This window comes from Lachnoclostridium sp. An14, from assembly GCF_002160755.1.
GTDB lineage: Bacteria > Bacillota > Clostridia > Lachnospirales > Lachnospiraceae > Lachnoclostridium_A.
The window spans coordinates 115,343-209,093 of the sequence record NZ_NFLE01000002.1; the positions used below are offsets into that span (position 1 = coordinate 115,343).

Here is a 93,751-nt window from a genome sequence, read left to right on the forward strand (position 1 = left end):
TCGGTGATCACCGTGGTAAACGGCAACCTGGGCACGGGAGTGGCCGTGATGGGAGCCTTCAGCCTCGTCCGGTTCCGCTCCCTTCCCGGCACCTCCAGGGAAATATGCAGCGTATTCTTAGCCATGGCCTCCGGCATCGCCGCCGGTATGGGCTACCTGGGCATGGCCGCCCTCACCGTGCTTCTCACCGGGGCGGTGACCCTCACATTCACCCTCCTGTCCGAGGCCGGAAAACGGCCGGAGCGGCGGGAGCTGAAAGTGACGATCCCGGAAAATCTGGACTACAGCGGCATTTTTGACGACATTTTTAAACAGTACACCTCCCAGGCCAGCTTACAGCGGGTGCGCACCGTAAACATGGGCAGCCTCTATGAGCTGTGCTACCGGATTGATCTGAAAAACGAAACCGAGGAAAAAGCCATGCTGGACCAGATCCGCTGCCGGAACGGAAACCTGACCGTCGTATGCGGGAAAATCCCTGACAACCGGGAAGAATTGTAACTTTACGGGACACAAGCTATTGATCCAAAAAGGAGATTATGATGAACAGACGAATCTTTGCGGGAGCGGCCCCCGGACTGGCCGCCGCCCTCTTTCTGGCTGGCTGCCAGGGGGCGCAGACAACTGCATCCACATCCGAGACCACCGGTGCCGGGACGGAAACCGTCATCGACGCCAGCGGATCCCAGGTAAACGTCACCGGAAACGGGGCCGCTGCCAACGGGACGGTGATCACCATTTCCCAGGGCGGAAACTACCGCCTTACGGGAACCATCGACGACGGCCAGCTGCTGATCCAGGCCGGGGATCAGTCGGAGGTACGGCTGATTCTGGACGGCTTTTCCATCTCCAGCTCCGACCGCGCCGCCATCTACGCCGATAGCTGCGAAACCCTCACCATCCAGCTGGAGGAGAGCACGGAAAACTACGTGGGCGACAGTCGCGTTTATGACGAGGCAAATCCCTCCGACGATCCGGACGCCCCCATCTTCTGTGAAAACAGCCTCATCCTGGAGGGCGCCGGCACTTTGGAGGTAAACGGCTCCTATCAGGAGGGCATCCGGGCCAAAGGGGATCTCTCCATCCTCTCCGGAACCTACCGCGTTGAGGCCGCCAACGACGGCATCAAGGGCAAGGACTCCGTGGTGATCCAAGACGGAGACCTCTCCATCCAGGCCGGAGGCGACGGCATCCAGGCGGACAATGACTCCGACGAAGGAAAGGGAACCGTCTCCGTCTCCGGCGGTAGTCTCCAGATCTCGGCCGCGGAGAAGGGCATCAAGGCCGTCACTTCCCTCCTGATTGAGGACGGCACCTTCTCCATCCAGTCGGAGGACGACGCCGTCCACAGCAACGGGGATGTGACCGTAACCGGCGGCAGTTTCACCCTGGCCACGGGAGACGACGGCATCCACGGGGACGGCCAGGTGACCATCACCGGCGGCACCATCGGCATCACTGAGAGCTACGAGGGCATCGAGGGGCTGAGCGTGAACATCTCCGGGGACGCTGACATCTCCATCGTCTCCACCGACGACGGCATCAACGCCGCCGGTGGCACGGACGCCTCGGGAACCGGCGGCCGGTTTGGCGGCGATCCCTTCGCCGCGGAAGAAGGGGCTATCATCCGCATCTCAAGCGGCACGGTGGCCATCCAGGCCGGTGGGGACGGCGTGGACTCCAACGGCGACTTTTATCTGGAGGGCGGCACCCTCTATGTGGAGTCAAACGGCAGAGGGGACGGCATCCTGGACTACAACGGCACCGGCTCCATCACCGGCGGCACCTTCGCGGGAGCCGGAACCGCGGGAATGTTTCAGTACCCCTCCGGGGAGGGGAACCAGCCCGCCCTGGTGCAGTACTTTGACTCCCCCCAGGCGGCCGGCAGCCTGATCACCGTGGCCGGGGCGGACGGGGAAACGCTTTTCTCCTGGACACCCGCCGGAGAATACTCCGTCTTTCTGTTCAGCTCCCCGGACCTGACTAACGGCGATACCTATCAGCTCACTGCCGGGGAGACCACGGCGGACGTCCAGGCCCAGGAAACCATCGCCCAGACCGGCGCAGGCGGCCGCGGAGGCATGGGCGGCGGAATGGGCGGCGGCCGGAGGCCCGGAAATGGGGAACGGCCAGCAGACGGCGAATGGCCGGAAAACGGGGACATCCCCGCAGGCGGTGAGCGTCCGGAAAACGGAGAAATCCCCGCAGGCGGCGAGCAACCGGAAAACGGGGAAAGCCCCGCAGGCGGAAAACGGCCGGAACACGGCCAGATGCCTCCTGACGGCGAGCAACCAGAAAACAGCCAAACTCCCCCTGACGGAGCCGGAACTCCCGGCGCTCCCGGCGGCCGGGGCGGCCGAGGTCAGGGAGGCGGACAGCCCGAAAATGGGGAAAGCCCCGCCGAAACCTTCGCCGAAACCTCCGACGCTGAACCCCTTTCCCCGTCCTGAACAAAAACAGCCATAAAGCACTGACCCAAAATAAACCCAAAACGTGAATCATAAAACAAAACCGTCAAAAAAGGAGGTTCCCCGCGGCCATCACCGTTCCACGGAAAACCTCCTTTTTTACATTTTATTCCGTTTTTATGTTTTATTCCAAATATTGCAAATATTCCGAAAGATTAGGAAATGATCTCCAGCTCCTTGGAATCCTTGTTCAGGCTCACCGCCCCGTCCTTGGTGATCAACATCAGATCCTCAATCCGCACGCCGAACTCCCCGGGCAGGTAAATGCCGGGCTCGCAGGAGAAGATCATGCCCTCCTCCACCACGTCCTGGTTGATGGCGGACACGTCGCCGGCGTCGTGCACCTCAATGCCGATGCAGTGCCCCAGACGGTGGGTGAAATAGGGGCCGTAACCAGCCTCCGTGATAATGTCCCTGGCCACCTTGTCGATGTCGCAGAACCGCATTCCCGGTTTCATCACTGCCTGGGCGCTTAAGTTGGCCTTCTTTACCACCTCGTACACCTCTCTCTGTTTCTCGCTAACGCTCTGGTAGAAGAAGGTTCTGGTCATATCAGAACAGTAGTCGTTCACCTTGCAGCCCACGTCAAAGAGCACGCAGTCTCCCGGCTTTAACACCGTGCCGTCCGGCTTGTGGTGACCCTCCGCCGCGTTGGCCCCAAAGCTTACCAGGGGGCCGAAGGACGGTCCCTGGGTGCCCAGGCGCTTGTAGATGGCGTTCATGCCGGCAGCTACCTCCAGCTCCGTCACGCCCTCCTTAATCAGGCCCCGGAACTCCGCCATGGCCTGGTCGTTTAACTGGGAGGCGTAGATCATTTTCTCCTTCTCCGCCTCGTCTTTTACCCGGCGGGCGGCGTCCACGCACTCGGAGGCGTTCTTATAGCCCTTTCCGGCTCCCAGATCCATCAGCTCCAGCAGGAATCTGGCGGCCATCTTTTTGTCGATGCCCAGGGGTTTTTCATGGTCGGTGTAGGACGCGATGATCTCGCAGCCCGGGTCGGTGTCGGAAAACCACACCTTCTCCATGCCGATGTCTCCGTCCACCTTAAACAGCTTGTTTACAAACAGCTTATGGCCGCCGTCTGCGCTCAGATACAGAGCCAGCAGCCGCTCGTTGGGCAGGATCCACTTGCCCGTGAGATAGAAAATGGAGTTCGGATCGCTGACGAGCATCTGCTCCAGGCCGCGCTCCTTCATTTTTCCCAGAACCCGTTTGATTCTCTCCTCAAACATAATACGTTCCTCCTGTTGATATGGCCGGCGAAGGATTTCCGCCGGCCTTGTTCAGCCATTTTCTGAAATGGGTGTGATGGTTTTTGATTACATTCCGTAGAATACCGGCGCGCCAGGTCCCAGAGGCAGGTTGATGCCCATCATGTTTAACGCCATCCACAGGGCCAGCAGGATGGACCAGCCGATGAGGAACGCGAAGGAATAGGGAACCATGGAGGACACCAGCGTACCCCAGCCGCTGTCCTTGTCGTACTTCTTCATAATGGTCAGGATGTAGGGGATCCAGGCCAGTACCGGAGCGATCAGGTTCATGGTGCTGTCGCCGATACGGTATGCCACCTGGGTCAGCTCTGGGGACAGTCCCATCTTCATGAACATGGGAACGAACACCGGCGCGAAGATGGCGTACTTCGCGGACGCGGATGCCATAAACAGGTTGATGAAACCGGTCAGCAGTACAAAGCAGAGGATCAGTCCGATGGGATGGATGTTCACCTTCTGCAGCAGCTCCGCGCCCTTGAAGGACAGGATTCTGCCGATGTTGGTGTAGCTGAAGTAGTTGGTAAACTGCGCTGCCATAAATGCCATGGCGATAAATCCGGAGATGGAGGCGATGGCCTTGCTGAAGGACGCCACCACATCCTTGTCGTTCTTAAAGGTTCCGCAGACCTTGCCGTATACCAGGGACGGAACGAAGAACAGCAAGGTAAACAGCGGGATAATCGCGTTTAACAGGGTGGAGTTGTTGATCAGGCTGCCGGTCTCCGGGTTTCTCATAAAGGAGTTCTGCGGAATGCAGCTGATCACGTACGCTGCAGCGATGACTACGAATACCCAGTTCGCGATCTTTAAGGCCTTTTCCTCTTTCGCGGTCATCTCACCGGTGGGCTCCACCAGGCTGCCGTCTCCGTTCTCCTTGTACGGGCCAAGGCGCGGGATGACCACTTTCTCCGTGATGATGGTTCCGATGATGGTGATCCAGAAGGTGGATACGATCATGAAGAACCAGTTGGACAGCGGGCTTACGGTGTAAGCCGGATCCAGGGTCTTTGCGGCGGCATCGGAGAAACCGGATAAAATGGCGTCTGTGGAACCGATGATCAGGTTTGCGGAAAAACCGCCGGACACGCCTGCGAAACCGGCTGCGATACCGGCTAAGGGGTGCTTGCCGTAAGCCTTAAAGATCATGGCTGCCAGGGGGATAAATACCACGTAACCGGCGTTCTCGGCGATGTTGGTCATAACGCCGATGAACACTACCATGGGGGTTACCAGCATGGCAGGGGTGATTTTTACCACCTTGCGGATCAGGCCGTTTAACCAGCCGGAGCTCTCCGCCACGCCGATTCCCAGCATGATCACGATGGTAAAGCCTAAGGGAGCGTAGCCGGTAAAGTTGCTCACCGCGGAGGTCAGCATATACCGCAGGCCTGTGACGCTGAACAGGCTTACGATGGAAACGGTGGTCTCCTCCACCATGCCGCTGGAAGAATTGTACATCTCACCGGATGCGCTCCAGCCCATGAGGGAACCCAGGCCGGAAACCAGCACTACGATCACTGCCAGGTAAAAGAAGATGGTCAGCGGGTGAGGCAGGCGGTTTCCCACTACCTCGATCTTATCCAGGCACCGGAGCACCCAGGATTTTTTCTTTGTGTTCTTGCTCTTTTCCATACTTTTTCTCCTATTCTTATCTTCCCAAGATAATAGTTTCCAGGCCAGACGGCCGTCCGGCCCTGGGATGCCCCGGTCCCCGCCCCTTCTTTTACAGGCGGGCGGACGAACCTCCGGCATCCGTTATTTCGCCGTATTGGACGCGATCAGCGCGGCGTCCCAGACCCCGGAGAAGGGCGGGGAGTAGCACAGATCCATAAATCCCATCTCGTCCACCGTCAGCCCGGCGTAGATGGCGATGGCGTAGTAGTTGGCTCTGGGAACCACGATTCCCTGGCCCCAGGTCTCCGCTCCCAGCACCTTTCTGGTGGCTTTGTCATAGATCAGCTTGATGTTCAGCTTTTCCGTGCCGTAGTAGGAAGCGTAGCTGTTTCCGGTGATGGTGTGGGCCTTGTAGTCCAGGCCGTGGGCCTTCGCCTCCTTCTCGGAAAGCCCCACCTTCGCCGCGTCCATGCCGAACAGGCGCAGGGCTGAGCTGCCGATGAGCTTAAAGGGTTTCGGCTCCACGCCGCCCAGAAGGTCGCCGATGATGCGGCCCTGCTTGTTGGCATTGGTGCCTAAGGGGGCGTAGGTGTACTCACCCGTGATGCCTGAGCGCATGATGCTGCAGTCACCGGCGGCGTACACGTCCGCCACGTTGGTCTCCATCCGCTCATTTACCAGGATGGCGCCGTTTCTCGCCTTCTCCACCGTGTCGATGAAGGAGGTGGCGGGAGCGATGCCGGCGCTGTTGATGAGGATGTCCACCGGGAGCTCCTCCGTCTCATCGCCGTTTTGCAGGATTACGGCGGTCACACGGCCGTTTTCACCCTTTAACTCCGTGACCCGGCAGCCCGTCTTTACGGTCACGCCGTTTTTCTCCATCTCCCCTTCCAGGGCCTCGCTCACTTCCTGGTCAAAGGAGGAGAGGATGTGGTCCGCCAGCTCCACCACAGTCACTTCTTTTCCGTAGCGGCGGCAGGCCTCGGAGACCTCCAGGCCGATAAAGCCGGCTCCCACGATGACCACATGGCGGTTGTTCTCGTCAAACAGCGCCGTTTTCACCCTGGTGCCGTCGGCCACGTCGCGGATCTCGAACAGGTTCTCATAGGCCTGGTCAAAGGGCGGGAAATGGCGCACCGCCGCGCCGCTGCCGATCACCAGCTTGTCATAGCTGTCCGTAAACTCCTCGCCGGTCTTTAAATTTTTCACCAGCACCGTCTTCTTGTCCGTGTCCACCTTGAGCACCTCGTGGTACGTCTTGATGGGGATGCCGCTCTGGGAGAACTCCTCCGCCGTTCTGGCGATTAAGTCTCTGCCCTGCTTGATGTGGTCGGAAATGTAGAAGGGAATGCCGCAGGCTCCATAGGACACCTCGCCGCCCTTCTCGTAGACCATGATCTCCACCTGATCCTTCAGGTTTCGTTTCAGCTTGGAGGCCGCCGACATTCCGGCCGCCACCCCGCCAATGATCACTACCTTCACGTTCTCACCCTTCTTTCTACAATGATCGCATTTGTGATACAACCGGTTACATTGATGAGCGTTCTGGGCACGTCTCCGATGGGGTCAATGGCGATCATGGGGCCAAGGCCGCTTACGGCACCTTCCATTCCCGTTCCCATTACCGCCGCAAACTCCGCCATGGTAGCCGTACCAGGCGCTCCGGTGATTCCGTAGGAGGAGAGTACCACCACGATCACCGCCGCCGCGATGAGCGCAGGCGTAAACTCCGCCCCCGCCATGTGCACCGTAAATACCAGGGCCATAGCCGGAAACAGCGCCGCGCAGCCCTGCATTCCGGAGGAAATGGCATAGGCGGCCACCTCGTCCGTCACCTCGGCGTTTAAGCCCAGGCCCTCGGAGAGGGCTTTCTTCGCCTCCGGCAGGCAGGCGCCGCCGGATCTGGTCTTTAACGCCTTCACCATGGCCTCCTTGCCAGCCCGGAAAAAGGCTGCCGGACCTACCCCAAACACGGCGGCCAATATCAGCTGGATCACCAGCATTGCCGCCGCCGCCAGGGTCAGCACCAGCAGGAATTTCACTACCTGCCACACTGCCCAAGGGCCGGACGCAGCCGCCAGAGCGGTCATAATGGCCGCCGCCCCGGAGGGTTTCCAGGCGATCACCGTCTTGCACACGCTTCCCATGATGGAAAACGCCGCCTCCGTCAGGTCAAAAAACGGTTTCACGGTGTCCATGTACTTTCCGGACATCCGCCTGGCCGCGATTCCCGTCAGGGCACCGGCCACAAACACTGCCACCGTCTTTCCAAGGAGCAGATCCGCCGCCAGATTCACCGGGGCAAGAGCTGCGATGAGCGCCGGCAGGCTTTCCCCTCCTGCCCGCACTGCTCCAAAACAGCCCGTCTGCCCGCCCACGTGGAACCATATGCCAAAAAACAGCCCGATTCCACAGGAGATGGCCAGCATCAGGGTGTTGACCTGCTTTTTCACCTTTACCTCACGGGGCGTCACCTTGTACGCCGGGGTGTGGAGTACCATACGCACCGTGGAAATGAATACCACCGGCCCGATGAGCACCCGAAACAGCCCCAAATACACGGACTGTGCCATGGAAAACCAGTCGGAGGCGCCGCCCACGGCAAGTCCCGCCCGGCCCGCGGCGTATACCGCCAGCCCGAACACCGTACCGCAGCCGCTGCCCACCAGCACCCTGGAGGCAAAGCTCAGTTTTTTCTTCGGCAGATGGTTCATGCCGTAAAGCATGACCAGAAACAGGATCACAGCCCCTGCCGAAACAAGGCTGTTCACCGATAAAAACTGCTGAAACACGATTCCATTCCTCCAATCTTTCAGCATCAACCATTGATCCAGAACCGTTTTTGTACAATTCCCACGAATTGACCTTCCATTCCCGGTTCCTTTCCATTAAATTTTACAATCATTTTTGAAAAATGTCAATCACATTAATAATAATTTATTATCATGATAAAATATGGTAAAATCAGGAAACGCAGTTTCCTGTTAAATAAAAAATCCCGGCAGCACCTTCTGTCCGGAGCCGACTTTGGCTCCGACAAAAAGCGCCGCCGGGACCTGCCCGGCTGACGGTCTGTCAGCTACGTGTTTTTATTTTTTGATATTTTTGAAAGATACCGGTAAATGCTGGCTTCCGAGCAGTACAGATACTGGGCGGCCTCGCCCACGGCCCCTTTCAGCTGGAACAGGCCGCTGTTGTTTAGCCGCTCCACAATGCTCAGACGGTCCTCCTGGGTCAGCCGCTCCCGCACGATGGCCTCGCAGGAACCCATGGTCTCCATCACCGCCCGCTCCAGAAGATCCCGCATCACGTCGTTGGAAAAGGTCTCCACCGTCTTTCCGCAGACCAGACCGTCCTCCTCCTCCGGCAGCAGGTGCATTCCTCCCAGCCGCAGGATGTCCTCGCTCAGCTTTTGATATTTTGTCATATCAATGTTAATGCAGAGCTGGCCCACCAGTTCCCCGTTTTCCCGGATGAAGTAGGTGGAGGAGCGCAGCTTTTTATTGGGCTTTGCCTTGCCTAAGTAATTGACTACGTAGTCCCGTTCCTTCCACTGCTCGCTGGCCAGCACCGACAGCGTAAAGTCCGTGATGGGCGCCCCCACCGTCCTTCCGCTCACGTGGCCGTTGGCGATGGCGATGATGTCGTGATTCGGTTTCCGGCAGTCCCGCAGGACCACCTCTGTGTCCTCTCCCATCACCAGTCCCAGGAAATCCACCAGTTTTTTGTAATAATCCAAAATATCCACAACGATCCCCTTTAAAGTCCCGTGACCTGATTATGATACTCTCTGGATCTCCAGCACCTTATACTGGATGGTGCCTACCTGTGTCTCCACATCCACTACGTCGCCCACGCGTCTTCCGATCAGCGCCTGGCCCACGGGGGACTCGTTGGAAATTTTATTCTGAAGGCTGTTGGCCTCGGTGGAGCCTACGATGTAAAACTCCATCTCCTCGTCCTCATCCATGTCGTTTACCTTTACCTTACAGCCCACGTTGATCTTGTCAAGGTCGATCTCATCCTCAACCACAACCTCGGCGTTCTTTAAGAGTTTCTCCAGCTCCTCGATTCTGGCCTCGATGTCTCTCTGCTCATCCTTGGCAGCATCGTACTCCGCGTTCTCGGACAGGTCCCCCTGCTCTCTCGCCTCTTTGATCTTCTGTGCTACTTCTTTCCGTTTGAATACTTTCAGATTCTGCAGCTCGTCCTCGTATTGTTTCAGACCTGCATAGGTCAAGATGTTCTTCTTCTCAGCCATTTCTTCTGCTTCCTTCCTTACCTTAAATTTCTCACCTGCCGGGCTGTAACCCTATACAGTATACGACAGGCTACCTTCTCGCATTCACAGTATTATAGCTTAAACCATTTCTGATGTCAAGAAGCCGGTGCGCCCAAATCCGGCGGCCTCAGACTTCTCCCGGCGAGAACCTGCCGGGCCGGTCATTTCCGCTCCATGAGGCACTCCAGAAACCGGCCCCGGATCAGCTGTTCTAAGCCGGCGTAGTCCTCCGCCAGGTTCACCTCGTTTCGGAGGGCCGCCGAGTGGGGCAGGCCGGTGGTGTACCAGGCCACGTGCTTGCGCATTTCCCGGATTCCCGGCACCTCGCCCCGCAGCTCCACCTGCATCCTGGCGTGGCGCAGGATGGTCTCGCAGATCTCCTCCGCCCCCGGCCGCGGCAGCAGCTCACCGGTGTCCAGATAGTGGTTGATTTCCTTAAAAATCCAGGGATTTCCCTGGGCGCCTCTGGCCACCATCAGGCCGTCGCAGCCCGTCTCCTCCAGCATCCGCTTGGCGTCCTGGGGGGTGAAAATGTCGCCGTTTCCGATCACCGGGATGGACACCGCCTCCTTTACCCGGCGGATGATGTCCCAGTCCGCCCGGCCGGAGTAATACTGCTCCCTGGTTCTTCCGTGGACGGCGACGGCGGAAACGCCACAGCTCTCCACGATCTTGGCGATCTCCACGGCGTTTACGTGGCCGTCGTCAAAGCCCTTGCGGATCTTTACGGTCACCGGCTTTTTCAGCCGTTTCACCATGGCGGTGAAGATCTCCTCCACCAGTTTCGGGTTTCTCATCAGGGCGGAGCCTTCCCCGTTATTGACCACCTTGGGGACGGGACAGCCCATGTTCACGTCAATGAGGTCGTAGGGCCCGTCCTCGATCCTGGCGGCCATGGCACTCATGATCTCCGGGTCGGAGCCAAAGAGCTGCACCGCCACCGGACGTTCCTCCTGACGCACCTCCAGGAGACTGGCGGTATTCTTATTATTATAGAGGATGGCCTTGGCGCTCACCATCTCCGTGTAGAGAAGGCCGCAGCCCTGTTCCTTGCACAGCAGACGAAATGGCAGGTCGGTCACCCCTGCCATCGGTCCCAGCGCCAGCCGGTTTTCTATTTTCACGTTTCCAATCTGAAATCCCATGGCCTACTCCTCTGCCCCGGCGTCCTCCGGGTCCAGCCCCAGGTAAAACACCTTAAAATAGAGCTCCAAGGACTCCAAAAGCTCCTGCCTCTCCTCGCGGAACTGCTTGATCTTTAAATAGCTGCCGATCTCGTCAATGGTGCCGTCGTACTCGTTGGCCTCCGTCCGGAACTCCAGGCTGCCGTCCGGCGTAAATTCTAACATCAGCACGCCGCCTACCTCCTGGACGAACCACACGCACATGATTTGCAGCTCTTTTTTTACGCTCTCCGGCAGGCCGTTAAACTCGTCGTTGAAATAGTATTTCTGGTTGTAAGCGTTTGCCCCGCAGAGCACCACCTTTTCGTCTCTCAAATTTCTTCCTCCGCTCTGTTTTTTGCATTGGCATTTATTGTAGCATATGCGGGGGGAAAGTTCAACGGGTGGAATCCCTTATTCTGGGGCTTATTCTGGGGCATTCTGAGGCATTCCCCGGCAGCCGGCGGCATTCCCGCCGGCCTGAAACGATCCGGGGCAATCCGCGGCCGGACAACTGGTTCCGTCCGCGGATTGCCCCGCCGGGTTTTCCCCATTCTGTCAGCCGACCACCGCCTGTCTCATCAGTTTCATGGCCAGCTCCTCGATGATCAGTATAACCACCAGGCTGAACACCGAGGCGAGAACATGGCTGCTGACGCCTCCTAAGATAGCCACATAGATGGCCAGGCACATGGCGTTGATCAGGAAGGTAAACACCATTTTTCCCCCCAGGGTCACCGTCAGGCGCCAGAGAAGGGCTTTTCCGAAGGACAGCCCCGCTGCCATCAGCCAGATGGTGGAAAGAATGGTGGTTCCCGCCACCGCCACCAGCCCCATGGCCACGGACAGCGCATAGCCCAGGGCATTTTCCAGGCTGGTCATGATCCACTGGCACAGCCTGGCCGACACCACCGCCAGAAGGGGGGCCGTCACGATTTTTAAAAGGGTGGACTTTATGGTGTAGGACGGCCCCTTCATAAACTTTTCCCGGTTCTCCCAGTCCCCATCCGGCACCTTCAGGAAGATGGCGCTAAGCAGGCCCACCACCGGCCCCTGAATCAAAGCCATCACCGCCAGTTTCAGCAGATCCTTTGTCACGCTGCTTCCGGTGATCAGGGGCACGGAATACTGGTATTTTAAAATCTGGCACACCTTGCCGGTGATCATGCCGGCGAAGGGCAGCGCCCCCATGAGGCCGCCAAAGGCGGCGGAAAGATCCTTGTCCGTCAGGATGGCCGTCCGGAACTCCAACACCAGAGCCACGGCGATGATCACCACCAGAAGCTTGGACACCGCCTTGCCGATCAGGTTTGACATTCTTTTCCCTCCTCATCTCCCACGGGGACGTCTATGGTCTCCTCCGTCTCATAGGTGCGGCCATCCTCTCCCACGTGAAATCTCCTCACGGTCATCTGGACGCAGGGAATCTCCGGGAGCTCCACTCCCTCCGGAAGTTCCATGCCCTCCGGGAGGAGAATTTTCATCGCCGTCCGGGGAGAAACGGGCGGTTCCTGTTTTCCGCCCTCTGTCTCCTCCCGTCTGATTTCTTCGTCTGTCACTGCGCTCCGCCTCCTCTCTGTTCCCACAGCACCTTCAGCCGCAGATACACCGCCCGGGCGTATCTTCTCGGCTGGGGATTGTTCCGGTACTCGGAATACGCCTCGGCGATAAACTCCATCACGTTTTCCTCCGCATATACGGACAGGGTGGAGCCGGCGTCCCCGTTTTGTTTCATCTCGTGATACAAACCATTGATAATCGGGTCGTTTTTGGCCCCGATCAGCCGGTCGATCTCGTGGCCGATTTCATGATCCACTGTGGCTTTCGGGCTCCCGCATCCGATAGGATGGAATCCGGACGCCACGTTTCGCTCGCCTGTGGTCATAAACTTTGTGTAATTTCCGCCAAAGTCCTCATTCAGGCCCACACCGCAGTAGCGCAGGGGGCCGCCGGACGCCTCCCCGGCAGAGCCGGGAAGGACGGCTGCCGGGACCAGAAGGGACCAGCCAAAGCAATTCTTCCACTGATCCAGCCCATGCTTTTTCACAAACTGATCCGCGTTGTACCTGCCGATGGTATCCGCGTCCTCTTTCGAGATTTTCCCATTCCCCGCCTGGTAGACCGTCCGGGCGTAGAGTTTCGCAAGCTCCTCCTTAAACCCCCCGATCTGATGGGCAATGCTGCCGAAATACGTCATATGGAACCCTGGAAAATCCTTCGCCGCCGTCTCTATGGCCTCCAGGGCCTCGGCGGACACCTGGGCATCCAGGTCCGTCAAATCCATCTGCTGCGCTGCTCCCGTCTCGAGCAGCTCCTGGAACCGGCGATGCGCCGCAGCGCCGCTCCCAGGCCCCTTTATCTAATCCAGAGTCCTGAATTTTCTCAGGACCTCCCCGTACCGGTTCAGGCTCTTGCAGACTTCGCCCACCGGTTCCATCGCCTCCATGGTGAGCGCGTACACGCCGCGGACCACCGTTTCCATGTCGTAGTAGCTGTCATCCATGCAGCAGCTCCTCATGACCCGCAGGTTCATCCCCAGATCATTCAGGGCCTCGCGGATCCCTCTCACTTGCCGGATCAGGTCTCTGGAAAGGGCTTCCGCCTCCTCCGGGGAACCCATTACATAATCCACCGCCATTGATACTCTCCTCTCACGCTGTGTTCCTTACAGATTGCGATACCGATCCAGGATTGCCGCGTACTCGTTCAGGCTCTTGCAGACCTCGCTCACCGGCTCCATCGCAGCCATCGTCTCCTTAAACACCGCTTTCACCGTATCCTCCACGTCCTGATAGCCGGCGTCCTGGAACGAACCTCCCAAACTCTTTAAATTCGATTCCATCATGCTGATTTCAGAACAGAGCGCCTGCATCTGTGTTTTCAAATCCCTCGACAGCTCTCTCGCTTCTTCCGGGGAACCGATTACTTTATCAGCCATAAACTCCTCTCCTTTCCCTCTTTACCGCTCCAGTGCCTCCAGCTCCGCCTGCTCTCTTTTGGCATTGGACACCATATCCCGCACCCGCTCTCTGGCTTCCCCGCGGTCCACGATATTCTTCAGCCTCATGGATATTTCATAAACCTTCTGGATATTCCGTTTCGATACCTCGTCCTTCAGGCTGCTCTCTGCTTTGCCGGCATCCGATGCGATTTTTGTGGCAATCCCGCTGACCGAGTCGCAGAACTGGTCAAACTGATTTCCAAATTTGATGATTTCCGGAAAGCCTCTGTTTTGTCCCGATGATGCCATACTCCTTACCTCCTAATTATAATCCAAAAACACCTGTACATTACTCCGTCTTCCCTGCCATCACCTCGTCGGTGAGCTTGTAGGGAAGGAAGTTTCTGGAAAACTTGCCGCCGTCGTAATAAGCTGCCTGGCCTGCCTCCAGGTTTCTGGTCAGGCCCCGTTTTCCGAAGTAGTCCACACTGCTCTCCTCGTCCATCTGGAACCCGATCTTGCAGAGGAAATTTTCCAGTTTCAGGAAACGGGCTTTCTTCAGGGGCAGGAAGGACGGCATAAACAGGAAATGGTGGATTCCTCTTTTCGGTCCCTCTCCCACCAGCTCGGCGATGTCCTCAGTGGCGTTGTAGAGAATATCCTCCTCATCTTCCTCCTCTGTCTCCGGAACCTGCGGCTCCGGGGCCGGGGCCGCGGGAGAATCGTCCCCAAAAAAGGAGGCGAACATACTGTCTAACTCCGACATCATGTTCAGGCTGCTGGCCGGATTCTTTTTCTTCTGGGAACCGGAAATCGCCTTCAAGGATTCCGGTTTCTGCTCCGGGTAGAAGGAGAATTCCAGGGCCATATTGTCCATTCCCAGCCAGAACACCATGATGTTCTGCTTTTTCTGGACTCTCCGGCGGCTGTACATCTCCTGCTGGAGCTCGCACACCGTCCGGCAGATGTCCCCGTAGTCTGTGATCAGCTCCACGTCCTCCTCATTTCCAAGGCGGCGCAGCTGGGTTTCATATTTTAAGAAAATATCATCGTTTTCGTCCGCCAGGATGTAGATCTTCCGCTCCGGCTGGAGACGGAAACTGGCGATGGCGTGGAACAGAACGGAGGCCTGCAGCTCCTCGTCCTCCCCGATGCTGATTAAGTTCTGGCCGAAGTTGCGGCGCAGGCGGATGCAGAAACACCGCTCCAGGTTGGACGGCTTGCCCAGGTGGAGCCAGCTGTTTCCGCCTCTCATATTCTCCCTGTCATAGTCCCGGATCACGTCCCAGTCTGCCGCCACCCGGTTCTTTCCGTCCACGATGATGGGAGCTTCCCCGGCCTGGAAGGTCTCTCTGGCCCTCTGGCACACGTACTCCCTCATCTCGTCTGTGATGTAGACCACCTTCTCGCAGTCCAGGGCCGTCTGGGTGACCTTGTTGCCGTCCGCGTCCACCGACTCGGTGAACCGTTTGATGGTAACTTCGCCCATTCCCATGGGGCGGATGTTGTGCTCCTCGGCAGCGGTAATGGCCAGGGTTTCCCGGATCTCCTGCATCTGGTCGTTGGACATGGCCAGCCTGGTACGGATCTGCATTCGTCCGGCCTCGGTCAGTCCCCTTAGTCCCGTGCTCACCACCTGGTCAGAGAACACGCAGACCATGCCTGCCGCACGGGCCTCTTTTAAGAACTCCTCCAGGATCGTAGTGTAATCCGTCCCCTGGATCTGGTTCGTCATCACGTGGAACTCGTCGATGATGATGACGATGCGGGCCAGGCTGTCCTTGCCGAACTTCTTCTTGTAGTCGGTGATGTTGGCCACGTTTTCCTTTTTAAACAGGGCCAGCCGTCTGTCCAGCTCCTTTTTCATATGGTCCAGGAAAGCGAAGGTAAATTCCTCGCTCCGGTCCAGTCCCACAAACTTCACATGGGGCGGAGTGTTCCTCACATAGGCGGAAAACTCCACCAGCTTGTAGTCCACCAGCCAGAGCTGCACATCCTCCGGGGTGTAGTTCATCACCATGGAGTTGATGAGCATATGAAGGAGGGTGGATTTACCGGAACCGGCACTTCCTGACAGCAGGGCGTTGGCGTAGTACGTATGGGAGCCGAGGTACAGCTCTCCGATCCTGCCACGGGCATTGATGGTAAAGGGAACGGTGATCCACTTGGTGGAGTCCCCCTGGCCAAAGGGAGCATTTAAGTCAAACACCGACTCAAACCGGTTGTCCACGTTCCTGGCGGCGTTTAAGATCTCCATCACGGAGTCCACGTAGGACTGGCGCCGCTCGTACATATCGTTGATGAGAAACGGCCCGCGGATGGTGTCAAAGCTTAACTCCTCCTCGTCCTTTCCGCAGTACACCAGGCCGTAGTCGCTGTTTTTCAAGCCGGCGTCCCGGATGGCCGCCTCAAACTCCGCCTGGTAGGCGCTTCCCATGGTGACAATCACGGAAATGCCGCAGCGGCTGCCGTTTATGAGGAGCTTGCCCAGCCGCTTTTTGCTGCCGTCGTTTAACCCCTCCGGGTAGGCGTCCATGATGAAGAACAGGTGGGGGATCTTCTTTTCTGCCGTCTGGTTGTACTCGGCGGCGGATTCCGTTCCTCCCAGCATCCTGGAAACGGAGTCGATATACCACTCCAGGAAATCCAGGGTTTCCCCGATCTGCTGCTCCGTAGCCGCCATGGTGAGCATCTGGTACCGCTCCTTGAAAAGCTCCGTGCGGATGCCCTCGGCGTAGGTGTCCACAAACTTCTCCAGCCCTCTTAACTCCCCCAGATAGCTGCCTGAATTTTTATAGTCCAGGCAGGTGAACTGGTACTGATACAGGGGGAGGTGGCGGATCACCTGGAAGATGATGGAGCGCACCAGCCCGCTGGCCTTCTGTTTCTCCATGTCGTTGGAGTAGACGATGCCCAGTTTCACCGGGGTCTCCAGATCCAGGATGCAGGGGGCTAAAATCCCCTGGCTGCCCCAGGCCTGATGAAGTCCGGATTTTAAGATCATCTCGTCCTCCGGGCTGTCGGTGATCTCCATGGTCATGTCGCCGATGTAAACCTGGGGCTTGTCCTCCTCCGGCTGGTGGTATTCCTCCCAGCCTGCGCCGAAGGCGCTGGAATAGGCCTCGTACACTCCCCGGTATGTATCTTCATAATCCTGAATGGTCTGCCCCAGGCCCTCTTTCAGATCATCCATACGGGTCTCTGACTCTTTTACCTGATTGTTCGTATAGTCCCGGAGGAAATCCAGACGGTCCATCAGGCTGTTGTATTCATTTAACTGCTTTTCCTTCAGGCCGAAAAACCGTTTCAGCCTGGTGACGATGCTCTCGTCGAACACCTCCTGTTTCAACTGCTGGATCTCCGCCTTCGTCACCGGCTGCTGCCAGGAGCCGCGGATCCGCTCCAGTTTCCTGCCGTACTTGCCGTACACCTGTTTCCAGATGTTCTCCGCCTGTTCGGCCTCCTGCCGCAGGTTCCCACATTCCGTCTGCCGTTCCTCCAGTTCGGAGAGAAATTCTTCCATCTCCTCGATTTTGGAAAGGCTATGCTGAATCCTCATACCCCCCACCTACTTTCTTAAAAAGCTCTTAATGATAATGTAAATCACGAAAATGCCCACCAGGACCGGTAAGACCGCCATCACAAGGCCGATGGCCGTGTACACCAGCATATTGAGCAGCACTCCCAGGATAAACACGGCTGCCACGCCAAGCAGGTAGGCCACGGCTCCGCCCACCGCGATCAGGGCGGTGTTTTCCGACGGCCCCAGAAGTTTCTTATAGGCCGCCGCCAGCACGATGCAGCCGGCCACAACCGGAAACCAGCCGCCAAGCATCGTCCACAGGGCGATGTCCATGCCGCCCGATTCCAGCAGGGCCCCCTCATACAGGGGGAATAACAGCAGCTTGGCAACGATGGAGAGGAGGATGGCCTCCACCACCGGAATCAGGGCTACCACGCCGCTTGGCATCGACACGGTTCTGGACGCCGGCTGCGGATCCTCTGACACTCCCATGTCCACCGGCTCCTCCGCCGTCTCCGCGCTGTAGTCGTAATACAGGAAACCGGCGAACCGGCCGCCCACGTAGAGCATATCCACCGGGGAGTAGGGGAGGCTGCCGCCGCTGCCCTCCAAGGCCATGCGCACTTCCTCCTCTCTCTCCCTGGTGCGAAGCCCGCGGTCGTAGATGCGGGCAAACAGGGTTTCCTCCCTGCCCTTTACGTGGTAATCCTGGCAGCCCGCGTCACTGCGGGCCGCCTTATTTTCAATGGAATATTTTATTTTATTTCTGCCATATGCGATCATACTCTTTCCCTCTAGTTCTTAATACTCGTCCCTGTACTGATCGCTGTAATCCCGTCTGCTTTTCCAGCTCTCAAGCAGGGTAGCCGCTGCCAGGAGCACACACATGAGCAGGCGCATAAGCCATGGAAACAGGCCCAGCTTGTTCATGCCAAACTCCACGCAGAAGGCCGCCAGCAGGCTGCCGATGATAGAAGAAATCAATACGGGCTGGGTATCCAGCACGGACTCGCTGATGTAGGTCTTCAGCCCTGCCAGCAGCACGCCGATCACCAGGACGGCCACAAAGCGGAGGATGGTGTACAGGAAATCAAACTTCACGTCGCTGCGGTAGTCCAGCAGGTTCCGGCTGCTCTCCTGCCTCACCGCCTCCTTCATGGCGTCGTTTAACTGGCTGGCATCGTCCACGCTGATATAGACGCCGCCGGTCTTGCCGGCGATCCGCTCCATCAGATCGTCGTCCGGGTCGCCTAAGCCCACGGTGCTGATGGAGAGATTTGCCTTGGAAAACTTTTTTAATACCCTTCCCAGGCCGATTTTCCCAAACCCGAACAGTCCCATATCCGTGGCGTAGCCGTCGGAGAACAGGATCACTTTGCCGTTTTTGCCGGGATCTATGACTCCGGAATCAATGTCGTCGTAAAGGTCTTCCAGCACCGTGCGGATCGCCGTACCGCCGTAGGGTTCTTCCATCTGGAACTCCGTTCCCTGGGAAACCGGCCCCATATCTCTCACCAGAGTGCTGTCGTTGGCAAAGGTATACACGGCGAAGGGGAAATCCTCCTCCTGGTTCGCCAGCACGCTCTGAATCGCTTCGTACCTGCGGTTCTCCGGGTCGTTTGCCTCCATGGAGCCGGAGCTGTCCATCAGGAAAATATAGGAACCAGGCTCCCGGTTTCTCCCGTTTAGCTGAAGCTCATAGAGGAACTCAAACAGGGCTGCCGCCGCGAACACCGCCAGAAACAGCAACAAGCTGCGCAGCACGATGTCCCGGTAGCCCTGGTTGTAGTGGTACATGAGGGCCACGATCGCCGCGCACCCAATGGCCACAAACACTGCCAGACCGAGGAAATAAAGCCCGATCAGCAGGGGCATGGGAAGGATGTCCTGGAAGGCGTTGTAAAAGATTTCTCCGATGACAAAGTACACGGCTCCCACCAGCACGGTGCCGATGAGCATTCCTTTTGAAACATTCATCCGTCAGTCCTCCCTACGCGTACAGTGTTTTCATCAGCAGGACGATCCTGGCGATCACCAGGACGGCGGACAGCACCGCCATCACAATCAGCAGGGGAACGGAGGCCAGGGCCGTCAGCACCGCCAGGGCCGCGCTGATGGCAGCTCCCACCGCCGTAACAGCGAGAACAGCGCCGCCGCTCTGCTCAAAGAATTCCTTTATGTCCGTCTCCCCAAAGCGGATGTTGAGGGCCAGGGCCGCCACAGCCAGGATTCCCGCCGCCACGGATGCCACGATTCCCAGGATCTGGGAGGACTGGAACGCCACGCGGCAGCCGATGACCACCGGAGGCATCAGGGCCGCGAACATCATCCATTTTTGAACGTAATCCCACAGGCACATCATCCGGTCGTTCGCTCTCATGGGCGGGAAGTACAGCAGGTACACGTTCCTTAAAAGGGCCATTCCTCCCTGTCCGTTCTCCTTTTCAAGAGCCTTTAACTGCTCCTTAAACTTCTCCAAAACCTCCCCGTTTCCGTTTAACAGCCGGGAATCCAGGAATCCGCCGGCGAGGTCCGGGGTATGCAGATACATATTTCTGTCGCTGTCTCTTAAATCCGTGGCTACAGCGTGAAGGTCGAAACCGGACTCTCCCCGGTAGTTGGCAAGCAGATAGCTGTCTAAGGGGACGCCAGGCTTTGCCTTCATGATCTGGCGCAGCTCGTCCACTAAAGCCTTTCTCTTTTTGCTGTCCTGGATCACGCTGCCGGATAAAAACGTCTGCTGAAACGTCTTTAAATCCGGGCTTTCCAACAGCATCCTGCCGCCGTCCACCAGCTTTCTCACCGCGTCGGGAATGGGCATCCCTCTGTCGTAGAGTCCCATCTGCGCGTACTCCTGATCCCGGCTGTACTCAAACTGGGAAACGTCGAAATGGTTCCAGTAATTCTCTTTTAACAGCCGCGAGAAACCGGCCATCCGGTCCGGAAGGGCAGCCCCGGGAATCCTCCCGTACTCCTCATACCGTTTTGTCAGAGCCAGGAGCCCCTCATTTCCGGAAACGGAGGCTGTCTCTTTTTTCAGCAGGCGCCCCAGAATATCGAATATCCTGGCAGCCACATTGGCGTCCAGAGGGCCGTTTTTCTGGCTCACAAACTCCTCGTAGCGGGCCGCGGTGTCCAGATGACGGTCCAGATAGTAGTCGAAATAGTAGGCATTGACAAATTCCGGCCGTTTTTCTTCCAGATACCGTATCAGGTACTCATAGTCCCCGGGCCGCTCCGTCTGGAAATGGTACATGGTTTCGTAGGCCCCTGTATTTCCCGGCAGGCACATATGATCCGCGTAGTAATTGCAGAACATCTGCCGGAACTCCTGGTTCTCCGTCTCCACAAACCTTCTCTGGAGCTTTTTATAAATCTCCGGCCCGGGAAGCTCTTTCCCAATCCTCCAGTACACCCCCAGCAGATCTCCCAGATAGGCGTCCAGCAGGTCGTAACGGTAGGCCTTCACCCCAGCCGCGTCCTTCATCAGAACATCCAGCCGCTCCGGCGTCACGTCACGGCGCACCGCCCCGCAGGCCAGCTCCATGTGGTGAAGGCGGACGGCCTCGTAGTTTCCTCCGTAGGTGATGTCGGAAAATTCCTCCATCTCTGCCAAAAGCTGTTTCCTGGCATCCTCGTCTCCCAGGGAGGTGCAGGCCTGGATAAATCCATAGCCCGGGGCTTCCGGCCCGTATCCCATGCCGGTGTCCAGATCAAAGACATTCTCATGGCCCTCCGCCTTTCTGGAAAAGGTGAGGAAGGCTCCCTGTCTGTCGTAGGAGAACACGGAGAGCTTTAACCGGAACAGGTAGGGAAGTCCGTCATACACCAGGAAGGCGATCTTTTTCGCCAGCTCCTCAAAGTTCTTCTGCTCGGTCTTTTCCGAGCACACGCATACGTTTCCGCCCACAGCGGACAGGGCCGCGTACACCCTCTCCATCAGGCGGCGGTAGCCCTCCTGATCCAGTCCCAGGGAGGCGAGTACCTCGTATTTATCCATGGGCTCCGCGGGCAGTTCTTCCAGGAGCGGCAGCTCCCGTTTGCCCTCGTAATTTTTGTCAAACAGCTCCGCGGGGAACCCGACTGCCCGCCACGGCTCCTTCACCAGCTCCTTAAAATCCTCCGCCCGGAGCACATACCCGTGGACGAAGGAAACGCCGCGGGTATCCGTGTCGTCACCGATGTTTTTGCTGATATAGTTTACATGGGACAGAAATACGTAGCGCTCCTGGATCTGGATGTCCCACACCTCCGGCGGCATCTCGGCGCCCGTTCTGGCGGACACCAGGTTTGACGCCAGTTTCTCAAAGATATTCACCGCAAGCTGGGGAGTGCCCTTCGTCCCTCCTGACACCTGCCAGCCCGCCCCGATGCCCTGACGGCCCAGGCGGGTGTATTGCAACTGATATATATTCATACCGCTCCCTCCGTTCCTTACGTGTTATTGGCGGCTCTTACGATACCGAACTGGTTCATCAGCCATAAGAACGGCTCCTCAATGCGCAGAGGCATGGGATGGGATACGGGAATTCCCAGCTTTACGATCTCTCCATTCATTTCCACTTCCTCCGTTCTCGTGCCGCAGTTTAAGGCGGAGAACGCGAAGAACCCATACCGGCTGAAACAGTTTTCCAGCAGCACCATCAGCGCGCTGCCCTCCGGGGTATCTCTCAGGAAGCGTTTCACCTCTCCCATCACATTCCGGTACTGTTTCATATCGAAGGCCCGGTTCTGGGGATCATACTGAATGTCCCGGAAAATATTGGAATTGGGGTTCACCAGGCTGCTGCCCTGGAGCTTATCGCTCTTGGAAAGGGCCAGGGCCAGGGGGATATTGGTCTTTCCGCCCACATTCTGGGAACTTAAGAACGCGTTGAACATGGCCTGAAGCACAGCCTTTGGCTTCGCGATATTGTCGTCCATGTCCTCTCTCACCCGGCTGAACTGATCCGGATCCAGGATCATGATGATGCCGTCCGCATTTTTGATAAAGGGGCCGAATTTCTCCATTCCCTCGGCGACCACGCAGTTCTCACCGGCCACATCGTAAAACACCAGGGTGTGGCGCTGCCCGTTGTTTAAAATCACGTAGAACAGCGGCTCGCTGAGGGCTCCCGGCGTATTGCCCTGAGGCAGCGGCACGTCCTTTTTCACCGGATAGTCGTGGATAAATTTCTCGTCCGCCTCCGTCATGGACACGGTGCTTAAGCCCACATTTGTCATGATCGTATCCATATTCCTCATGAGCTGGGATAAGTACACCGTCTTTCCGGAGGAGGTGATCCCCACGGTGGCGATAAAGTGCACGGGATACTTTCCGTAGCCTACGGGCAGCGGATTGTGGCAGTGGGGGCAGATGCGGATTCTGGACGTCTCTCCAAACACGTCCTCCACGCTGTCCACAAAGCCTTCCATATCCATCTTGAAACCGCCGTTCATCATCCGGCCGTCCTTGTTGGTGATCACCGGATAATTGGCGTACTTCCAGTTCGGCTTGTTGGCGTAGCGGTTCCAGAAGTTCTGGTACAGGCTGTCCTTCTGCTCCGTAAAGAGCTGCTCCAGGGACTTGTCCACAGTCTCGCTGCTCTCCTCCTGTTTCTGGGCCCCGGAAAAGAAGTCAAACGCTTCCTCCTCCTCGTCCGCCAGGAAATCGTCCAGCATATTTTCCCCGGACTCCCCGGCCTTCAGGGTCATGGCCTTAAAGTGCACGTCCTTGTGGCTGAACTCTTTAAAGCAGTAGGGGCATTTGATTTTGTCATAATTGATCTTGGCAGGGGCGGAGTTTGGCTGGTTTTTGGAGCCGCTCTTTGACCCCCCTGAAAATAAACCAAAAAGTCCCATTATCTATCATCCTTCCTCAACTTTTATCATGTAAAACTGTCTGTATTTTTCCGTCACCAGAAGGGACAGGCTCTCTCCCTTCGGCATGAGCACCGCCAGTTCCTTTCCCAGACAATTCCCTGCGATGGGGAAGGCGTGCCGGCTAAAGGACGGCTTGCAGGCGATCATCCCGTCCACGTAGCCGGGGATCTTGTCAATCCGCAGGCAGCCGGTGGTCCGATTGGAAAAGAGCGGGGTTTTATAGCGGATCGCTCCCATAACCGCCACCGGCACCGCCGTGCGGTTTTCCTTCTCCCTCGCCTGATAGACCGCAAAGGCGTCCCCCTCCATCTCGCAGCAGTAGACTGCCACCTGATAGGGGGTCTGGTTCTTCACCTTCTGGCGGCTGATGGAGTAACGGCCCCGGTTGGCCATGAACTCCTGCTCTTTTACAAGGAAAAGCTGCAGATTCCGCTCCTCCACCCATTTCGTGGTCATCAGCTCCTGCCCCCGGTCCTTTAGCACCGGGATGATGTCCGTTTCCAGATCCATCTCCTCGATCCCGGCCATAACGGCCACCAGGAAAAAGCCGGCGTTTACGAACTTCCAGGAGAATACGTGCTCCATGGGAGCCGCCGTCCTGGCCAGGTTCTGGATCGTATGTCCCTCAAAATCTTTCTTTATCTCAATGATCACTGCATTTCACCTGCCATTTCTATGAGATCACAGTAGCCGTTCATGGGATCCAAATCGTAGATCGCGATCTTCTCGATGCAGTCCTTCCGGTTTAAGTGGAAAAGGGAATATTCCACGGATCCGCTCAGGCGTTTCGCGTACTCCGCGTCCTTGTTCACCAGATAGTAGGTGCCCCGGATGTGGTTGGCGTAGGTGAACCGGTTCCAGTGGAGACGGCCGTTTCCTTCGATCTCCTTCTCCAGCTCATTGGTGTCGGTGAGCTCCCGCTCCTCGTCGCTGACGTTGGCCAGGCGCTGCTCTCTCTCCTCCTCGAAGGACAGGCTGTACACCTCGTTCTCCCGGATGAGCTGGGAGAACAGCCCTCTCACCGCCTCCGCCATGGCCTCCTGGCTGTAGCCTAAGCGGAACACCTGACGGAGCTCTTTTTCCGCGTTCTTCTTCACGAATGTTTCCGCGATGTTGCGGTAATACCGCTCGATGGTCTTCTTCTCCATCCGGTCGTCCATGTCCTCCTGACGGACCTCCGAGAGCAGTTTCTCATAGTCCGCGGAAAGCCGCTCCGCCTCTCTTAAGACCTGTCTCAGATAATCGGCCAAAAGGCTTCTCATCCCCTCGTAGAAGACCTTTTTTACCTTATCTTCCGCCTCAAAGCACATCCGCTCCTCCAGGGAATCGCTCCCCCGTCTGGGAGACACCGACTCCAGCTCCTCCACAGAGCGGATCACATCTCCGTCCTTCAGGCCGTAAATGGCGTCAAAATATCCCAGTTTCTCGCCCCATGCCGCCCGGATCTGCTTGACGCAGGTCTCCTGGAATACCGGGTCCGCCATCTTTTTCGCCACCGGCTCCTCAAAGGCCGACTGGTAAAAGAGCTCCCAGTTTCCTCCTGTCCTGGCGTTTAAGACGTTCCAGTTTATGTTTTTGTCCCTGTGGACATCCTTTGCGTCCTTCTCTGACAGATAGGGGAGACCTTCCAGCTCGTCCGCCCTGGGAAGAATCACGGCGATCTCGTTTCGGAAGATTTCCTCCAGGCAGTTTATCCGGCCGGGCTGGATGCCGAGGCGTTTCTTTAAATCGTCCGTGTAGGCAAAGTTTCTGGTGGGATCCGGCCCGAAGACCAGCTCTCCCTGGTCCTCCAGTGCCTCCATCACTCCTAAGAGGGAGACGATGGCGATGTTGCGGATCTGCTTTTCCACCAGGGCGTAGGCCGCCGTCTTAATACAGTCGTTCTGGTAAACGGCCTGGATCTTTTCCTGCCTGCCGCCCGCCCCCCGGTTGCCGCCCAAGAGGATGATATTGGCCACCAGGCGGTAGTTTAACCGCAGCCGTTCTCCCTTTAACATGGTGCCGTTTTTTAAATAGTTGCTGAGCAGGTATACCGTCCCCAGCTCCTCCCTCGTCGTCTCCCGGTGCTCCGTAATATAGGAGAGAAGCCGCCGGGTGGCCAGCTTCTTCTCCTTGTCACTCTCATCCATCATGAGATAGAGAGTCTTTAATACGGAATAGCTGTGGGAGCGGTTCAGTTCCAGCATCAGGCGGTAATACGTCTCTCCGTCCTCATCCTCCCCGCAGAGGATGAATTCAAATTTTACCCGGTTTTTATCCTCAAACACATAGTCCTCTGTGGCCAGCATCTCCACCACCGCCTGTTCCAGAAAACGCTCCGGGTCGCTGCCCTCGCCCTTTCCGTCCAGGTCCCGGCAGAGAAAGCCGTCCCCGTCCTTGACGATGCTTAAGTATTTTAAGAACTTGGAGTTGTTCCAGTTGTCCTCCAGGGTGTCCCGCACGGCGGAAACGAAGGGCTGGGTTTTCTCACCAAAAAATACCAGGATGACGGGATACAGGGCCCGGTTGCTCCCTGTATCCACTTTCTGTTCCACCTTCAGAAGCCTTGTGCAGTCCTCTACCAGTTCTCTTCCGTTCACGCTCCGTTCTCCTTCCTACATCTGATAGGTGCGCAGATAGGTCTGGAGCTCCTGCATGAAGTCCTGATAGAAGGCCTTGATCTCCTCCCGGTTCCGGTCTGTGGCCACGTTTTGCAGCACGTTCTTTAAGAAATCGGGGGTGTATCTGGCCTTGATCTTCTTGGCCACCTCCAGATCTTCCTCCTCCAGGTTATCCAGCTTATCAGCCGCCTCCTCGATGATGCGCAGGCGCAGCTCCTCGTTCAGATCCTTGAAGGTGAGGTATGCCTGATAAACCGCGCATCTGCCGTAAGGCATCTTGTTGTTCTGCAGGTCCAGAACCTCCTCCATGCCAAACTCCTCATATTTGTACACGATCTTGCTCAGGCCCATCTCGGCGACTCCGGTGAAGATGGCGTTAAAGAAGTCTTTCTTTAACTTATCTTCCAATCCGCCAACCGACAGCTCCTCCTCAAGCTCTGTGATCTTCTTCTCCAGAGCGGCAGCCTTGTCCAGCTCCTTCTCCACGATCACTTCCACATCCGGGAATCTCAGGTAGTTGTCGCGAAGCACATCCTCCTCTGCGCCGGGTTTCGCTCCCTTGATGCTGATCGGCACGGTCTTGATGACGTTCTTCTCGGCGTACATATTGGCCTGGCAGTCTTTCAGGCTGTCGATCACCTCTACCAGCTTGCTCTGGTCTACCTTGCCGCCAACGTGGTAATCTCCGCACATGGCATCCAGATCCATGTCCTTCGTCACCTTCACCAGCCAGTTGACCGTATCGTAGAACACGATGCCCTTGGCTTTTGCCGTCTCCAGCTCATCCCCAAGCTTTTTATTCCGCTCGATAATGCGGTGCATCTCGTGGCCCGGCACCTTGAAACTGTCCGGAATGGGGGAGGGAAGGAACTTTCTCCAGTCTACCTCTCCCGCCTCGTAAAGGTGGCGGCCGGCGGAGGTATCGGCCTCATAGGCCTTCTCCAGCTCCACCAGTCCCTGGTAGGCGTACAGCGGCACTCCGGTGTAGAACCGCATCATAAAGATCCGGTCCGTCAGGCCCGTCTTACGGATGGAAACGCCCTCCGGCGTTCCGTACTCCTCTGCCGCATTCACGATCTCCGGCGTGTTGAAGGGAACGGAAATGGTGGAGTTCTTCGCCACCTCGTCCATGTGGAACAGGGAGTTCCTCCAGAACAGAGGGTCTGCCTTGGTGGCCAGCTGAGCCTGAATAATATCTGTCTTGATCCGGTTCTGCAACATGATCGGATCCGTAGTGTTGAACTTGATCTGTAAGAAATCCTTGATGGTCTCCTGGGTGATGTCGGAAAACTGCTTGGTGATAAAGTCGGAGATCAGCTGGGTGATCTTATTGGGATCCTGGGACAGCCACTTGGGATACTCGTCGAACATCCGCACGATGAAGTTCTTCATCACCAGGCTCACATCCAGATTCTTCACCGCATCGTCCAGCTGGCTCTGGATGTCCGGGATGTCCAGGATATGCCAGGTATAGCTGTTGGTCGTCCGGACTCCGGAAACCAGGATCCTGGAGTTGTCCTCAAAGGTGTCCTTCAAGGTATCTAACACGGTGGTGAGCACCTCGAAGAAATTGTTGTTTAACTCCTGCACCTGGGCTCTCAGGCTGCGAAGCAGATCCTGCATATATTTGAACTTGTCGATGTTTAACAGATGGACGTACCAGTTGTTTAAAGCTCCCAGATAGTCGTTGGCCCGCTTGTCCGCGTTGCCGAACAGTCCGGTGTGAGCGCTCCTCAGCTGGGCCTCCGCGTTCTCCAGGTCGTTTCTGCGCAGCTGATCCTGACGGACCTCGGCGGACATCTTCTCGTCGTTCTTTGCGATGTAGCCGTCGATGACGTGAAGCAGGTTCTTATTGTTCCTGCCGCACAGCATCCTCATGGCAAAGATGGGGCCGTACTTGGGATCCGTGGCGTAGGAGGTGTACAGGCTGCTGTAAATCAGGGAAATCAGGGAGGTGGTGGTATCCGGGATCTTGTAATCCTTTAACTTCTCCTCCATGGCCTTCCGGTTCTCCTGGAACTTGCCTAAGGAGGTGGCGGTCCAGGCGTCTGCCTTCTCCACCGGCATCTTGTTGCTGGCCACCAGATCTTTCGCGTCGTACTTGGGGAAGGGCACGTTAAAGCCCACTCCCTTGGTGAGACGGCTTAAAATCTGCTCGTAGGAAAGCTGGTTCTTCGTCACAAACTCCTGAAGCTGGTTGTCCGTGGGCGTGGCGTCAAACATGGAGTCGAAACGCTCAAACAGCTTCGCCCCCAGATAGGTGGCGATCTCCGACAGAGGCATCTCCGCGTTGGCCGCTCCAATGATGTTGTAGTCGATGGACGCGCCGTGGATCTTCTTGATGCTGTTCTTCGCCTGCTCCAGGTTGGAGATATGGCCCTGAAGGGTCTGGCCGCCGTCTGCCGCTCCCGCCGCCACTCCAGCGGGAAGGGTGACCTTGGACATAAAGGAAATCACGTAGTCCACAGCCACGCTCAGGCCGTAGTCGTAGCCGTTCTCCACAGCCACTCCGCCGGAAGTGGTGGAGGAAATCAGGTAGCACAGCTCCACCGGAGGTTTCACCGTATCAACGCTGAAGGTGGAGTAGTTCTGTTTAAACCGTCCCTTGTTCTCCTCCAGGTTCATCAGATAGTCCAGCTCCTTCAGAGCGGAGTAGCCGTTCACCCGGATATAGTTGCTGACCAGGGGATCGCTGACAATCTCCGGTCTGGCCAGGTTCACATCGGGAAGGAAGAAATAGCCGCAGACTCTGGAACTTCCCGTCCGTCCCATGGACTCTAACACGTTCTGGACGATGTAGCAGGTGTCCACAAAGGCTCCGCTGCCTGTTCCGCCGGAAAGGCCGGAGAAAATGTGGATATTCAGTTCTCCCGTCACCCCTGCTGTCGCCTCGTTAATCATGGCTGTCAGCTTGGCCTTCAGGGCCGGGGCCTTGTCGATCAGCAGGAAACGGCCTACCTGACGGATACCGCCCGCCCCGTTTCCTGCATCTTTGATGGGAATATCTTCATGGTTCAGCCACTTCATCTCGTTGCGGCGGTTTAAGATGTCCTTGGCCGCGAAGGCTGCCTTGATGTCGCTGTTGGAGACGTCGAAATACTCCGTCTGGCGCTGAATCTCCCCGATGTCGGACTGGGCTCCCAGCTTGGACGCGTCGGAGTCGATCAGCAGATACTTGATATTCTTATAGGTGGGGAGAGGGGCGTCCTCATCATCCGGTTTTAATCTCTTGTACACCTCTCGTTTCAATTTCTTGATCGCGTCGGATCCGGTTCCTCCGATGCCGATGCAGATGGTTGCATCCGGTTGTCTCTCAGACTTCTGGAAGTTGTTGATCACACCTCCGCCGGAACCTACCGACAATCTGTTATAAATGGCCATACTCGTTTCCTCCTGTTTTTGTATTTATTTGAAATTTTCATTTCCAGCAATGTCATAGCGGGCGGCTGCGCCGGCAGCCATTCCCTTCTGCGCAGGATCCTTCCTACGCCTGGTAAAGGAGCAGGAACTTCCGCAGCGCCTGTAAAAACTCCTCATAAAACCGTTCCACAGACGCTCTGTCCGGATCCTGTTTTACCGCGTCCAGCAGAATCTCCAGAACCTCCGGAGAGTGCCTCTCTCTCAGCCGTTCGGCCGCTTTCAGGCTGTCTTTCGTCAGATGGTCGATCCGCTCCCCGGTCTCATCCTGGATCAGGGCCGCCATCTCGTCGCTTACGTCTTTAAAATTTAAGTATGCCTGGTAGACCGCGCATATGCCGTAAGGCATTTTGCTGTCCTGAAGGACTAACGTCTCCTCACTCCCCAGATCTTCATACCGGTAAACAATTCTGGATACCTCCGTTTCGATGGTACCGGCAAATATGGCGTCAAAGAACAGGTGCTTTCTCCTGTCCTCCTTATCCTTCTCCAGAAGGGCCGTAAGCTCCGCGATCCGTCCGTTTATCTCCCGGATCTTCTCCAGTTCCGTTTCCACAAGCATCTGGATATCCGGGAAACGCAGGTATTCATCCCGGAATACCGCGTCCTCCAGCCCGCTTTTGGCATTTCCCATGGGGATCTCCACGATCCGGTCCAGCCGTTCCCCGTCGTACCTGTGGTCTCTGTCATCCTTCAGCCTTTGGATGACGGCCGCCGCGTTCTCCACGGAACAGGGTTCCAACACCGTCTTCCGATCCAGCTCCCTTGAAATTCTTACGATCCATCTGTCCCGGTCAAACAGCACAATCTTCTGTTCCTTTGCTTCCTCCAGCCTTTTAATCAGCCCCTCATTGCGGGCTTTGATGCGGCTCCGCTCATATCCAGGGACGCGGAAACTGTCCGGAATGGGAGAGGGAAGGAACTCCCTCCAGTCCAGAGCCTCCGATTCATAGAGGTGGCATCCCCGTTTATCGGGAATCTCCTCATATACCTGCTCCAGCTCCAGCATCCCCCTATAGGCACAGAGGGGGGCTGCGGTGTAGCTCATGCAGACGATCCGGTCACTCAGCTCTGTCCTCCTTGCGCCACCTTCATAACCGTTTGGCAGCCGCGGGACATCCCAGGGAATCAGGAACCGGCTCATCTCCGGCATCTCACTTTCAGGATAGAGAGGCTCCATGGAGGCACGCCGGCGCTCCTCTGTCTGTTTCGTCAGTTCCAGGATCGTCCCGCGGATCACCTCCGCCAGCTCCCGTTCATTTTCTGCCCCGTACCATTCCTTTAAAAAGTCTGTTACGGTTTTTCCCATGATGTCCGGGAACTGATTCGCGATGAACTGGGAGAGGATGAGCGCCAGGAGCTCTGGCCCGTCCTCACTGCCAGGTCCCCATGGATACTGTTCCGTCATCCTGGTAAGAAGACCGGCCATGGCCGCATCTCCATTTACCTCCTCCACCGCCTGATCCAGGCTGCGCTTAAACTCCGCCGTATCCCAGATATGGAGGCCGCAGCCCGTTTCTTCCCCGCCGGTTAAAAGGAAATCCCGTTCTTCCTCAAAAGCGTCGCCCATATCCCTCAGCGTCTTTTCCATGTCCTGGAAATACGTATGGTACAGCTCCTTTGCCTGGGCTCTCACCCGCTGGAGGAGTTCCCCCATCTGACGCCATTTCTCCATATGCAGCCGATGGACATACTGGTCGCCCAGCGCCTTTAAATACGCTTTGGCCCAGCGCCCCCCGGCTCCCAGAAAGCCGGCGCGGGACTTTTTCAGCTGAATGAGGGTTTCCTGCACTGCCTGTGCCAGAAACTCCTCCCGGCTCTGTTCCTCCGCCAGCCTGGTTTCGCTGTCCGCGATATAGCCGTCGAGGATCTGGAGCAGATTCGGCCCCGGCTCGCCTCCCAGCATATTGGCGGCGAAAAACGGGCCGTAATTTCTATCTCTCACATAATCCAGAAACAGGCTGGAATATATCCTGGAAACCAGGGAATCTCCCCCTCTTGCAGGCTCGTACCCCCTTAAGGGCTGCTCCATCGCCTTTCTCCTTTTCCGGAGCTTTTCTTTCTCCTGGGAAAGCCACGTTTCCGCGAAATCCACGGGAAGGCGCTCCTTCTGAATCAGGGTCTCCGGCTCATATTGGAGAAACGGGACCTCAAAGCAGCTCTCCTCCGTCAGCCGCTCCAGAATCTGATCCAGTGACAGCTCATTTTTTTCTATAAAGAAGGAAAGATGGGATCCCTCCGGGGCCGCCTCACGGTCAAAGGAAAACCGTTCAAACAGCTTTGCCCCCAGATAGGAAAGAATCGGATCCCAGGGCACCTTTACTTCCGCCAGGCCGGGAATGGCGTATCCGCAGTACGCGCCATACGTTTTTTTCACAGTATCCGACAGATACCTGCATTCCGCGGAAATTTGGACTCCCAGACAGTCCATATAACCAGGCTCCGCCGGTTTCACCAGCAGAGCAAGGGCCCAGTCTGCCGCCATGCACAGGGTCCGGCGGTAAACCGCCTCCCCGTCCTCATCCGTTTGGCCTGCGGCAGGAATGAGGCAGCACAAATGTACCGGGGCTTTCTGGCTGTCAATGGAGAATGTTTCGTAATCCTGCCGGAACCTTCCTCCATTCTTCTCCAGGCTCATCAGATAGTCGATCTCTTTCAGGGCCGCGTATCCGTTCATCCGCAAAGCCTTCGCAAGCGCCGGATTCCGGCTGATGGCCGGAATGGACAGCTGCGTCTCCGGAAGAAAGAGGTATCCGAAAAGGGTCACCATACGGCGCTGCATTCCCATGGAAGCTGCAATATCCTGAATGATATAGCACACATCCGCGAAAATCGCTCCCCCCGTTCCGCCGGAAACGCCGGTGTAAATGCAGACGTCAACATCTTTATCCCCTTTTGCCGCCTCGGTGAGCAGCATTGCCAGCCTCATTCTCAGCCTCCGGGCATTTTCCATCAGCAGAAACCGCCCCACCTGGCGGATCCCGCCGGCGCCGTTTGCCGTTTCCAGAGACGGAAGATCCGGGTTCAGCCACTGCCTGTCCCTTCCGGCCTTGGCTTTTGCCAGCGCTCCCGCCATATTTTCACAGCGTAAGCAAAAATATTCCGACTCATCCAGACTCTCGTCTGAGGATTCCTGACCGGTTTCCCCGCAGCCATCAGAGTCGATCACCAGGAATTTTATGTTCTGATGCACCGGCGCCCCGGCCCTCTCCTGGTCCGGCCGAACCCATTTGCACACCTCATTTTTTATATGCGAAACCACGTCGGCTCCCGTTCCGCCCAGCCCGATATAGATCGTGGCCCTCTCGTGGGCGTCTGCTTTGTGGAGTGGATTGCAGAGTTCTCCGTTCCGTTTCAAAGATTTTCGTTTCTCTGCCATTGCCATCACCTCCTTTCTTCATCTGCCCTTTCCTCCCCTATCTCCTTCCCCGCAATTCCTCCGGGATGGGGGACGGGAGGAACGTCCTCCAGTTTAACTCCTCCGTCTCGTAGAGATGAAGTCCGGCGGAGTGGTCGTCCTCATAAGCCTGCTCCAGCTCCCTCAGGCCGCCGTAGGCGTAAAGCGGGAGTCCGGTCCAGACGTGATCCAGGACGATCCGGTCCGTCACATCCGTATAGCTTACGGAAACGCCGCCGGGATTTCCTGGAATGACCGCCGCATTTGCCAGCACCGGCGCATTGGAGGGGACAAAGAAGGCCGATTCCACGCCCAGCTCCCCCGTGGGAAATCCTGCGCTCATCCAAAACCGTGGTTTCGCCCTTTCCACCATCTCATACAGCGCGGCGCCTATGTGATTTCCAGGATAAATTCCGTGGAACTGCATCATGCTCATCAGGATGATCCCCGGAAACTGTTCCCGGATAAATTTTGAGATCATCTGGGATATTTCCATCGGATTTCCAGGCATCCACCGGAGGGACTGGTCAAACATTCGCACTGAGAGATCACGAATCACCTGGTTAATATCCAGGCTATTCACCGCGCGGTCCAGCTCATATTTCAGTGTGCCGTCCAGCCTGCCGCTCAGCACTCCGGCATTGTCGTCGAAGGTTTCTTTCGCGTTCCACAGGACGTCTGCAATCCCACCGAACAATCCCTTCTTCATCCGCTCCAGCTCAACTCTCAGGCGGTTTAAAACATCTTTCATACAGTAACACTGCACCATGCGGAGCCGGTGCGAATACAGGCTGCTTAAGGCTGTCAGGTAGCCATCGGCCTGTTTCTTCCCGTTGTTGAACACCGTAAGACGGGTGTTCCTTAACTGAGCCTCTGCCGCTTCTGCATCCTCCTCCAGCTTTTTCTCCAGCCTCTCCTCGACAGCGAGGATCCCCTTATTCTCCGTGATACATCCATAGAGGATGGCAAACAAGCCAGGGTATCTGTCATCCAGCATCCTCGCGGCAAAAACAGGGCCGTATCCGGGATTCGTGGCATAGCCGGCATACAGTTCTTTGTATATCTGGAATACCAGGCTTTCCATATCCGTCAGGGGTTCCTTACTTCCCAGAGGCGCGGACTCCATATTCTGCCTCATTTTATCTTCGGCGTCTCTCAGCCAGGCCTCCGCGTCCGCTCTGGGGTTCGCGATGCCGTAGATCAGATCCTTCGGGGTATATTCGCGGATAGGAAACGAATCGACTACCCCCTTCATCAGGTGGCGCTGGATATTCTCATAAGAGAGAATCCCCTTTGCCATAAACGCCCGGAGGTCTTCCTCCATGGGCCTGGCGTCATACATGGGGGTAAGCCGCTGAAACAGTTTCGCCCCCAGGTAAGTGGCGATGTCCTGAACCGGCATTTCCGCGGCGGCGGCGCCCAGGATGCTGTAACCGCTGTACGCTCCGTACCGCATTGACGCCTGCGGATTCCCCGGCGCTGCCGCCATCCACAGACGCGATTTCATCAGGCGGGTAAATACGTGTTCTGCCGCAGCCTCCAGCGCCCGGTCATAATCATCCCGCACACGGGTTCCATCGGGGGCAGGGGTGGCGCCGGAGACCAGAAAACACTGATCTACCGGAGGACGGACCGTGTCCACGAGGAAATCCCCGTAGTCCTGCCGGAACCTCCCCCCGTTCTGTTGCAGGTTCATCAGGTAGTCTAGCTCCTTTAAGGATGCGTAGCCGTTGGCCCTCAGATGTTTAGCGATCAGAGGACTTTCATAAAAGATCCATTTCGACGGATTCACATCCGGCAGAAAGAAACAGCCGTATATCCGGCTCGGCCTGCCGCCCCTTACATCCTCTAATACGCTGCGCACAATGTAGCAGGTATCCAGGAACCCGCCTCCTCCCACGCCTCCGGAGAGTCCGGAAAAAATATAAATATCCACCTGGCCGCTTTGGCTGCACGAGGCGGCCTCAAGGATCACAGATGTCAGCTTTTGCCTTAGCTCCCCGGCCTTGTCCATCAGCAGAAAACGGCCCAACTGCCGGTTCCCGCCTCCGCCATACGCTGCATCATACACCTGCAAATCAGGATTCAGCCATTTCATTTCCTTCCGTCTTTTCAGGATGCCGCTCGCAAACGCTTCCCTGATATTGCCGTTCGAGATGGAAAAATACTCTGACAGCCGGTCAAGCCTGCCGGTCACCGGCCCCTGATTCGCCATCTGGGCATCGGCGTCGATCAGCAGATACCGGATATTGGTGCAGCTGGGGGGTGCCAGGGGATCTTCGCTGTAAGGTTTTAAATGCTGGGATACCTTCCGTTTCAGCTTGACAAGGGCGTCTCTCCCCGTCCCGCCCAGTCCGATGCAGACTGCAGCGTCCGAGGTTCGGTCCCCTCGGCAAAAAGGATTGTCCACCCCGCCGCCGTCTGCGATGGAAAGCCATTTATAGATCATCGCGCCATTCCTCCTCATCCCACGGCAAATCACGGTCCCCACGACCGTCCGTTTCCTCTGTCGGGAACGTGCCTTTGCCGGAAATCCCGTTTTGCAGGGCGGAGAATCTCCGACCCCCGCAAAACGGGAATGCTTATCCTTACATCTGATCAGACGTATAAGTCAGCTGAATCCCGCAGTCCAGATCGCGGTTCTTGCTGACGGTCACTTCCATACCGCTAAAGATCTTGATCTTCTTCTCCTTCTTATCCGGATTGCCGGAGGAATAGAGGCCGTTCTTGGAAACGATCCAGATATAGTCCGGGCTCTCGTCCGCCTGGAAGAAGTTCTGTTTCAGATCCACGCCGCCGCCCTCGCTGAGGTAGCGGGACATGGGCTCCTTGCCCTGTCTGGGCCTTATGGTCTGGGGTGCGTCCATCATGCCTAAGTTGTTGTCAAAGGCGATGGCCATGATGTCTCCCTTGAAGGCGTGTTTCTTTGTGCCCTTTAAGATCTTGCTGAGCACAAAGAGGAGCAGCGCCAGGATCAGCAGGCCGATCACGCCGAAAATGATCATTCCGATGAGGCCGGAAACGGCGATCTCCACCACATACTCCTGAGCCATGCCCTGGGAATCCGTTCCGCTCAAGGTCACGGTTCCGTCCTCACAGCTGCCCTTGTCCGCGGCCAGGACAGCGTCTCCGTCCATGTAAACCACATCCTTGGCAAAATCGGACTTGGTGATCTCCCACTGGGTGACATCCTGAGAAAGCTCGCTTAAGTCATACTCTGCCGTTCCGCCGATAAAGGGGAGCTTATTGATCTTCCACTGAACGGTGGCGGGGCCGGCCGGGACTGTGGGAGCTGCCGCAGTCGTCTCTGCCTCGCTCTCTCCCTCGCCCACGGTAAACTCCAGATGTCCGCTGGACTTCTCCATTCCGTCCACAGTCACAGTGGCCACCGCGTAGCAGTCGCCGTCCTGATCCAGCTTGGCAGTGGCCTCGTAGGCGTTGCCCTGGCCGTTTAAGGTCATGGGGATGGAAAGGATCTCCCCGTCATTCTCGCTGCTCCGAATGGAAAGGGTGGCGTTTCCGGCGCTGTACACGCTCTGATCTGCCAGATCCTGGCCCTCTCCGTCCTTGATGTGGGCCGTAAACGCCACCTCAGAGCCGGTGCCATAGGAGGTCTGGGACGGATCGGCGTCCAGAGCTACGGTGAAATAGGCGTTGTAAACCATGTCGATCTTCACCGCGTCCCCGGGGATGCCTCTCACCTGGATCTTCCAGGTTCCGCCCTGGGGGGTGGGGATTTTGATCACGGAGAAGGTCTGCGCCTTAATGGTCATGTTCTCCAACTCTCCAGAGGTGAACGCGAGGCCGTTTGGCTGGAAGATGGAGTAAGTAGAAGACGGGCTTAAGGTGCTGATGATGATATTGACCTCCTCAACTCCCATGCTGGGAACCTCAAAGGGAATGTCCATCACTCCGCCTTCCGGAATTATGTCGTCCACGATGGGGGTGGTGGCCGTGGAATAGATCATGTTGTAAAATTTCTCAAATACGGCCTTTAAGTCCTCCGCGTTGTTTACTTCCATAAACACACCGCCGGTAGCGTTGGCGATGTCCATCAGCTCCTCCGGGTTTGCCGCGCCGTTGGCGTTTAAGCAGATGGAGTACACCGGGTAGGAATTATTTCTCGCCCGGTTGATGGCATCCTGCTTGTTGGCCTCAGACTGGGCTAACAGCTGGCCGGTGGTATCGTTGGGGAAATCCGTGTTTCCGTCGGACAGAAGGATGATGGCGGACGGAAGGGAAGTATCCCTGGACTCATCCAGCATAGCCGTAGCCATCTGGATTGCCGTTCCGATGTCCGTGTCTCCGCTCACCTGGGAATTTCTCAGGGTCTGGGAGAGCTGCTCCTTCATCTGCTTTCCGCTGATGGCCTGAAGGTCCACCCTGGTGACGATGCCGTCGTTGAACACCACGGCTCCCATACGGTTTCCTTCATCGGTGGAAAGGCCTAAAAACAAGTCCATGGCCTCATAGCGCCACAGGGAACCGTCCGTCTGTTTCATGGAGCCGCTGGCGTCGATGACAAATACCACGTTGAAATGGTTCGCCGACGACGTGTCCGCGGCAAAGCTGGTGATCAGGCCCGTCATGAACAGCATCAGAGCTGCCAGCAGAGCGCATAAGCCTCGTTTCATCTTTTTCATAATTATGTACCTCTATCTTTCCCTTGTTGTTTCTGTTACGCCGGAGGTCAGGCGGCTGTGACCGCCGCGCTCCGGCATACCTTTCGATTCTGTCAGAGAGCTGTGTCCCGCTCTAGGGTGTGGGACGCGGCGGAATCGTTGGATCCTCCGCATCTGGTGTCCCCTCAGGCGGAGCCGGGGGAGCGGGCGCCACCGGGACAGAAGGCTCTGTTTCCTTCGCTTTCTCCGTCTCCGGTTCCGTTTTCCTGGCGGCCGTCTCTGGTGCCGTGGTGGGCGATGCCGTCGTCGCCGCCGCTGTGGAAGTCCTCAGCTCCGTAGCCGCTTTTGTGGATTGCCCAGCTGCCTTTGTCGGCTCCGCGGCAGCCGTGCTTACCTCCAGGCTCCGGGCCTCCGTCGGTTTCTCATCCGTCTCGTCCTCTTTCTCTGTTTCCGTTTCCTGCGGACTGGTCTCCGGTATGGTCTCCGGCGCTCTGGTCTGAGCCTCCGCCGGCTCCGGCTCGGCTACAGTCACTTCCTCTGTCTCCTCCGGGCCTTCCGGAGCCAGGGTTTCCTCCCCGGCAGCCGCCTTCACGGTCCCGTAATAACCGGCCGTTCCAAAACCAACTGCCGCCACGATCATCACAGTGAGAACGATGTCAAAGACAAAAGTCAGGATTCTGATTCCCTTTCTCCGTCTCATCCACGCCATTGCTCCCCACAGAAAGGCAGCGGCCAGACAGAAACCCAATGCGATTTTTATCATCATGGTACCGTCTCCTTTTTATTCCTCGTAGCTATCGTAGTCCGTATCGTAGTAGTCCCAGAAAAGCTCCTCGGTATCGTTGATGAAATCCTCTACCTCGCTGGCGCTCATGGAGCCGTCCAGGGTGTTATGCACCTCCGCCACAAAATCGGAGTGGTATTTGTACTCGTGAAGCAGGTATTTCTCCTGAAGGGTCTGCTCTGCCATCAGAATGCGGTCCTCCACCTTGCCGATGTAGGTCCAGGCACCGGAGGCATCCCTCTGCATCGCGCATCCTTCTTCGTCATAGCGGATGCCGTCCCTGGTGGTGTTCTTTAAGATGGTGCCGTCCGGCTGGGCCAGATAGTAGTAGGAGCCGTCTGTAAAGAAGGTGTTCTCCGCCATGCTGCCGTCGTCAAACATATAGTAGGTCTTCTGGTCGATCACCAGCCAGCCGGTGTGCATATCCCCCGGCCCGTAGAAGTAGTACCACTTGCCTCCGATATACTGCCAGCCGGTCTGCATGAATCCAGCCGCGTCGAAGTAATACCACTTGCCGTCGATGTACTGCCAGCCGGTCTGCATATATCCGGCCGCGTCAAAATGATAATACCTTCCTCCGATGTTCTGCCAGCCTGTGGCGTAGCTGCCATCGTCCATCTGATACCACCACGCTCCGGTCGTTCCCTGCCACTGAGCTGCCAATGCGGTCATGGGAGCTGCCTGAACGAGGGCGGCCGCCATGAATAATGCTGCTGCAATCTTGTTCTTTCTCATAACATTACTCTCCTTTTTTTGAAATCTATCTAACCGGCAAAAGCCGGGAACTGCCGGAAACCGGACGGGATACCCTTCCGTTCCGGCAGATCAGACCTTGTAAAACCTCATCCCTGAACCATGAGGTCCCTTCCACACCGTCCCTGCCGCGGCAGTTCCTCCGGGCGAAACGGCTGCTCTTACCAAATGATGTTCGGGCCCGGAAGGGTGGGCGCCGCAGGCGCTGTAGTAGGCGCCGGGGTCTCCGGCGGCTGGGTCGGTGCCGGCGTGGGAGCCGGCGTCTCCGGCGGTTGGGTCGGTGCCGGTGTGGGGGCCGGCGTGGGCGCGGGCGCCGCTGTGGTGGGCGCCGGTGTGGGCGCTGGGGTCGGCGCGGGAGCTGCCGTGGTGGGCGCTGCCGTAGTAGGCGCCTCCGTGGTCTCCTCCTGAGGTGACGTCTCCGGAACGGTTTCTTCCTCCGTTTCCGCCTCGGTCTCCTCCTGCGTTTCTTCCTCCGTCTCCTGGGGCGACGTCTCCGGGATCTCCTCCGTCTCCGGAACGGTTATGACCTCCGCCGTTTCCGCCACCGTCTCGGTCCTGGTTTCCGCCTCCTTCGGTTCCGGCTCCTTCGAGCCGCCAAACAGCATCCACGCTGCGGCCGCGACCACCAGGGCCAGAAGGATCAGGGGGAGCGGACTCTTTTTCTTCGCCGCCTGCTGCCCGCCTGCCGGGGCTGTCTTCGGAGCCGTCTCCTTCTTTACCGGTTTCGGTTCCGTCTTTGGCTCTGAGACCTTTTTCGGTTTCGGCTCCGGAGCTTTCTCCGGCTCCGTTTTCTTCGGTTCCTCTTTTTTCGGAGTCTCCTTCGTTTCCTTTTTATCTGTCTTTTCCGCCTGGACGGCCTGGGACTGCTGTTCCTTCTTCCTCTGATTTTCCAGAACCGTCTTTTTCACAATATTCGCCATCCAGAGAAAGGCCAGGGACATATCCTCGTGGCTCCCTCTGCGGCTCAGCTTGACCAGTTCTTCCTTTAAATACTCCTCGCTGTCCTCGGCGGGGTTTTTGATCCCCTTCGCCGTGTAATTGCAGAACTCCAGGAACTTGCTCTTTTCCGAAAAGGAACGCTCCACCCCGGCGCTGCTGAGCCAGACCATATCCGGCGTTTTCTTTCCGCAGTAGTGGCGGAACTCCCGCAGCGCCTCCCGGTTGCAGAAGGTGGTGCAGTAGAGGTCCGTATTCTTCTCATTCCACGGAAGGGGCTCTTTCCCGGTTCCGTCCTCGCTGAGGAATACGCAGCCGCTGTTTCCGTTTCGGATCACCAACACGTAATCCTTCGCGGCGATGGCCATGATGATGTGGGCGCTGTAAGCGTACTCCACATTTCTCCCCGACCGGTACACCGCCTTCGGCCGCTCCAGCTCCGGCGTATTTCCGATGGACTCGATTTCTTCCTCTTTAAAGGGGCTGCCGCTCCAGTGTTTCTGCACCCGGTCCTGCCAGCCCACGATAATGCTCCCCTCCAGCTGACGGAGGGCCTGCTCTGTGGCCTGGGCGTCCCGGAACAGCCTGTCCGCCCTCATCTCCTCCGCAAAGGTCTTTCCCGCCTGAAGGGCCACCTCCAGGGCGAATTTCGCGCCCAAATGGCTTCTGAAACACAGGTTCTCCTCCAGACCGCTGGCGATCACCGCGATCTGGGCGTTTCCCGCCGTCTGGGCGGCGGAGTATTCCTTCAGGGGAGTCTGATTGCCCGTTCCCTTTGTGGAGATATGAAATGCCTTATAATCTACCATGCTCACACCTCATTCTCCAGATTTGCCGCCGCTTCGACGACGATCTTCCCTACCCCTGTATCAATGGACATGGGGCCTTTTACCAGGACCGTTTCCAGGTTTCCGACGGTTTCCGTTTCCTCCCCGTCTCCCGTCACCGTCCACGGCTCATCCATCACATTCTGGATCTGGCAGAAATCCGCGCCCCGGCCTCGGAGCATCATTCCAGCCTGGGAGGAGACGTCCATCTCCGCCTTTTCCTTCAGCTGGCACTGGTAAATCACGCCGCCGGGAATAATGGGATACCACTGCTTTCCGCCTTCCAGTTTCCAGTAAAACGCAGGCTCCTCGATCTTATTCCCGCAGGGGCAGACGTTTCTGCCTCCCGTGAGCGACGGAAGGAAATGCGCCCTGCCGCAGCTGCAGGGCGCGATAGACGCCCGCAGGGCAATCAGGGTGCTGTACCATTCCTCCACCGTCTCCCCCGCCTTCTCCCCGGACAGTGCCTCCTTAGAAAAGGCCTTCCGGAACTGCTCCTGCAAAAACGCGGGATACTGGGCCCACATTCCCAGGGGGCCGATGTGGATCCCCTTCACCGGAGGATTGGAGCCGTCCGCCTTGTCGTAGATGAACACCGGGGCTTTGCCGTAGTACTCCCGTTTCTTCGCCGCCGTCATCACCGGATTCTCCGCCGTTTTATGGCCTTCCAGGGGATGCCCCTGAAAAAAAAGCTCAAAAAGAAGAACGGCGAGAAGATACTCATCCGTTCTTGAATCCGCTTCTCTCTCCCCCAACAGATATTTCGGCGCCATGAGTGTACTGCACTCCGTCAGCTTTATTTTTCCTGTCCTGCTCAGATATTCCGCCCCGGCCAGACGGACCCTGCCGGTCTTATTGTGTACCAGCACATCGTCGTTTGTAAGATTGTGATAGTGATACCCTCCGGCCTTCAGCTGCAAAAAAGCTACCGTCAGGCTGAGAGCCGCGTTCACGATCATCGGCCAGCCCGTAAATCCCTCGTTTCCGTCCAGAAAATCCCGGATCGGCCGAAACGCCTGGGGATAGGTTTCCATCACGTAGCCAAACCCCGCGTCCGTCTTTGACGTCACATCCACCGGCCACAGCAGGCTGTCCGCCGGCGGGTTTTCCTTCAGATGCTGGCAGAGATTCCCGTAAAAGGCGCTCACGTCCTCCTTTTTCATCAGCCAGCCGGTTTCCTGTCTGGAAATCCAGCGGGCCGGCCTCGTCTCTCCCATATATTCCACGGGTTTCGCATACCCCGGAAAGGCCGTTTCGTCTCCCCGGCTGAAACGGACGCTCTCTTTTTTTACCGTCGTCAGCTCCTCCATGCTCCCCACCTCCATGTTCCATTTTATTCCTTGCCTGCCATGCAACACCTGCCGGTTTCCCGTTTATTTATGTACAAAATTGTCATCAAAAAGGTATAAAACAGGCATATTACTACTAATTATAACAAGCTCCTATTTCACCTCAATATGTGACAAAAAATGTGGCAGTTTTTTCTTTCTGCCTTTTCTTGACGCTCCAAAAAGGCAATGTTAAAATACGGGCTATGACTGAGACAAGTCACGGGGGGATTGAATTATGAAAAGTTTTGGAAAAATGCTGCGCGGTTTTATCGAAAACAGCGGCTATACCATCTATGGCATTGCTCAGAAAGCGAATATAAACCGTACAACTCTCCAGAAACTCCTTTCGGATGAGAGAAAACCGACCGCGGATCAGGTCAGAAAGCTTCGTCCGTTTCTGAAACTGACGCCTGCGGAAACGATTGAATTTGATATGTCTTTTGAATTGATCCAGGTGGGGGAAGAACTGTTTGAGCAGAGGGCATTGATCAAGCAACTCCTGGAAAACATTTCCTACGTGCAGCCTGAAAACGGGCGCCCTCCCAGGTATCCGGACGATGACGGGCTCGACCTTCTGCCCTCTCCCGGCCTGCACGAAGGCTATCTCTCCGTCTACCGGCTGCTCAGAGAACTGATCCTGTGGGAATGTGTCCTCCCCAAATCCGCCTCCCCCTGCGTACGGATCAATGCCCCGGCCAATATGGAAATCTTCCGGGACCTGTTTATCCACACCATGCGGGAGTGCCACGAGAGCCAGCTCTCCATCATGCAGCTGACCAGCTTTTTAAAGCCTGGGGCTGCCAAGAACGCCTTTTCCTTCAATCTGGAAATCCTGGCAAATATCCTGCCGTTCCTGCCCCTGTCCGACTTTCAATACCAGGTGTACTATTATTACACCGACGCCCCGGTAACGGACATCCGGCAGTTTTCCTTCCCCTACTACGTCCTGTTTTCCAACACCGCCGTGCTCCTGTCCACAGACTGCCACGCGGCCATTGTGAGCAGGGATCCCGCCCTTCTCCATTATCTGGGAAATCTGTTTTCCGCGGCCATGAAGGAAGCCGGGCCCTTTACCCTGAGCTATCACCGGGCTGAGGACGTCCTTCCTCACCTGATGGAAATGGATTTAGAGGATCTGCCCTTTTACTCCCTGGAATATCAGCCCTGCCTCATGTCCTACGTGACAGAGCGGATGATACAAAATTATTCCCGCATCCAGGAGCCGGAAGATGCCATCTCCATCCTCCAGCTCACCTCCATGCGGGCCAGACAGCTCCGCGGCCTGAACCACCATATTTCCATTTTCAGCAAAAACGGCATCCACCATTTTGCCAGGACCGGTCAGATCGCCGACCTGCCCTCCTGCTACGCCAAGCCCTTCTCGGAGAGAGACCGCATTTATATATTGGAATGTCTCTACCGCGACATTTTAAGCGATCTGAGGCATCACCGGGTGATCAATCCCCTTGTGCTCCCGATTTCCGAGCACCTGCTCTGCCTCCTCCACCAGAATTCCGGCCTGGACTTCAGCTACTTTACCAATGACGGGAAAAATTACGGCTATCTGCGCATTGAGGAGCCCTCTCTTTTGGAGGCCTTTGAGGACTTTTTCCAATATATGCTCCGCTCCGCCATGGTAGGGACAAAGGAGGAGACTCTGGCTGTAATCCAGGAGTGCATTGACGAAATTAAACACCCTTAACATACCCCCCCCCTGTATTAAAATCACGTTTCCTGATAGTATGCCATCTCTGTAACCGCCGTATCCTCATAGCGGCTCCCCGGATAAACAGATTCGATCTGAATCTCCAGGGAGTCGCAGAGCACCGGCCTGGAAAACTCCAGATACGCCGGCTGCATCCCATCCTCCAGCCCCACCGAAAAGGTTCCCATCTCCTCTCCCTCCCGGCTGCACACCACCTTCAGGCTGGACGGACGTCCGTTTTCCCAAAATGCCTCCTCACTTTTCCAGCTGCCTCCATAAAAGGAAATCACCTTCAGCGGGACGGTCTCGCCGTAAAAGGAGGCCGTAAGGGTCACTCCCTCTCCAAAGCCATCCTCCCCCTCCTGCCAGGAGGTGGATACATCCCCGTCCAGCATCCGCTCCGGCCCGTACACCATCCCGCTGGTCTGGGACACCAGGCTGCTGCTGGCTCCCATTTCCACAGACACCTGCTCCGTCTGATCCCAGTCCACATCGTCCACGGTACGGACATTTAAGCGGACCTCCTCATTGGAACCGGCCACGCTATCCATCCCTGCCGCCGTGGGAAGGACGGCTCCCAGAGCGGAATAGGAAAGCAGCAGGAGGATTGTCCAGGTAAAGGGCGATGCCTTCTTTTTAAGCTTTTCCTCCAGCAGGCCGGCCTGCTCCCGGATCTGCCCGTCCCGCTCCATGGGGAAGAAGGTCAGCCGGTTGATGGCGCCTCTCTGCTCCCAGAACATGGACTCAGAGCTCACCTTCTCCTTCAGGGCATCCGCCCGCCCAATCAGCTCCTTCACCTCTTTGACGCAGCGGTTCAGCCGGCTCCAGGCCCCGCACCGTCTAAATCCTTTCAGTCCGGACAAAAAGGTCATCAGGGACATGAAAAGGAGAAATCCCCCCAGCCCCTTTGACAGAATGCTTTCCAGATTTCCTCCCGCGAACAGCGAGCCCGCCCAGATGGCCGCCATCACAGCCATAAACATGGCAATCACGCTGCGGATCCGTCCGGGGCGTTTGTAAGTGGTCTTAATGCTCTGGCGCATGGTTTCCAGCTGTTCCTGCACATATCCGGCCCTGGTCCGGTAGCTCTCCACCGCCGCGGCCGCTTCCTCCCGCTGTTTTTCCATTCCCTTCTCCAGACAGTGTTTCGCCTGGATCCGCCCTTTTTCCTTTAAATATCCCACCGGCACCTTGCGGCCGCCTCCGTCGTCCACGAAATAGCCGTCGATGTGTTTCCCGAAAATCGAGTATTTCCCCGGCAGGAAAAATCCGTTCTCATAGAGGAGATAATTGTCCATCATGGCCTCCTCCAGGGACTCCATCCAATCTCCCAGCTGATCCGTAAGGTTTTTAAAATCCTCCGTCCCCGTTCCGCCGGACTCCAGACTGTCCTTGCGGGCCAGGATGTCGCCGCCCACTTTTCCGGATGCCAGATAGAGGTCGGTGTGCTGGAGCAGCCAGTACTCCGGCAGATTCTTTAAAAACTGAGCGCAGAGATTTAAAAGGCTCCTCCTTTTAGACGGGGCCGCCTGCTCCAGAAGGCAGAGGGTGTCCACGTAGCGTTTCTGAGCGGAGGCGCTTTCCTCTAAGCTATCCTCCCATCTCCTCACCGCATCCGTGTCCGCCATCCTGCGCATCCAGGCCTTAAACTCTCCGTCCCCCACGCAGTGCTCCATCACCGTCTCCCGTTCTCCCTGCTCCAGTCCGTACAGGTACTCGATCAGGCTCTCTACCGTGTCAAAGATCTTTCCCTGCTCCAACATATATCCCATTTTCGCCATGTTCTCATTCTCCCGTATATCTTTCCTCAGGCTGCCGGCCCTGTCGTTTTTTGACTGATTTTGCCGGCCGCCCATACGTCGATTATAATCGCAATATCCGGGCCGCACAACGCGTGACAAACGGTGTGCCAAAAACTCCATTTTCTCCTGTACAGCCGTTTCTTTCCTTTCATTTATCCACAAACTGTGCTATGATAGGGGCTAACATCCACACAAAGGAGAATTTTATGTACACATATACCTGGTATCAATGGCTTGGTTGTTTCTATATTTATTGCTTTGCCGGCTGGATCTTTGAATCCACCTACGTGTCCATCCGAACAGGACGGTTCGTCAACCGGGGCTTTCTGCGCCTGCCCATGCTGCCTCTCTACGGCACCGGGGCGGTGATGATGCTCTGGGTCTCCCTGCCGGTGCAGGATCATCTGATCCTGGTCTATCTCTCCGGCGTCCTGGCCGCCACCGCCCTGGAATACGTCACCGGCTGGGCTATGGAACGGCTTTTTAAAGTCAAATACTGGGACTACAGCAATCAGAAATACAATCTCAACGGCTACATCTGCCTGACATCCTCCATCGCCTGGGGCTTTCTCACCATTCTCCTCACAGAGGTGCTCCATCCCCCGGTGGAACGGCTGCTGTTTCGCCTCCCTGTCCCCCTTGCGGTGGGCGGGGTGTGTTTTATCACCGTCATCTTTTTATATGATACGGTGCAGTCCGTCCGGGATGCCCTGGCCCTGGGCCGTGCCCTGGAGGCCATGACCAGGCTCAAAGCGGAGCTGGACGACGTACAGGTACAGCTTGCCCTGCTGAAGGCGGAAACCGTCCAGCGCATGGCCGACTACCGGGAGGAGACAGCGGACCGGATGATGCAGCTGCGGGACGAGACAGCGGAGCGGGTGGCTCAGCTGCGGGACGAAACCGCGGAACGCATGGAACAGCTCCGGGACGGAACTGCGGAGCGCATGGCTCAGATGAAAGACGAGACCGTCGTGCGCATGGCTCAGCTGCATGACGAAACCGCAGGGCGGGTGGCTCAGCTCCGGGACGGAACTGCGGAGCGCATGGCTCAGATGAAAGACGAGACCGTCGTGCGCATGGCTCAGCTGCATGACGAAACCGCAGGGCGGATGGCTCAGCTACGGGATGGAACCGCAGAGCGCATGGAACAGCTCCGGGATGGAACCGCGGAGCGCATGGAGCTGCTCCGGGACGGAACTGCGGAGCGCATGGAGCAGTGGAAAGCGGATGCCGCCCGGCTTATGGAGCGGTGGCGAACCGATTCCGCCGTCACCCGCGCCGAATTGAACGAGCGTCTTCCCAAACTGCCCGGCCTCCGTCTGGAAACGCTTACCACTCTGCTGGACCGCGGCAAAGAGCTCTCCGAGAAACGCCGCGCCTTCACCGGCCAGCTGAACCGTCACCGCCGGAATCTCCTCCTCCGCAACCCCTCCGCCGCCTCCCGCCGTTTCAGCGAGGCGTTAAAGGAGCTGCGTGAACTGGCTGAGGAACAGTGGAAGGAGCAGAACCGAAAGGACGGCTGACAGGCAGGAAGTTTCCTCGCTTACGTTCCACAACCGGCCTTTTGGCACCCAGGCTGTCATAAGGAACACAGTTCCTACTACAATATATCTATGGCAAAAAAGAATATGGCTGCTGACGCAGCCGCGCTCTAGCGCGAGGGCACGCCAAGCACACACCTTTTTATACCGTCCTGCCCGTCTGATGCCGGTATATCTGTACGCGAGGGCACGCCCATCTATATCGCCGCCATCCGGGCTTTCGTCGTAAAATGGCAAAAAGCCGCAGCAATCACCGCCGTTCTGTCACGGCCGGTCATCGCTGCGGCTTTTTTATTTTACCGGCGGAAACCATTCTCCCCGTTCTTTGTCACTTTTCCCCTGTCACGTCTTTCTCTGTCACGCCGTTCTCCGCCGCACGTTTTCCACGCTTACGGGACAGGCGCAGACCGCCCTCAGCCCATCCGGTGTTCTCAAAACAGGGGAAACCGTTCCCTCGTCCCGTTTTCTCCCGTCACCTCCAGCTCCAGATCCTGGAACCGGCCGGTATCGGACACCAGCCTGCTCTGGCCGTCCTCCATCCCCATCTGTACCTGATGCTCCGCCTCCAGCTCCTCCAGGGTCTCCAGCATCTGAAACCCGTCGTCTGTGCGGTACAGCTCCTGACTGTCCAAAAGCAGCAGATACCCATGTCCCTCCAGCCGCTGGCCATCCTCTAAAAATCCCATGGCTATGGAATTCCCGCTGTCCTTTACCACAAACTGTATCTCTGCGTCTCTGTCTTTGGCGGCGGCGCCATCCCCGTCCCCATACAGCTCTCCGTACCGCTCATCCACTCCTGCCATATCCACCGAAATCAACTGCCGAAACCCGCTGTCCCCGTCTCCCTGGAGCACAAATACTCCTTGGGGCCCGTGAAACACCAGCAGTCCTTCCTCCCCCGGTCCCCCGGAACCGGCCGCGTCCAGCACGATCCCATCCGCCAGCGTTGTCCCGTCCCAGACAGCGGCCTCATAGGGCACCGGCTCCTCTCCGCCAGCCAGCTTTCCCGCCACAAATATGGAAGTAGGCCCGTCCGCCCCTCCGATGACAGTCACCGCCGGGGCGCTCTCCGTCCCCTGGGGACTGGTGAGCAGCCCGCAGCCCGCCAACGCCGTGCACAGCAGGGCCGCCACATTCACCGCCGCAGCAGGACGCCGAAAGGACAGCACCCGTTTCATCCTGGCCTTCGTATGGCTCTCTCCAAAGGCCGGAACCTGCAAAATCCCGCTTTTTCGTTTCGCGAAGGACAGCAGGGCACCAGCGTAGCCTTTCCTTCCTTCCAAATCCATATCTCTTACCACCCTTTCGTCACAGCACATCTCCATATCCCGACACATTTCCCGGAAACTCACCCACGCCAGGGGCTGGAACCAGTGTACCGCCGTGATCAGAAAACAGACCGCCTTCACCAGATGGTCCCCGCGGGCGATATGGGCACGCTCGTGGAGCAGGATATAGGAAAGCTCCTTCTCCCCGATCCCGTAAGGCAGCACGATCACTGGCCGCACCAGCCCCATCACCACCGGCACATCCGTCCACTCCGACCACAGTACCCGATCCTCTCCCGGCACAGCCACTCCCGTCCGCACCTTCACCGCAAACCGCAGATACCGCCACAGCTGTACTCCCACGCACAGGATGGCGCCCGCCACCCACACGGCTCCCAGCGCTGCCAGCAGAATCTGCAGCGGATTGGCCGAGGCAGTCGGAACCGGGGCCAGGCTGCCGGACAATACGGGATTTACCGCCTGGTCGATAAGGCCGATCCCCGTGTCCACCGCTGGCTCTAAATCATATACTATATCCTTTGCCACCGACTCCCGGTTCACCGGAAACAGGCTGAAGGCCGTCTCCAGAGCAAAGGGACAGGCAAACCGCCAAAACACCGCCAGCCACAGCACATAGGAATAGATCCTCGGCAGTTTCCGCAGAAACAGCCGCAGAACCAGCACCACCACAGCCGCCGCCCCGCCGGCGATGGTCATATTCAGCACCGTGATAAACCAGTCAGTCATCCTCCACCGCCTCCTCGATCATCCGCTGCAGCTCCTCCGCCTCCTCCCTGGTCAGTTTCCGATCCTTTAAAAACGCCGTCAGAAACGCCGGAAGGGAGCCTCCAAAATTCCGATTTAACAGCTCCTCACTCTCGTACTTTCCCACATCCACCTTCTGAACCAGAGCCGTCACCACCGCCTGGTCATTTTTTAAAAATCCCCGCTCCGCCAGCTTTTTCAGCACCGTATAGCTGGTGGATTTCTTCCATCCCAGCTGATACGCCGCCAGACGGGCCAGCTCGGTGGAACGCACCGGCTGTTTCTCCCACACCAGATCCATAAAGCGGTATTCGCTCTCGTAAAGTTTCAGTTCCTCCATGGCCGCTCTCCTTTCCCTGTTCCCCGGAATAGCCGTTTCCCCTATATCAAGGTCCCCTCGGGATAACCGTTTCAGCCCACATCCATTTTTACAGCCTAAGAGGATCCATAACACAGCCAAAAAGGTCTATCCTGATCGACCTATCCTTACGATAAGTCTATCACAATAGACCTCTTTCCACAAGAAAAACTTTCTTACATTTTTCCGTCACATTTTCCGTCAGGCAGTCCCCCTTTGCCCTGCCGTCCATTTCCCCGCAGACGCTACCCCTTTCTCCCCGTGACCTTCTCCCACACCGCAAAAGGCGCCTCCGAAAGCCACTGGAAAGCGCCGTACACCGGCCCCCAGGCCAGGACGGCAGACAGGGCCACGCAGCCCGCCATCATAAGGAGCACCTGGGCCTTGGAGTGGACGTTTAAGAAACGATACAGGTCAAAATACTGGCACAGGTCCCGGATCAGCCGGTGCAGCACGTACACGGAAAGCGTCCGCTGCCCCAATTTCGTGAGAAATGGCAGGCGCCGGTCCGGCAGAAAAGCGATCAGCCCGAAGGAGAGCGCCCCAGCCGCCCCGTAGCAGATCAGGCGGATCAGCCAGCACAGGGAGTACAGCTCCGGCGAGAACCGGTCGTACATCGCCCCGTAAACCGCCAGCCGGTAGGGCTCCAGAAAATCATAGGTTCCCAGAAAAATCCCCGCCCCCACCAGGGCGCCCAAAATCACCGCCGCGGCACGCCGTCCCCCGAAACAAAGCCCTTTCAGCTCACGGCCCGTAAAGAAATACCCCATAAAAAAGAAGGGGGCGAAGGCAAACACCCGGTCTGCCGCCAGGAAATCCCCCAGACCGCTGCCGGCATAGCCCCCCGCCAATCCCACCGCCAAAGCCAGGGCCAAAGACACCCATTTCCCCAGGCGGCTGCACAGAGGGATAAACAGATACCAGAGCAGCAAAGCCAGCAGATACCAGGGTGCCCCGCTCTCGTGGAACAAATCCACCCTCCAGCCGATCTGGCCCTCCAAAAGCCCCTCCGTCACGTGTACCCCCAGCTCAAACAGCAGGTACAGCCACGCCAGCCTGGCAAGTTTCCCCCACTTAAACCGCCCGTCCCGGTACACTCCCTTCGCCAGATAGCCGGAAATAAAGATAAAGCAGGGCATATGAAAGGTGTAGATCAGATACTGGCTGTTGGTGGTAAACCTGGTGGTGGAAATAGGCAGGAGAAAATGGCCGATCACCACCAGGATGATCAGAACCCCCTTCACGTTGTCAATTCGGTAATTTCTAGGTGCCATGACCGTTCCTTTCCATATAAAAAGTGTGCGCCGCAGCCATCCTCCCATGCGCAGAGTACGCATCCGCCGGGAACTTTCACCCGCCGCAGGCTCTTATGCCATAGGGCCCCCGGTTTCCTATGCACAAGCAAAAGGAAGGCGCTGCCAGCCTCCGGGAAATCCTGTGCCCTGCAGCGCCCCATATTTGTCAATTCCTTACATCATTTTGTCTACCATAGCCATCACAGCGTCGCCCAGCTCTTTGGACTTCTGCTCGCCGTCAGCTAAGGAAGTTCCCTTCACGCCGTAGTAGAACTTGATTTTCGGCTCCGTTCCGGACGGTCTCACGCATACCCAGGCGCCGCCCTCCATGTCGTAGTACAGCACGTTGGAAGAAGGAAGTCCGGTGGGTTTCACCTCTCCGGTGGCCATATCCTTGATGGTGTCGGCCTTGTAGTCCCTTGCGGAAACCACCTTGTAGCCGCCGATCTCCGCCGGCGTATTGTTTCTCAAATGCTCCATGATGGCCTGGATCTTTGCCAGTCCCTCGATGCCGGACAGTCCGATGGACTTCACCGCATCCAGGCAGTAGCCGTACTTCTCGTACATCTCTACCATGGCATCCCACAGGGTCATGTTCTTGGTCTTATAGTAAGCGGCGGCCTCACAGAGGGCAACGGTGGCGGAAACCGCGTCCTTGTCCCTTGCGTAGGTGCCGATCAGGCAGCCGTAGCTCTCCTCCATTCCAAACAGGTAGGTGCCCTTTCCGGTGTGCTCGTTCTTTAACACCTGCTGGCCGATCCACTTAAATCCGGTGAGAACCTCGATAAGCTCCACACCGTAAGCCTTTGCCACCTCGTCGATTAAGTTGGTGGAAACGATGGATTTTACCACCTGTCCATCCTCCGGGATCAGGTTTCTGGCCTTCTTCTGGCTGAGCACGTACTCACAGAGAAGGGATCCGGACATATTTCCGGTGAGCGGGATGTAGTCGCCGGACTTGCTGTCCTTTACGTATACACCGAGACGGTCCGCATCCGGGTCTGTGGCCAGCACCAGGTCTGCGTCCTGCTCCTTCGCCAGCTTCAGTCCCAGCTCGAAAGCCTCCTTGGACTCTGGGTTCGGGTAGCTCACCGTGGGGAAGTTGCCGTCCGGCAGCTCCTGCTCCGGAACTACGGTCACATGGGTAAATCCGATCTCCTTTAAGGCTCTGCGCACCGGCAGGTTTCCCGTTCCGTGGAGAGGGGTGTACACGATCTTGATGCTGTCCTGCATCTGGTCGATGGCATCCTGGTTCACCACCTGGGCCTTTACCTGGGCGATGTATTTATCGTCAATGTCTGCGCCGATAATCTGATATTTTCCAGCCTTCACTGCCTCGTCCACGGTGGTGGTCTTTACGGTGGAGAGATCCTCGATGGCCAGCACTTCCTCCGTCACGCCCTTGTCGTGAGGCGGGGTAAACTGCGCGCCGTCCTCCCAGTATACCTTGTAGCCGTTATACTCCGGCGGGTTGTGGCTGGCGGTGATGTTGATGCCGGCGATACAGCCCAGCTCACGGACAGCGAAGGAAAGCTCCGGGGTGGGACGCAGGGACTCAAACTTGTAAGCCTTGATGCCGTTGGCAGCCAGGGTCAGAGCCGCTTCCTCCGCGAACTCCGGGGACATATGGCGGGAGTCAAAGGCGATGGCAACTCCCTTGTCCGCTCCGCCCTGCTTGATAATGTAATTGGCAAGGCCCTGGGTAGCGCGGCGGACTACATAGATATTCATGCGGTTGATACCGGCTCCGATGATGCCTCTCAGTCCGGCGGTGCCGAACTCCAGGTCCATATAAAAGCGCTCTTTGATCTCGTTCTCATTTCCGGCGATGGCTTTTAACTCATCCTTCGTCTTTTCGTCAAAATATGGATTGCTCAGCCATTCTTCATAAATTTTCATGTAATCTTTCATTGTTGCTGTCTCCTCCTGAATCCCGCTTGGCTCGCGGAAAAATTTTTCTGCCGGCAAAACGCGCTTTTCCACGCGCAGGGGGACAGCAGTAAATCCGTCTGCATCCAGGCACACGCAGATTTACCGCTGCCCCCCTGCACAGCTCATCACCGACGTGGATATTATACAACATTTTGCACAAAAAAGGAAGTATCAACCGCCAATCTGCCGTAAAAAATTCCATCGTTTTTCTTCCTGTTCTTCCAGTTTTTCCAATTTTTCGATGTTTCTCTCCGGAATCCAGGCTTTGTTGGCATTGTAATAAAAATTGATCTGTTTCCAGTATTTCTCCGGATAGAGAAAGAGATAGTACAGGCACTCCCGCTCCCGCCCGGAAAAGGGCAGGGAACGCTGGTAAATGTCCAGCACCGACATCCCCAGGGCGCTGTTCCAGTCGTGTTTTTCCATCACCTTCCGCAGAAAATGATAGAGGTCCGTCACCTGGACGCCCATGTGCATCCGGTTAAATTCGATGAAGGCGATGCCGCGGCCGGTCATCAGAAGATGGTGCTGATCCAGATCCCCGTGGCACAAAAAAAGAGCCTGGTCCTTCTCCTCTGTGAAAATCCGTCCCATGCCCTCAGCCGCCGTTTTGGCCTGCTCGTAAAATTTCCCGAACCCGGAAATCACCTGCAGCTCAAAGCCGGTCTTTCGCCGCTTGCCCCGGACAAAGTTCCGGGCGCGCCAGAGCTCCTGGTTGTGGCGGCGCATCTCTCCCGCCAGGGACTCCCCCAGAATGGAGCCCATGCTCCACTCCTCCTTAAAGGGCAGCTCCCGCAGCACCCGGTGCAGGGCCGCGATCCGCTCTGCCGCCTGGAGCACCTCCCTGGTGTCCTTTATGCTGCACTCCCGGTCGGGAAACCAGTCCTTCACAATATATCTGGTGCCGTCGCCGGCGATGGAAAGGAGCCCGTCCTCCCGGTTGCGCACACAGCGATCCACGGGGATGCGGGCCCTCTCCGCCACAGCTTTCAGCACCTCGTCCTCAAATTCCAGGCGCCGGACCGTCCCCCGGTATTCCTTTACCAGTTTCAGGCCATGGTCGGTCTCGCAGAGCCACGCGCCTCTGCCCTTCCTGGCCGACAACAGCTCCAGATCATATTGCTGCAGAATTTCCATATATTTCTCGTTCACGGCTGCCCCTCCACATTCCTCTTGTTTCCCGCGGGCAGGACTCTCCTGTCCGGCTACTTCTAGGGTATGTGGCTGGGCGGCCTTTTAGAATCGCAGGAGGTATTCTTTTGTGTTGTGCTCCGGATTCTTTAATACCTCGTCCAGCATCCTGGCGAGCCGTTCCCCGATCTGGGGGCCCGGTTTCTCCCCGGCCGCGATCAGGTCTCTCCCCGTCACCGCCAGAGTCTTTAGGGAAATGCAGTCCCCGTCCCGCCGGATCTCCTCCGCCAGGGCCTTCAGCGTCTCCGTCTCCTCCGGAGTGTCCGTGCCAGACGCACACCGGAACTCCAGCAGGCTGTCAAACATCTGGGCGTCCATGGCACTCATGGCTTTGCGCACCTCATATTTGTCCGGAGGAAGGGGACGGTTCCACCAGCTCACTAAGAGCTTTGCCCTGGAAATGGTGTCGTTGTCCAGTTTCAGCTCCTTTAAGATCTGTTCCGTCTTTCCCCCATCCAACCGCCGCAGGAAGGCTGCCCAGCGGACGGCTTTCTCCGGGGAAAACTCCGGGGTCAGGAAGTTTCGTGGGCGGGAGGAACCGCCGGAGCCCTCCATCCCCGGATCTCCCGCCTCCGCGAAGTGGTCGCTTACGTAGGCGGCGATCCCTGTCTCAAATACCAGGCTCATCCGCTGGGGATGGGGGGATTTTAACAGTTTCGTCAGCTCCACCTGGATCCGCTCCTTGCTCACGTGAACCAGGTTGGGGGCGATCTGTCTCACCGCCGCCATGGTCTCCTCCTCGATGTCAAAGCCCAGCTGGGCGGAAAAGCGGATGGCCCGCAGAATCCGCAGGGCGTCCTCCGTAAACCGGTCCTCTGCCCGTCCCACGCAGCGGATGATCCCTCGTTTCAGATCCTCCATGCCGCCGAACTCGTCCACAATCCCGGTTTTGTGGCTGTAGGCCATGGCGTTGATGGTGAAGTCCCGGCGCTTTAAATCCTCGGTCAGATTGGCGGTAAACTCCACGCTCTTTGGGTGCCTGCCGTCCTCGTACTCCCCGTCAATGCGGTAGGTGGTGACCTCGTAGCCCTGCCGGTTTTCCAGGACCGTCACCGTCCCGTGCTGGATGCCGGTGTCGATGGTCCTGCGAAACAGGGCTTTCACCTGCTCCGGACGGGCGGAGGTGGTGATGTCCCAGTCCTCCGGCGTCCGGCCAAGAAGGGTGTCCCGCACGCAGCCGCCCACAGCGTAGGCCTCAAACCCGGCCGTCTCCAGGGTGTCAATGATCCGTTCTACTGCCTGAGGGATCTCCATTAATACGCCTTCCCCCAATATACCATCTTCGTGGCCGGTTTTCCGCAGCACACGCACTTATCGGAAATCTGCTCCTGAGCGAAGGGCATACAGCGGGAAGTGGCGCCTGTCAGCTCCTTGATCTTGTCCTCGCACTCCTGGCAGCCGCACCACATGGCCTTCACAAAGCCCGGTTTCTCCTCCACGGTCTTCTCAAACTCCTCCAGAGTCGTAGCGGTGTAGGTGTGGGCATCCCGGTGAGTTCTCGCTCTCTCCAGCAGGTTTGCCTGGATCTCGTCTAACAGCTCGCCCACCTTCGTCTCCAGCTCAGAGAGGGCCACTGTAACCTTCTCGTGGGTATCGCGGCGAACCAGGATGGCCTGTCCGTTTTCAATGTCTCTCGGCCCGATCTCCACCCGCACCGGAATTCCACGCATCTCGGACTCGCTGAACTTCCAGCCCGGGCTCTTGTCGGAATCGTCCACCTTTACGCGGAAGTTGGACAGTACGCCCTTTAACTCAAAGGCCTTGTCCAGCACGCCCGCCTTCTGCTGCTGAATGGGCACGATCACCACCTGGGTGGGAGCGATGGCCGGCGGGAGCACCAGGCCGTTGTTGTCGCCGTGCACCATGATGATGGCGCCGATGAGACGGGTGGTCATGCCCCAGGAGGTCTGGTGAACGTATTTTAACTTATTGTCCTTGTCGGAGAACTGGATGCCGAAGGCCTTGGCGAAACCGTCGCCGAAGTTGTGGCTGGTTCCGGACTGGAGAGCCTTGCCGTCGTGCATCAGCGCCTCGATGGTGTAGGTGGCTTCCGCCCCCGCGAATTTCTCCTTGTCCGTCTTGCGGCCGCGGATCACTGGCATGGCCAGCACCTGCTCGCAGAAATCGGCGTACAGGTTCAGCATCTGGATGGTTCTCTCCTCTGCCTCCTCCGCCGTGGCGTGGGCGGTGTGGCCCTCCTGCCATAAGAACTCTCTGGAACGGAGGAACGGACGGGTCGTTTTCTCCCAGCGCACTACGGAGCACCACTGATTGTAGAGTTTCGGCAGGTCACGGTAGGAATGGATGTCCCTGGCGTAGAAATCGCAGAACAGCGTCTCTGACGTGGGGCGGACACACATTCTCTCCTGCAGGGGCTCCAGGCCGCCGTGGGTCACCCAGGCCACCTCCGGCGCAAACCCTTCCACGTGGTCCTTCTCCTTCTGAAGCAGGCTCTCCGGGATGAACATGGGCATATACACATTCTGCACTCCCGTCTCCTTAAACCGCTTGTCCAGCTCCTTCTGGATGTTCTCCCAGATGGCGTAGCCGTCCGGCTTGATCACCATGCAGCCCTTTACGCTGGAGTAGTCGATCAGCTCTGCCTTTTTCACCACATCCGTATACCACTGGGCAAAATCCTCCTCCATGGACGTGATGGCTTCCACTAATTTCTTGTCGTTTGCCATGATTGTTCTCCTTTTCTTCTTTCTTCCTGATAATGAATTTTGAATTGCAGGCGGGGGCGGAGAGATCCGCTTTTGTTTTCCTGCGCGGAATGCTCATCTGTTTCCCTGATACCGGGCTGGTCTCAGCATCAAAAACTCTCCCGCAGGCAAGCCCGCATCGGATTTTTGATCCTGAACCCCTGGTATCAAGCAAAAAGAGCGCCCCAGCCCCCTCTCTGCAAAAAAGGGACCGAAACGCTCGGCGGTACCACCCAATTTAGCGGCGCGTCCGGCTCCTTCGGGAATTTTCCCGGTTCCTTCTGCCCGCTCACCTCATGATCCGTTAACGCCGGGATACGCCGCATTCCTCATGCGGGGCTCCAAGGCCGGTTCAGTATTCAGGGACACGGAAACCTCTCACCAAACGGCCTCCTCTCTGGATGTGTGTAAATACCTACTATTCCTTTTCACTGCCTTTGTCTTTTGTAGGTTGATTCTACGCCATTTTCTGCCGGTTGTCAACCGCTGTTTCCCGGTTAAATGGGGATACGCCCGAAAGGGCGATAAAACGTGCCCGCTCCCAGCTGCAGTGTCCTATTTCCCGTCCCGCAGACGGCCGGCTATCCTGGCGCGGTCATGTTCCGGGATGTCTAAGGCGGCCATGGCCTGCTCCGCTGTGAGATTTAAGTTTTTGATCAGGTTTTTTATTCCTTCCAACTGGGCGTTTTCCGTTGTTTCTTCCCTCACTTTTTTCGTCGCCTTCTCCACAGCCTCCTCATTCATTTTTCTGATAGCCTCACACACATTGATCGCCTCCTCGTCGCTTTTTATGGTGAGTTTTGCGTTGACACAGGTATTCAGCACCTCTACTTCTTCCCTGCCCAGCACCACATCCGCCCCGTCGCCGTTTAACCAGCGTTCCATCCTTTCCTTATCTCTGGAATACTTAATAAATGTCAGCACATTCCCAAGGGAAGTGTGAAATTTCCCGAAATCCTGTTCCGGAATATCCGCCGGGGCTACCAGATGAACGCGGTAATCCGGGATCATAGCCAAAATCGCCGGATCGTCCACATCCATCATCTCATGAAGGGACAGGGGCGCATCCCATTCGTCCGGGGAGAACAAAATCATCAGCGTAATCACTGGCAGGAGCTTATCCTCTCTGTAAAACCCTGACAAAAATTCCCCTTCCCTGCGCCCCTTATAATCCTTTTCCTTCCGGTGTTTTTTCGCTGCCCGCTCCACCTGGTTCACATACTGCAGCACATCATACAGAAGATTCTTCACAGGGGCCGCATAATGGACGGCGGACTGGTTTTCGATTCCCAGCAACAAATACGCCGCCCTCCCGTCCTCCATAGCCGCCAGCCCTTTAAACACATCCCTGTATTTCTGCACCGGTTTCCCTGTCCGGTCCGTTCCATGGAGAAATGACAGCTCTGCTGTATCCAGCTCGTGAAGGCGTTCCGCAGAAATCACCTGCTTTCCTCCGTATAAATAGAAGTTAAACGCATCGGCAAACACCTCATTCTGTCTGGTATACGCTTTTGTCGCCGTGTCGGCTTTTCCCATCCCCATCCCTTTCCTTTCCGTATTTTTACTATATCATATGGGAAAATTGGTTTCAAGACAGACCTGGCTCCCGGCTGAGTGGAGCCAGGTCTAAAGAAAGTAAAATCGCCTTCTATTTCCCATCCCGCAGACGGCCGGCTATTCTGGCGCGGTCGTGTTCCGGGATGCCGAGAGCGGCCATGGCCTGTTCCGCTGTGAGATTTAAGTTTTTGATCAGGTTTTTTATTCCGGCCAGCTGGGTGTTTTCCGTCGCCCTTTCCGTCGCCTTCTCCACAGCCTCCTCATTCATTTTTCTAATCGCCTCACACATGGATCGCCTCCTCGTCGCTTTTTATGGTGAGTTTTGCGTTGACACAGGCGTTCAGCACCTCCACTTCTTCCCTGCCCAGCACCACATCCGCCCCTGTCACAAGCCCCCTGACTGCTCTCTCTCAACCCCACTTCAGAGCTTTCACAGCTTTTGCGGACGCTCACATTGGAAAGCCCCGGTAGGTAATCCGTAAACGCCCGGATACTCCATATCTGGATATTTCTGTATCTACCATACCACACCGGCCAGTCCATTTCAAGAGCGGCCACAAGACTCTGGTTCCCCTGGGAGGCATTTCACTGAAATGAGGCCGCCGGAGGCTCCTTGGACCGCCTCTCTCACTGCGCCTCAGCCCCCAGGAAGGCGTCGATTCTCGTCTTCACATTCTCCTGAAGGTTGCGGTAAAAGAACTGGTAATCGTACAGATGGTAAACGCCGTCCTCGAAAATAGAAAGCCCCGCCGGGTACTCCTCCGGCGTCACGTCCGTCACCTTAAGCGCCCCCCGCTCCGGGTCAATATAGGCGCCGGTCAGCTCCGGGATCTCAGAAGTGATTTCCCCGCTGTAATTGGTGAAACAGGCGCCCAGATTCAGGCTCTTATCCGCCGCGGTGCCGTCCGTTTTCCAGTTCAGGGGATTGATGGCCAGCGTTTTCGTCCCCGCCGGAATCATGAGGGAATCGCCGACAGATTCCGCCTCAGAGTTAAAGGAAACGATCACGCCGGTGTCGTCCGCTCCGGCAGCCACCCGCAGATGGGGATACTGGGAAATCTCCTCCTCCGTAATGCTCCATCCGATGGCATAGCAGGCCACCAGCTGGTCCATGAGCTCCTGGCTGGCGAAACAGTCCTTCATCAGGCGGATGCTAAGATCCGCCCCCTGGGAAAATCCGGCCAGAATAATGGGACGGCCATGGTTTTCATTCTCCCAGTAGTATTCAAAGGCGGCCTTCACATCCTCGTAGGCAATGTCCAGATAAGGCTCCCGGTCCGCCGCGTCCATCTCATACACATTTAAGCCGATCTGGCGGTAATAGGGGGCGAAAAAGCGGCTGTCTCCGTCATAAATCCCTTTTTCCATGCGGATGGCGCCCACGAAACTCTCCTTGGTGTCATCATCGGACAGAGACATATTGCAGGCGTCCTCAGAGCCCCCGTAAACAGATGGGCAGATAAAAAAGACATCCGCCGTTTTACTGTCCTCCTCCGGCTCCCAAAACGCCCAGTTTGCCACATCCCCGTAGTCCGGAACACCGGAAATAAGTTCCTCCCGCTCTCCGGCGGCCTGGGTCTCCTCCTCCTCGGCCTGCTCAGTGACCTGCTGGGAAACGGAGGTCTGTGTCCCATCCGCCTCCGGCGCCTTCGGAGCGCAGGCCGTCGCCAGCCCCATGGCCATAACGAGAAGGGCAAACCATTGTTTCCATACCATTTTCTGTTTCTTCATTTTTTCTCCTCCCTTTTCTTTTGCGGAAGTTTCCGGTTTTTCTCCAGCGTTTCTCCCGCCTTTCCCATTTTGTACGTTTACTATACTATACAGGCAAGTCCTTTTCAAGCTGGGACAGGCTCCCGCCTTTCCTCCACAAATTCCCCCGCCCCCGTTGCCCGTCCCGCCCTCCTGTGCTACAGTTTACCAAAGCGGACAGAAAAAGCGAGGATTTCTCTCCTCCAATGGTCTAAACTATGTGTATGTGCAGGAGGCATGGATATGGAATGGTTGAAACATTTAAGCGACGCCATCGCGTACATCGAGGAGCATCTGACGGACGAGATCTCCATTGAGGAGGCCGCCGGGATCGCCGGCTGCTCCGTCTATTATTTTCAGCGGCTCTTTACCTTCGCCGCCGGGATCAGCCTGGGGGAGTACATCCGCCGCCGGAGAATGTCCCAGGCGGCGCTGGAGCTGCAGCGCTCCGGACGGCGGGTGCTGGACGTGGCCTTGACCTACGGCTACTCCTCCCCCACTTCCTTCAACCGGGCGTTTCAGGCGGTTCACGGCATTCCGCCGGCAGCGGCAAAAAATAAGGAGGCCCCCCTCCGCCTCTACCCGCCCATCCATTTTTCCGTACAGATCACAGGAGGAAACGCCATGACCTACCACATCGCCAGAAAAGAGGCATTTTCCATTACCGGCATCCGCATCCCCCTGACTCCCGACCCGGAGAGAAATATGAGGATCATCCCCGCTTTCTGGCAGAAAGCCTTCTCTCAGGGCCGGTTCGGGACCATCTGCGGGCTGGCGGAGCGCTCAGGAGGAAATGCGGGGGCTGGCCCCAAAGGCATTCTCGGCGTCAGCGTCTATGAAGGCCCCCAAAACCGTTTTTACTACATCGCCGCTGCCGGCAGCCATCCGAAGGAAGACGGAATGTTTGAGTACCGGATCCCCGCCGCCACCTGGGCAGTGTTTGAAAACAACGGCCCGTTTAAAGAGGAGGTCCAGACGGTGTTTCGCCGCTTTTCCACGGAATGGCTGCCCTTTTCCGGGTATGAGTACGCCGGACTGCCGGACGTGGAGGTGTACCCCGCCTGCCGGGAGCGGCCGGCCCTGGGCCTTTCCCAGGTCTGGTTTGCCCTGAAGGATCCCCATTCCCCAACATAACTCAAAACGTACGCGCTGCAGTACACCCGCGCCGGAGCGCGGCTGCGCCAGCGGCCAGTTTCCCATGGGCGGAGTACGCCTCCCGCCGGAAACTTTGATGTTATAGGAAACGCAGTTTCCTCCTACTATGACATCCGAAAGGAGAACCCTATATGGACGCAATCCGCGTAACCCACGTGACAAAACAATATCCCAACGGCGTTTTAGCCCTGAAAGGCCTGAGCCTGTCCGTACAGACGGGAGAAATCTTTTCCCTGTTAGGCCAAAACGGCGCCGGAAAATCCACCCTGATCCGCATTTTGACCACATATCTGCGCCCCACCTCCGGGGAAGTCACCGTCCTCGGCCGCGACGTGGTCAGAGAGGGAGCCGCCGTCCGCTCCCGCATCGCCTGCGCCGCCCAGCAGGTTTCCCTCGACTCCCACCTCTCCCTGGCGGAGAACATGAGATTTCAAGCCCGGCTGTACCGGATCCCGAAAGAGGAGGGAAAGAGGCGTATGGAGGAGCTGATTTCCGCCTTCGGCCTGGAGGAATTTCGGAACCGCCCGGCAGCCGCCTGCTCCGGCGGCGTGAAACGGCGGCTGGACATCGCCCTGGCCATCCTGTCCCATCCGGGCATCCTGTTTTTAGATGAGCCCTCCGCCGGCATGGACGTCCGCTCCCGGCTGACCATGTGGGAAATGTTAAAACAGATTCGGAAGGAGTTTGGCACCACCATCCTTCTGACCACTCATGACCTGGAGGAGGCCGGCTGCCTAAGCGACACCGTCTGCATCATAAAAGACGGGAGGGAGGCGGCTCAGGGATCGCCGGAGGCGTTAAAATCCGTCCTTCGCCGGGATATGGTCTGCGTCCAGTTTTCCTCCGGGGATGAGGCCAGACGGTATCTGCCTCTGTTTTTGGAGGAGTTTCCCCAGAATAAGCCCTTCGTCCGGGACCGGGAGATCTTCTGGAACGCCGCTGGGGGAGACGGCGGCATCGGGCCGGCGGCGGCCTTTCTTTTGCGGCAGCGCCTCCCCTTTGTGGGGGTGCGGATCGCCAGGCCCTCCATGGAGGACGTGTTCCTGCGCCTGACCCAGGAGGAAATGAGAGAGGAGGAAACGACATGGACACGCTGACGATTTTCCGCCGGGCGGTGGGCTGGCGGTTTCACAACAGAATTACCATCGCGGTTACCCTGCTGCAGCCAGTGCTGTGGCTGGTGCTCTACAGCCTGACGGCCGGCCCTGCCATGAAACTTCAGGGAATTGAAAACTATACCGCGTTCCTCTTTCCTGGATTGGTGGTGCTGGTGAGCTTTTCCGCCTGCGGCAGCGGCGGGATGATGAACTATATGATGAAGGCGGACGGCAGCTTTTACCGCATTCTCACCGCCCCCGTCCGGCGGGGCTCCATTGTGCTGGGGCAAATGCTGGAGGCGGTGCTGTGCTCCCTGTTTGAGGTGGCGGTGATGGCGGTCATCAGCCTGTTTTTCTCCGTAAAATTCCCCCAAACCCCCGGACGCCTCGCCCTCCTTCTGGTTCTTGCCGGCTGCGGGGCCTTTCTGACCGCGGGCCTTTCCTACGGCATCAGCCTGGCTCTGCCCAATGAGATGATTTACGAGACGGCCATGAACGCCCTGGCGCTGCCGGTATTCTTTCTCAGCGCGGCCCTCTTTCCCGCCAGTCAGGCCCAAGGGGTACTGAGCATCCTCATCCGCCTCAATCCCTTCACCTACCTGATCGGCTCCATGCGCGCCCTCATGCTCCGTGGGGAGATCCATCCCCGGGAGACTGCCGCCGTGATCCTGGGCTTTCTCCTTCTGGGCGTCCTCGCCTTCCGGTGGTCGGCGGGACTGCTGGAAAAGGAGACACGGCGGTAAACGGCTGCAACGCCGCCGCGAAATCCCGCGGAAATACTGCCCTCACGACACAGAAAAAGACCGAGGAAAACCGGTTCAAGCGTTCACAGCTCCGGTTTTCCTCGGCCTTTCTTCTTATTTATATGAGTTTAAATCTTTTATATGGGTGTATACCAGTTTCCCCGCCGCCCTGCTGCCGCGGTTTTTCTGAACCGTTCTCCCTTTTTCTAATGCCCGTCCCACGTCCTCTGCGCCGGAACCACCATCAGCTCCACTCCTGTGGCCCGCACTGCCTCCTCCATGGCGGGATCCAGGCCGCTGTCGGTGACTATGGCGCTCACCTCCTGGAGGGCGCAGATCTTCACCAGGCTGGCCTTTCCGAATTTGCCGGAATCCGCCAGCACCACCGTCTGGCTGGCCAGCTGCCGCATCTGATTCTGTACCCTGGCCTCGCTGAATCCCTGGTCCGTCAGTCCCACGGAGGGGTGCACGCCGCTCACGGACATAAACAGCACGTCAATGTGAAGGCGGTCCAGCATGGTGGAAAAATCATTTCCCAGGGACAGCTCCTCCTTATTTAAAATCCCTCCCACCAGAATCACCGTAAAATCCGGGCAGTTCACCAGGGCCAAGGCGTTCTGGATGGAGTTGGTGATCACCGTGAGGGAGCGGAACCGGACAGCCAGCTCCTTTGCCATCAGCAGGCTGGTGCTGCCGTAGTCCAGGGCCACCACCTGCTTTTCCTTCACCAGGCCGGCCGCCAGGCTGACTATGGCGGATTTCTCCTCCATCCTCTGCGCGTTGCGCGCCTCTAAGGATACGTACGTCTCCACCGGTTCCGCCACCAGTTTCTGAGATACCGGCACGGCCCCTCCGTGTACCCGCTCCAGCATCCCGGACTGTTCCAGGCAGTCCAGATCCTTCCGGACCGTCTCCGAGGAAACTGCCATCACCTCCACCAGCTCCGAGGTACGGACCGTGCCGTCCTTTTTCAATAATTCCATGATCATTTTGTGCCGTTCCTGCGCCAGCATGATTTTCCCTCCCCTTTCGCTCTGTCTTCTATTGTCTGAAAGCGCCGTGTATTCCGCCCCTTTTTCCGCCGCAAACCGGTGGGGACAGGGGCCGTTTTCACGGCCGGATTTTTCCCATCACCATTATAACCAAATAAACGCCCCTTTTATAGTATCATATTCCACAAAATTTCTTTTTATATTTGGATATTTCGTTGAAAATCTGTGTTTAATTGTGTTTATGCTTGATTTTCCAACAAATAGCAGATATAATCAAACCACATTTACAAATTCGTTGCCAAATTCCCAAGAAACAGCAGCAAAACGAAAGGAGAAAAAAGAAATGAGCAATGAAATGAAATCAAAAGCAATGAAGGCAGCGCCTAACCGCTGGTTTGTGTTCTGCATTCTCACCTTGTCCGGAGGAATCGCCTTCAAGCTGTCCTCCATGAAGGATATGTTCTACGTCCCCATGCAGCAGTTCATGGGGCTGACCAACACCCAGATCGGCGGCGCCTTAAGCGCCTACGGCATCGTCCAGACCATCGGACTGATCGCCGGTATTTACATCTGCGATATGTTCAGCAAAAAGTATATGATCGGCGGCTCTCTCATCGGCCTGGGCGCTGTGGGCGTTTACCTCTCCACCTTCCCCGGCTACTGGGGATTCCTGGTGGGATTCGGCATCATGGCCATCCTGGGAGAAGTCACCTACTGGCCCGTGCTTTTAAAGGCCATCCGCCTGCTGGGAGATGAAAAGACCCAGGGACGGATGTTCGGATTTCTGGAAATGGGACGGGGCATCGTGGACGTGATCATCGCCTCCACCGCTCTGGCGATTTTTAAGGCCATGGGCGAAGGCGCTCCCGCCCTCAGAGGCGGGCTGCTGTTTCTGTCCGCGGCCACTGCCGCGGCCGGCGTTCTCTGCCTGATCTTCGTTCCCAACGATGAAAAGCGGGTGAGTGCCGACGGCAAGGAAGTAAACAAGGCTCAGGCTGCCTTCGGCGGTATGATTCAGGCCGTAAAAAGCGTGGACATTTGGGCTGTCGCCCTCAATGGATTTGTAGTATATTGTATTTACTGCGGGCTGACCTACTTCATCCCCTTCTTAAACCAGATTTACCTCCTTCCCGCCACCGCCGTGGGAATGTACGGCATCATCAACCAGTACGGCTTAAAAATGGTGGGCGGCCCCATCGGCGGCTTTATGTCCGATAAGGTGCACAAGTCCGCCGCCAAGCACATCCGGGTAGGATTCCTGGTGTGTGCCATCGCCATGGCCCTCTTTCTCATGGTGCCCCATCAGTCTCTGGGAGAGAGCGGAAACTGGATTCTGGGAGCGGCCTGCACCCTGAGCTTTGGAGCCATCGTATTCACCATGCGGTCCGTCTTCTTCGCTCCCATGGATGAGGTAAAAGTCCCTGCGGAAATCACCGGCGCGGCCATGAGCTTAGCCTCCCTGGTGATCTACCTGCCAAACGCCTTCGCCTACGTGATGTACGGCAGCTTTTTAGACCGCTATCCCGGCATGGCAGGGTTCCGCATTGTATTCACCATTATGATCGGATGGGCAGTCATCGGCCTGTTTGTATCCACATTCTTGATCCACCGGATCAAAAAACACCAGAAAAACGCGCAGTAAACGGAAATAAGGAGGACTGGAAACATGATAAAACTGGGATTGGACACGGAGAGCCTTCACCTGTGGTTTCAGAATAAGCGGATGGATATTTTCGGATTCATCGAGACGGCCCACGAATTCGGCCTGGACGGGGTGATGATCAACATCATCAGCGACTACGGCTTAGACCCGGAGTGGGGCACCCTGGAAAGCTGTGACCCGGAACACCTTGCCAAAGTAAAGGCGCTCCTGGAAAAGTACCATATGTACGCCGAAATCGCCACCAAAGGCATCACCTACAGCCATCTGGTAAAGGTGCTGGACGTGGCGGAGGCCATCGGCGCCGACATTATCCGCACCTACATTCCCATCACCTTAAACAGCGATCAGGAGCGGAAAACGGGAGGAGAGGGAAAATACGACCTGGGAAAAATCCGTCTGGACTTTGATCCCGCCGTGTTCGACCAGGCAGTGGCCACCCTCCAGGAAATCATCCCGCAGCTGCAAAAGCGCCGCATCAAGATCGGCCTGGAAAACCACGAGTACGAGACCTCCGAGGAGCTGGTGGACGTGGTGAAACGGTTAAACAGCCCCTGGATCGGCCTGCACTATGACTTCGGCAATTCCATGATGGCCTGGGAAGACCCGGAAAAGGCGGCCCGCAACATGGCCCCCTACACCGTGACCACCCATTTTAAAGACCATATCGTCATCCCCTGCCCGGAGGACAAATACGGCTACGTGGTCTGCGGAGTGCCGGCGGGTGAAGGACATATGGATCTGCCCCGTCTCCTCTCCGTGCTCCTAGACCACTCCTCCATCACCCGTCTGAACGTGGAGATGTGTTATCCTTACTGCGCCCAGTTTAAACGCTCCCCCGGCGCAGGGGGCATTGATCACGTGGGAGAAGGCTGTTTCGCCGTGGAACCGCCCCTCTTTGACCCCCAGGTGATCCAGCCCAGCCAATACTACTATCCCCAGGAAATTTCCCAGGAGCTTCTGGAGGAATTTCTGATCAAACAGATGGACGGCGCAAGGGCCAGCGCAGAGTACGCCAAAAAGCTCTGCCGGGAATACGCCGGCCGCTGACTCTGTTAAAGGAGGACCGCCATGGACCAACTGTTTCGCGCTCTGACTGCTTTTGACAACTGGCTTTGGGGCAACTGGCTTTTATTCGTACTGCTGGGGGTTGGCCTTCTGTACACGGCGGTGACCGGTTTTGTACAGATCCGCCACTTCCCCTACATATTCCGCAAATGCCTGCTGGAACCGTTAAAATCCCGGCAGGCGGATCCCAGGGAGGCCGGCTCCATTTCCTCTTTTCAGGCACTCTGTACGGCAGTGGCCTCCTGTGTGGGAAGCGGAAACATCATCGGCATTTCCACTGCCGTCCTGGCCGGCGGCTTGGGCGCCATTTTCTGGATGTGGGTGGCGGCGTTTTTCGGCATGGCCACCAAATACGGGGAAATCATCCTGGGACTGATGTACCGGGAAAAGGACGAGGACGGCGCCTGGGTGGGCGGCCCCATGTACTACATCAAAAAAGGGCTTAAGGCTCCCTGGCTGGCGGCCCTGTGCGCCATATTTATGATCGTTCAGATCATCGGCGGAAACTTCATCCAGTCCAACACCATCAGCGGCGTCATGAAGGAAAGCTTTTCCGTTCCTTACCCGGTCACCGGGGCGGTCCTGGTGATTTTTATCTTCGTCATCACTCTGGGCGGCTTAAAACGGCTGGCCCATGTGACCCAGCGGCTGGTTCCCTTTATGGCGGGCCTTTACGTGGCCGGCGGCCTTCTGATCATCCTGGCAAATATCTCCCTGGTGCCCGGCGTCCTCTCCTCCATCGTAAGAGGGGCCTTCGGCCTGGACGCCATGGCAGGCGGGGCGGCAGGCAGCATGATCATGGCCATGCAGCGCGGCGTGGCAAGGGGGCTTTACTCCAACGAGGCCGGCGAAGGCTCCGCGCCGGTGATCCACTCCGCCGCCTCCGTCCGCCATCCGGCCGTACAGGGCATGACCGGCGTGATCGAGGTGTTTCTGGATTCCTTTGTGATCTGCACCATCTCCGGCCTGGTCCTCGGGGTCACCGGGGTGCTGGAGACAGGCGCCCCCGCCAGCGTGCTGGCGGTCCACGCCTTCGGCTCCATCTGGCCGCCTCTGCGGTATGTGGTGTCCATCAGCATCCTCATGTTTTCCAGCACCACCCTCATGAGCCAATGGTATTTCGGCTTTGTGGGGCTGAACTACCTCTTTGGACGGCGGGTGGCGGAGAAGTTTAAATACGTGTTTCCCCTGTTCTGCATCGCCGGGGCCATGGCGGCCATCGACCTGGTGTGGACGATCCAGGACATCGCCCTGGGCCTTCTGACGATTCCCAACCTGGTGGCCATGATTTTCCTGTTCCCGAAGGTGCGGGCCGCCTCCAGGGAATTCTGGCAGTCGCCGGAACGGTTTTCTTCTTAAGATCGAAGGAAACGGGCGAGACCGCGCAAAGGGCCATCTTCCTCCGCCCGGAGCCCGTCTCCCCCGGTACTGCCGGTGTGCTGATGGGAAGGAAATGGTTTATGACGTGAGGGATGTGTGACAAGTTGTTGTCACACATCCCTTTTCTTTGATTTGTTTGATTATTCTGTGGTTTTGGTTTTGGCCGGACTAGGCCTCCTCTTTCCCCAGCAGCACCTCCACTGCCTCCCGCAGGGTTTCTACCTCTCCCACATTCCCTGGGAAAATCACGTAAGGGATTCCGGGAAAAGTGCTCTCGGAACCAGTCTTCCAGACCGGGATTCCAAGGCGGATCTGCCCCAGAACCGTGGCCTTTTTCACCCGCAGCGCCTTGGTGCCCACATCACTGGAGGTGATCCCTCCCTTGGCCACCACAAAGGCCGGAACTACCTTCAGCTTTCCCACCAAGGACTGTACCGCGTCGGAAATCTTTACAGACCGGAGCAGGGCCTGCTCCGGAGTATCTCCTTCCAGGGACAGCAGGCGGCGTTTCGTGTAGACTACCACGGTCTTTCCGCCGGCGATGAAGGCCTCCTCCTTTGCCACCGTAGCCTCCACTTCCTTGGCGAAGGCCTCGTCATCCAGCACCAAATCAGAATTAAACTCCAGAAACTCCACGCCCTCCAGACGCTTTAACTCCTCCAGCTGGCTGGTGGTCTTCTGCGTGTGGGAGCCTACCACCACAATCCCGCCATGACTGGTCTCCGTCTTCACCATCTCACTTCTGGTTAAGAGGGCCTTGTCGGAAATTCCCGCAAACTCCTTCACAAACCCGGCGGCAGTGCGGAACAGATACCGGCGGCCCTGAGCCATGGCCCGATACAGGCAGGTGCAGAAAATCTTCAGATCGCAGGCGTCAACAGCGTTTACCACCACCTTGCCGTAATCCTTCACAGCCAGCAGTTTCTCCGTAATCCCTTCGTAGTCCAGCCCCCGCAGCTCCTCCAGCGAAATCTCCGTCACGTCCTCCTTCCGGTAAACACCGCCGGTTTTTTCCTCTATGTATTCCCGAAGATTGGAGGACCGGTATCCAAAGGTCTTATCCTTCGCGAACTCCGTCTCCCCGGCGGGAATCAGTTCTTCCCCGTACCGGACATAGTGGACACCGCCTATGGTGAAACGGCCGCCTTCTTTAAAATACGGGCATAAAATCTCCCCGTCCACAGGCCTTCCGCCCTCCTCCATGGTCTGGCGCAGCAGATCTGTCTCCAGAGGATAATGGCCCCGCAGCGTGGAATCCCCACGGCTTACGATCACATAATCCCGCCCCAGCTCCCTGGCCACCTCAGCCACAGTCCGCCCGATCTCCAGGTGGGCCCTGGTGGTCTGATCCACTGTAAAGCCTCTGGAATTGGTGAGAATGTAAAACGCCCGATTTTCCTCCTCAAACCCCGCCCGGACACTCTCACGGGTCCAGTCCGTATATACGGAAATGCCGTGGACCGTCTGCACGCCGGTGGGATCGTCGTCCAATACGATAATCTTATGGTGATCCTTCTGTATCTCCGTTTCCAGAGCCGCTTGGACAGCGGCCCCGTCTACCCTGGGAAATTGTTCCAGTATTTCCGCTCTCATATCGTTTCCCCCTTATCGGTTGATGTTTAGCCACGCCCTGGCCTCCGCCGGTGTCATGGGCTCCTTGTCCATGGCCCGCAGAAGTTTCACCGTCTTCTCCACCAAAGGCACGTTGGTCTCCGCCTGGGTGACGGCGTCCAGATAACGGCTGTCCTCAAAGCCAATGCGGACGGTTTTTGCCCCCATGCCCACAGCTCCCGCGATCAGGGAAAAATCCCTCCGGTTGGCGTGAGTGATGCCCCAGACAGCCTTTTCCGGGATCATCTGGATCATGGCGGCCAGAGCCTGGGGCGTGGCCGGGGCCTCGCCCTCATGGCCCAGCACGATACTGAACAGCACCGGCTCCACAAAGGAATATTTCTCCATCAATTTTTTCATCGTCCAGGTGTGGCCAATTTCAAAGGTCTCCACCTCCGGAGTCTTTTTCTGCTTTAAAATCTCCTGCACGCAGTATTCCACATCGTCGATGGGGTTGCAGTATACCGCCTTTCCCAGGTTCGTGGAACCCACATTTAAGGAACAGGCCTCCACCAGATCGGAATACAGCGGCACGCACCGCTCTTTCATATTCAGATTAGAGACGCCGCCGGTGGAAACTTCAATGATAATGTCCGAATCCCTGCGGATCATCCTTAAAGTCTCCTCCAACAGGCTCATATCCGGAGTCAGATTCCCCTCCTGATCCCGCACGTGCAGGTGAACCATAGCGGCTCCTGCCTGGTAGCAGTTATACACGTCCTCCGCGATCTTCTCCGGAATGATCACCTTGTCCGTGGCCGCTACCGGCGCCACCGAGACCATTACTTTATTGTCCATATTGCTCATCTGATATACAGCCTCCTTCTTCTTCCGTTTTACTCATACAGCACCTGGGCGATCAGCACCAGAGGCTCCTGCCCCTCGCAGGCAATCTCGTGGGTGTCTCCCGGCTGGGCGGCGATCATGTCGCCAGGTTCCAGGTGCTGAGTCTCCCCATTAATTTTATGGACAGCCCGCCCGCTGACAATCACCATGGTTTCCATTTCCCGCTCATGGGTGTGGCTCCCGATGGTGACGCCGGGTTTTAAGGTGTGACGCACGTAGGCCCTCCCTTTTCCCATCATTTCCTCCGGGGCGTATAACAGCTTTTCCATGAAAACGGTTCCCTCCCCGCCCATACAGCCCTCGATGGGAGTCACCTCCAACTCCTGTTTTTTCCTATAAATCATAACAAGGTCCTCCTCCTATCCATTTTCTCCGCAGCCGGAAACAGTACGCGGCAGAATGACATAAAAGTGTACGCAGCAGCGCACACTGGCGCCGCAGCGCGGCTGCGTAAACAGCCATTTTCCTCTGCGCGGAATGCCCCTCCCGCCGGAGGCTTTTGTGCCATAGGGGACACAGTTTCCTACTACACCAGAAAAGCGGCAGATATTGGTACTCCAACATCTGCCGCCTGTCTTATTCGTTCAACTGCATCCAGTAATGGTAATGCTCCTCCACCACCTCGGAGATCTTAGCCGCGTCCCGCTCCCGCAAAAGCCGCATGATCCTCCGGTGCAGGTCCAAAAATCGCTCCTGGGCCCCCTCAGTGAGAAACCGGTCAATGGTCATGGTTCGGGAGCGTCGGGTCACCTTGTCCACGTAGTTGCAGATCGCCTCCAGCATGGTATTCTCCGTGATTCCCACGATGGCCATATGAAAGGCCACATCCGTTTCGTAGATTCGGCGCACCTGCACCTCCTCGGCCTGAAACTCCCGCTCCAGGTCCTCGAATGCCCGCTCAATCTCCTCCATCTTATCATTCTGCATTTCCTCTGCCTTCAGTTTCTCAATGGCCAGCTGAAGAATCCCCACGTCGATCACCTTCCGAAGTCCGATGATCTGGCTGCTGGCATCCTTCTGCAGAATGATCCCGTAGAGGACAGGATAAAGCATTTTACTGTCGTATTCCTGGCTGACAAATGTTCCTTCCGCCCGCCGGATGTGGACGACCCCATAGGCCTCCAGTATTTTCACCGCTTCCCGGACAGAATTTCTTCCGACGCCCATGGAGTCCGCCAATTCGGCCTCCGTCGGCATCTTATCTCCTGGTTTCAGCTCTCCATTGATGATCGCGTTGGTGATGTTGTCCACGATCTTTGTCACAACGGACTTGCCGCCCACGGATTCTTTCAAAAAACTTCTGGTTTCCATTCTGCCCCTCCTTCACGTTTCATGCTTTTTAGTATACAACATCTAAAAAGGAGGCGCAATCATTCTTTACCTTTTTTAAGGTTCCTTCCCTTAAGCTCCCGGGATCAGGCAGGTGGCCAGCCACGGTACGTACGTGATCACAAACAGGGCTACCAGGGACATAAGCAGCAGAGGCACCATCTTCCGGCAAATATCCTCGAACTTCACCTGTCCGATGTCCGCGGCCACATAAAGGTTGGGGCCCACCGGCGGCGTCACCTGACCGATGGACAGGTTCAGCACTAGGATCACGCCCAGATGGATCATGTTAATATCCAGAGCCTTGGCGATCGGCATAATAATCGGCACCAGGATGTAAAGGGCACTGGTGTTGTCCATCACGCAGCCTGCGCACAGGAACACGATGTTGATGATGAACAGCATAACGTACTTGTTGTCCGTCAGAGTCAGAGCCATCTCCGTCAGAGAGGCGGCGATCCCCTGCTGAGTCAGCACCCAGGAGAAGATCCCGGCATTCATGATGATTAACAGAATCATACCGGTGGTCTTAGCCGTGGAAAACAGCGTCTCCTTTAACTCCTCCAGATGGAGCTCCTTGTAAATGAACACTCCCACAATGAAACTGTACACCACAGCCACTGCCGCGGCTTCCGTGGGAGTAAAAATTCCGGCGTAGATACCGCCCAGCACGATCACCGGGCTTAAAAGTCCCCAGACGGTGTCCAGGAACATCTTCCAAAGCTCACCGGCAGTGGCCCGCTTGGTATCGCCCTTCCAACCATGCTTTTTCGCCTGGACCCAGACGGCAATACAGAGCATCAGGCCGAAAATCAGCCCCGGAACGATACCGGATAAGAACAGATCCCCGATGGATTCCCCGGTGATCATACCGTAAATGATAAACGTAATACTGGGCGGAATCACCGTTCCCAGAGAACCGGAAATGGCGGACAGCGCGCTGGAAAAACCGGCGTCATAGCCCTGGCGTTTCATGGCCGGGATCAGGATAGAACCCATGGCCGCCACGGTAGCCGTACCGCTGCCGGAGATCGCCGCGAAAAACAGGGCCGTCACCACAGCCACGTAGCCCAAACCGCCGTGCACCGGGCCGATGGCACTGTCTGCCAGGCGGATCAGACGTTTGGAAATACCGCCCTTGTCCATAATGGCTCCGGCCAGCACGAACAGGGGGATGGTCAGCAGGGAAAACTTCTGTACCGTGGCCTGCATCATAGCCGGAACCACGCCCAGAGGAGATCCGGCTGCCAGCAGGGTCAACATACTGGAAACGCCCAGCACAATGGCAATCGGGATGCCGAGGGCGATCATAATCGCCATAGAACCAAAGAGAATTGCCGCTGACATACTACTCACCCTCCTTCGCTAATTTCACTTCGTACTGCACCATGCGGATAATGGAAAACACCGCGGACAGGGGGATCGCAATCCCGATCAGCCACTGAGGCATTTCCAGAACGCCGGTGAGCAGGTTATAGTGATACTGACGATATACCATCTCCACGCCCCAGATAATCCAGATCGCGTAGTTGGCACAGCAGAGCAGCAGCCGGGCCATCCGATATACCTTTTTCTTCATGCCGATAAATTTGTCAGTCAGATAGTTAAATCCCATATGGGAGTTGGTCTTAAATACACTGGCGGAGGCCAGGCAGCAGACCCACACAAACATGGTCGTCACCAGCTCCTGCGTCCAGGACATATTAAACCAGGTGATCTTTCTGGAGAACACGTTCATGAACGTGACCAGGGTCATGATAATGAGCGCGATGGAGCAGAGATACTCCTCCAGATTCTCCCAGAAATCGTGAAACAATCCGTTTTTCTTCATCTCATTCTCTCCCCCTTACTCTTTGTAGCCGCCGGTAAACAGGTCGATCACGTCCTGTCCCACTTCTGCCGCGTACTCGTCGTAAATTCCAGCGCAGGTTTCCTGGAAATCAGCCTTCTGTTCCTCGGTCAGCTCCGTAATCGTAGTGCCGCCCTCTCTCAGTTTCTCAATGATCTGGCTCTCGTTATCTGCCAGATAGTCGTTGCCCCAGTCCAGAGCCTCCGTAGCGCACTCCTGTACTAAAGCCCGGTCCTCCTCAGACAGCTTGTCCGCAGTCTTCTGGCTCATCACCCAGATGGTGGTGTCCCGGACGCCGTCCCAGAGGGTCACATACTGCTGCACTTCCGCGAACTTGGAGGAATCAAACACGGCGATGGGATTCTCCTGGCCGTCGATGGTCTTCTGCTGTAAGGAGGTGTACACCTCGGAAAAGTCCATGGCCGTGGGGTTGGCCCCGAAGTAGTCCCGGTACAGAGTGATAAAGATATTGGCGCTGGGCACACGGATATTCATGCCCTTCAAATCCTCCGGCTTGGTAATTTCCATTTTACTGTTGGAAATCTGGCGGGAACCGGCGTTGTTGATTCCCAGCATCACCATCTCCATCTCGTTGCACCAGGTGTTCACCTCGTTAAACACCTTTTCGCTGTGGCAGAAGGTGAGAAGATCCTCCTCCGTGGGGAACAGGAACGGAAGCCAGAAAGCGTAGAACCGCTTGTCAAAGTTGGCAATGTTAGGCGGCGCGCAGGAGTGGATGTCAATATTTCCAGACTGTACCAGGGAAATGGCCTGGGTCAAGTCTCCTCCAGAAAGACCGCAGTTGGAATAAACCTCCACATTGATCCTTCCGCCGCTCTTTTCCTCCACCAGACGCTTAAACTCCATGGCAGTGAGATCGCTGATGGAGCCGGGGCTCTGCGTGTGGGTAAAATGCAGGGTGATTTTTTTGTCCTCCGCCGAACCGCAGGCGGCCAGGGACAGCGCCATGGCAGCCGCTAACGCAAGGGCGGCGATCTTCTTCAGTCTTTTCAGAATCATAATTCTTTCCCCCTTTTTCCCTGTGTTACAGCAAACCTTTCTTTACCAGAGCATCCTTCAAGGCCGCCGCTCCAAATCTGGGGCTGGAAAGCACGGTCTTTCCAAACTTATCGTGGATATATTCTTCACAGTAGGCCATAGAACCCTGAGCAAACAGGATTACATCCACCTGATCGGCGATCTTCCCGGCATACTGGGTCATCAGCTCCTTAAACTGCTCCTGATCCAATCCAAAAGCGCCGTCTACCAGGGCATCCACCAGCTCTACACTGCGGTTCATCTCCCTGGCTACCCGCTTGATCGTGTTCTTGGTAGGCTCTAAGGTGGTGGGCAGTGTGGCCATCACACCGATCCTCTTTCCTTGGCGCACCGCCTCCCGGCACATCTCCTCATCTACCCGGACAATGGGGATCCCTGTGTATTTCGCGATGTCCTGAGCCGCGTCCGCTACCTCGCCCACGGAAGAACAGAGATTTAAAATGGCATCCGCGCCCGCGGAAACCGCCTCCATATACATTCCCACTAAGCGGGCCGCCGGAGGGGCCGTCACGTAACCGGCATCCCGAACTTCAGCTAAAATGGAAGGATCCTGATAGCTGATCACCTCCGTCTCTTTTGGAAGCACCGCCCCCACTTCCCGCTCCACCAGCTCAATCAGCTCCGGAGTCGTGCTGGTATATACCAGTGCTACTTTCACATTCATGATTCTTCTCCTTTCTGCCCTATCACGCCCAATGTTGAATCTCTTTTCATCCAACATCCTACGTTGGTTATGTGTATAATATACTACATCCTACGTTGGATGTAAATGGAGAAATTGCCAAATTTTTATAAGATTTTTGTGGGGTTTTCACGAAAAAGGAGCTGTCGCAAAAGCAGATCCACGATCTACCAGAGCAACAGCTCCTTTATATAAAAGCAGAAACGATGTGTTTTGTTTATTGCGCACCCTTTTTCCGGTGCTCTACATTTTTAATTAGAGCTGTAATATCCGTGCCATTTAATCCATTAACCTTCCTCCGCAAGAGAATACAGCTTGCGGACTGCTTTCGGTGTAATGGCATCTCCGGTAGAAATGTCAATCTTCAAGGGCGTTACCACTCCGTCGAAAACCGTAGTCATGCTCACGCGAATCCCCGGATATTCCGCTCCATCTATAATCTCCGAAACCTTATTGACCCGAAAGGCCACACCGTCATCCATCGGGACCGAAACAATTCCCTCAATCAAATCCGCTACATCATCTACATTCACATTGACCCCTTTGATCGTTGCGTCCAGATCCATGGTAGAACGGGCATCCAGACCGACCATCGCCGCTACCAGCATCCCGCCCTTCAAAATAAACTTGTCCCGGTACTCTGAGAGGGAAATTCGCTCCAGAAAGCGCTCCATCATGTAGTTCCGCATCAAAATCTGTGCATCCGCAGACTTTTCTTTGAGAGGTTGCGAATTAGGTCTTTTAACTGTTTCGCTGTCTTTATCATAGTAGTACCTCCAAATACTGCCGCAAAAGTTTCTCTACCCGAAACAGCTTTGCGTAGCGCATCAACGTCCGCAGATTCTTGTCCTTTCTTCTGACATACATTTTGAGTGCCCCTTGGAACGTCTGCATCTCCATACTGTTCCGACTGCGAACCAGATCGCAGATTGTTCGCTCCATATCGTAAACCGGCACAGTATGCCCAAATGGAGTCTGCGCCGTTGTCAATCCCACATCATGCAGCTCTGCCTTGATGGTAAAGACTTGAATCCCTTCCGCTTTCATTTTGGTAGGGTTGTAGCCGGTCTTTACCGTAACCGTGTATTCAGTTGGCTCACGGTCTGTCAAATCGTGAAAAAACAGGGCTGTCTCATGAGAAAATACTGCCTGTTCAAACCGCAGATGAATCAGGTACATTGCATCTACCCAGGAATCCCTGGAAAGATAAATACCATGCGCCACCCGTTCCAGTTCCCGGTCCCGCACATAATGATAAAAAACCGGTTTGGAAATCCCGGCGGATACCGCCTGCGCTGTTTGGATCATCCCACCCTGAGCGGCCAACATACGATCCAGCTGTTCATATTGTCTCATAATGTCAATTCCTTTCATACTAATATTATATGCAATATTAGCGCGAAAGTAAACTATGTTCGTTTGAAAATTTTATAAACATTCCAGCACTTCTCCTATATCCCCGTCGATACAAATCGACCGGTCCGCGATCTCCCGTGGCGCCACCGCCTCCCCCAGATTCACGCAAACATACACCGCCCTGGGATTCTGGTAAGCCATCCGCCAGAACGGATACTTAATAATTATCGGGGATTTTGTTTATTGCACGCCATTCCAAGCCATGTCCAAATTTTCGTGTTTCTTTTATCGTGGAAGGCTGTATCGGGTGTTCTTTCCCCTTCCCTCTTGCACAAGTAAACCGTTTTCTGTCATTTTCTTTAACATACGTCCGCATGATGACTGTCCCATATCAAGCAGCATTTCAACTTCTTTCCTTGTAATAGAGCCCCGATCTTTTGCCAAAGCAATCACTTTCTTTTCCGGTGTGTCTTTCTCTGACCCGGTCTGTGTCGGTTTTGCTGATTCTGAAATTGCGTTCAGGTTTGGAAGAATAATCTTAAACGCATTGTCAGATGTTTCAATCTGTGGCGTCATCCCGGTTCCCTCATAGGCATCCATGATTTTTATAAGTCCCGTTCCATATGCTTCTATCAATTCCAAACGGTAAAATATATTTGCCAGTTTCACGTTCCGGCAGACTGATATCCCCATCGTTACATCCTTTAAAGTTACGCCGTTTACCAAGCCGCCAATAGAGGTAAATTCCAGTCTGTCTGTGTAAAGGCTGATGAAAGAGCTGGCCCGGAACGAATATTCCCGATGAACCAGAAGATTCAAAAGCGCCTCCCTTACTGCGGTTTCGGGATAATCCCGCCTGTCAATACGATACAGTTTATCAAAGGTGGAATGGGTTTGATTGCGGAAATCAATAAAATCGTAAACTTCATCCATCTGCTGAAATAAAGACCCGGTAAATTCTTTCCGATCCTTAAATTCGTTTTGATTTGTGCCCTGAAAAACAGCAACCTTAATTGTATGCACACACTGGTCTGAAAGCAGTAGCCCTAAGTTGGTATAGACACCGTCCTGCGTTACCAATCCCAGTGTTTTCATCTGCGCGATTCCAAACGCCACATTCCGTTTCTCAAATGTCTTTTCCGCGATTTCAAATGTTAAATTCTGCTCCAAAGACCGCATTTCCTCAAAGCGGTCTCCATCTGTTTCTTTAATCATGTGCCGGATTGCTGTATTGGTAGCCGGAACGGAGGAATACCCCTGACGGACGTAGACGCCTTCCGGACGCAGACCTTTTTTTGCAATATAATATGGTCTTTCCGTTCCTTGCTGAATATCAACTGCAACGATTTTCTTTCCGTCTACCATTAATGTTTCATAGTGGAGAAACATCGTCAAGTCCGGCTTAATGGAATCCCGAACCATATTGCTGATTTGCAGAGAGGTTTCGTCCGGATTATCCAATCCTGATACTGTTCCATCATCCTGAACGCCGATGTACAGCTTTCCGCCCTTGCAATTTGCAAAAGCAATGATTTCTTTTTTTATATCCTCCACCACGATTGCTTTTAGTTCAATCGTTTCACTTTCCTGAAAAATCATTTGACCGCCTCCCGATTTTATTCTAACCATATTCTACTCATTCTAACCGTTCTTGTCAACAAAAGTGGTTAGAATGAGCAGAACAGAATAAGAGACGACACAAATACTAGATTCTTTCAATCCCTCCATGGAGGAGTGGCAGTCGCAAATTTTGCGGCTGCCACTTCGTGTACACCGTGTACAATGAATGTACCTGCTCTAGAAAAGGTCACATTATGCGCAAATGCTTTTATAAGCATCCTAACACCTCTCCAATATCCCCATCAATGCAAATCGACCTGTCCTTTATTTCTTTCGGAACAAACGCCTCCCCCAGATTCACACAGGCGTACACTGCCTTCGGATTCTGGTAAGTCATCCGCCAAAACGGATACTTAATAATCCCCGGCGTATTCGCCCCCACTCCCAGCTCCAGAAACATCACCCGCATCCCCTCACAGCGCCGCAGAAACTCCGAATACCGCTCCGCGGCCCGGTGCCAGCCCTCGTCCTCCACAAAGGTATTGTCGCTGCGCAGGTTCATGGTCATGGGCCTTCCGCAGACGGGGCAGCGGGGCACCAGCTCCGCGGGGACCCTCATTTCCCGCTGCTCCTCCACCATCCGCCGGACCGTCTCCTCATTGTCATACGTCTTTTGGCAGCATGGCTTTCCGCACTGCCAAAGCCCGTAATCCCCCTGGGTATAAAACAGTCTCTCCTTGTCAAATCCCGCCTTCTGGAACTGATGGTCCACGTTGGTGGTCAGCACGAAATAGTCCTTGTTCTCCACCAGGGCCAGCAGCTTTTGATACACCGGTTTCGGGGCGTCCGTATAGCGATTGCACAAAATGTACCGGCTCCAGTAAGCCCAGTGCTCCTCCAGGGTCTCAAAGGGATAAAAGCCCCCGGAATACATATCCGAAAAATGATACTTCTCAATAAAATCCGGAAACAGCCGCCGAAACCGCTCTCCGGAGTACGTAAATCCCGCGGACGTGGAGAGCCCCGCCCCGGCGCCTACCACCACCGCGTCCGCCGCCTCCAGCTCCCGCCTCAGTTTTTTCATCTCCGCCTTCTCCAATCTGATCCCTCCCTCTCAAACCGCAGGAACGCTCCGTTCCCAACGCCTCATTCTTCCCCTATTGTATTCCTCCGCCTCCATCCTGTAAAGTAAGCACCTGTTTGTGTCCTGGTTACCAAAAGGAAACCATAAACGCCCGAGATGTCCCGTAAAAATCCCCCGCGGCATACAAAAATCCCCGCCCAGGCCGGCGCCGCCGGTCCATTTCTCATCAGCCGGCTGCCGTCCCAAACGGGGATTTTCATCTATTTTTATCTATTGCCATCTATTTTTCCATATCTTATCTGTCTCAGTCGTCAGCATACCTGCTGCCCGCCCGCAGCCTGGACATGGCCCTGGCCAGGGCCGCGCGGGAGATGTAGTATTCCTCAATGCTCTGTTTCTGCCGGAGCTGCTCCTCCGCCCGCTCCTTCGCCTCCCGGGCCCGTTTCACGTCGATGTCCTCCGGCCGCTCCACGGAGTCCGCCAGGACGGTGACCCGGTTGTTGATAATCTGGGCAAATCCGCCGCCTACGATGGCGCTGTGTTTTTCCCCGTCAGGCGTTTCAAACCGCATTTCCCCCGGCACAATGGCGATCATCAGGTCACTGTGGTGAGGCAGAATGCAGATCTCCCCATCCTTCATGGGCAAAACAATCTTCGTGCCCCTTCCGCCGTAGAAATCCTTATCACTGGCTACAATATGCAGGCCGAATGTCTCCATAGGCTACGCCTCTTTCTTCGCTTTCTCAATCACTTCGTCAATGGTTCCCACGTTAAAGAACGCGTTCTCCGGATACTGGTCCATCTCGCCGTCCAGGATCATCCGAAATCCCCGGATCGTCTCCTTCACCGGCACGTATTTTCCGGGAATGCCCGTAAATACCTCCGCCACATGGAAGGGCTGGGACAGGAAACGCTGGATCTTTCTGGCCCTGGCCACCACCAGCTTGTCCTCGTCGGACAGCTCCTCCATACCCAGGATGGCGATAATGTCCTGCAGCTCCTTGTATTTCTGAAGGTACTCCTGCACCCGTCTGGCCGTCTGATAGTGCTCCTCGCCCACCACGTCCGGCTCCAGAATCCGGGAATTGGATTCCAGGGGATCCACCGCCGGGTAAATGCCCTGCTCCACGATCTTTCTGGACAGCACCGTGGTGGCGTCCAGATGGGCGAAGGTGGTGGCCGGCGCCGGGTCCGTCAGATCGTCCGCCGGCACATAGACCGCCTGGACAGAGGTGACAGAACCATCCCTTGTGGACGCGATCCGCTCCTGCAGCTCTCCCATCTCCGTAGCCAGGGTGGGCTGGTATCCCACCGCCGAAGGCATCCGTCCCAGAAGGGCCGACACCTCAGAACCCGCCTGGGTGAAACGGAAAATGTTGTCAATAAACAGCAGCACATTCTGGTGCTCCCGGTCCCGGAAATACTCCGCCATGGTAAGCCCCGTTTCCGCCACCCGCATTCTGGCTCCCGGCGGCTCATTCATCTGCCCGAACACCAAAGCCGTCTTTTCCAGCACCCCGGACTCCTTCATCTCCGTCCACAAATCATTTCCCTCACGGGAACGCTCGCCCACGCCGGTGAATATGGAGTAGCCGCCGTGCTCCGTGGCGATATTGCTGATCAGCTCCTGGATGAGCACCGTCTTTCCCACTCCGGCTCCTCCAAAAAGGCCGATCTTTCCGCCCTTGGCGTAGGGGGCCAGAAGGTCGATGACCTTGATTCCCGTCTCCAGGATTTCCACCACAGGGCTCTGGTCCTCAAAAGAAGGGGGATCCCGGTGGATGACCCAGTGCTCCTCCTTTTCCAGGCTCTCTCCCCCGTCGATGGCCTCTCCCAGCACGTTAAACAGCCGCCCCAGGGTCTTTTCCCCCACGGGAACGGCGATTCCCTGGCCTGTGGCCGTCACTTCCATATCCCGGCAAAGCCCCTCGCTGGAGGCCAGCATAATGCAGCGGACCGTGTTGTTCCCCACGTGCTGAGCCACCTCCATCACAGCTGTCCTGCCGCCGTTTTCCACGGTGAGGGCGTCCTTGATGTTTGGGAGGGATTCTCTGTTTTCAAATTCCACATCTACCACAGGCCCCATGACCTGTACGATCTTTCCTCTATTCATACGCTAACGCCTCCTCTTTTTCTGCGCTTTCGCACCGCTGATGACCTCTGTGATCTCCTGGGTGATGGCCGCCTGCCGCACCCGGTTGTACTGGATGGACAGCTCCTTTAACATCTCGTCGGCGCTGGCGGTCGCCGCCTCCATGGCCATCATCCGGGAATTGTGCTCACTGGCGTAGGATTCCACCAGGCAGCTGTAGATCATGCCGCTTAAATAGTTGGGCACAATGCTGTCGATCACCGCCTCCGGGGACGGGGTAAACTGGATTTCCTCCTGATGCACAGCCGCCATATCCTTTACCATATGGGGATCGTTAAAGGTCACCTTGTTCAGCGGCAGAAGCTGCTCTACCTCCGCCTCCATGGTGACGGAATTCACCATCTGGGTGTAAATGATATACACCTCGTCCAGGGCCCCCGTCAGATAGAGGTCGATCATCCGCTCCGCGATCACCCTGGCCCGGTGCATGGTAGGTTTCTGAACGGTATAGCGGAAATCCGTGTCCACGTCCATCTGCTTTTTGGCGAAATACTGCCGCCCCACCTCTCCCAGCACAAACAGCCGGAAACTGCCGGGGCCGGCGATCCGTTCCTCCGCCATTTTAAACACGTTGTGGTTGTACGCCCCCGCCAGTCCCTTGTCCCCGGACACCAGGATATAGCCGATCTTCCGGTCCTCCGGACGGATCCGGCTCCTGGAGTCAAAATACCGGTGCTCCATGTCCGGCACGTGGCGCAAAACCCTGGCGATGGCGGAACGGAGGGCGAAAAAGTAGGGCTCCGTATCCGCCAGCACCTTCTTGGCCCGTTTCAGCTTGGAGGAAGAAATCATATACATGGCGCTGGTGATTTTTCTCGTATCCTTCACGCTCTTGATCCGGTTTTGAATTTCCTTTGCGCTCGCCATACCGTCACCTGCTTTTCTTTAAGAACTCTCTGGCCGTCTCGATGATCCTTTCTCCCAGCTCGTCGCTAAGGGCCTTCGTCTCCTCCAGCTCCCGCCCGATCTCCGGGTAGCGGTCGTCAAAGTAGTCCAGCATTTCCATCTGCACCCGTTTTAACTCCTTCACGTCCACATCCGTCAAAACCTTGTGGGTGGCCGCCCAGAGGGTGATCACCTGGCGGTGCATGGAAAGGGGCTGGCTCTGAGGCTGCTTTAACAGCTCCATCAGGCATTTCCCGTACTGTAACTGGGCCTTCGTGGCCTCGTCCAGATCGGAGCTGAACTGGGTAAACACCTCCATCTCCCGGAACTGGGCCAGATCCACTCTCAGACTTCCGCTGGCCTTTTTCATGGCCTTCGTCTGTGCCGCCCCGCCCACACGGGAAACGGAAAGTCCCACGTTCACCGCCGGCCGGTTTCCGGAGAAAAACAGGTCGCTCTCCAGGAAAATCTGCCCGTCGGTAATGGAAATCACATTGGTGGGAATGTAGGCGGAAACGTCCCCCGCCTGGGTCTCAATAATGGGCAGAGCCGTGATGGAGCCGCCCCCCGCCTCCTCGTTTAAGCGGCTGGAACGCTCCAACAGCCTGGAGTGCAGGTAGAACACGTCGCCGGGATAGGCCTCCCGACCCGGAGAGCGCTCCAAAAGCAGGGACAACGCCCGGTACGCCACCGCGTGCTTGGACAGATCATCATAGACGATGAGCACGTCCTTTCCCTTATACATAAAATACTCCGCCAGGGCCGTCGCCGCGTAGGGGATTATGTACTGCATGGGCGCGCTCTCGCTGGCCGTAGCGGAAAATACGGTGGTGTACTCCATAGCCCCGTGCTTTTCCAGGGTGGACACCAGCTTCGCCACCGTGGAGGCCTTCTGGCCGATGGCCACGTAAATACAGAGCACGCCCTTTCCCTTCTGATTTAAAATGGCGTCGGTGGCAATGGCCGTCTTGCCCGTCTGCCGGTCGCCGATAATCAGCTCCCTCTGTCCCCGTCCAATGGGGAACATGGAGTCAATGGCCAAAATTCCCGTCTCCATGGGCACGGAAACGGATTTCCGCTCCACGATGCCGGGGGCCTCCTGCTCCACCGGCCGGTAGCCCTCCGCCTTGATCTCCCCTTTTCCGTCGATGGGAGCGCCCAGGGCATTCACCACTCTGCCGGTAAAGCCGTCTCCCACGGGGATGCCGGCCATCTTCTTCGTCCGGTACACCTTCGAGCCCTCTTTGATCTCTCTGTCATGGCCGAATACGATGACGCCAATCTCATTTCTGCGGATGTCCTGGACCATGCCCTTGACGCCGCATGAAAAAGTCACGATCTCGCCGTACATAGCGTGATCAATCCCGTATATGGTGGCGATTCCATCTCCCACGCTGATGACCTCGCCCACATCCTGGGGGGAAACCTCCATGTCAAACTGTTCGATTTCCTCCCGCAGGATGGAAATAATTTCTTCTGAATTTACTGCGCTCACGCCTCTCACCTCCGGGTCAGTCTTTCCTCCAGACGTGCCAGCCTTCCCTTCAGGCTGCAGTCCGTCTCCTGACCGGCCGCCTCGATCACAAAGCCGCCCATCAGGCTCCTATCCTCTTTCAGTTCCAAATCTACCGTTTCTGCCTGGTAACGCTCCTTTAAAAGCTCCCTGATTCCCGCCAGCTGCCGTTCATCCGGCGCCGTCACGTAGGTGAGCCTGGCGGGCAGAATGCCGTTTTTCTCACAGTACACCCTGCGGTAGGCGGAAAAAATTTCCGCAAGAAGGGCCGCATTTCCGTATTTGCAGACCACCTTGAGGAAATTTTTCATCTCCGCCGGGAAGATCCTCTCGATCACCCGCTCCTTTTTCTCCAGGGAAATGACCGGGCTTTGCAGCACCCGCACCGTCTCCGGTGCCGCCTCGATCACGGCCCTCGCCTGCTCCACCGCAGTTTCCGGCACGGAAAGCTCATAAAGAACGGTTCCATAGCACATTGCCGTCTGTGTCATCGTCTCTCCTCTTTCTCTCCAAACACACGGGCGTTTCCGCTCCGTTCCCGCCGCGGGCTTTTATTTCACAGGCTCCCGCGAAACGGACCTGGAAGGCTCGGAAATGGACAGCTCCCGCGAACTGAGAAACTCATCGTAACATTTCCCGTCCGCCCCGGCATCCCCGCCGGAAAGGAGCTTTCTCGCCGCCAGCACCGCCAGCTCGCCGATCTGGGCACGGGCGCCGGAAAGAGCGTCTTCCCGCTCCCGTTCCGCTGCCGCCCGCGCCTCCTCCAGCACCTTTCTGGCCTGGTTTCCCGCGTCTCTCATCATCCGCTCCTCCTCGGCCTTCGCCTGCTTTCTGGCCTCCTCCAAAATCCTGGCGGCCTCGCCGTCAGCCGCTTTCAGCCTCTCCTCGTAGCGTCTTTTCAAAGCCTCGCTCTCCGCCTCACGCGTTCTGGCGTTTGCCATGGAGTCCTCAATCAGCGCCCGTCTCTCGTCCATAATGGCCGTCACCGGGCCGATGAGAAACCGTTTCAACAGGGCATAAAGGATGATCAGGTTTAAGATGGTCCAGACAAGATTCATATTTATGCTGAGCATCGTTTCCCCGCCGCCTTTCTCTGTGGATTATAATGTAAAGATAATCAGCAGGGCTACCACAAAGCCGTAAATGGCCGTTGCCTCCGCCAGGGCGCATCCAAGGAGCAGGGCCTTGCTGATCTTGCTCTCCGCCTCCGGCTGTCTCGCGATGGCGTCCACCGCCTTGTAGGTCGCCAGGCCGATGCCCACGCCTGCTCCAATACCTGTTAATGCCGCTACTGCTGCTCCAATCGCTACTGTTGACATAATCATTCTCTCCTTTTCTTTTCATCCGTTTTTTGTTTCCGTTTTACTCCAGCGCCTCTTTGATGAAAAGGGACGTCAGAAACACAAATACATAGGCCTGAATCAGCCCGTCAAAAATGTCAAAATAACAGCTGAAGGGGACCGGAAGTGCCACCGGGCACACGATCTTGATCAGCTCCATCACCACAAACGCTCCCAGCACATTTCCGAACAGACGCATACACAGCGACACGGGACGGATAAAGATTTCCAGGATGTTGATGGGCGTAATCAGGGGAATGGGCTCCGCGAAACTTTTCAGCCACCCCTTCAGCCCTTTTCTGTGAAATCCGGCGTATTCGATCACCGCGATGCTGCAGATGGCTAGCCCCGCCGTCACGTTGATGTCCTTGGTGGGCGGCGTAAATCCCAAAAGCCCGATCAGGTTGGCGATGCCGATGTAAATGGCCACCGTGATCAGATAGGGAATGTATCCCGCTCCTTCTTCCCCTAAAAGGTCCTGGAAGAAATCGCGGAGAAACCCGATGCCGGCCTCCAGCGCCAGCTGTTTCTTTCCCACATTTTCCACCCGCAGTCCCTGGACAAACACCATGGACGCGATGGTAAGGGCCGCCATGATGATCCAGGTGACCACCACCGATTCTCCCACCGGGATCCCTCCAAACACCGGGATCACAAATGCTGTCTTGGAGCTCAATTCCTCCACAATTCGTTCTGCTATATCCGTATGGCATCCTTCCTCTCTCCCTCTTAGGGGCGTTCTCGCTTACAACTACCTAAGTATAGCCATAAAAAACATAATATCCAATATATAAATTTTATGGTATAATAACATTCATGTTATGATTGTTCATTTTGACGAAAGGGGACTTATGGAATTACTGCAATTTCGCTACTTTATGACAGCGGCAAAATACGAAAATATGACAAAGGCAGCGGAAGAACTCCATATTGCCCAGCCCGCCCTTTCTCAGTCCATCAAACGGCTGGAAACGGAGCTGGGAGTGGAGCTTTTCGACCGTTCCCGCCACCGCATCGCCTTAAATGAGCACGGCCGGCTCCTGGAAAAAAAGCTGCGCCCCATTCTCCACTCCATCGACGGCCTGCAGACCGAGCTTCAGGAGTCCCAGTACACCGCCAACCATCTGGTGCGCTTAAACCTCATGGCCGCCTCCTCCTACGTGACCACCTGCATCATCGACTACAAGGCCATCCACCCGGACGTGAGCTTTATCCTCTCCCAGAAGGAACCGGACGAGCTCATCGACATCAACGTCACCTCCATGATCGGCACCGTCCCTCTCTCAGACCGGAACACCGTGATCCTGGAGGAGGAGTTTTTCATGGCGGTGCCCGCCTCCTCCCGCTTTGCCGCCCAGCCCTACATCCGGCTTTCCGACATGGCCCACGAGGATTTTATCAGCCTGGACAAATCCCGGCTCATCCGGGCCTTCTGCGACGCCTTCTGCCAGAGCGCCGGGTTCACGCCCCACATCATCTTCGAGAGCGACAACCCGGAATCCGTAAAAAACCTCACCGGCGCCGGCCTGGGGATTGCCTTCTGGCCCATCAAATCCTGGGGAGAACTGAACACAAAATCCGCCGTTCTCCTCCCCATCCGGGACCCGGTGTGCCGCCGCTCCATCCTGCTCACCATCTACGACCACGGCTGGAAAAACCCGGCAGTGCGGGATTTCTACCGGTTCCTGTGCACCTATTCCCAGACCGGCAGCCGGGAAGGATGAGCACGGCCCCACCCGTTCCGCGCGGGAATGATCCCCGGGAAAACCGGTCCGGACCGCAAAAACAGCCGTTTCGGCGAAACGAGATTTCACCCAAAAAATGCCCCCCAAGGCCGAAACAGTGAAAATCAGACTCTTTGCCCAATTTGTAACAGTTCAGCCATGCAGAAACATATGGCAAAATACTGCGTGGGAGCTTGCTCACTAAGCAGTTTTTTGCCATATGTTTCTATAGGGCGGACGCCCGACATGAATCATTTGACGGCTAATAACGTTTCACGTTAGCCAATTTTAAAAATCCGTCAAATTATGAATGACATGGCTGAACTGTTACCCCAATTTTTTCCCAGCCGAACAAAGTTTTTTGGACCTCTTGCCATCTAGTTTTTAATACTATATAATAGGGATATGAGGTGACGAAATGAAAACAAATGAAGAACGCTTACAAGAGATGTTAGGCCGTCTGGACCAGCTGTCCCATATCCGGGCCTCCCAGATCCCTGAGATCCCCCTCTACATGGACCAGGTAACCACCTTTATGGAGGAGCATCTCAAGGATTTCAAACGAAACGACGGCGACAAGGTCCTCACAAAGACCATGATCAACAACTATGCCAAGAACAACCTCCTGCCGCCCCCGGATCGCAAGAAATACTCCAAGGACCATATGCTCCTGCTTATTTTTATCTATTACTACAAGAACCTGCTGTCCATCACCGACATCGACACCCTGCTGTCCCCCATCACGGAACAGCATTTCCGGACCGATTCCCCGGTGAAACTGGAGGACATCTACAGCGAGATCTTCTCCCTGCGGGACGAGCAGAAATCCCGGCTGCTGGAGGACGTTCATCAGAAGTTCGCCGCCGCCGAACAGACCTTCTCCTCCGCCCCGGAAGACGAACGGGAATCCTTGAGGCTCTTTTGCTTTATCAGCGAGCTGGCCTTCGACGTCTATTTAAAAAAACAGATCATCGAAAACCTGATTGACCAGCTGCGGGAGGAAAACGGAACAGGGAAAGACCGGAAGAAAAAATGAACCATGTCAGCCCTCACCGGAGGCTTTTGCGCCATAGAAAATATCGTTTTCTATGACGTGAAAAAGGTGGGAAACCGCGGATTTCTCTCACGGTTTCCCACCTTTTTTTCACGCCGTCCCAGTTTCCAGTCCCGCCGGATTACCGGATCACTCCCACGCACAGGGCGATCACAATAATCATCAGGTTGGTGACCTCCATCACCGGCACGCCCTTCCGGCAATATTCCTCGATGTCCAGCTCCAGCAGGGAAACGCCCACATGGGTGGTAGCTGTAAACGGGGAAATTCCCGTCGCCAGGGACATATTGCAGACGAAGGGGGCGATCACGTCCACGCCCGCCAGGCCGTAGCTGCTGCCCATGGAAATGAGAGCCGGATACATAGAATTGTAAATCTTGTTGGGCATAAACCGGATCACCAGCACCATGATAGCCGCCAAAAACAGATGGATGTACCTGGTCAGAACCGCCGGGAACGCGCCCACCACAGCCGCCGCCAGAGCATTTACCATCCCCGTCTCATTGAAAATCCCCAAAAACACGGAGATTCCGATTAACATCATCATCGTGCCTCCAAACCGTCCCGCCGCCTTGTTGAGCATTTTCTGGTAGTCCTTCGGCTCCCGGTAGTCAATCATGATCGTCAGGAAGGAGGCGATGATAAATACCAGATAGGACGGCACCGCGGCCGTAACCAGAGCGGCAATGACAGCCAGGAAGATCACCAGGTTGATCCAGAACAGCTTTGGCCGTCTCAGAGGATTCTCCTCCTCCGTCTCATTTTCCTCCGACCACTCCACCATCATGGGCAGTCCCTGGCGCTTGTGCTGAATCCCAAAATACACCCACTGCAGCACAATCGCCGGGATAAAGCAGAACGCCACCGGAATCAGCCGTCTGGACAGCTCCATGGCGTCCACGCTGGCAAATACGGAGGAGTTTACCACCGCGATTCCCCAGGGCAGGAAACACATTCCCGCAATGGCCGTCTGGGCGATTATCATCGCTGCCGCCCGGTCAAATTTCATCTTTTTATACAGCGGCATCATCGCCGGAAACACGATGGTATAAGCGGTGACTACCGTCGCGGTCATCATGCCGATTCCCGCCACCAGGCTGGTGAGAATCATAACCATATACACGCTCACCCGCCCCCTGGTCAGCTTGATCAGCTGCCTGGTAATGGTATTAAACATCCCCGTCTCGCTGAGCATGGTAAAATAGATCATGGCAAACAGACACATGATACCTGCGGACTGCATAGACTTCATGATCTGACTCATGGCAATGTCCCCGATTTCCTTTATGGGATACCCCAGAATCAGCCCGCACACAACGGGAATGATGCAGAGAGTAAACTGCATCGGAACCTTCTTCAGAAAAACCGACGCGATGACAGTTCCCACCATCAAAATCGCTACAACTGTAAGCATATCCATATTTTTTCTCCTCCGTGATCAGAACTCCACCAGTTTCCCCTGGTAGCGCAGCGCCTTCGTATCCTCGTCCTTCGTAAACCGCGAGAACCACTCCTCCCAAATCATGCGGCACTCCGACGGCAGCACCGCGTGGGTTTTCGTCTCCACCTCCGCGAGGTGAAGCATGGGCACGCCGCTCTCCGTTTTAAATACATAATTGGTAAGCAGCCCCTGTCTGCTGCTGAAACGGTCCCCCGTCCCCATATAAGTGTAATCCCCCCACTGCCGGTCCGTGTGATAACGACCACACCAATAATTTACCAGCGCTCCCGCGTCCTCCGTGCCGAAACCTCCCGGAAATACCCGGTCCTCCACACCCAGAAACGCCATCACCGGCACCGGGGATTTCTCCACGAAGGGCTCCTCCCCGTCAATCTTATTGATATTTTTCGCCGACACCGGCGCGGCGGCGGCAAAATAATCGGGACGGTACGCGGCGCAGGCCCAGGCCATCATTCCCCCGGAGGACTGCCCGGTGGCATAGACCCGTGTCCGGTCTACGGGATAGCGCTCCGTCACCCACTGATAGAGATAGTCCAGGAACACCATGTCGCCGGGACACTCACATTTGGGCTTTCCTGTATTCCAGCGGCTGCGGAACAGATTGTTGGTGGTATTGCCGTTTATGGTGCGGACCACGTTTTCCACGGACGCGCCGGGACACACTAAAAGAATGCCCTCTTTTTCCGCCAGCTCCGCCCAGCCCGACCGGTCCCCAATCTCGTCGGCGCTGCCTCCCGCCCCGTGAAAGAGAAACACCGTCGGAAAACGGCCACTCTCCGGTTTCTCCTTCGGCTCATAGATCCACCACTCCCGGCGGTAGTAATCCGTCTCCGGATCCCCGTAGCCCCCCGGCACCTTCTCCGCGAACCGTTTAAACCCCCGCTCCCTAATATCTCCGTTATGGCGCAGCGCCCCGTTGCCGTTCCCGCCGTAACGGCCAGTTCCCTTCCACAGCCTTCGGTACACCATCCGGCCAAACTCCGCGCTCAGCGTATTCTTCCACTTCATTTCCGAAAAATAGACGGGAGCGCACCAGTGCTCATCCAAAGTGCCGCCTTTCTCCGGCATATAAGCCAGAACCTCAGGCTCCGGCTGCTGCGGAACCTGCTGCGAATGGTTGGCTTCCCTTAAATAATCCATCAGCCGTTTCACTTCCGGAGTCACCTCCTCCGCCGCGATCCACGCCGGCATCTGCACCTGGCTCAAATTCACGCCCGGCACCGAAGTGGGAGTTTTTCTCAACTCCTCCGCCTCCTCCTCTGTCAGTCCGGCCGGCCCGGCAAGGAGCACTCCAGCCCACTTCTGCGGCGTCCGCAGCATATGCCCCATAAGGACATCCGCGCCAGCCCCATATCCGGCTCCGTAAATCCGGTACGCCAGCGGACAAAACAGCGGCCTTGCCCCAATGCGTTTCAGCACGCTGTCCACATAGGCCCGCTCCTCTCCCTGGCCTTTCCACACCCCCTGCTCCGGCTCCAGGATCACCAGGTACAGCTTTTCCTCCTCTGCCGCCTGCGCCCAGCCGCTGTCTTCCAGAAACGCGCCCAAGTCCACTCCCTCCGGCACAAAAATCATCACCGTCGGCTGATTAAATTCACTGTTCTCCGGAATATAAACAGCCGCCTCTCTCTCCTCTCCCTGCCGCACGGTACACGGCAGCCGGTAAAACCCGGTCAGCGGCTGCTGGTAATAGTGATCCCGGTCCAATTTCAGGCTGTCCATGGCCGGCATTGTCTTTGCTACCATCCCTTGTCCCTTCCTTTCCTTCCTCGAAAATCCCCTTATCTTTCACAAATAATAATAAGTTCCTTTTGATTAGTCCTCGTTTTCTTCTTATTTTTATCCTAATTTTTTGGTGATTTTCTTTTATTTATATACATTTTAAATAAAACCTCCGCCGTTGACAACCAGTATCCTCTCATATATAATTTAATAAAAACTCATAAATAAGAGGAATTTTTATGGATATTAGAATGTACGAATACCCTCTGGCCATCCTTCAGGAAGGCTCTCTCTCCCTGGCCGCCAGGCGCCTGGGAATTTCCCAATCCGCCCTCAGCCACTTTCTGTCCGCCCTGGAACGCCAGCTGGGATACGCCCTTTTTGAGCGCTCCACCCGCTACCTCTCCCCCACCGCCTCCGGCCGGAACTACCTTCTGACCGCGGAGCAGATCGTCGCGGTCAAGCGTCAGACCTACCATGCCATTGAGGCCCTGGAAAATCCTTATACCTCCAAGCTGGTCCTCGGCTCCACTCCCCACAACGGAGCTGCCATCTACTCCAGCATTTTCAAAGAATTTTCCCCCGCTTACCCAAAAATCCAGCTCCTGCACCGGGAGGGATATATGAAAGAGCTGACCACTGCCTTAAAACAGCGTCAGATTGATGTTCTCATCGCCACCAGCGGAAACGCGCCAGAAAGCGGCCTGCGCTTTCTCCGCTTTGCCCGTCAGGAGCTACTGCTGGCCGTATCCCAGCACCATCCGATCTACGAAAAGGCCACGCCCCTCTACGGAGAGCCCGTTTCCCTCCCTCTGAAAGAGGCGGAAGACGTCCCCTTTATTATGGCGGGAGAATCCACTACCCTGTTTCAGCTTACCAGCGCCTACTTCCGCCAGTTTGACTTTTCCCCCACCATCATTTTCCGAACGGACAATGTGCTGATCCTCCGGGAAATGATACAGTCCGGCCTGGGCTGCGGGATCCTGCCGGCCACCCACGTCTATGCGGCATCCGGCATCCGCTACTTCTCCCTGGAGCCCCGTCTGTGGCTCAACACCGGACTTCTGGTTCAGGGGAACCGCGTCCTCACCGAACCGGAGCGTCACCTGATTTACCTGTGCTACCGCTACACCGTGCGAAACCGAACACATCCTCATTTCTTCATGGATCCCAACGAACCCGTCCGGGAAATCCTGAAGGAATTTGAGCCATAATTTACCAGGAGGCCCCTCATGGATTTAAAACAGTTAGAATACATCGCCGCTATCGCAGAGGAGCGGTCCATCTCCAAAGCCGCCAAACGATTTTTCCTCTCCCCGTCCGCTCTGAGCCAATACCTGAAACGCCTGGAGGAAACGGAGCATCTCCCGCCCCTGTTCTACCGCCACAACAAGGAATTTCTCCTCACTGATGCCGGGCGCATTTACGTAAACGGAGCTCTGATAATTCTAAGCCTTTCCAAAAAGCTGGAACACTCCCATCCTCAGACCGCACCCGCCATCCGTCTGGCTGTACCCGGCTTTCTGGAGCCCTCTGTTCTGATCCACTGCGCTCCTCTCTTTGCCTCCGCCTTCCCCGGCGTCTTACTCCGCCTCCATTCCATGGATGCCGGCCCCGCCAGACAGGGGCTTTTGGAGGAAAGGCTGGATGCTGCCATTGTCATCGAGCGGCAGGAAACCTTATCTTCTGCCCTGCATTCCCGTCCCCTTGGAAGCGACCGGATCCTTCTGGCCGTTTCCCCGGCTCTGGAACATATTGAACCCTCTTTCCCGGCCGTCCTGCCCCCGGAAGGCACCCTCTGGCATCAGATCTGCGCCGGCATCTGCCTGCAGGAACAGCTGCATCCCACCGCTGTCTTCCAAACGGAAAACCTTGCGGCCACCGCCGCCCTCCTTCTCGCCATGCCTCTGGCCGCCTTTCTACCCGGCCAGTTTCTCCGCCAACAGGGCGAAAAAGAAAACGGCTTAAGAGAAATTCCCTTAAGCCGCTCCTATTCCTTCCGTATTTCTTTTCTCACCCTGCCGGAACCCTCCGCCTTCCCGGAAGTCCTGGAAGGCCTCTATCCCATTCTTTTCAATCATTTTGCCTCTGAATTCTCTTAAATGCCGGGGCTGTCGGGAAATACACAATTCGGCAGCCTCTGCCTATCCCTTCTTTTTCCCTTTTCCCATTGAAAAGAAACTCCTGCTTTTATGAAAATTCTCTTTAAAAAAAGTGTGCGCTTGGCGCACACCTGCGCCGGAGCGCGACTGTGTCAGCAGCCATCTTCCTCTGCGCGGAGCGCGCCTCCCGCCGGAGGCTTTTGTGTCATGGGAAACTACGTTTCTCATGACACAAAAAAGGCCGTGCCTCCCGCCACTCGCAGGATCACGCCCAATAAGATAAAAAGAAAAGCGCGAGACGGGATTCGAACCCGCGGCCCCCACCTTGGCAAGGTGGTGCTCCACCCCTGAGCCACTCGCGCATTTTAAAACCATATTCGGTTTAAGGGAACGTACCCTCAAAACCACACATCAAATAAACCGCACATCCTAACACAACTTCCTGGTCAAGCCCTCGACCGATTAGTGACAGTCAGCTCCATACGTTACCGCACTTCCACCTCTGCCCTATCTACCTCGTCGTCTTCAAGGGGTCTTACTTCCTTACAGAATGGGATATCTCATCTTGAGGGGGGCTTCACGCTTAGATGCCTTCAGCGTTTATCCCGTCCCGACTTGGCTACTCTGCCATAGGCCTGATACCTAACAGATACACCAGTGGTCG

Annotated in this window: 76 protein-coding genes, 1 tRNA gene, 1 rRNA gene, 1 pseudogene and 1 other annotated feature (1 of these 80 only partly in view); of the genes and pseudogenes, 14 read left to right on the forward strand and 65 right to left on the reverse strand. The window is 56.4% G+C overall.

Features of this window, described 5'->3' with window-relative positions; genetic code table 11:
* Window positions 1-501, forward strand: the 3' portion of a protein-coding gene (locus B5E84_RS02085; RefSeq protein WP_087218733.1) for a DUF4956 domain-containing protein. It extends 141 nt beyond the left edge of the window; only the last 501 of its 642 coding nucleotides appear in the window; its start codon lies off the left edge, out of view; the stop codon is at window positions 499-501.
* A 41-nt stretch (window positions 502-542) separates the two neighbouring features.
* A complete protein-coding gene (locus tag B5E84_RS02090) occupies window positions 543-2,450 on the forward strand; it encodes a carbohydrate-binding domain-containing protein (protein WP_162612788.1) in 1,908 nt (635 codons plus the stop codon).
* Window positions 2,451-2,623: 173 nt separating this feature from the next.
* Here B5E84_RS02090 and B5E84_RS02095 read toward each other — a convergent pair whose 3' ends face one another.
* The 29 genes from B5E84_RS02095 to B5E84_RS02240 form a co-directional block, all read right to left on the reverse strand.
* Window positions 2,624-3,700 carry a M24 family metallopeptidase gene (locus B5E84_RS02095; RefSeq protein ID WP_087218507.1) on the reverse strand — a complete coding sequence of 359 codons (1,077 nt, stop codon included), beginning with the start codon at window positions 3,698-3,700 and terminating at the stop codon, window positions 2,624-2,626.
* Between the two features lie 87 nt (window positions 3,701-3,787).
* Window positions 3,788-5,374, reverse strand: coding sequence for an AbgT family transporter (locus B5E84_RS02100; RefSeq protein WP_087218510.1), 1,587 nt, complete (start codon window positions 5,372-5,374; stop codon window positions 3,788-3,790).
* 123 nt (window positions 5,375-5,497) lie between these two features.
* Entirely contained in the window at window positions 5,498-6,838 is a 1,341-nt protein-coding gene (locus B5E84_RS02105; protein ID WP_087218513.1) for a CoA-disulfide reductase, read from the reverse strand.
* Window positions 6,835-8,148, reverse strand: coding sequence for a cation:dicarboxylate symporter family transporter (locus B5E84_RS02110; protein WP_242963223.1), 1,314 nt, complete (start codon window positions 8,146-8,148; stop codon window positions 6,835-6,837). The genes B5E84_RS02105 and B5E84_RS02110 overlap by 4 nt, the downstream gene beginning before the upstream one ends.
* Window positions 8,149-8,435: 287 nt before the next feature.
* Window positions 8,436-9,104 carry a helix-turn-helix transcriptional regulator gene (locus B5E84_RS02115; RefSeq protein WP_242963225.1) on the reverse strand — a complete coding sequence of 223 codons (669 nt, stop codon included), beginning with the start codon at window positions 9,102-9,104 and terminating at the stop codon, window positions 8,436-8,438.
* A gap of 30 nt (window positions 9,105-9,134) precedes the next feature.
* Window positions 9,135-9,617 (reverse strand): transcription elongation factor GreA, encoded by a 483-nt coding sequence (greA, locus tag B5E84_RS02120; RefSeq protein ID WP_087218519.1) that lies wholly within the window; start codon window positions 9,615-9,617, stop codon window positions 9,135-9,137.
* Window positions 9,618-9,799: 182 nt separating this feature from the next.
* A complete protein-coding gene (gene dusB / locus B5E84_RS02125; protein ID WP_087218522.1) occupies window positions 9,800-10,783 on the reverse strand; it encodes a tRNA dihydrouridine synthase DusB in 984 nt (327 codons plus the stop codon).
* Window positions 10,784-10,786: 3 nt separating this feature from the next.
* Complete coding sequence (locus tag B5E84_RS02130; protein ID WP_087218525.1) at window positions 10,787-11,137, reverse strand: DUF6145 family protein; 351 nt, start codon at window positions 11,135-11,137, stop codon at window positions 10,787-10,789.
* A 222-nt stretch (window positions 11,138-11,359) separates the two neighbouring features.
* Window positions 11,360-12,118, reverse strand: a complete 759-nt coding sequence (locus B5E84_RS02140; protein WP_087218531.1) for a hypothetical protein — start codon at window positions 12,116-12,118, stop codon at window positions 11,360-11,362.
* Window positions 12,106-12,360, reverse strand: coding sequence for a hypothetical protein (locus B5E84_RS02145; protein ID WP_087218534.1), 255 nt, complete (start codon window positions 12,358-12,360; stop codon window positions 12,106-12,108). The genes B5E84_RS02140 and B5E84_RS02145 overlap by 13 nt, the downstream gene beginning before the upstream one ends.
* On the reverse strand, window positions 12,357-13,085 hold the full coding sequence (locus tag B5E84_RS02150; RefSeq protein ID WP_087218537.1) for a hypothetical protein: 729 nt from the start codon (window positions 13,083-13,085) through the stop codon (window positions 12,357-12,359). The genes B5E84_RS02145 and B5E84_RS02150 overlap by 4 nt, the downstream gene beginning before the upstream one ends.
* A gap of 75 nt (window positions 13,086-13,160) precedes the next feature.
* The gene (locus B5E84_RS02155) at window positions 13,161-13,439 is read right to left on the reverse strand and encodes a hypothetical protein (RefSeq protein ID WP_087218539.1); all 279 of its coding nucleotides are present in this window, start codon (window positions 13,437-13,439) and stop codon (window positions 13,161-13,163) included.
* Window positions 13,440-13,466: 27 nt separating this feature from the next.
* Window positions 13,467-13,739, reverse strand: coding sequence for a hypothetical protein (locus B5E84_RS02160; protein WP_087218541.1), 273 nt, complete (start codon window positions 13,737-13,739; stop codon window positions 13,467-13,469).
* Between the two features lie 21 nt (window positions 13,740-13,760).
* Window positions 13,761-14,051: a hypothetical protein gene (locus B5E84_RS02165; protein WP_087218546.1), complete on the reverse strand. Its 291-nt coding sequence runs from the start codon at window positions 14,049-14,051 to the stop codon at window positions 13,761-13,763.
* Between the two features lie 40 nt (window positions 14,052-14,091).
* Window positions 14,092-17,301 carry an FtsK/SpoIIIE domain-containing protein gene (locus tag B5E84_RS02170; RefSeq protein ID WP_087218549.1) on the reverse strand — a complete coding sequence of 1,070 codons (3,210 nt, stop codon included), beginning with the start codon at window positions 17,299-17,301 and terminating at the stop codon, window positions 14,092-14,094.
* A 9-nt stretch (window positions 17,302-17,310) separates the two neighbouring features.
* The gene (locus B5E84_RS02175; RefSeq protein ID WP_087218552.1) at window positions 17,311-18,048 is read right to left on the reverse strand and encodes a hypothetical protein; all 738 of its coding nucleotides are present in this window, start codon (window positions 18,046-18,048) and stop codon (window positions 17,311-17,313) included.
* Window positions 18,049-18,066: 18 nt separating this feature from the next.
* Entirely contained in the window at window positions 18,067-19,242 is a 1,176-nt protein-coding gene (locus B5E84_RS02180; protein WP_087218555.1) for a VWA domain-containing protein, read from the reverse strand.
* Window positions 19,243-19,255: 13 nt separating this feature from the next.
* Window positions 19,256-21,682: an enolase-like domain-containing protein gene (locus tag B5E84_RS02185; protein WP_087218558.1), complete on the reverse strand. Its 2,427-nt coding sequence runs from the start codon at window positions 21,680-21,682 to the stop codon at window positions 19,256-19,258.
* A gap of 17 nt (window positions 21,683-21,699) precedes the next feature.
* Window positions 21,700-23,106 (reverse strand): TRAFAC clade GTPase domain-containing protein, encoded by a 1,407-nt coding sequence (locus tag B5E84_RS02190; RefSeq protein WP_087218561.1) that lies wholly within the window; start codon window positions 23,104-23,106, stop codon window positions 21,700-21,702.
* Window positions 23,107-23,112: 6 nt separating this feature from the next.
* Window positions 23,113-23,781, reverse strand: coding sequence for a hypothetical protein (locus B5E84_RS02195; RefSeq protein ID WP_087218564.1), 669 nt, complete (start codon window positions 23,779-23,781; stop codon window positions 23,113-23,115).
* A complete protein-coding gene (locus B5E84_RS02200; RefSeq protein ID WP_087218568.1) occupies window positions 23,778-25,706 on the reverse strand; it encodes a hypothetical protein in 1,929 nt (642 codons plus the stop codon). The genes B5E84_RS02195 and B5E84_RS02200 overlap by 4 nt, the downstream gene beginning before the upstream one ends.
* Window positions 25,707-25,721: 15 nt before the next feature.
* The gene (locus B5E84_RS02205; RefSeq protein ID WP_087218571.1) at window positions 25,722-29,108 is read right to left on the reverse strand and encodes a tubulin-like doman-containing protein; all 3,387 of its coding nucleotides are present in this window, start codon (window positions 29,106-29,108) and stop codon (window positions 25,722-25,724) included.
* 103 nt (window positions 29,109-29,211) lie between these two features.
* Window positions 29,212-32,523: a tubulin-like doman-containing protein gene (locus tag B5E84_RS02210; RefSeq protein ID WP_162612789.1), complete on the reverse strand. Its 3,312-nt coding sequence runs from the start codon at window positions 32,521-32,523 to the stop codon at window positions 29,212-29,214.
* Window positions 32,524-32,560: 37 nt separating this feature from the next.
* Window positions 32,561-34,990, reverse strand: a complete 2,430-nt coding sequence (locus B5E84_RS02215; protein WP_162612790.1) for a tubulin-like doman-containing protein — start codon at window positions 34,988-34,990, stop codon at window positions 32,561-32,563.
* A gap of 139 nt (window positions 34,991-35,129) precedes the next feature.
* Window positions 35,130-37,184, reverse strand: coding sequence for a vWA domain-containing protein (locus tag B5E84_RS02220; protein WP_087218580.1), 2,055 nt, complete (start codon window positions 37,182-37,184; stop codon window positions 35,130-35,132).
* Between the two features lie 112 nt (window positions 37,185-37,296).
* On the reverse strand, window positions 37,297-37,929 hold the full coding sequence (locus B5E84_RS02225; protein ID WP_087218583.1) for a hypothetical protein: 633 nt from the start codon (window positions 37,927-37,929) through the stop codon (window positions 37,297-37,299).
* A gap of 15 nt (window positions 37,930-37,944) precedes the next feature.
* Window positions 37,945-38,682, reverse strand: a complete 738-nt coding sequence (locus B5E84_RS02230) for an N-acetylmuramoyl-L-alanine amidase family protein (protein ID WP_087218586.1) — start codon at window positions 38,680-38,682, stop codon at window positions 37,945-37,947.
* Window positions 38,683-38,861: 179 nt separating this feature from the next.
* Window positions 38,862-40,445, reverse strand: a complete 1,584-nt coding sequence (locus B5E84_RS02235; RefSeq protein ID WP_087218589.1) for a protein phosphatase 2C domain-containing protein — start codon at window positions 40,443-40,445, stop codon at window positions 38,862-38,864.
* A gap of 2 nt (window positions 40,446-40,447) precedes the next feature.
* Entirely contained in the window at window positions 40,448-41,773 is a 1,326-nt protein-coding gene (locus tag B5E84_RS02240) for a hypothetical protein (protein WP_087218592.1), read from the reverse strand.
* 256 nt (window positions 41,774-42,029) lie between these two features.
* On the opposite strand from B5E84_RS02240, the gene B5E84_RS02245 reads away from it, so the two are divergent.
* Window positions 42,030-43,496, forward strand: a complete 1,467-nt coding sequence (locus tag B5E84_RS02245; RefSeq protein WP_087218595.1) for a helix-turn-helix domain-containing protein — start codon at window positions 42,030-42,032, stop codon at window positions 43,494-43,496.
* 23 nt (window positions 43,497-43,519) lie between these two features.
* Here B5E84_RS02245 and B5E84_RS02250 read toward each other — a convergent pair whose 3' ends face one another.
* Entirely contained in the window at window positions 43,520-45,280 is a 1,761-nt protein-coding gene (locus B5E84_RS02250; protein WP_087218598.1) for an NADase-type glycan-binding domain-containing protein, read from the reverse strand.
* 227 nt (window positions 45,281-45,507) lie between these two features.
* Here B5E84_RS02250 and B5E84_RS02255 point away from each other — a divergent pair, with 227 nt between their 5' ends.
* Entirely contained in the window at window positions 45,508-46,824 is a 1,317-nt protein-coding gene (locus B5E84_RS02255) for a putative ABC transporter permease (RefSeq protein WP_087218602.1), read from the forward strand.
* Between the two features lie 449 nt (window positions 46,825-47,273).
* Here the strand turns inward: B5E84_RS02255 and B5E84_RS02260 are convergent, their stop codons facing one another.
* The 10 genes from B5E84_RS02260 to B5E84_RS02305 all read right to left on the reverse strand — a co-directional run bounded on the left by B5E84_RS02260 (window position 47,274) and on the right by B5E84_RS02305 (window position 59,644).
* Window positions 47,274-48,857: a M56 family metallopeptidase gene (locus tag B5E84_RS02260; RefSeq protein WP_087218605.1), complete on the reverse strand. Its 1,584-nt coding sequence runs from the start codon at window positions 48,855-48,857 to the stop codon at window positions 47,274-47,276.
* Window positions 48,850-49,215, reverse strand: coding sequence for a BlaI/MecI/CopY family transcriptional regulator (locus tag B5E84_RS02265; protein WP_087218608.1), 366 nt, complete (start codon window positions 49,213-49,215; stop codon window positions 48,850-48,852). The genes B5E84_RS02260 and B5E84_RS02265 overlap by 8 nt, the downstream gene beginning before the upstream one ends.
* A 263-nt stretch (window positions 49,216-49,478) precedes the next feature.
* Complete coding sequence (locus B5E84_RS02270) at window positions 49,479-50,507, reverse strand: acyltransferase family protein (protein ID WP_162612791.1); 1,029 nt, start codon at window positions 50,505-50,507, stop codon at window positions 49,479-49,481.
* Between the two features lie 195 nt (window positions 50,508-50,702).
* Window positions 50,703-52,439: a phospho-sugar mutase gene (locus tag B5E84_RS02275; RefSeq protein WP_087218742.1), complete on the reverse strand. Its 1,737-nt coding sequence runs from the start codon at window positions 52,437-52,439 to the stop codon at window positions 50,703-50,705.
* A 192-nt stretch (window positions 52,440-52,631) separates the two neighbouring features.
* On the reverse strand, window positions 52,632-53,612 hold the full coding sequence (locus B5E84_RS02280) for a phosphotransferase (protein WP_087218614.1): 981 nt from the start codon (window positions 53,610-53,612) through the stop codon (window positions 52,632-52,634).
* A gap of 84 nt (window positions 53,613-53,696) precedes the next feature.
* Window positions 53,697-54,905: a CCA tRNA nucleotidyltransferase gene (locus B5E84_RS02285; protein ID WP_087218617.1), complete on the reverse strand. Its 1,209-nt coding sequence runs from the start codon at window positions 54,903-54,905 to the stop codon at window positions 53,697-53,699.
* Complete coding sequence (gene proS / locus B5E84_RS02290; protein WP_087218620.1) at window positions 54,905-56,338, reverse strand: proline--tRNA ligase; 1,434 nt, start codon at window positions 56,336-56,338, stop codon at window positions 54,905-54,907. Before proS ends, B5E84_RS02285 begins: the two co-directional genes overlap by 1 nt.
* A gap of 221 nt (window positions 56,339-56,559) precedes the next feature.
* Window positions 56,560-56,797 (reverse strand) — a binding site (T-box leader).
* A 114-nt stretch (window positions 56,798-56,911) separates the two neighbouring features.
* Window positions 56,912-57,892: a hypothetical protein gene (locus tag B5E84_RS02295; RefSeq protein ID WP_242963226.1), complete on the reverse strand. Its 981-nt coding sequence runs from the start codon at window positions 57,890-57,892 to the stop codon at window positions 56,912-56,914.
* Between the two features lie 112 nt (window positions 57,893-58,004).
* Window positions 58,005-58,202, reverse strand: coding sequence for a hypothetical protein (locus B5E84_RS02300; RefSeq protein ID WP_087218625.1), 198 nt, complete (start codon window positions 58,200-58,202; stop codon window positions 58,005-58,007).
* 338 nt (window positions 58,203-58,540) lie between these two features.
* Entirely contained in the window at window positions 58,541-59,644 is a 1,104-nt protein-coding gene (locus B5E84_RS02305; protein WP_242963227.1) for a DUF3089 domain-containing protein, read from the reverse strand.
* 261 nt (window positions 59,645-59,905) lie between these two features.
* Between B5E84_RS02305 and B5E84_RS02310 the strand changes: the two genes are divergently transcribed.
* The 3 genes from B5E84_RS02310 to B5E84_RS02320 all read left to right on the forward strand — a co-directional run bounded on the left by B5E84_RS02310 (window position 59,906) and on the right by B5E84_RS02320 (window position 62,657).
* A complete protein-coding gene (locus B5E84_RS02310) occupies window positions 59,906-60,796 on the forward strand; it encodes an AraC family transcriptional regulator (RefSeq protein WP_087218628.1) in 891 nt (296 codons plus the stop codon).
* Window positions 60,797-60,948: 152 nt separating this feature from the next.
* Entirely contained in the window at window positions 60,949-61,914 is a 966-nt protein-coding gene (locus B5E84_RS02315) for an ABC transporter ATP-binding protein (RefSeq protein ID WP_087218631.1), read from the forward strand.
* Window positions 61,902-62,657: an ABC transporter permease gene (locus tag B5E84_RS02320; protein ID WP_087218634.1), complete on the forward strand. Its 756-nt coding sequence runs from the start codon at window positions 61,902-61,904 to the stop codon at window positions 62,655-62,657. The genes B5E84_RS02315 and B5E84_RS02320 overlap by 13 nt, the downstream gene beginning before the upstream one ends.
* A gap of 206 nt (window positions 62,658-62,863) precedes the next feature.
* Here the strand turns inward: B5E84_RS02320 and B5E84_RS02325 are convergent, their stop codons facing one another.
* Window positions 62,864-63,670 (reverse strand): DeoR/GlpR family DNA-binding transcription regulator, encoded by an 807-nt coding sequence (locus B5E84_RS02325; RefSeq protein ID WP_087218637.1) that lies wholly within the window; start codon window positions 63,668-63,670, stop codon window positions 62,864-62,866.
* A 322-nt stretch (window positions 63,671-63,992) separates the two neighbouring features.
* Here B5E84_RS02325 and B5E84_RS02330 point away from each other — a divergent pair, with 322 nt between their 5' ends.
* Genes B5E84_RS02330 through B5E84_RS02340 form a run of 3 tightly spaced genes read left to right on the forward strand, consistent with a single transcriptional unit; the run spans window position 63,993 to window position 67,736 of the window.
* Entirely contained in the window at window positions 63,993-65,291 is a 1,299-nt protein-coding gene (locus tag B5E84_RS02330) for an MFS transporter (protein ID WP_087218640.1), read from the forward strand.
* 24 nt (window positions 65,292-65,315) lie between these two features.
* Window positions 65,316-66,359 (forward strand): sugar phosphate isomerase/epimerase family protein, encoded by a 1,044-nt coding sequence (locus B5E84_RS02335; protein WP_087218643.1) that lies wholly within the window; start codon window positions 65,316-65,318, stop codon window positions 66,357-66,359.
* Window positions 66,360-66,380: 21 nt separating this feature from the next.
* The gene (locus B5E84_RS02340; protein ID WP_087218646.1) at window positions 66,381-67,736 is read left to right on the forward strand and encodes an alanine/glycine:cation symporter family protein; all 1,356 of its coding nucleotides are present in this window, start codon (window positions 66,381-66,383) and stop codon (window positions 67,734-67,736) included.
* 189 nt (window positions 67,737-67,925) lie between these two features.
* Here the strand turns inward: B5E84_RS02340 and B5E84_RS02345 are convergent, their stop codons facing one another.
* The 20 genes and pseudogenes from B5E84_RS02345 to B5E84_RS02440 form a co-directional block, all read right to left on the reverse strand.
* Entirely contained in the window at window positions 67,926-69,350 is a 1,425-nt protein-coding gene (locus tag B5E84_RS02345; RefSeq protein WP_087218649.1) for a four-carbon acid sugar kinase family protein, read from the reverse strand.
* A 12-nt stretch (window positions 69,351-69,362) separates the two neighbouring features.
* Window positions 69,363-70,175, reverse strand: coding sequence for a beta-keto acid cleavage family enzyme (locus B5E84_RS02350; protein ID WP_087218652.1), 813 nt, complete (start codon window positions 70,173-70,175; stop codon window positions 69,363-69,365).
* A gap of 29 nt (window positions 70,176-70,204) precedes the next feature.
* The gene (locus B5E84_RS02355) at window positions 70,205-70,558 is read right to left on the reverse strand and encodes a cupin domain-containing protein (protein ID WP_087218655.1); all 354 of its coding nucleotides are present in this window, start codon (window positions 70,556-70,558) and stop codon (window positions 70,205-70,207) included.
* Window positions 70,559-70,790: 232 nt separating this feature from the next.
* Window positions 70,791-71,525 carry a FadR/GntR family transcriptional regulator gene (locus B5E84_RS02360; RefSeq protein ID WP_087218658.1) on the reverse strand — a complete coding sequence of 245 codons (735 nt, stop codon included), beginning with the start codon at window positions 71,523-71,525 and terminating at the stop codon, window positions 70,791-70,793.
* A gap of 90 nt (window positions 71,526-71,615) precedes the next feature.
* Entirely contained in the window at window positions 71,616-72,890 is a 1,275-nt protein-coding gene (locus tag B5E84_RS02365; protein WP_087218661.1) for a TRAP transporter large permease, read from the reverse strand.
* A gap of 1 nt (window position 72,891) precedes the next feature.
* A complete protein-coding gene (locus B5E84_RS02370) occupies window positions 72,892-73,374 on the reverse strand; it encodes a TRAP transporter small permease (RefSeq protein ID WP_087218664.1) in 483 nt (160 codons plus the stop codon).
* Between the two features lie 15 nt (window positions 73,375-73,389).
* A complete protein-coding gene (locus tag B5E84_RS02375; protein WP_087218747.1) occupies window positions 73,390-74,409 on the reverse strand; it encodes a DctP family TRAP transporter solute-binding subunit in 1,020 nt (339 codons plus the stop codon).
* A 28-nt stretch (window positions 74,410-74,437) separates the two neighbouring features.
* Window positions 74,438-75,109: an aspartate/glutamate racemase family protein gene (locus tag B5E84_RS02380; RefSeq protein WP_087218750.1), complete on the reverse strand. Its 672-nt coding sequence runs from the start codon at window positions 75,107-75,109 to the stop codon at window positions 74,438-74,440.
* Window positions 75,110-75,426: 317 nt separating this feature from the next.
* Window positions 75,427-75,899 (reverse strand): annotated as a pseudogene (locus tag B5E84_RS02385) (nucleotidyl transferase AbiEii/AbiGii toxin family protein); the annotation flags it as partial.
* Entirely contained in the window at window positions 75,896-76,489 is a 594-nt protein-coding gene (locus B5E84_RS02390; protein WP_204248525.1) for a type IV toxin-antitoxin system AbiEi family antitoxin domain-containing protein, read from the reverse strand. The pseudogene B5E84_RS02385 and the gene B5E84_RS02390, both read right to left, overlap by 4 nt.
* Window positions 76,490-76,774: 285 nt before the next feature.
* Window positions 76,775-78,088 (reverse strand): RNA-binding domain-containing protein, encoded by a 1,314-nt coding sequence (locus tag B5E84_RS02395; protein ID WP_087218667.1) that lies wholly within the window; start codon window positions 78,086-78,088, stop codon window positions 76,775-76,777.
* 229 nt (window positions 78,089-78,317) lie between these two features.
* Window positions 78,318-79,133, reverse strand: coding sequence for an SIR2 family NAD-dependent protein deacylase (locus B5E84_RS02400; protein ID WP_087218756.1), 816 nt, complete (start codon window positions 79,131-79,133; stop codon window positions 78,318-78,320).
* 304 nt (window positions 79,134-79,437) lie between these two features.
* Window positions 79,438-79,851, reverse strand: a complete 414-nt coding sequence (gene atpC, locus B5E84_RS02405; RefSeq protein WP_087218669.1) for an ATP synthase F1 subunit epsilon — start codon at window positions 79,849-79,851, stop codon at window positions 79,438-79,440.
* 3 nt (window positions 79,852-79,854) lie between these two features.
* Window positions 79,855-81,246 (reverse strand): F0F1 ATP synthase subunit beta, encoded by a 1,392-nt coding sequence (gene atpD, locus B5E84_RS02410; RefSeq protein ID WP_087218674.1) that lies wholly within the window; start codon window positions 81,244-81,246, stop codon window positions 79,855-79,857.
* Between the two features lie 3 nt (window positions 81,247-81,249).
* Window positions 81,250-82,152, reverse strand: a complete 903-nt coding sequence (gene atpG / locus B5E84_RS02415) for an ATP synthase F1 subunit gamma (protein WP_087218677.1) — start codon at window positions 82,150-82,152, stop codon at window positions 81,250-81,252.
* Between the two features lie 4 nt (window positions 82,153-82,156).
* The gene (atpA, locus tag B5E84_RS02420) at window positions 82,157-83,665 is read right to left on the reverse strand and encodes a F0F1 ATP synthase subunit alpha (RefSeq protein ID WP_087218679.1); all 1,509 of its coding nucleotides are present in this window, start codon (window positions 83,663-83,665) and stop codon (window positions 82,157-82,159) included.
* A gap of 5 nt (window positions 83,666-83,670) precedes the next feature.
* Window positions 83,671-84,174: an ATP synthase F1 subunit delta gene (atpH, locus tag B5E84_RS02425; RefSeq protein ID WP_087218682.1), complete on the reverse strand. Its 504-nt coding sequence runs from the start codon at window positions 84,172-84,174 to the stop codon at window positions 83,671-83,673.
* A gap of 60 nt (window positions 84,175-84,234) precedes the next feature.
* Window positions 84,235-84,756 (reverse strand): F0F1 ATP synthase subunit B, encoded by a 522-nt coding sequence (atpF, locus tag B5E84_RS02430; RefSeq protein ID WP_087218685.1) that lies wholly within the window; start codon window positions 84,754-84,756, stop codon window positions 84,235-84,237.
* Window positions 84,757-84,783: 27 nt separating this feature from the next.
* Entirely contained in the window at window positions 84,784-85,002 is a 219-nt protein-coding gene (gene atpE / locus B5E84_RS02435; protein WP_087218687.1) for an ATP synthase F0 subunit C, read from the reverse strand.
* A 43-nt stretch (window positions 85,003-85,045) separates the two neighbouring features.
* Entirely contained in the window at window positions 85,046-85,708 is a 663-nt protein-coding gene (locus B5E84_RS02440) for a F0F1 ATP synthase subunit A (RefSeq protein ID WP_087218691.1), read from the reverse strand.
* 166 nt (window positions 85,709-85,874) lie between these two features.
* Between B5E84_RS02440 and B5E84_RS02445 the strand changes: the two genes are divergently transcribed.
* Both B5E84_RS02445 and B5E84_RS02450 read left to right on the forward strand, forming a co-directional pair.
* Window positions 85,875-86,747: a LysR family transcriptional regulator gene (locus B5E84_RS02445; protein WP_162612792.1), complete on the forward strand. Its 873-nt coding sequence runs from the start codon at window positions 85,875-85,877 to the stop codon at window positions 86,745-86,747.
* 418 nt (window positions 86,748-87,165) lie between these two features.
* The gene (locus B5E84_RS02450; protein WP_087218697.1) at window positions 87,166-87,783 is read left to right on the forward strand and encodes a DUF1836 domain-containing protein; all 618 of its coding nucleotides are present in this window, start codon (window positions 87,166-87,168) and stop codon (window positions 87,781-87,783) included.
* A gap of 139 nt (window positions 87,784-87,922) precedes the next feature.
* On the opposite strand, the gene B5E84_RS02455 is transcribed toward B5E84_RS02450, so the two are convergent.
* Window positions 87,923-89,221 (reverse strand): SLC13 family permease, encoded by a 1,299-nt coding sequence (locus B5E84_RS02455; protein ID WP_242963230.1) that lies wholly within the window; start codon window positions 89,219-89,221, stop codon window positions 87,923-87,925.
* A gap of 18 nt (window positions 89,222-89,239) precedes the next feature.
* Window positions 89,240-91,009: a CE1 family esterase gene (locus B5E84_RS02460; protein WP_087218700.1), complete on the reverse strand. Its 1,770-nt coding sequence runs from the start codon at window positions 91,007-91,009 to the stop codon at window positions 89,240-89,242.
* 215 nt (window positions 91,010-91,224) lie between these two features.
* Between B5E84_RS02460 and B5E84_RS02465 the strand changes: the two genes are divergently transcribed.
* A complete protein-coding gene (locus B5E84_RS02465; protein ID WP_087218703.1) occupies window positions 91,225-92,199 on the forward strand; it encodes a LysR family transcriptional regulator in 975 nt (324 codons plus the stop codon).
* Window positions 92,200-92,217: 18 nt separating this feature from the next.
* Complete coding sequence (locus B5E84_RS02470) at window positions 92,218-93,087, forward strand: LysR family transcriptional regulator (RefSeq protein WP_087218706.1); 870 nt, start codon at window positions 92,218-92,220, stop codon at window positions 93,085-93,087.
* A 290-nt stretch (window positions 93,088-93,377) separates the two neighbouring features.
* On the opposite strand, the gene B5E84_RS02475 is transcribed toward B5E84_RS02470, so the two are convergent.
* Window positions 93,378-93,449 (reverse strand) — tRNA-Gly (locus B5E84_RS02475).
* 80 nt (window positions 93,450-93,529) lie between these two features.
* A 23S ribosomal RNA gene (locus B5E84_RS20780) occupies window positions 93,530-93,751 on the reverse strand; the annotation flags it as partial.

Coding starts and splice junctions, on each gene's coding strand:
- B5E84_RS02150 (WP_087218537.1), bottom strand. CDS start 13,085: ATGGATTTGACGGACCTGGATGCCCAGGTGTCCGCCGAGGCCCTGGAG.
- B5E84_RS02325 (WP_087218637.1), bottom strand. CDS start 63,670: ATGCTGGCGCAGGAACGGCACAAAATGATCATGGAATTATTGAAAAAG.
- B5E84_RS02095 (WP_087218507.1), bottom strand. CDS start 3,700: ATGTTTGAGGAGAGAATCAAACGGGTTCTGGGAAAAATGAAGGAGCGC.
- atpF (WP_087218685.1), bottom strand. CDS start 84,756: ATGCTCAGCATAAATATGAATCTTGTCTGGACCATCTTAAACCTGATC.
- B5E84_RS02460 (WP_087218700.1), bottom strand. CDS start 91,009: ATGGTAGCAAAGACAATGCCGGCCATGGACAGCCTGAAATTGGACCGG.
- B5E84_RS02330 (WP_087218640.1), top strand. CDS start 63,993: ATGAGCAATGAAATGAAATCAAAAGCAATGAAGGCAGCGCCTAACCGC.
- B5E84_RS02190 (WP_087218561.1), bottom strand. CDS start 23,106: ATGGGACTTTTTGGTTTATTTTCAGGGGGGTCAAAGAGCGGCTCCAAA.
- B5E84_RS02205 (WP_087218571.1), bottom strand. CDS start 29,108: ATGGCCATTTATAACAGATTGTCGGTAGGTTCCGGCGGAGGTGTGATC.
- B5E84_RS02090 (WP_162612788.1), top strand. CDS start 543: ATGAACAGACGAATCTTTGCGGGAGCGGCCCCCGGACTGGCCGCCGCC.
- B5E84_RS02265 (WP_087218608.1), bottom strand. CDS start 49,215: ATGGAGGAACTGAAACTTTACGAGAGCGAATACCGCTTTATGGATCTG.
- B5E84_RS02350 (WP_087218652.1), bottom strand. CDS start 70,175: ATGAGCAATATGGACAATAAAGTAATGGTCTCGGTGGCGCCGGTAGCG.
- B5E84_RS02300 (WP_087218625.1), bottom strand. CDS start 58,202: ATGTGTGAGGCGATTAGAAAAATGAATGAGGAGGCTGTGGAGAAGGCG.
- B5E84_RS02445 (WP_162612792.1), top strand. CDS start 85,875: ATGGAATTACTGCAATTTCGCTACTTTATGACAGCGGCAAAATACGAA.
- B5E84_RS02270 (WP_162612791.1), bottom strand. CDS start 50,507: ATGGCACCTAGAAATTACCGAATTGACAACGTGAAGGGGGTTCTGATC.
- B5E84_RS02220 (WP_087218580.1), bottom strand. CDS start 37,184: ATGAAAAAGATGAAACGAGGCTTATGCGCTCTGCTGGCAGCTCTGATG.
- atpH (WP_087218682.1), bottom strand. CDS start 84,174: ATGACACAGACGGCAATGTGCTATGGAACCGTTCTTTATGAGCTTTCC.
- B5E84_RS02470 (WP_087218706.1), top strand. CDS start 92,218: ATGGATTTAAAACAGTTAGAATACATCGCCGCTATCGCAGAGGAGCGG.
- B5E84_RS02210 (WP_162612789.1), bottom strand. CDS start 32,523: ATGGCAGAGAAACGAAAATCTTTGAAACGGAACGGAGAACTCTGCAAT.
- B5E84_RS02235 (WP_087218589.1), bottom strand. CDS start 40,445: ATGGTAGATTATAAGGCATTTCATATCTCCACAAAGGGAACGGGCAAT.
- B5E84_RS02340 (WP_087218646.1), top strand. CDS start 66,381: ATGGACCAACTGTTTCGCGCTCTGACTGCTTTTGACAACTGGCTTTGG.
- B5E84_RS02155 (WP_087218539.1), bottom strand. CDS start 13,439: ATGGCGGTGGATTATGTAATGGGTTCCCCGGAGGAGGCGGAAGCCCTT.
- B5E84_RS02215 (WP_162612790.1), bottom strand. CDS start 34,990: ATGATCTATAAATGGCTTTCCATCGCAGACGGCGGCGGGGTGGACAAT.
- B5E84_RS02305 (WP_242963227.1), bottom strand. CDS start 59,644: ATGAAGAAACAGAAAATGGTATGGAAACAATGGTTTGCCCTTCTCGTT.
- B5E84_RS02180 (WP_087218555.1), bottom strand. CDS start 19,242: ATGAATGTTTCAAAAGGAATGCTCATCGGCACCGTGCTGGTGGGAGCC.
- B5E84_RS02370 (WP_087218664.1), bottom strand. CDS start 73,374: ATGAAGAAAAACGGATTGTTTCACGATTTCTGGGAGAATCTGGAGGAG.
- B5E84_RS02185 (WP_087218558.1), bottom strand. CDS start 21,682: ATGAATATATATCAGTTGCAATACACCCGCCTGGGCCGTCAGGGCATC.
- B5E84_RS02295 (WP_242963226.1), bottom strand. CDS start 57,892: ATGGGAAAAGCCGACACGGCGACAAAAGCGTATACCAGACAGAATGAG.
- B5E84_RS02260 (WP_087218605.1), bottom strand. CDS start 48,857: ATGACTGACTGGTTTATCACGGTGCTGAATATGACCATCGCCGGCGGG.
- B5E84_RS02465 (WP_087218703.1), top strand. CDS start 91,225: ATGGATATTAGAATGTACGAATACCCTCTGGCCATCCTTCAGGAAGGC.
- B5E84_RS02230 (WP_087218586.1), bottom strand. CDS start 38,682: ATGAGAAAGAACAAGATTGCAGCAGCATTATTCATGGCGGCCGCCCTC.
- B5E84_RS02250 (WP_087218598.1), bottom strand. CDS start 45,280: ATGGCGAAAATGGGATATATGTTGGAGCAGGGAAAGATCTTTGACACG.
- B5E84_RS02245 (WP_087218595.1), top strand. CDS start 42,030: ATGAAAAGTTTTGGAAAAATGCTGCGCGGTTTTATCGAAAACAGCGGC.
- B5E84_RS02285 (WP_087218617.1), bottom strand. CDS start 54,905: ATGGAGATCCCTCAGGCAGTAGAACGGATCATTGACACCCTGGAGACG.
- B5E84_RS02275 (WP_087218742.1), bottom strand. CDS start 52,439: ATGAAAGATTACATGAAAATTTATGAAGAATGGCTGAGCAATCCATAT.
- atpG (WP_087218677.1), bottom strand. CDS start 82,152: ATGGCGAGCGCAAAGGAAATTCAAAACCGGATCAAGAGCGTGAAGGAT.
- B5E84_RS02170 (WP_087218549.1), bottom strand. CDS start 17,301: ATGAGGATTCAGCATAGCCTTTCCAAAATCGAGGAGATGGAAGAATTT.
- atpC (WP_087218669.1), bottom strand. CDS start 79,851: ATGGAGACATTCGGCCTGCATATTGTAGCCAGTGATAAGGATTTCTAC.
- B5E84_RS02355 (WP_087218655.1), bottom strand. CDS start 70,558: ATGATTTATAGGAAAAAACAGGAGTTGGAGGTGACTCCCATCGAGGGC.
- B5E84_RS02140 (WP_087218531.1), bottom strand. CDS start 12,118: ATGTCAAACCTGATCGGCAAGGCGGTGTCCAAGCTTCTGGTGGTGATC.
- B5E84_RS02450 (WP_087218697.1), top strand. CDS start 87,166: ATGAAAACAAATGAAGAACGCTTACAAGAGATGTTAGGCCGTCTGGAC.
- B5E84_RS02255 (WP_087218602.1), top strand. CDS start 45,508: ATGTACACATATACCTGGTATCAATGGCTTGGTTGTTTCTATATTTAT.
- B5E84_RS02100 (WP_087218510.1), bottom strand. CDS start 5,374: ATGGAAAAGAGCAAGAACACAAAGAAAAAATCCTGGGTGCTCCGGTGC.
- B5E84_RS02390 (WP_204248525.1), bottom strand. CDS start 76,489: ATGAGACAATATGAACAGCTGGATCGTATGTTGGCCGCTCAGGGTGGG.
- B5E84_RS02455 (WP_242963230.1), bottom strand. CDS start 89,221: ATGGATATGCTTACAGTTGTAGCGATTTTGATGGTGGGAACTGTCATC.
- B5E84_RS02360 (WP_087218658.1), bottom strand. CDS start 71,525: ATGGAAACCAGAAGTTTTTTGAAAGAATCCGTGGGCGGCAAGTCCGTT.
- B5E84_RS02240 (WP_087218592.1), bottom strand. CDS start 41,773: ATGGAGGAGCTGACGACGGTAAAAAAAGAGAGCGTCCGTTTCAGCCGG.
- B5E84_RS02165 (WP_087218546.1), bottom strand. CDS start 14,051: ATGGCATCATCGGGACAAAACAGAGGCTTTCCGGAAATCATCAAATTT.
- B5E84_RS02225 (WP_087218583.1), bottom strand. CDS start 37,929: ATGATGATAAAAATCGCATTGGGTTTCTGTCTGGCCGCTGCCTTTCTG.
- atpD (WP_087218674.1), bottom strand. CDS start 81,246: ATGAATAGAGGAAAGATCGTACAGGTCATGGGGCCTGTGGTAGATGTG.
- B5E84_RS02175 (WP_087218552.1), bottom strand. CDS start 18,048: ATGATCGCATATGGCAGAAATAAAATAAAATATTCCATTGAAAATAAG.
- dusB (WP_087218522.1), bottom strand. CDS start 10,783: ATGGGATTTCAGATTGGAAACGTGAAAATAGAAAACCGGCTGGCGCTG.
- B5E84_RS02335 (WP_087218643.1), top strand. CDS start 65,316: ATGATAAAACTGGGATTGGACACGGAGAGCCTTCACCTGTGGTTTCAG.
- B5E84_RS02345 (WP_087218649.1), bottom strand. CDS start 69,350: ATGAGAGCGGAAATACTGGAACAATTTCCCAGGGTAGACGGGGCCGCT.
- B5E84_RS02400 (WP_087218756.1), bottom strand. CDS start 79,133: ATGAAAAAACTGAGGCGGGAGCTGGAGGCGGCGGACGCGGTGGTGGTA.
- B5E84_RS02320 (WP_087218634.1), top strand. CDS start 61,902: ATGGACACGCTGACGATTTTCCGCCGGGCGGTGGGCTGGCGGTTTCAC.
- B5E84_RS02395 (WP_087218667.1), bottom strand. CDS start 78,088: ATGATTTTTCAGGAAAGTGAAACGATTGAACTAAAAGCAATCGTGGTG.
- B5E84_RS02365 (WP_087218661.1), bottom strand. CDS start 72,890: ATGTCAGCGGCAATTCTCTTTGGTTCTATGGCGATTATGATCGCCCTC.
- B5E84_RS02310 (WP_087218628.1), top strand. CDS start 59,906: ATGGAATGGTTGAAACATTTAAGCGACGCCATCGCGTACATCGAGGAG.
- B5E84_RS02315 (WP_087218631.1), top strand. CDS start 60,949: ATGGACGCAATCCGCGTAACCCACGTGACAAAACAATATCCCAACGGC.
- B5E84_RS02160 (WP_087218541.1), bottom strand. CDS start 13,739: ATGGCTGATAAAGTAATCGGTTCCCCGGAAGAAGCGAGAGAGCTGTCG.
- greA (WP_087218519.1), bottom strand. CDS start 9,617: ATGGCTGAGAAGAAGAACATCTTGACCTATGCAGGTCTGAAACAATAC.
- atpE (WP_087218687.1), bottom strand. CDS start 85,002: ATGTCAACAGTAGCGATTGGAGCAGCAGTAGCGGCATTAACAGGTATT.
- proS (WP_087218620.1), bottom strand. CDS start 56,338: ATGGCAAACGACAAGAAATTAGTGGAAGCCATCACGTCCATGGAGGAG.